Raw genomic sequence first — 115,343 nt, 5'->3', positions numbered from 1 at the left:
GTTTAACTGCTCTTCCAGTTCGTAATAGAGGCCGGTAGAGAGGTGTTCATTGCCGTGCCCCATATAAACAAGAGCCGCGCCATCTTTTTCTGCCTGCATAACGTCAGATTTAAGTGCCTGACTGAGCTTTTCTATATCCTGACCATACTCGTAGGCATGCCCCCAGGTTCCCATCAGCGGCCGGCCAATGGCTACCTTGTTAAACGGTTTATATTTCTGCTTAATGGTTTCAATGGAGGCTAATGCATCTACATAGGCTTTCAGATCGATAAATTCTTCGCCATGGGTTAACAGAGTGGTCTGAACCACAATATCTCTGTAGCCTTCATTTTGGAAATCAGCCATGGTACCGAGAACATTTTTTACCTGATAAAAAGAGTCCGGTACTTCAGGGTGCTCTTTTTTATATTGTTCATCGTTCTGACGCTTGTGCCATTTCTTTCTGATAATGTTTGAAGTAAAAGCAAAGCGAACCGGAGTGTCCGGATAAGCTTTCTGAATTTCCTGCTGAATGCCGATTAGTGAATCTACAGCGGTATTGTAAGTGGTTCCGAATGCAGCCAGTACAATGGCCGACTTCTCTTGTTTTTTCTGTTTCATAGAATTATCTGCATAGACTGGGGCGGATAGAAAGCAGGCTGCTGATATAGACACAAGAGCCTTGGTAACTATTTTTTTAAGCTTCATGGAAAGTCTCCGAAATAACATTTAATTATTAACCTTTCTTTGCTGAGAAAGGTTATTTAGTTTTGCTAATTCAAAAACAGGCAGATGGGAAGTTACGCTCTATTTATTACAAAGAGTTGTATTGTTAATAATTAGAAATCGTCGAGTAACCCGCTCGCTTGTTTTACGGAGAAATTAATCTCCCGTCAAAAGGCAGGTCTCCTGGCTTATGGGTCTTCACTCTTTTGCTATCCTTCCCGAAAATTTCAGTGGATATTGTCGCAAACAGCTCGCCATTTACAGTTGCGGGTACAGCCCGGGAATTACACCCGGTTCCCTTTTCAAAACGTCAATTTCAGTTTCACCTTTAGACTGACCTAGTGTGCCCAGCAAATGGTCTGCTAAACCTGAGATAGGTCAATTTTAAGTTAATTGTCTGAAATACAATTTAAAATTCTTGAGAATGACTGTGATTTTTAACAGTTATTTGAGGGGGCTTACTCAACAGCAACGGATTCCTGTTGGCGGGAAGCCGGTGTGCCGATGCGGCTTTTAATAATGCCTGCCAGTGCCACCACAAGCCAGATAGAGTTAGAGGTAAAGTTTGGCCAGTTCTGATCCATGTAAAGAATCGGGAGAATGGCTATTGGCGCCAGAACATTGACGTAGCGATAATAGTCAAGAGACATACGCTGATTGAGTAGCAGCCAGTAGGCTGCCAGATAAAGCCAGACGGATAACCAGCCAAGTATATCTATAGCTAACTGGTGGGCATTACTGTAATAGGCGATTACGTCTCCCAGCAATAAACCGATAACAACGCCGGCAAACACCCGGCCGTCAAACAGACGCAGATCGGGTACGCGGTTGTAACAAGCGAGAACGCTGACGACTATCCAGACCAGGTTAATAACCGCTATCTGATAGGAGTTGATGCTAACAGAATAGATCACCAAAAACAGACAGCCTGATGCATTAAGAAGATAGTAGAGGCGGTTCTTTTCAATGATATTCAGGCTAAGTAATACAAAGGCGACAAGGTACTGAGCCATTCCGATCCAGCCAATAACGGTCATCAACATCTATTTTTCACTCTCTCATCGACGTCTATTTAGCGCAGCGAAATATACCTTAATGCATGCCTGATATATCAGTTGTGTATCAAAAAAATAATCAAAAATCCCTCCTAAAGGTTATTTTTGATTATCAATAGCTGTTGTTTGTAAATAGTTGAAGATGAGTTAGCGCCATTGAGTATTGGCAGATTTGATAGACCACTCACTATTACCCTTTAACAGCCGGACAGTGCGGTGTTTAACATCTAAAGGTATATAATTAACCTTAGTCTGATTAGTGTTAATTATAGATTGAACTATCTTAACTGCTGAAACATGGAGTGTGCTGTTAGTGGAACTACTACCGGGTTATAAAAACGCAAATGAAAATGATTATAAAGAACGATTTTTACTGTTAAAGCGGGATGAACATCAGTGGCTGCGTGGCTGGTCAAATCAGACAGAAAGCTTTCAGGTTCAGGCGGCTAAAAAAAACGAACAACAGTGCCTCAATGAACTCAAGGGGCAGGGAGCTCCTGAAGTTTTATCTGAAGAGGATAATCATTTAAGGCTGACGTCCCGTTGCCATTACTGGCTTCCTGAGCTTGATATAAACAGACTTAGTTTTGAACAAAAGCTGGCGATTGCCAGCTCAGTGACCTCCGCTTTAGCTCAGGTTCATGGGCGCAATATTTTTCATTTTTCTGTCAGGCCTTCCAGTTTTATTGTTAGTCAGGATCTTAAGCAGGCTCAAGTAATAGATTTTAGTGTCGCGCGTACTTGTCCTAAAGGATCATCTGGTATCAGCGCCTTTTATCCATACAATGCCGATGCTCATTTTCTCGCCCCTGAGCAAACCTACCTTCTGGAACAGACAATTGATAACCGCACCGATTTATACTCACTGGGCTGTGTATTGATTTGGTTGTTTACCGGTAACCTGCCTTTTGCCGGAATTCAGGATCCTGAAGAGATTGGCTACGCTCATATCTCGCGCAGCATGGAGTACCAGAATCAACTGCGCATAGATGATTTTGGTGAGTATAAATTCAACGTATCTGAGTTGATACGTGCTCTTGTTGAGAAGGAAGCGGCTCATAGATACCAAAGTGCGGAAGGCGTACTTAAAGATATCAGCTTTATTTCAGCCAATTCTTCATCCAGACTAATGGCTGACAGGGACTCTCTGCGGCTTTCGGACCGTTTAGTTATTCCGCAGAAACTTTACGGTCGTGAGCAGGAAAGCAAACTGCTTACCGATGCATTTGTGCGGGTAACTAACGGGCCTTCTGAAGCGGTTCTGGTCGCGGGCTATTCAGGAATCGGTAAGTCGTCGCTGGTGCATGGTATCCGTAAATCTGTAATCAGTTCCGATGGCCTGTATCTGTCCGGGAAGTTTGATCAGTTTCAGAGAGATGTTCCTTACCGGGCGATTGAGCAGGCGTTGAGCCAGTTGGTGAAGCATATTCATTCCCTGCCGGATGACGAAGTGGACAGCTGGAAAGAGCGAATAAATAAAGCGCTTTTCCCTAATGCTCAGGTGTTGGTGGAAATACTTCCTGATCTTGGTCGTTTGCTTGGCCCTCAGCCTGTACTGCCCTTGTTAGGTGCAGAAGAGCAGCAGAACCGCTTTAACCGGGTATTCCTCGACTTTATTCATACTATTTGCACCTCATACCGACCATTGGTGTTTTTTATCGACGACATTCAATGGGCAGATATGGCGAGTATAAACCTGATTCGCCTGTTAATTGCCGACAACAGAAGCAAGAACTGCCTGATTGTAGGTGCATACAGGGACAATGAAGTCGATGAAAAACATTCATTTAGTAAAATGTTACAAGAGGTGGAGCAGCTGTCCATACGGTTAAAACGTATCTCTCTCGCACCATTGTCACAGCAGACTTTGCAGCAGATATGCTCGGATACCCTTCAGCAACCCGTCGAAAAAGTGGCCGCCCTTGCAAAACTGATATACGAAAAGACAGGTGGTAATCCGTTTTTCTTCCGTCAATTTATTCAGGAGCTGTATCAGAGAGAGCTACTCGGTTTTGATCGTGTAAAGAAAAAATGGAGCTGGTCTACGGAGCAGATCCGCCAGCAAAATATTACCGATAATGTCGTCAGCCTGATGACTAAAAAACTAAGCCGCCTGCCAGAGGGCACAAAGCTGCTGTTGCAGCAGGCTGCCTGTATAGGGGCTTCCGTTAAAATGGAAGTGTTGCAGCATCTTTCCGGTCAGGCTAATTACCAGCAGACATTGCGTTTGCTTCAACCGGCGCTTAATGCAGGCTTGTTAATTGTTATAAGCCGCGGGAAGGGCAGAGAGAAAAAGCTAATTGCCGGGATCCGCTTTCTTCATGACAGGGTTCAGCAAGCAGCCTATTCTGACGCAACAGATAAACTGAAAGGGAGCACTCATTATCAGGTCGGTAAGCTATTGCTGGACAAAATCGATTCGCAGCCCGAAGCAAAAGAAGAGTACTGTTTCAGTATTGTCTCCCATCTTAACCGGGTGCACGATAAGTTATCGCCGGAACAGATAAGCGAACTGATTCAGCTTAACCTGCTGGCAGCAAGAAAGTCGAAGGCATCCAGCGCATACAGTACGGCGGTGAGTCACCTTAACCAGCTGTTCAGGCTTATTGAGCGGGACGTTAACCTTGATATAGCTCATCAGGCATCTATTGAGAAGCTGGAGTGCCTCTATCTGGCCGGACGTTATGAGGAGGCCGAAGAGTACCAAAGTCACCTTGAACATAAGCAGTTAAGTGTTCAGCAACAGACCATGCTTCAGGTGATTTTGATCACTCAGTATACCCGTTATGGTGAGCTTAACAGGGCTATAGAGCAGGGGCAGAAAGCGCTTGCTCAGCTTGATTGTAAGCTTGAAGGCAATATGGAAGCCTTGCAGGCGGCCATAGCGGATGCTCAGAGGCAACTTCGGAAGATTCCGTTTAGTAAGCTGGTGGATAAGCCGGACGCGGAAAACGAAAAGGTTATCCGTACCCTTGATATCCTTATGGCGATGCAACCTTGCTGCTATAACTCAGGTTCACTGCTGTTTCCAATGACCATTCTTAAACTTCTTGAGTTGACTCATTTGCACGGTAACTCTGCGTATTCAAGCTATGTATATACAATGTATGGCTTGTTGTGTACTAAGGTTTTAAAAGATTACCCTACGGCGTTCGAAGCCAGTCACTACTCTCAGATAATCAGTCGTAACTACGAGCGTAACCCTCTGTTGCAAGGCCGTTTATCTATGATGCAAAGTAACTTTATTTTGCCGTGGCAACTGCCACTGAGAAAAAGCGCGGAACTGAGAGATGTGGCATTTCAGCAATGTTTTGAGCAGGGGGATTACTATTGGGGCGTACACGCTTATATCTTCGGCTTTTATGCTGAGTTGCTTATCGCGCCGTCTATAGACTCAATGTTGAGCCGGGTTGAAAGGGTTATAGAGATCTGTCGTGAAATAAAGCAGCCGGCTCAGGTGTATCTTAGCCAGCTACAGAAGAACCTGTTGCATATTTTAGACGGCAGACTGGACAATCTGGTGGATCTGGATCATACACAGGGATATGAAGGTGAGGCCTGTGAATTTTACCAACAGACCAATTACATGTGTGGCAAGTATGACCGTTTAATCGGCCGGCTGTTGCAGGGCTATCTGTTTGGCAATTATGAAAAAACCTTAAATGTTACCTTGTCTGAATCTCTGGGGCAGGATGAACTGGATGAAGGGATTTTCCATGAGGCGGTTTATACTCAGCTTTCAATTCTTTCCATACTTGCCCTGAAGCAACAGCATGCTGAAAAAATAACCCCTTACCAGCAAAACTGGTTTGAGCAGGCCTGGATTAAATATCAGGGCTGGTATGAGCTGAATCCGGACAACTTTACATCGGGATATTGTCTGATAAAAGCCGAGCTTGCCGCCATTGAACAGGATGAAATTAATGCCTACTGCTTTTATGAACAAGCCATACAAGCAGCAGCAAAACAGGGTTTTGCCCTTTATCAGGCAATCGCTAATGAGAGAGCCGGACTCTATCGTCAGAAACTAAATCAAAACGCCATGGCAACGGCCTACTTTGAGCAAGCCAGAAGTATATATAGTAAGTGGGGTGCTTTTGCTAAAAGTAATGAGCTGGATATTCAGTTAAGAGAAACCAGCTATCTTCCGGACCGGGCATCAATGCAACATTTTGACTGGCGTTCGGTGATCTCAGCCTCTCAGGATATTTCACAGCCTCTGGTTTTAACAGAGCTGATTCACCGTATGTTGCAAAAGACAGCGACTTTGTCCGGGGCGCAGAACGTGACTCTGTTTCAGTTTACTGACCGGAGCTGGAAAGGGGTAGCAGGGTGGCGAAAAGGTCGTTTAGCTGAGGAATGTGATGAACCGCTACAAGGTCCTGAATCCATGCTGTTTTACAGCCTGAATACCAGAAAAATGTTGGTGGTTAAGGATGCCACTCATGATCAGGAGTATATGCAGGACAGTTATGTTCAGCAGCACAATGTCTGTTCTGCTCTCTGTTTGCCTCTGTTTGTCCATGACAAAATGATTGGTACTCTTTATCTGGAACACACTGAAACGACAAATCTGTTTACCGCACAAAGAGTACAAGTGTTGGAACTGCTGGCAGGCCAATTTGCTATCAGCTATCAGAATGCCAGTTATTATCAGCAGATGGAAAAGCAAAACGAACTGCTGGAAAAGGCGGTTGATCAACGAACCGTCGAGCTGAATCGTAAGAACAAGCATTTGGAAGTGATTATGCAGGCAATGCCTGTCCCTTACGGAATTACGACCGTCGAAGGGAGTTTGATTCAGGCCAATGAGCTATTTTTTGAGTGTTTAGAGTTAAGTAAAGATCAGTTCTATAGCGTTAATGCCAGCCAGTTTTATGCAGACGAAAACGACAGAAAGCGTATGTTTGCCAAGCTGGAACAAGATGGCGGAATCACAGATTTTGAGTGTGAAATGCGCACCTATTGCGGCAAGTTGTTCTGGGCAGTATTGACCGTAACTGAGATAGCACTGGACTTTGGTACAGGGTTGTTTGTCACTATTACTGATATTTCAGACCGTAAAGAGCGTGAGAGGAGGTTAAAACATCAGGCCTTTACCGATCCTCTTACCGGAGCTCAGAACCGAAGGGCATTCAAGCGCAACGCAGAAGAGTTAAGAGTCAGTGAACCGCTTCTGCCGGTATCCGTGGCCATGCTGGATATCGATCATTTTAAACGTCTTAATGATACCTATGGTCATACCGCTGGTGATATTGTTCTGAGACAGTTCACTGAGTATATCCAGTCGCATTTGCGCGAGAAGGACATCTTCGGCCGTTTAGGCGGAGAAGAGTTTGGTTTGATTATCAGCCATATCACCGCCAAAGAGGCCAATAAGGTAGTAAACCGGATTGCCTGCCTGGTGGAGCAGATGGTTGTAACTTACGAGAAGCAACAGATACAGTTTACCGTTAGTATCGGCCTTACTTGCTGGGACTATAAAGAGAACTTCCCACAGGCATTGAGCAGGGCAGATGATCTGCTTTATCAGGCAAAGCAGGAGGGACGAAACCGGGTTTGCGACGATATTGACAAATAGTTTTCGCTTATCAGCCGTTCTTATACAAAATAGCCAAACGATCTGCCGGCAGACAATTGTCGGTAGATTGTTTATGCAGACACTTCTTAGCCGTTTATAATCCCCGGTGTTAATACACTGTTAATATTTTACCCGCCGGATATCAATATAACTCTGACATATTCATAGATTATAGCTATTAAAAAAGAGACATTAAATGGCGCTGCATTGTGAATCATATAATCCTAAAGGATTATTCTCTGCTAAAAGTGACCAAAACCAAATCATGCAACCGATTGATCTTAAAGTGGAAAAATCACCTCTTTGATATTCATCAAATTGCCCACCAAAAAACCTTAAAAAAATTGTGTGATCATTGTTGAAGGATTCAATGTTTCTGCCTAAATCCATAAGTAAGTTATGGACATCTTTATTATATTAGTATTATGTTTATAAGCAAATAGTGAATTAGTGAAGGCTAAACACGTAACTTTATGTTTTGTATTAGCAACCAGATTCAATTAATAACATTAGTGTTACATGATGTACTTAATTAAAAGGCTGGTTCTTTATACCTTGTAATTTTACGTGATTGGAACACTTGCCGGGAAGTGAGACGTAAAATGAATAGAATCGTATCATTTAGTTTAGTTTTGATGGCTTTGCACAGTGGTGCACTGCTTGCTTCGGGTGCTGCTGAAGTTGATAGCAGTAAAAAGGAAGTGACCTCTGTCGCCAGTACGGCTGACCACTCCACCTTTGAGGTTCTGGATCAGGAGTTTGACTACGCCCCTGACGTGACAGAAGCTTGTTTAGAGTGCCATACAGAAGCATCGAAACAGATGCATAAGACCTTCCACTGGAACTGGGCCAAAGAAGTTGACGGCGTGATGGTGGGTAAAGCCAAGAACGCGTTTAACAACTACTGTGTATCAGCCAAAGGCAATGAAAGTTGTACCCAGTGTCATACCGGATACGGCTGGCGCAATGAAGATTTCGATCTGGAAGCGGAAGAGAACGTGGACTGCCTGGTCTGCCATGACACTACGGGCACTTATAAGAAATCGGCTGCGTCATCGGGTCACCCTTATTACGAAGACACAATGGTAGGCGGTAAGCTGAAAAAGGCGGTTGACTTAGCTTATGTAGCCCAGCATGTGGGACGCCCTGATCGTGATAACTGTCTTGCCTGTCATGCTCTGGGTGGTGGTGGTAACGGGGTTAAACACGGCGATACCGACCTCTCTTTAATCGATCCTCATTTTGAACTCGATGTTCATATGAGCCCCGAAAAGCTTAACTTTGCTTGTCAGGATTGCCATACCACCAGTGATCATAAAATCTCAGGTCGTTATAACGACAGAAGCGCCTTTGTTGATCATGAACTGAATATGGGGCAGCCGGAGAGAGAAGGTAATAATGTCTCTTGTGAATCTTGCCATAGTGCTACGCCGCATCAGGACCGTGAGATAGATAACCATACTGCCAAAGTTGCTTGTGCTTCCTGTCATATCCCCGAAATGGCGAGGGGGCCTTATCTGACCAAACTTTCATGGGACTGGTCTACGGCCGGTGATCTGAAAGACGGCAAGCCTTACAGCATTGATAAAGAGTTCGATGGAGTGGTGAATCACGCTTACATGAGTAAGAAGGGAACCTTTGAGTGGGGCAGAAATGTGGTTCCGGAATACCGTTGGTATAAGGGCGAGCTCAAGCAGATGACCTTCCTTGATGAAATCGACCCTTCACAGGCACCAATCGATGTTAATCCTCCGACAGGTGACTATAACGACCCTGATGCGCGCATCTGGCCATTTAAGATTCATAAAGGCAAACAGCCTTATGATTCAGAACGCAATCATATGCTGCCTATTAAGCTCTATGGCCGTAAAGGAACCGGTGCATTCTGGACAGAGTTTGACTGGGGTAAGGCGCTGGCAGCCGGTGCAAAACTGAACAACCTAGAGTTTAGCGGCAATTACGATTTTATCGAAACAAACGGATACTGGCCTATCAAACATATGGTTGCGCCGGCAGATCAGTCCGTTGCCTGTGTTGAGTGTCACAGCCGTGACGGTCGCTTAGAAGGGCTGAACGACTTCTATCTGGTCGGGCGTGACAGCAGTTCTCTGGTTGAGATATTCGGCGCTCTGGCCATCTGGGGAGGACTGGCAGCAGTAGCACTACATGCAATCACCCGTCTGATTTCTATCCGCCGAAGAAAGAGCCTTCAGCGAGACGATAAAAGCCTTCAGCAGAAGTAGTTTAAGGAGCAGCAAATGAGTAACACAATGATCATTTTCAAACGATTTGAACGCTTCTGGCACTGGGCTCAGGCAGTTTTAGTGCTGGCTCTGATTGTGACAGGGCTGGAGCTACACGGACTGATTAGCCTGTTTGGCTTTGGAGAGAGTTCCAATATTCACCATTGGGCCGGATTTATCTGGGGGGCATTGGTGGTTCTTATCTTTACCTGGATCTTTACCACCGGCGAATGGAAGCAGTTTGTTCCCGAAACTAAAGGCATTGACGGGGTAATCCGCTATTACCTGCATGGGGTATTTACCGGTGCCAAGCACCCTCATCATATGTCTGCAGAGCAGAAGTTTAATCCATTACAGAGGCTGGCTTACCTGGGTTTGTTGTTCGGACTGGTTCCGTTGCAAATCATTACCGGCCTGTTGTTCTTCTTTTTCCCTGAATTACGTGCAGCAGGAATTATTGAAGACATTAGTGTGGTGGCCATTCTGCACACCTTATGTGCATACAGCATTATTGCCTTCCTGATTATCCATCTCTATCTAATCACGCTGGGAGAAAAGCTGACCAGCCACCTGAGAGCCATGGTTACCGGGAAAGAAGCAACAGAAGAATAATTTGATTTAAGAGTAAACGAGGATAACAAGATGAAAAGAGTATTAATCGGCTTGATATCGGCATTGATTTCGTTCGGCACACTGGCTGATCCCGCTAAAGGTCAGGAGGCTTACTTAGAGTATCTGAGACCTGTATTCGGCTATAACGGACAGGACTTTGCCCAACAACATCTTAAAGTTGAGTGGAAACGCTACTTCAAAAAAGATGCCAAGAAGTTCATTAAAACCTATAGCAAAAAGCATCCTGATGCGACTGAGTTTTTAAACAGCGATAAGTTTCAGGAGATTGCACCTGATATCAAAGACTTCGCGATGAAATACGCAGCAGACAGCGGTGAGCTGGCGGCTTGTGACTAAGCCGTGTCGTCATCTACACAAGCAGATGGCGGGTTAACGATTATTAATCGTCTCTGTTTCAGGGCGAAACAGAGACTCTGGAGGATACTATGTTCAGGAAATCTGCGGTACTGGCTTCTTTACTGGTAGTGATGCCTTTCTCTCTGGCAGCCGAAGAAGTAACGGGAAAAATACAATCAATTATTCATTCATCTAAGGTTATTCAGTATCTGAACCCTAAAACAAAAGCGGTTCAGGTGATTAAATATACTGACGAAACGAAACTGGAAGCGGCTGATTCATTTAAAGACCTGACGGTTAACACCAAGTTTAAGGCGACGCTGAACGAAGATAAAATCGCTACAAAAATCAAACGAGTATTGGTGAAGCTTCCTGATGATCATGTAATAGATACAGACACACTGTCTGAAATGCTTGACGAGGGTAAAACCGTCTTTATCGGTGACGCCAGACCTAAGGGTAAATATGACATCGGCCATATTCCGACTTCAAAGGCGACCCCTTCAGACAAGCTGGAGAAGAACCTTAACTGGCTGCCGAAAGATAAAGATACCTTGTTGGTGTTTTACTGTGGTGGTGTCACCTGTCCGTTAAGCCCTAACGCACTGAAAATCGCAATGGCTAACGGCTATACCAATGTTAAGGCGTATGTTGAAGGTTTCCCTGCATGGAAAGCAGAAGTGTATCCTTCCCATGTTAATAAAGAGTGGCTGAAAGAAAACCTGGACGTGAATCATGTGATTCTGGATGTCAGGGAAAACCCGGTTGCCCATATCAAGGGCGCGGTTCATATGCCTGTGGAAAAACTGGTTCAGCTTCATGAAAAATGGAACAAAGAGAAACTGGCTACCGGTAAACGGACTATTTTCGGCCTGAGAGATAAAAAAGCACCGATCGCCATTATTGCTGACAGCGCTGATGCAGATGAAGCGATTGAAGCTTATGAAATCCTGAGTTTCTGGAAATTTGCTAACGTAGCTATTCTGGACGGTGGCATGGACGAGTGGATCGCAGCTAAACTACCAGTGGGTAAAGGCGATATTTCCACTCAGCTCACTTATGTTAAAAAGCCTGTGAAGGGAGCTGTTGAGATAGAAGAGTTTGTTAAGATTGCCCTCAACGGTGGTGGTACCATTATTGATGTAAGAAATCCGGACGAAGTTGCACAGGGTAAACTGAAAAACTCTGTCAATATTCCATTGAATCAATTAGATAAGCATCTTGCAGAAATCCCTAAAGATCAGCCTGTTGTTCTACACTGTGCAGCCGGAGCGAGAGCATCACTGGGTTACACTCTGCTGACTAAGAAAGGCTTTACCAATGTGAAATTCCTGAATGACACCTTTAATGCGGTCGCTAAGGAGAATAACCTTAAATTACTCTAATTACAGTTACTAAGTATGAGTCACCTTGACAAATACTGAACACTATCACACATAAACCCCTCCACGTCATCCTTGGTGCGGAGGGGTTATTTATCTCTATAGCCATCTTGATAAGGCTGGCTGAGGATAAGAACTGAAGCACAATTACCAACAGCAATTTAGAGTTACGCTACTGATGATCACCAAGGCCGGCATTTTTGTGTCGGCCTTTATCCTATAAAAGACACTGCTTTCATATTCTGTTGTTGATTAGTTAAATGTTTACCAATAATGAAATTAGCCAGAAGGGAATAAAAACGGCTCAGGTCTGTTAAAACCTGAGCCGTATAAGAAGAGCAGTTTATATTTAGATCTAAGGACTAATCCTCCAGAACTACCCGGGTATCTTCACTTAAAGATTCCAGCTCTTTAGTCACGTCTTTAATATCAACGGCGACGGGAAGGCGGATAGCCATATCAGCAGTAAATATACTTGAGCTTACCCCTCCGCCGTCAGCAATAAAGACCCGCTGACAGTCCATATCCAGAATATTAATACCCTGATCATCCAGAACATGGGTAATATCATTGACTATGCCGGCACGGTCATTGGCGTCAAGGCGGATTTGAAATATCTGCTCTTTATCGTGTAGCTGATTATCGCTGTCTACAAACTGCACCAGCAAATCGGGTGTTTCAGATATAACCTGCTTGACGATATCAATGTTCTTTTCAGGAAGGTCTATTTTAATGACTGCTGCAACCTGATCATCTATAAAATTAACTTTGCTGATCAACCATTTTCCACCATTTTCATGGGTAACAGCCGCGAAATTCTTAATTGTGGCAGGCGTAGCCTTACCGACAAAATTAGCGATAAAGGTCCTGTTCATATAACCACCCTCCTGGTTTTAGGCAAAACGTACAACGAAAAGCTAAGTCCATGAAATAGAGACTATTTAATATCAGTGTAGGCGGATATCAGCGGGAATGTTTGATTGCCGTCAATTTTTGCGAGTGAAAATCGGGCATAGGTCAAAGATTACCTATCTTGTCTGCAAATAATGACAGCTTTATAAATAGTAACCATTGATTTGAAGGATTTAGGTTTCCCAGAACAGAGACTAGCTGAATAAGTTTGCTATTAAAGCTCGACAAAATTGCTGTTTTTAAAGTAGTTTTAAACCACTGCCAAAAATATAAAGAGGCTTAAATGTTAAAAATTGCAATGCTAAGTACCGGCGAAGAGGTGCTGCATGGTGATATTCTGGATACTAATGCGGCATGGTTATCCCGCCAGTTTTATCAACAGGGTTTTTCACTCACTAAACGCTCTACAGTGGGAGACGAGAAGCGTAGTTTAGTCAATGAACTGGTAGGCCTAAGCCTCAATTATCAGGTAGTTATTGTAAACGGTGGCTTAGGCCCGACCTCTGATGATATTACCGCCGAAGCTGCCGCTGAGGCAGCAGAGCAGGAGTTGCAGCTTTCCGAGCAATGGGTTGAGGTGATGCAGCAAATGTTCAGCCGTTCAGGCAGAAGCATGCCTGCCAGCAATATAAAGCAGGCAATGTTGCCGGAAGGTTCAGTTATACTTGATAACCCTATCGGAACCGCCTGTGGTTTTTCAATGCAGATTAATAATGCGGTTTTCTATTTTACTCCCGGCGTGCCGTCAGAATTTAAACAGATGGTGGAAGCTCAGATACTGCCTGATTTAAACAAGCGCTATCCTCAACCTATCCGTTCCGCGGTAAGTCGTATGTATACTTTTGGTCTGACGGAATCGGGTCTATCTGATGTGCTGGACAACATTCAGTTACCAGACGGCTTTGAACTCGGTTACCGCTCTTATCTGCCTTTTATTGAGGTTAAATTGTTTGGACCGGAAGCGGAATCAGATGTTCGTCTGAAATTGATGCAGATTATTTATAGCCACCTCGGAGACAATATTGTTGGTGTCGACGAAGAGCTAATAGACAATCTGGCCGGCCTGCTGAGTGAGTCCGGCAACTCGGTATCCGTTTCCGAAGTTGCCACAGGCGGTGTATTGAGTAGCGAGTTTCATAGCAATGAAGGGTGCGCGGCATCATTGGTTCAGGGGTGGATTTTAAACAACGCACAAAATATCGATATGGCGGATCAAGACCCGTTAGCTGCGTCATTAGCACTGGCGGCGGCAATAAGGGAAAAAACCGCCAGCCGGATAGGTTTATCCGTAGGTAAACTGGAAGAAGACAGGGTTGCAATCGCCCTTTCTACTGCAAGTGGCGAGTGGGGGCAGTTGATCCGTTTACGCAGAAAATATCAGCATAAAGATCGTCGAAATCTGATGGCGACAGTGGCGCTGGATATGCTTCGCAGGCATCTGGAAAACAAACCTGTGTTTGGAGAATACAGTTCAGTTGAACGAATTAAAGAGCTTTTCGTACCAGTTACGCTGCTTTGACAGGCAGTCTGCGTTTAAGCTATTAAAATCTCTATATATTACGATCGTCCAGAGATCAAATGATTAGCTTATAACGTATTAATCTAAGCTTTATGTTTTTGAAAAATATGTAAATTGTTTGACAGGTTTATGAAATTTGATCTTTGATCTGGCTATTCATATAAAAGCTTTTAAACTGAATATTGTTCGTTGCAAAAAACGCGAATAAGTCCAGGGAAGGTAGGAGGTTTGAAAATGCTTTGTCAGTCTAAGATAGAAGTATGGTACAAGGTTTCAGGAGAACGGATTCTGCTTGGTGAGACCTGTAGCTCAAGAACAATGGATGTTATTTCTTTATGGGTTGATCTTCCTTTTGATATAGGATCACCGAATAATCAGGGCTACCGTTTATCACTTTTTGATGATGATGGCCGCCATATCGGAGACAAATCTGTTTCTCAAATTAATGCCGAAAAGGTGTTGGAAAATCCCCTGACGACGGATACCTGTCAGGTGGTCAATCAGCTAACATTAACGGATAATTCAGATTTAGTCATGGTTCAGTAAAATTAATAATTAATCACTCCGGCCCTGCAGCATAAGCAGGGCTTTTTTGTTTCTGTTTTTGGGCTGTAAATAGAAATTAGCCGGTAAATCTGCTAGTTTCGCCGGCTATGCGAATGGGGATTATGACTAATGTGGATTAAGGTGATGCTATGAAGGTTCTTATCACAGGTACAGCAGGCAGGGTCGGGCGGCACATCTATGTGCATCTGATGCGCGACCATTCGGTGACAGGTATCGATGTAACCCCTTGTTCAACGGCAGACTTTATCGGTGATATAAGGGATAAGAATTTTATCGCTAACCTGCCGGGAAATTACGATGTGATTATTCATACCGCAGCCTTGCATGCTCCTCATATCGGTATCAGAAGTGATAAAGAGTTTCAGCAGATAAACGTGGATGCGACAGAGATGCTGGCGCAGTACGCTGTTGAAACTGGCGTTAAACAGTTTATTTTTACTAGTACTACCGCCCTTTACGGCAGAGCCTCGACACCAGAAGGAATAACCGGCTGGGTGACTGAAGAGACAGTTCCGGCGCCTAAGACCATTTATCACACCAGCAAAATCGAAGCAGAAAAACGATTAGAACAGATCTCCGGGCAATATAACTTGCCTGTTACTGTGCTGCAGATGTCGCGTTGTTTTCCTGAGCCCGCCGATATGATGGCTATTTACAGGCTCAACCGCGGTATAGATGCAAGAGATGTCGCGTCTGCCCACGCTTGTGCCCTGAATAAACGACCTGGCGGTTTTAATCGTTATATTATCTCTGCCGATTCACCTTTCTTGCCTGAGGATTGTGAGCAGCTTTATCTTAATGCAGCCGATGTGATCACAAAGCGAGCCCCTGAGTTAGCCGAAGCGTTTACCCACAGAAGCTGGGATTTGCCGGAGAAACTGGATCGTGTCTATGTCTCTTCAATGGCGCAGCAAGCGCTTAGCTGGCAGCCACAATATGGCTTTCAACAGGTAATGGATTTTCTGGATATGGGGATAGCAGAAGTGCTTGCGCCAGAGAGCAATAAAACCTAACGCACACCCATAAACTCTTTCATTACCATATTGTCGAAGGTTCTGTCTGACAGTAGCCAGCGGGCAAACAAGAAGGTGCCGGCGCGATGGCCGATGGCGTAGCGGGTTTTGGGTTTATCTGCTTGTATAGCCTTTGCTATTCCCGTTGCTATTTCTTCCGGCTGGCTGGCGGTTTTATAGCTGTTTTCCATCGCTTTAATGGCATATGGAACATACTCCTTATAGGGACCGGAACCGGAAAGGTCAGATAGGGCATTGCTGGCGATATCCTGCCACTCTGTCAGTATTGCTCCCGGCTCAACCACGATCACATCGATACCAAAAGGCTTAAGCTCCATACGCAGTACATCACTCATTCCTTCAACAGCAAATTTTGTCGACTGATACCACCCACCGAAAGGAGAGGTAATCTTTCCGCCAATAGACGAGATATTGATGATCTTTCCGTGGCCTTTGTCTCTCATTGAAGGTATTACGGCTTTGGTTACGCGCATCAGGCCGAATACATTCACCTCATACTGAGCGATGCCAGTTTCAATAGGAGTATCCTCTACTGCTCCAAAATGACCGTAACCTGCAGCATTTATCAATATATCAACTCCTTTGTACTGATCCTCTATCCAATCAATACAACTGCTGACAGATTGCTCATCCGTGACATCAAGAGGATGAACAGCAATGCCCAATTGTTTAAGCTCTTCTATCCGGTCAACTCGTCTGGCTGCGGCTATAACCTGATAACCCTGTTGGTGTAGTGTTTTGGCTGTGGCTTTACCTATTCCCGATGATGCTCCGGTGATTAAGACAGTTTTTTTCATCTGTTACCTCTGATAGTGATATTGAAGCGGACTCAGGACTATCCTAAACTGTAGCCTTAACCCTACAGTCAAGAGGTTTCTATGTTGATTGGCGAAATTTGTAAAAAGACAGGTCTGGGAAAAGACGCAGTAAGGCATTATGAAGAGCTGGGGCTGATATATTCTACAGACAGACCAGCCGGCAGCAGAACCTATAGTGATTATGGCAAGGATACTCTTTACCGGATCGAGCTGATACAGCAAGGCAAGGCACAGGGTTTTAAGCTTTCGGAAATGCAGCCATGGCTGGACCTGTTTGTTTCAGATGATATGGATGAGAAACAGCATCGCCAATTGGTCGAGCAAAAAATTGAAGAGATAGACTTGAAAATAGAATCTCTGCAAAAAATGCGTTCTGCGCTAAAAGCTAAACTGAAGTGAAAGCTAAATAGCGATATCTGAAGGAGTCTTTCTAAGTCGTTGATTCAGTGAGTCACACCTAAGCTCGGAAGGCGCTGAGATCTTGTCTATATGCTGTTGAATTAGCTGTTTTACTTCTTCCGCCTGACGGATAACTCTCTCCATCTCAATAAGCTGTTGGTGTAGCACTTGTTGTGCATCGTCTTCGGACATCTGATGATTTAAAAAAGCGTCCAGCAGAGGCTTAATCTGCTTCAGAGATAATCCTATCGACTTGCCTTTCTGAATCAGAGATAAACGAAATAGCACATCCTGATCAAAATGACGGTAGCTGCGGCTGCCGGCCTGTAGCGGATTTGAACTGATTAATCCTAGCTGCTCATAGTGGCGTATGAGCTCTCTGGTTACGCCTGCTTTATTGCAGACCTCGCCGATAAGCATAAAATCTTCTTCTTGACTGTGTGGTATACCACACAGTTTACACTCCTGCTGACAATTGATCATCTGCAGGAGAAATAAAATGAGCAGAATTTGGACCACAGGTAACTTGCCTGAAATGAAAAACAGAGCCGCTATCGTTACCGGAGGAAACAGAGGCCTTGGTTACGAGAGCGCACTGGCACTGGCTAAAGCAGGTTGTAGTGTCGTTATTGCGTGCAGGGATGAGCAGAAAGGGAATCATTCGGTTGAGAGAATTAAGGCGCAGGTGGAAGGGGCAGATGTCCGTTGTCTTCCGTTAGATCTGACTTGTCAGAAATCCATTGCCATATTTGCTGATCAGTATCGCAAACTATTCAGCCGTCTGGATATATTGCTTAACAACGCTGGTGTGGTCAATCTGAGTGAACTCCGCCATACGGATACTGGTGATGAGATGCACTTAGCTACCAACCATCTGGGCCATTTTTCGTTAACAGGGCAGCTAGTTGACCTTATCGCCAATACGCCTTTAGCACGTGTTGTGACGGTAACTAGTGGTGGTTATAAGTTTGGTGAAATACGTTTTGATGATATCGACTGGACGAAAAGGCCTTACCACAGGGTGAAATCCTATGGTGACAGCAAACTGGCTAACCTTTTATTCAGTAGATCGTTAAACAAACTATTTTTGCATCATAAAATCGACGCAATCGCCCTGAGTGCCCATCCCGGACTCACGGCCAGTGAACGTCAGCAGAGTGAAGGTATTGGTGGACCTTTGTCTAAATTACTTGCCTCACCACTATCTTGTGGTGTTCAGCCACTGCTTCGGTCATGTTGCGATCCTGTCCTGACAGGTGGTGAACTGATAGGGCCAAAGTTTGGTATTCGCGGTAAGCCAGTTTGTCAGAAAATAACCAGTGCTTCATACAATGATGAAATGGCCGATGCACTATGGGCATATTCGGTTAAGAAAACAGGCGTTCGTTACCTAATTTAAGCCCTTGTCCGGGGCTTCTATGGCATAACCCGATATTGAATCTATTTGCGTTCCCGCGAAGCATAAGTAAAAACTTGGTGGTATTTTAACCAGCAACTATCCTTATTATTCATGGTTAACATATTGTTAACCATGAATAAATTAAGGCTAAATGCAATATAGATAGAATTATAAATATAACAGTCTGTATATGTTGCATATATTGTTTACAAGACAAGCATATCAATATATGTGGGGTACAAAATGGTTGGCAAAGGGATTTCACTAAAGGCAAAACTGATTGCAGGCTTCTCTATACCTGTAATAACCATACTTTCTCTGACGTTAGTGATAGATAACAGTATTAACTCGCTGTTAAAGGCAAACGGCTGGGTAGATCATACCCATAAGGTGATGGCTGAGGGTAATAAAGTACTTTTTAATATGGTCAATATGGAGACGGGGATGAGGGGCTACCTTGTAACCGGCGAAGATGAGTTTCTGCAGCCATACAGTCAGGGCAAAGAGACCTTTATGGGCACTATTCAGGATCTAAAGCAAACCGTCAGCGATAACCCGAAACAAGTAGAAAGGCTGAATTTTATTGAGCAGAAAAAAAACAGCTGGCTTAAGGTGGCTGCAGAGCCCCAGATAGATATCCGCAGAGAAGTGCTAAAAGGCGAGCAGGCTGCGCGACACTTCGAAGAAATTTCTGCAAGAATTGTAGGCAAAGAGAAGTTTGACGCTTTCAGAAAAGAAGTGGCCATTATTGAGCAAGAACTTATCAGCAACAGTGATCTTCAGGGACGCTATCTTCTGAAATCTATCTTGCTGGATATGATTAATCAGGAAACCGGGCAAAGAGGCTTTTTGTTAAGCGGAGTAGAAGCATCGCTGGAGCCTTTTATTCAGGGACAAAAGGATTTGGTTGAGCATGTAGATGGCCTGAGGCAGCATCTTATTTTCAATTATGGACAGTCCAGCGAGATGATTAGCCATCTGCAACAAGCTCTGGCATTAGCTGATGACTGGAGGACGCAGGCCGCTCTGCCTGAAATTGAAGCGAGGCGGGCAATGAATCAGGTCTCTGCAACCATGCATGATGTTATTGCCGTGATGGATTCAGGTGTCGGTAAGAGCAATATGGATGAGCTCAGGGCAGTCATTGGTGATTTTATTGCTGAAGAACAGATATTAATCGCTGAGAGAAGTAATGAGGCTAATAGTGTTGCAGCCCTGACGAAAACTATTACCTATAGCGGAGCGGCTTTCTGTACGCTTCTGGTGGTTATTGTCAGCTTCTACATAGTCAGAGGGGTCAGCTCTCAGGTAGGGGGAGAGCCGGCTAAATTGGCAGAAATTTCCCGCAAGGTGGCTGATGGCGATCTCTCCCTTCACCTTGATAACACAGGCAAAGAAACGGGTATCTACCTTGCCATGCGGGATATGACCGACAGATTGAGGCAATTGCTGGAAAATATCACAGATACCGCAAGTGCCCAGAATGGGGCTGCGCAGGAGTTGGCGGCAGTAGCGGTGCAGACCAACCGCAATGTTCAGGTTCAGCAGGAATCTACAGAGCAGGTAGCTGTGGCTATTAACCAGATGCAGGCAACCGCCGTTGAGATAGCAACCAATACTACCGGCGCTGCTGAATCAGCTAATCAGGCAAGAAATCTGGTGGATCAAGGTAACCGTAAGGTTGAACAGGCGACTAATGAGATGAATCAACTACTGGATAATCTGGATAATACCGCCAATGTTATCGAAACCATGGCTGCCAGTGCAGACAATATCTCCAATATACTGGATGTAATAAAAGGGGTGGCGGATCAAACCAATCTGCTGGCACTGAATGCAGCAATTGAAGCCGCCAGAGCAGGGGAACAGGGACGGGGTTTCGCTGTTGTGGCAGATGAAGTGCGAAACCTCGCCCAGAACACTCAGGAATCAACGCTGGAAATTGAAGAGATGATTAGTAAAGTGCAAGAGGGGGCTAAAGCTTCAGTGGAAAGCATGCAGAGTGGTCAGAGTCAGGCTCAGAGTATCGTTCATCAGACCAATGAAATGAAACAGGCGCTGAATGACATTATGTTATCGGTGAACAATGTAACCGATATGACCACTCAGATTGCCACGGCAACAGAAGAGCAGAGTGCCACCGCCGGAGAGATAAGTCGCAGAGCCGAAGATATTAAATTGCAATCGGCTGAAACAGGTATCGGAGCGGAGAAAATTGCCGACTCAACGGATGATCTGGCCAAACTTGCAGACAGATTAAATGTAGAGATTATGAAGTTTAAAATTGCCTGATGTGAACATTGTTTGCTGTCAGGGAAGAGTTTAAGTTAAACCCCAAGTTCCGTTAACCCGGACTTGGGGCTTATTTCTGGCGTGAGAACATCAAACAATCAGGCCGTTTTTGCTTTTAACTGATAGCGCACTTTTTCCAGTACTAAACTCGTTTTGGCCTTGCTGATACAGGGCAGTATTTCCCCCGGTTCGGTATAGGCCATTTTAAAACCTGTTTCCTCAACGTCACCGGACACCAGTTTGCAGCGACAGGCACCACAATGTCCGTCACGGCAGTGATACTCTGGCTGGATACCTGCCAGTTCCATTGCCTCTAGTACCGTTTGTCCTGGAATAGCAAGGATAGGGGATAAGCCGTTTATTTTAATTTTATGCATGTTAGAACCTAGCAAGCAGCTTTCTTTTCTGAAAGCTGCTTTTAATGATGTACTAATTAAAGTTCGAAATCCTCAAAATCGTCTGCGGTTACTTCGTTATCGATCTGTCCGACCAGATAAGAACTGATTTCCGCTTCTTGTGGTGCAACCTGTACGTTATCCGATGACAACCATGCGTTAATCCATGGGATCGGGTTTGAAGTCGCCTCAGGGTAGGCAATATCAAGACCAACGGCCTGCATGCGAATATTAGTAATATATTCAACGTACTGAGAGAGGATATCTTTGTTCAGGCCTATCATAGAGCCATCTTTAAACAGATACTCTGCCCACTCTTTTTCCTGTTCGGCGGCATCTTTGAACAGGTCAAAACACTCCTGCTTGCACTCTTCGGCAATTTGCAGGAAGCTAAAGTCGTCCTGCCCGTTACGTAACAGGTTAAGCATATACTGGGTGCCTGTCAGGTGAAGTGCTTCATCGCGGGCAATCAGTTTAATGATTTTTGCGTTACCTTCCATTAGCTCCCGTTCTGCAAAGGCAAATGAACAGGCAAAGCTGACGTAAAAACGGATCGCTTCCAGCGCGTTAACAGACATCAGGCAGAGGTAAAGCTTCTTCTTTAACACGTTTAGATCGACAGTAACGGTTTCGCCGTTTACCTCGTGTTTGCCTTCACCGTATCTGTGATAATCAGCAGTTAGTGCGATAAGCTCATCGTAGTAGTGGGCGATATCTTTGGCGCGCTTAAGAATATGTTCGTTCTCTACGATGTCGTCAAACACCACTGCCGGATCATTAACAATATTGCGAATGATATGAGTATAAGAGCGAGAGTGAATGGTCTCAGAGAATGACCATGTTTCAATCCAGGTCTCAACTTCCGGTAGAGAAACCAGCGGCAACAAAGCAACGTTCGGGCTTCTGCCCTGAATAGAATCAAGCAGCGTTTGATACTTCAGGTTACTGATAAAGATATGCTTTTCATGCTCCGGCAGATTGTTGTAATCGATACGGTCACTTGATACGTCCACTTCTTCAGGACGCCAGAAGAAAGAGAGCTGCTTCTCAATCAGTTTTTCGAAGATCTCGAATTTCTGTTGGTCATAGCGTGCAACGTTTACCGGCTGGCCGAAAAACATCGGCTCTTTAAGCTGGTCGTTTTTGTTTTGGGTAAATGTACTGTAAGCCATAGGATGCTGTTTCCTTGCATTTCCCCCGCCTCAGCAGGGGAGATTAAACTGTTATCTTTGCCGGTTATTTCCGGCTGTCGGGTTGTTAGGTTATAAGCGTTAAATCTTACAACCGCCACCGGCACAATCGTCTTCCTGTACCTGTGCTGCGCCATTGCTTTGTTCGTCACTGGCACCATCGCGGGTGTTGTGATAGTAAAGGGTTTTCACGCCGAACTTATATGCAGTAAGAAGATCTTTCAGCAACTGTTTCATTGGTACCTTGCCGCTTTCGTATACGGCCGGGTCATAGTTAGTATTCGATGAAATCGCCTGATCAACAAACTTCTGCATAATACCGACCAGATGCAGATAACCGTCGTTTGAAGGGATTTCCCACAACAGTTCATATTGATCTTTCAGAGCCAGATAATCAGGAACAACCTGCTTCAGAATGCCGTCTTTTGACGCTTTAACTGAAACGAATCCACGTGGAGGCTCAATACCGTTAGTTGCATTAGAGATCTGAGATGAAGTCTCAGAAGGCATTAGTGCAGTCAGGGTAGAGTTTCTCAATCCGTGAGTTTTAATCTCTTCTCTTAACGCTTCCCAGTCATAATGCAGAGGCTCGTCGCAAATCAAATCTACATCTTTTTTATAAGTGTCGATTGGCAGAATGCCCTGAGCGTAACGGGTCTCATTGAAAGAAGGGCATGCGCCTTGCTCTTTAGCCAGATCCACCGAGGCTTTCAGCAGGTAATACTGAATGGCTTCAAAAGTTTTATGAGTCAGGCCGTTGGCACTGCCGTCAGAGTACTTAACACCATTCTTTGCCAGATAGTAAGCGTAGTTGATAACACCAACACCCAGAGTACGGCGGTTCATTGTTGACTTATAGGCTGCCGGTAACGGATAGTCCTGATAATCAAGCAGGGCATCCAGTGCACGGACAACCAGCTCAGACAGCTCTTCAAAGTCGTCTAGTGAGTCAATAGCGCCAAGGTTAAATGCAGACAGAGTACATAGGGCAATTTCACCTTGATCGTCTTCCACATTTTCAAGTGGTTTAGTCGGCAGTGCAATTTCAAGACAAAGGTTGGACTGACGAATAGGGGCAACACTTGGGTCAAACGGGCTGTGAGTATTACAGTGATCGACATTCTGAATATAGATACGGCCTGTGGATGCGCGTTCCTGCATTAACAGCGAGAATAACTCCACTGCTTTAACAGTTTCGCGTTTAATAGAGCTGTCAGCTTCGTACTTAGTATATAGCCTTTCGAATTCGTCCTGATCCTGGAAGAAAGCGTCGTAAAGACCCGGGACATCAGAAGGAGAGAACAGGCTGATATCACCACCCTTGATCAGGCGGGAGTACATGGTCTTGTTGATCTGTACACCGTAGTCCATATGACGGACACGGTTCTCTTCAACACCACGGTTGTTTTTCAGTACCATCAAAGATTGTACTTCACCGTGCCACATTGGGTAGAACACCGTTGCCGCACCGCCGCGCACGCCGCCCTGAGAACAGCATTTAACGGCTGTCTGGAAGTACTTATAAAACGGAATACAACCGGTATGGAAGGCTTCACCACCGCGGATTTCAGAACCAAGGGCACGAATACGGCCAGCGTTGATACCAATACCGGCACGTTGAGAAACGTAACGGACAATTGAACTTGCCGTTGCGTTAATCGAGTTAAGGCTGTCATCGCACTCGATCAGTACACACGAACTGAACTGACGGGTTGGCGTGCGGACACCTGACATAATCGGGGTCGGCAGTGAAATCTTAAAGGTAGATACTGCATCGTAAAAGCGCTTGATATAGTCAAGTCGTGTCTCTTTCGGATAGCGGGCAAACAGACAGGCAGCAACCAGAATATAAAGGAACTGAGCGCTCTCATAGATCTCTTTAGTTACCCTGTTTTGCACAAAGTACTTACCTTCCAGCTGTTTAACAGCAGCGTAAGAGAAATCAAGATCACGCTTATGGTCAATAAAGCTGTCCAGTTGAACAAACTCATCATAGCTGTAATCTTCCAGCAGGTGTTTGTCGTACTTTCCGGATTCAACGAGCTTAGAAACGTGGTCATAAAGTGTAGGTGGCTCGTATTGACCGTAGGCTTTCTTCCTTAAATGAAAGACTGCTAGTCGGGCAGCCAGATATTGGTAGTCCGGAGTCTCTTCAGAGATAAGGTCGGCAGCCGACTTGATGATGGTTTCGTGAATATCTGACGTTGTGATGCCATCATAAAACTGAATGTGAGATTTGATTTCAACCTGAGAAACAGACACATTTTCCAGACCTTCGGCGGCCCATGTAATCACCCTGTGGATCTTGTCAAGGTCGATATTTTCTTTGCGCCCGTTGCGCTTAGAAACAGTAAGTTGTTGGTTCATTATTGTAAATATCCCTAATAAGACTGACTAAAGCCCGGTTTTTTGTAATCTTTGTTAAAACATAACCTGACTTTTGTGATCTTTACCTACTGAGTGAAAATGAAATAAACACTACATATAGGGGTTTCGATCTGAGCGACTTACAAGATAGACGGATCTTTACGGTTTTTCAATATTTGCCTTGTGTGAAGATCTGTGGATAAGTTGTATAAATTGTAACAATGGTTAGTAGCTGCTTACTGAGGAAAATAGGCGGCAATTAGAGGGGGTAAACTAGCGATTTCGTTCCTTATTCCAGAAACAGAAAATAAAAAATATTTTTCTTGATTTTAGCCGAAAAGTCACTGTGAAGATCCATAAGATTCGTAAGTGAATTTCCGGCTATTTATTGAGCTGAAATCTTAAGCGGTTTTCTGGGTGTGGATGATGTAGTTTACATCTACGTTGCTGCCCAGTTTGTAGTTGTCTGTAACCGGGTTGTAGTGCAAACCTGTGATACCAAGTTCTGTCAGGCTGGTTTGGTCAATCATCTTCAAAAGCTCAGAAGGCTTAATAAACTTTTCGTGGTGATGGGTGCCTTTAGGAACAATTTTTAGTAACTGCTCTGCACCAACAATAGCAAACAGATAGGACTTAATATTGCGGTTAAGGGTAGAGAAGAACACCTTACCACCCGGTTTTACTAACTGTTCACAGGAACGGACAACAGATAGTGGGTCCGGTACATGCTCAAGCATCTCCATACACGTTACAACGTCGTACTCACCGGCATGTTCCTGAGCGTGTTGCTCGATAGTGCTTTGAATATACTCAAGCTTTGTGCCTGTCTCTAATGCATGCAGGCGGGCAACTTCGAGGGGCTCTTTGCCCATATCCAGTCCGGTCACTTTCGCGCCTTCCTTTGCCATGCTTTCGGCCAGAATTCCGCCGCCGCAGCCAACATCTAATACGCGTTTGCCGAATAGGCCATCGCAAGCGTCTAAAACGTAATTAAGCCTGAGTGGGTTTATCTGATGAAGGGGCTTAAACTCACCTTCCAGATCCCACCAGCGAGAGGCCATATCTTCAAACTTTTTAATTTCATCTAAATCGACATTCATAACTAACTGCCTGTAATTGTAATTTGTGGCAAACAGAGGTAACAGTCCGGGCTATCAACGCCGGATAAACCTCAACTTTTTAATAAAGAGCGGTTTGCGGCAGGCCGGGTGAACTCTGAAAAGCATATTTGCAGTTAAAATAGTGCTATTTTGTCGCGAATAAAACTAATTTATTTAATTTCTTAACGGGAAGGCGATAATTTATTGTCAACAACTGATGAAAAACCAACCACTATTCAAACGCATAGATCCAGATAGTCGTTTTTTTGTACGTTAGAATCTAAACCAATGTCACAACATTATAAAAGGTGAGTGAAAGGGATGCAGAATCCGTTAATTATGTGATATATTTTCTCTCCTTGTACGTATCGAATATACGATCAAACTATAGAGGGATAATGGCTCTATGAGCGATCTAGCTAAAGAGATCACGCCCGTAAACATAGAAGATGAGCTTAGAGGTTCATACCTCGACTACGCGATGTCTGTAATCGTGGGTCGTGCTCTTCCTGATGTGCGTGATGGCCTAAAACCAGTACACCGCCGCGTTTTGTTCGCGATGAATGTATTAGGCAATGATTGGAACAAAGCATATAAAAAATCCGCCCGTGTAGTAGGCGATGTAATCGGTAAATATCACCCTCACGGTGATAGCGCGGTATACGACACGATTGTTCGTATGGCGCAGCCATTCTCACTGCGTTACATGTTAGTTGATGGTCAGGGTAACTTCGGCTCAATTGACGGTGACTCCGCGGCGGCAATGCGTTATACCGAAGTTCGTATGGCGAAAATTGCCCACGAACTGTTGGCAGATCTTGATAAAGAGACTGTAGATTACGTACCAAACTATGATGGTACAGAACAGATTCCTGCTGTATTACCAACTAAGATTCCTAATCTATTGGTAAACGGTTCTTCAGGTATTGCGGTTGGTATGGCAACCAATATACCTCCGCACAACCTGACGGAAGTTATCGAAGGTTGTCTTGCTTATATTGACAATGAATCCATCACTATCGATGAATTGATGGATTACATTCCGGGTCCTGACTTCCCGACAGCGGCACTGATTAGTGGCCGTAAGGGCATTGTCGACGCTTATAAGACAGGTCGCGGTAAAGTTTACATGCGTTCTAAGGCTGATATTGAAGCTGATAAGAACGGTAAAGAGACCATTGTTGTTACTGAGATCCCTTATCAGGTTAACAAAGCCCGTCTAATTGAGAAGATTGCTGAGCTGGTTAAAGATAAGAAGGTTGAGGGCATCAGCGCACTGCGTGACGAGTCTGACAAAGACGGTATGCGCATCGTAATCGAATGTAAGCGTGATGCGGTAGGTGAAGTGGTTCTGAATAACCTTTATTCACTGACTCAGCTTCAGACTACTTTTGGTATCAACATGGTTGCCCTTGATAACGGCCAGCCTAAGCTATTCAACCTGAAAGAGATGTTGAAGTGCTTTGTTGATCACCGTCGTGAAGTGGTTACCCGCCGTACCATTTACGAACTGCGTAAAGCACGAGACAGAGCTCATATCCTTGAAGGTCTGGCGCTGGCACTAGCCAATATCGATGAAATCATTGAACTGATTCGTAGTGCTCCGACTCCGGCTCAGGCTAAAGAAGGTCTGGTTTCACGTGGTTGGGATCTGGGTAATGTAGCCGGCATGCTTGAGAGAGCAGGTACCGATGCAGCACGCCCTGACTGGCTTGAAGTACAGTTTGGTATCCGTGACGGACAGTATTATCTGACTGAGCAACAAGCACAGGCTATTCTTGATCTTCGTCTGCAGAAACTGACTGGTCTGGAACACGAGAAGATTCTGGACGAGTATAAAGAGCTGTTAGACGAAATTGCAGAACTGATGCATATCCTTGCCAGCACTGAGCGTCTGATGGAAGTTATCCGTGAAGAGCTGGTTGCAGTAAGAGATGGTTTTGGCGATGAGCGTCGTACAGAAATCACGGCTGCTGTCCATGATATCGATATGGAAGAGCTGATTGCTAAGGAAGACGTAGTTGTTACCTTGTCACATGAAGGCTATGTTAAGTACCAGTTACTAAGCGAATACGAAGCACAACGCCGTGGTGGTAAAGGTAAGAGTGCGACTAAGATGAAGGACGAGGATTATATCGAGCGTCTGTTAGTTGCTAATACTCACGACAATATCCTCTGCTTCTCTACTCGTGGTAAGACTTATCGTCTGAAAGTGTTCCAGCTTCCTCAGGCAACAAGAACGGCTCGTGGTAAACCAATCGTCAATATTCTTCCGCTGGAAGAGGGCGAGAGAATTACAGCGATTCTGCCTGTTTCCGAGTATTCGAATGATAAGTACATCTTTATGGCAACGGGTGACGGTACGGTTAAGAAGACCTCTCTGGATCAGTTTGCTAATGTACGTTCAAACGGTCTGATTGCGGTTAACCTGCGTGATGATGACTCTCTGATTGGCGTTGATATTACCGACGGTGACAGCGATATCATGCTGTTCTCGAAGACAGGTAAAGTTGTACGCTTTAAAGAAGATCACGTTCGTGCAATGGGTCGTACAGCCGCTGGTGTCCGTGGTATGAAACTGGCAGACGGCGATCAGGTGGTTTCACTTATCGTTCCTGCTAACCAGGGTGACGTACTGACAGTAACTCAGAACGGTTACGGTAAACGTACTATTCTTGATGAGTATCCGACCAAGGGTCGTGCCACTCAGGGTGTTGTATCTATCAAGGTTTCTGAACGAAACGGCGAAGTTGTCGGTGCGGTTCAGGTTGAAGATGGCGACGAATTTATGATGATCACCGATGCCGGTACGCTTGTTCGTACAAGGGTTGCAGAAGTGAGTCAGGTCGGTCGTAATACACAGGGTGTTACTCTGATCCGAACGGCTGAAGATGAAAACGTTGTTGGCCTTCAGAGAATCGACGAAGTTGAAGAAGTTGAACTGGAAGAGGGCTCTGAAACTGAGTCAGCAGAAGCAGCAACTGAAGCTCCTGAGCAGGATGCACCTTCTGAAACTGAAGAGTAAATTCAGTTAAATAAGCATAGTAAACCGGGCGAAAAGCCCGGTTTTTTTATGCCTGTAATGTTAAAATATCTGTCTGTTTTAACGATAGATTCTACTTATGCATATAACTCTGCTTTCCCTGCTGGCGATAGCCGCTGCTACGTTACTTTTTATAAAAATATCCGGTAAAAAACAACTTAAACTGCCAATAGTTATCAGCGGTTCTCTGGTTCTCTGCGCATTAGCGATTTGGTTCACAGTACCTTTCTGGGCAGTGGATCCTCAAAATCCGGATAGGGTTGCGACTAAAGCTGATAAATCTGAAGGCAAGACCATAGATGCGATAATTGAAGAGATTCAGGATCAGCTGCGCGAAGACAGAAATAATGAAGACTTGTGGTTCCAGCTTGGTCAGGGCTATTTTGCTAACGGTGAATTTGAATCGGCTTCTACCTGCTTTAGCTATGTTCTTCGCTTGACCGATGAGCCGTCTTCTACGGTTTTTGCGGCCAAAGCCACAGCGGATTATTACATTAGCTCTCAACGGATTACCGATCAGATACAGCAGTTACTTGATATCGCACTGGAGAAAGATCCACTAAACGATACCGCATTGATGTTGATTGCTAATGACCACTTCTTAAGTTTCCGTTATAAAGAGGCTATCGCCGTTTGGCAGTCGATTTTAGACTCAGACCGGCCAAATATAGACCGGGTGACCATTATTAATTCTATAAATAAGACAAAAGAGATGATGAACTAACAGTTCGAAACTATTAAATACATCGTACACACAAGATACCGGCTTTTATTGCCGGTATTTTTGCATCTAAGCAATAGCAAAACAGCGTTGTGAGTGTCTAGTCCGGGCTCTGAACATCGCTCAACTAACGGAAAATTAGAGCTAGCAGAGCGAGATTTTAAGAGTCTGTTTGGATGATTAGACTTGCCGGCAGGTAAAGTTACAAACGAGATGCAAGGGAAGGGGAGGAGTGTCACCCTGAAAGAGCTTCACCATTCGTAGATGTTGCTACCGGACATAGAGGTATATGGATAGTGCTTTACCTGAAGGACGCAAGAAGTTAACTGAACGGGGACGATGCATTAGGTATTCGTTGCTATGGAGTTTTTTCTATAAAAAATGCCGGCAATTGCCGGCATTTTATCAGTAAGATTAACTAGCGATTAGTAGCTGTACTTAGCTTCGCGAGCTTCTGCTTTCTTGTCCCACTCAGGAGCAAGAGTTTTCAGGAACTCTTGTTTTTCAGCGTTCATCTTATCCATGTCCATACCAAGAGCTTTCTGTGCAGCTTCTTTAGTAGAGATATCAGGGATTTGAACTGGCTCTGTGATGCCTTTCTTCGCTAGAAGACGTACAAGTTTAGTACGAGCGTCTGCAGCTTTATCTACCGCAGTACCAAGAATTTCAAGAGCAACTTCAGGAGCGTGCATATGTACACCGTGAGATGCAATTGCATAGTCCCAACGCCACTGAGCATGACGGATATCCATCAGGATAGGCTTCATTTCAGCTTCAGTTGCACCAGCTTTCCAAGCTGCACCAGCTTCGAAGTGAGCAGCAACGATTTGCTTCTCTGCAGTCAGTTTCATGTTAAGAACCTGAGCTTTGCGAGTTGAAACTACTTCTTCCAGGAACTCTTTCTCTTGGTCGTGACACTGAGCACATGTGTCATCAAAGCGATCTAGAGGGTTACCCACTTTGTGGTCTGTGTAAACATTACCGTCAGCGTCTTCAACTTTAGGCATGTGACAGTCAGCACAAGTCACACCGTTCTTACCGTGCATACCCATCTTCCAGGTTTCAAAACCTGGGTGCTGAGCTTTAAGCATAGGTGCTTTAGATACTTTGTGAGTCCAGTCTTTGAAGTTCAGAGCATCGTAGTAAGCTTCCATGTCACCAACAGTCGTGCCTTGATCCCAAGGGAACTTAACAGACTTGTTAGGGCCAGTGAAGTAGTACTCTACGTGACACTGAGCACAAACAGTTGCTTGCTTCTCGGAGTCATCTTGCTCATCGAAAGGCATACCGATTGTAGCGAATGCACGCTCAACGTATGGGCGAGTAACCATTAGCTCTGGTTCACCGTTTTTGAATGCTTCGCTCTTCGTGTTGTGACAGTCTGAACAACCGATTGGGTTCACGACTTCGTGACCAAGACGAGCCCACTTACCAGTGAAGTAGCCATCTTCGCCTTTCTCATCGATTACGCGAGCAACGTCAGGGCCCTTACAGCTCCAACATGCCGCCGGCATAGGACCAGTTTTCTCATCTTTTGGCGCACCAGTACGTAATGTGTTACGTAGGTCGTCAATAGCATAGAAGTGGCCACGTGCCTTGTTATAGTCTTTTGCAAAGCCATAACCAGCCCACAGAATAACCATGTTAGGATCATGTGCTAATGCATCTTCGATTTCACTGCTTTCAGAAGTTTGTTTCCAAGTTTTGTATTGATCAGCGTGTGAAGCCTCGAAACTATCGTTGCGTGGGTCACCGATCTTACCTTCAGCGGCACCAACACTAGCTGCACTAAAAATTAAGCTAGCAGCGATGGCTGTTATGGAACTTGATATCCAGTGCTTATTCATGGTGTTGCCTCCATGTTTGTTGTTTTTTCATTATTTACTCCGTTTACTTTTTTATACCTAGCGTTGTGGACTGGTATCCAAAATAAGATCTTGGAGTTACTGGTTTATTCTAGCTAAAAATTATGAAATGTTATTAAACAAATTAAATAAATTGTTTCAGATCAATTTAAGCAGGTGATCCAAACCACACTTCATATTTTATACCCCTTAAGGGTTAGTTTGGGTTATATATATAGTTAATATATTAACATTGTTTTTCTACCCCTAAAGGAGTAGGTTTAACATAAAATTAACGCTATATATTCAACGGCTTAGAGTATCTCCTCAGTAAAAATAAGGTGAATTAGGTCACTTTTTTAGAGACTGAATAGAGTATTGAGCAAATAAATATTTATACTATATTCCAACTAGCGTTGTGGCTGTTTCAAAATAAGACTTATTCTCATTTGGAGTTATTTTAAACTTCATAAACTTTTATATTTGTTCAAAAGTTAAATGATATTTTTAGTTATTAATACTTTTGAAATGTAGGATAGGTAAACATGAGCAATCGTAGGTTGACCATAGCCATAATGATGAAGTCTCTTCTTATATTATGTCTTTATGGTTTTTCATTTAATAACGCAATAGCTGCGGATGGGGCATCAGCCTCGCAAGCTGAAACGGCAACCGCAACTAAAGCCGTTAAAAAGGTTAAGAAAACAACACGTAAGAAAAAAGACAAAGACGCTAAATGTCTTAAGTGTCATAACTCTGCACGCGTTACCCAACATGAAACTCATGGACAAGCCGCTACAGACATACTGGGTAAGCCGGTAACTTGTGAGAGCTGCCATAACAAAGTCGGTACCAAACATCGTAACGGTGCCAAGAAAGTGACCAAATACTCATCTGCGCAATCTCAGCCGGGAACGAAGAAGAAACTGTTAACTCAGGACGAAGTGTTTAAGGCCAATAAAGAGTGCGTTGAATGCCACGACGGCAAATCCCTGCAAAAAGCAAGCTGGACTCATGATGTACACGCTCTAAATCTAACCTGTTCGAACTGTCATGATATTCATGTTGCAACACCAGAAAGTAAGAAGATCAAGAACAAAGCAAGACTGAAGAAAAAGAACGACACAGGTGTGGACATTCTTCAGTTTGATAATCACAAAGAGATTGTAGGTATGTGTGTCGACTGTCACTCCGATTTCAACGCAATCAATGCGAAAAAGGAGGATAAGTAATGAGTTGTTCAAGACGTAATTTCTTAACCGGAGCGGGAGCCGTTATTGTCACAACGGGCGTTGCCGGTACCTCTGTGATTAGCAGCAAGTCATTGGCAGAATCAAACGACAAGCCTGAAAACAAGCGTTACGGAATGGTGTATGACGAAACCTTATGTATCGGTTGTACTGCTTGTGAAGAAGCGTGTCGCGAAGTAAACAGTGTTCCTGAAGGTGTTTCAAGACTGAAAATTGAACGTAGCGAGCCAATTGGCGAGTACCCGAATGTGGATTACAGCTTTAACCGGGTTTCCTGTCAGCACTGTGAAAATGCACCATGTGTCATGGTTTGTCCGACTGGCGCTGCTTATAAAGATGAAGAGACAGGTATTGTTGATGTTCACAATGATAAGTGTGTAGGTTGTGGCTACTGTCTGGCTGCTTGTCCTTATCAGGTTCGTTTCTTTAACCCGGTAACAAAATCTGCCGACAAGTGTAACTTCTGTCGCGATACTAATCTTGCGCAAGGTAAACTGCCTGCTTGTGTTGAATCTTGTCCTACCAAAGCACTGACTTTTGGTGACTTAAACGATCCTCAGTCTAAGATTAACGCGGTTCTGCGCGATAAGATTGTTTATCGAGATAAGGTTCAATTAGGAACCAAACCTAAGCTATACAAAGTTCCACACGAGAAAGGGGAGATTTAAAATGGAAGCTGCGTTTAATTTCGATTCCCTTGTATGGGACTGGATTATTGCTATTTACCTGTTCTTAGCAGGTATGTCTGCCGGTTCAGTAATGATATCTATCTATCTGAAGCGTAAAGTTATTGAAGGTGATCCTGCTAACAACGGTATTCTTCAGGCCACAGCATGGCTTGCTCCGTTTGGTATTATCTCAGGTCTGACGATTCTGATTTTCCACCTGACTAAGCCGCTAATGTTCTGGAAGATCATGCTTTATTACAACACCTCTTCGGTGATGTCTATGGGTGTGATGCTGTTTAACATTTATATGGCTGTTCTGTTTGCCTGGATTGCAATCATCTTTAAGAACACCATCTTAAGCTATACGCCTAAGCCTTTTAAGTTTATCGGTGATTTGATTGATAAGATCGCTAAGTTTGAAAATGCTCTTGAGCTGTTCCTTGGCTTCCTGGCAATCATTCTTGCCGCTTATACCGGCTTCCTGTTGTCAGCACTTAAAACTTATCCGATGCTGAACAACCCGGTACTGCCGATTCTGTTCCTGTTCTCAAGTCTCTCTTCAGGTGCCGCGGCGGTTATGCTGTTTGGTATTCTGGGCTTTAAAGAACCAGTGAATAGTGCAAGTGTTAAGTGGGTTCACAGCTTTGAACGTCCAGTAGTGATGTTTGAACTATTTGTTATGGTTACTTTCTTTACTGGCCTTATCTTCGCTGGTGGTCGTGCTGAAGCTGCTGCATGGAACGCCATTGGTGGCGGATTCTGGGCTAACTGGTTCTGGTGGGGGGTAATCCTGTTTGGTATGTTGTTACCACTGGCACTGAATGCATTTTGTTCTAAAGAGGTTCGTCACAAATCTGCATTTATCCTTCTGGTAACCACATTAAGTCTGGTTGGAGTATTGATGCTACGCACCTTTATTCTATATGCTGGACAGATGACAGTCGTATAGGAAAAAGAAGGCTTTATCCTGCGGGATAAAGCCTTCAGTTTTAATTTATGTATTCAGAAATCGGTCAATTTTCCCTTCTCTTCGTCGCCATTGCTTCTATCGCTTCCATTGTTATCGCTATTTTAGGTTTACTGCGTAACAAAACTGATTTTACGGTAATGCAGGATGTACTGGCTCACATTAGCTTGTTGTTTTCCGTTATTTCAATTTCCGTACTGGCTGTAGCCTTTGTTAATGATGACTTTTCAATAAATTATATCTCCACCCACTCTAATAGCGCTCTGCCGGTTTTCTTTAAAGTGGCGGCGGTATGGGGGGGTCATGAAGGGTCGTTACTTTTCTGGGTGATTACCCTTGCGGTATGGAATTCGGCAATAACTCTGATGAGGGGGCGCTTACCAAGCGACTATCTGAGCAAAGTAATCATTATCTCATCAAGCCTTGTGGCTGTATTTGCACTGTTTACCCTGATCGCTTCAAATCCGTTTGAGCTAAATAGCGTAATCCCTGAGCAGGGCAGGGATCTTAACCCTATGCTGCAGGATATCGCCCTGATATTTCATCCGCCGCTCTTATATGTTGGTTATATCGGTTTCTCTTCTAGTTTTGCTTTTGCCCTTGCAGCACTGTGGCAAAAAGAAGTTCCTACTTACTGGCTTAAGGTCAGCAGACAGTTCTCCCTGTTTGCATGGGTGTTTCTTAGTGCCGGCATCCTGCTTGGTGCATGGTGGGCTTATTATGAGCTTGGCTGGGGTGGCTGGTGGTTCTGGGATCCGGTAGAGAACGCCTCTTTATTACCCTGGCTGACCGCGACTGCGCTTATTCATAGCCTGATAGTCAGTGGCCGCAGCAGAAGATTGCTGGGGTGGACCCTGTCTCTTTCATTTATTACTTTCTCCCTGAGTCTGCTGGGTACCTTTGTGGTTCGCTCGGGGATTTTGACCTCAGTACACGCTTTTGCCGTTGATCCAACACGTGGCGTAGTATTGATACTGATACTGCTCGCCTTAGTTTTACTTGGATTTGGTAGCCAGATTTTCCGTTCTGAAGATATCCGTTCAGAAAGAATTACCAGTTTTACGGGGCAGGGATTTATGTTCCTGTTGGTTAACGGCTTGTTCACCATAGCAATGCTGACGGTATTGCTGGGAACCTTCTACCCTATGATTTTCCAGATTTTCTCTCTGGGGAAAATATCCGTAGGGGCACCTTACTTTAATACACTGTTTGCACCGCTTACTTTTATGGCCTTGTTACTGATGAGTATTGCGCCAATACTGTTTTCTAACCGTAGTGGCAAAATGAAATCATTTGTATTGCAGCTCGGTGCGGCTGTCGTTATTGGCGCTCTTCTTTACCGGTTACAGTATGCAGAGATGGAGTGGATGGTACTGATTACCTGGATACTGGCCAGTAAAGTCACTATTGCAACTCTGATTCAGGGCCTTAAAGCGCCTAACGCTAAAGCGCGCTTTAAAATGTTACCTATGTGGATTGCTCATATTGGCGTAGTGCTTATCTCTACCGGTGCGGCAATGAACGCTTATCACTCTCTTGAAACCAGCAATAAATTACAGGTGAACAGTGAACTGACTTTTGGCCGCTTCAATCTGAAGTTTGAACGTCATGAGCTGTTTGTCGGGCCTAACTATACTGCTGAAAAAGTGATTCTTAGTGCCAACAATAAAGATAAAATTATACCGGAGCGAAGACATTATCAGGTCAGGGTAATGAATATGACTGAGCCGGGTGTGCGCAGCTACTGGGATGGTGATCTTTATATTACTCTTGGTGAAAAGCTTCATGACGGTTCATTTGCCGTAAGAATCCAGTACAAAGCCTATGTACAGTGGATTTGGTGGGGCGGGGTGATTATTATTCTTGGCGGAGTTATGGCCTTTATCTCCCGTATTATTAACCGTATTCCAAAGGACGACATTCAATGCGCGTAGTTAAAATATCGCTGTTTCTGACTGTATTGATCATTGTGTTTGGTGCACTTACTTACGCTCTTAATGACGATTCCGCGGAACAGAATACCGCCATGCTAGATAAGCCAGTACCTGCTTTTAGCCTTGCCAGTCTCTCAGACAACAGCAAGATTATTGATCAGCAGTCGTTGGCCGGAAATGGTTATAAGCTTTTAAACGTTTGGGCATCATGGTGTGGTGTTTGTAAATTAGAGCATGATTATCTGTTGCAACTTGCCGGTAATGGCGTGGATATTGTCGGTCTCAACTACAGGGATAATCGAAAAGATGCCCTTAACGTTTTGAATAAAGATGGCAACCCATACAGTGAAGTACTGTTTGATCCCGACGGTAATCTGGCACTTGATCTGGGTGTAATAGGCACTCCGGAAACCTTTTTAATTGATAACAACGGAGTGATAGTTAAAAGGATTAGTGGTGTACTTGACCAACAGGTATGGGACTCAACTTTTGCCGGTTTCTTTGGAAAGTAAAACATGAAAAACCAGACTGCTACATTCAGCGCTTTTATTCTGCTCTTGATTAGCGTTAGCAGCTTTGCTGCACAAAACAGTAACCAGACTATCTTTTACGATGACAATAAAGATGTAGCCATTAAGGTAGATCTGTTCGAGTTTGACTCGGAAGAGCAGAGACAAAACGCTGTGCATCTGGCTAAAACCCTGAGATGTCCCCAATGTCAGAACCAAAATTTGGTTGAGTCTAACTCGCCTGTCGCCAAGGACTTGCGCCTTAAAGTTTATCAGATGATTAAGCAGGGCCATTCAGATGAAGAAGTGGTCGCGTATATGACAGAGCGATTTGGCGACTTCGTTTTGTATGATCCGGCATTAAACAGCAAAACTTATCTGCTCTGGTTTATCCCGGTACTACTGCTTCTTACCGGAGTAGGGCTGGCCATAAGAAGCGTTAAACGTAAGTAGTCAGAACAGCATTGTTGATATCTTATAATTCCGGTTGATGAATTTTATAAATGTTATAATATAACATTCGTAGCTTCTCAATTGAGATGTTTTAAGTTTTGGCCAATGTTTCACTGTTGAATTCTTCAAATCAGCCCCAATATTGCCAATATCAGAATGAAAAAGAGAACTTACCCCTTGATGAGGTAGGTAAAGTTAAGTGAGTAAAGTTATGGCGGAAGTCCGTGCCAGAGTAGCGTTAAAAGTCGGTTTAAAAAGCAATATTGATGCTGAAATCCTATCTTTCCGTGGTTTAAAAAGTGATAAAGAGCATGTTGCTCTTGTATTTAAGTCCGCTGATTCTCATAAGCAAACCCCTCTGGTGAGAATGCACTCTGAGTGTCTGACCGGTGATGTGTTTCACTCATCACGCTGTGATTGCGGTGAGCAGCTAGAAGAAACGATCACCAAAATGGGCAGTGAAGGTGGCATTATCCTTTATCTGCGTCAGGAAGGACGTGGCATTGGTCTGTACAACAAAATTGATGCCTATCGGCTACAGAGTCAGGGTATGAACACCTATGAAGCTAACAATCACCTTGGCTTCGGTGATGATTTACGTGACTTTGAAGAAGCGGCGCAGATGCTGTCAGCCCTTGGCATTAACAAAATAAATCTGATTACTAATAATCCTAAGAAGATCAACGAGATTCAGGAGTATGGCATTGAAATTGAGCAGGTGGTTCATACTGCAGCCCATGTAAAAAGCGGTAATGAAAACTACCTGAAGGCGAAAGTTTCCCACGGTAAACACCAGCTTGATATCTAACTGATCTAGTTTTTATATACCCTCCTATATAAACGGTGCTCATTTTCAGTGAGTGCCGTTTTTGGTATCCGATATTAAATTTTACATATCCTGCTTTTTTTGACCTCAGTTCCAAAAACTTTGCCATACTTAAAGGGTACAAGGAGTTGGGAGGCTGGAATATGTACCGTTTTCTGCTTACAGTCTTATTGATTTGTGCCTCATCAGCAGGCATGGCAACGGAAAAGTTTGTTCAGCTAGGATGGCTAAAGCCCAACGCCTCCCTGATAGACGAATTTATCTATCCTGAACAATTGCAGACCCTCTATGCCAATAACCATTATCAAATGATCTGGTATCAGGATGGTGCGGGAGAGTTGTTAGAAGCTCATATTTCCTTACTACACTACTCAGAGTTGAGTGACTTTTTCTCAAGGCGATATTTTGTACTTCAGCAGTTGCGGAATAAGCAGAGGTTGTTTGAGTATGACTTACTGGCCACGGACACATTGATTGCTTATCAGCAATATGTAGCAGAAACGAAAAATCACGGCGAGCAGTGGTTTTACGGTAACTACATCCCAGATAATGAACTGTTTCAGGGAAGAGCAGATCTTTCTTTGTTGGAACAGCATATATACTTTGACTCCATTAAAACGTATATAACAGCGCTTTCACCTTTACAGGAGAGCGTTCAAAACGTAATGCCGGCAATAGCTAAACTAAAACTGGCTGTAGAGCAGGGGTTTCCGCTATACAAACAGCGTGGGTTGAAAAGAGAAGGAGATAAACTGCCACAAATACCTGATTTACTACGCCGTCTAGAGGTAATAAATATTGAGGTCAGCCATATCGATCCTAATGAACCTTACTTCGATAAAAGCTTAACAAAGGCAGTGAAAATGTTTCAGGCACGACACGGAATTAAGGCCGACGGAATTATAGGCCCGGAAACACTTTTCTGGATTAACTACCCACTAAGGGACAGGATCAGAACCATTGCCCTTAACACTGAACGGGCGAGATTGTACCCGAGTAACAAAGAGAACATCATTCTGGTTAACCTGCCAGAGTTTGAGTTGAGCTACTGGCATAAGGGCGAGGAGACTTTTAGTTCTAAAGTCATTGTGGGAAGAGTTGAGCGAAAAACACCCATGCTGAAAGTAAAACTGGATACTCTTATTTATAACCCGACATGGCGTGTGCCGGGCAAAATATTGAGGGAAGATATTATTCCCGCCATTAAACGGGATCAGACTTATCTGGAAAAAAACAATTTTCGCATTGTAGAAAGCTGGAGTGCAGAAGAAGAAGTGATGCCAGATTCAATAAACTGGGACGAAGTTACGCCGGATAACTTTAAGTATAAGCTTATTCAGGAGCCGGGCCAGCGTAATGCTCTGGGGCAGTATAAATTCAATACACCTAACCCAAGGGCGATTTTTTTGCATGACACCCCTTCAAAACACCTATTCGGGCAAAGTATTCGTGCATACAGTTCGGGCTGTGTCAGGGTTCAGTATGCCGATAAGCTAGCCATGGCTTTACTTAACAATCAGCAAATTATACCGCCACAAGATCAAGAGCTTGCCGGAGAAATGAACTACAGAGTACCTCTTAAACAGCGAGTGCCGGTTTATATTATTTATCAGACAAGCTGGTTGGATGATGGCCAGATACAGTACAGAAAAGACGTTTATGATTATGATAGACGGAAGCAAGATCTCATTCTGACCATAAATTAAATATTAGTTATATCAATAAAAATGCTTTTGTAATCAGCTCATAATGATGTTTTAGCGATGGGCTCTCTTCATCTGGCACGTTATTCATGTTTGACTGGTTAAATTATATACGATAACTTTGAGGCTCCTGTTAGCCAGTTGTTGTTGTATATATGTCGTTAGAGTTATTAAATCGCCGTCAGTTTCTTAAAGCCACAACAGGAGGTGTCGCTTTAGCAACTATGTTCCCTACCCAAGCATTCGCTGCATTCGCAGACAATCGCAGAGTGATTTCACTCAACAATCTCCATACCGGGGAAACACTTAAAACATGCTATTTTGACGGAACTAATTATCTTGATTCTGAGCTGGAGAAGATAAACCATCTTTGCCGTGACTTCCGCCGCAATGAGGTTTTTCCGCTGGATAAAAACCTGCTTAGCCAACTAGATGCCATCCAGACTCTGCTAAAGAGCGATGCGGAAATCCAGATTATTTCCGGCTATCGTTCGCCGGCCACCAATGAAGCGCTACGCTCAAAATCAAACGGTGGTGTAGCAAAGAAGAGCTTGCATATGCAGGGGCGGGCGCTTGATTTCAGAATTCCCGGTGTTGATCTGAAAGATGTGCGCAAAGCTGCCTTGCAAATTAAAGCTGGTGGTGTAGGTTTCTATCCTAACAGTAATTTTGTTCATATCGATACAGGCCGTGTGCGCTCCTGGTAGAGCTTGTAAAATATATTCTCTGGTGTCATAGTTTTGCCCAATGTTATTAACTGAGTAAAACTATGAGCCTTCAATATCAAATTGTTCCTGTCACCTCCTTTTCGCAAAACTGCTCCATTGTCTGGTGCGATGAAACCATGAAGGGTGTTGTGATCGATCCCGGTGGTGATGTTAAACAACTTGCTGTTTTGATTGAAGAGTTAGGGGTTGATGTTGTAAGTCTGGCGCTAACTCACGGTCACCTTGACCATGTTGGCGGTACCACACCTCTTGCAAATATGCTCAATACCAAAGTGGTTGGCCCTCATAAAGCGGATAACTTCTGGCTACAAGGCTTGGAAGGTCAGAGCCAGATGTTTGGTTTTCCTCTTACCGAAGCTTTCGAACCGGATCAGTGGCTGGACGAAGGGGATGAGATCCGTTTTGGCAATCAGGTACTAAAGGTCTATCACACTCCCGGCCATACTCCGGGCCATGTTGTCTTTTTCAGTGAACAAGCGAAACTCTCTTTTGTTGGTGATGTGCTGTTTGCCGGTGGTATCGGCAGAACTGATTTTCCTCAGGGCAGCTATGAAACACTGATTGATTCAATCAAGAACAAACTTTGGCCTTTAGGTGACGACGTCACGTTTGTGCCCGGCCATGGTCCGACGTCAACCTTTAAAAAAGAGCGTGCCACTAACCCGTTTGTTGCTGATGAAATGCCTCTTTACTAAAGGCTTTTGCTGGTTATGACCGTTAGATAATCTGACCGTCTTAACTATTCTGCGGCAAAAAAAGAGTCAAAAACTGTCAATTTGCTTAGAAATTTGCTATAAAACGCGCTTTGATTTTTGCCAATTAGGCAGTGATTTTAGGAAATTAACTTAATGAGACTTGCGCATAAACGTAAAGTGCAGATGAAACTGCAAAAGCGTATTAAAGCTACAGTAGGAAATCAGCTTGCTACTCCGGTTGCAGCTAAAGAAGTTAAAAAAGCTGCGGTTGTTGAAGCACAACCTACTGCTAAAGCGACCAGCGTTAACCTGACACCAAAACAGCAACAAGTACTGGATATCGTGGCTGCTAAGCCAGAGGGTATTAACCCTAAAGGTATCGGCCTTGAAGCAGGTCAGGAAGAAGCAAAAGCCGCTTCTTGGGCAACAGGTGCCCTGAAGAAACTGGTTGAAGAAAACCTAGTGGCAAAAGAGCAACTTGCCGGTAACAAGGTTATCTATAAGTTAGTTTAAATCTGTAAGAATTCTTCTTCAGATTAGAAAAGCCCCGAATGGGGCTTTTCTCGTTTATGCAGCACTATCATACGTCTGCTAAATCATTCCCCATTTAAGTATTTCCCTGTTCTTTACTTAGTTCTTGCTGCTTTATTAGTGTATTTACTCAATCGCTTTTTATGCATATTTCTGAATAACTTCTATGTCGCACTTATACAGTGCTTTGAATACGAAGGTCACTGATAACATTAGACTTATTTAAATTAGATTGCTCACTTTTTGTCTGGCTGAGAAGCTGCTTCCGTCCCGGTGAATTGGTTAAAAAATCACCTTTTTCCTCTTTTCACTATGGTATATGTTGCCCGAAATTGCTGTAACGAAAATACCGAATAGGTTGAATTATGTGGTGGCTGGGAATAATAGCAGGCGTTGCAAATGCACTCTCATATCGGCTTGAGTCGATAGGGTTGCTAGTTGTATTAGCAAGCTTCTTCCTTATCTTTCTGGCTCATTTGCGCTTTGTTTCTCTGACTGGTCAATGTACCTTGTGGTTTCTTTTTGGTCTAGGCTATTACCTTACCTCGCTGTTTTGGGTAAATGGCTATCTTGCTTATGAGTATGGTGATGCCAGTTGGATACGTTGGGGTCTCTGGCCACTGATTATTCTGATCCTTTCAATAAGCTTTGTTATTGTTCCTCTTGCTTCATTCAAACTCAGTTCAAATCGGACACTTATTGCTGTTCCGTTTATTTTGGTATCCATCGATATTCTGAGAGAACAGAGTGCTTTTTCCTTTTCCTGGCTTCACCCCGGCTTTCTTGCTCTGGACTTTGGTCTATCTGGCTGGCTAAGCGTTGTGGGCGCTTTTGGCGTCAGTTTCATCGTATATGTTTTTGCTGGTTTGCTTGTGTGGTTCTGTGTCAACCATCGCTGTTTAGTTCGCTCTGCAACTACTCTGCTCATTGCTGTTTTTGCGGTATTCGTTCTGGATAAAGTGGCTCAGTTAGCGGGTATATCTGAACAAGCTCCTGATCAGGTAAAGGTACGAATAATACATGGCAACTTTGCCGGTACTCATAAGCTGTCGCAAAACGACGTTATTGAGCGGGTACAGCGCTATATCTCCCTTTCATTGCAGGCTCCCCGGGTAGACATTGCTATCTGGCCGGAATCTTCTATGTCAATGCCGTATGAAGAAATTGCACCATTTGTACAGCAAGGGCTGCAAAAGCTTGATGATAAAAACGTAACGGCAATATGGGGCGGTCAGGCCAGAAACGGTCAGCATCTGCAAAACGTCATTTATCAAAGTGGCCACTCAAAACCTATTTACTACAAACAGCGCCTGGTTCCGTTTGGCGAGTACCGGCCTGCTTGGTTTGTTGACTGGATAGAAAGGGTAACTCTGTCGAGAGGCGGAGATATACAAGTTATTGCAAACACCAGAAACGAACATGTTATAGGCGACCTTAACGCGGTGTTGGCCGTTTGCTACGAAGCCCTCTACTCAGATGCCTTTACCTCAAAACTAGATTCCGGAAATGTTGCCTTGTTACTAAGTGATGTTGAGTGGACTCATACCCCGTGGGTTAAGAGGTTTTTGCTTCGTTTGGCCCGTGTAAGGGCAGCGGAAGTGGGTAAGGCTATTGTGAACTCAACAAATCAAGGCTTCACCGCTCTTATCGGGCCAGACGGAGAAGTTGTTTCTCAGGTTACGACAGCAAAAACACAGGTATTAGATGTCGTGGTGCCTCTGGTGCAGAAACAAACCTTTTACACACGCTATGGACATCAGTGGTTGTTGTGGCTTTCGGCAGTCGTGTTACTGCTGCTCTACACACTGAACAGGTACGAACTTATTAATTTATTTATCGCAAAGAGTAAGCGGTCATTAAAGGCTTACTGAACAGAAAGGGGGATACATCATGACGAAATCCTGGTTAACGGTTATTGCTGGCTTTTTCTTTGTAGTGGCGATTGGGTTCGTTGCGCTTAATTATGACCAGCCCTCTGCTACAAATCCAATGTCCGGGTATGAATCACCTTCTTCAGAGGATCAAACCCCACCGAAATACACATCGGAAATCAGCCCTGTTTCTGGACAGAAGTTTGAGACTCAAAGTGAGCGTATTGAAGCGCAGATGCTGGCAGATTTGCAGCTACTCAATCAGGAGATTGAACAGGCAAAACGCAAACTGGACAAAGAAACTTCGATAGCACTGTCCCGTCATAAATCGCCGGAACTGGTTCTTGCTGAAGCCAGCATGATTTTATCTGAGCTTGAAGAGCAAGGCATTGAGGTGAGTTACTCTCCGGTTTTGCTTGCGCCAGATAATCCTTCCCCTCAAGTCGAAGCGATAGAAGAGCAGATCGTTGAAGTAGAAAAACAACTTATTGATATTGAACGCAGATTTAACAATCTGGGCAGCAATAAGGAGTCATTGTGATGAAAGTAAAGCGTATTTTAGTATCAGGAGTATCTTTATTGATGCTGTCTAACGTTTCGTTTTCCGCCATGTCTGAATCTGTCGGGGAGCTAACCGGCAACGCATTTGTGTCTCAGGGAAAATCAGGCTACCGGATTGACCTGCAACTTCCTGCCGGAGTTAATGATTTGACTCCTGCTCTATCGATCCGTTATCAGCAAGGTTCCCAAAATGGCCCTTTGGGGCTAGGTGTGTAGCTAGGTGGCTTATCCGGAATTGCACGTTGTAGCAGGAATAAGCAAGATGACGGCGTTAGCAGTGGCTTAAGATTTGATGATAGTGATGTTTACTGTTTAGACGGTCAAAGACTGTTTTTAATTTCAGGCAAGTTGGGTCAGAGTGGTAGCGAGTATCGCACCAAAGGAAACTGGCAAAGCAAAATCGTAGCCAACGGTCATTTATCCTCAGGACCGCAAAGCTGGACAATATATTCGTCTGACGGTTATATCACCCGCTATGGCTCCGCAGATAATGCACTATTCTCTGTGGATGGTCATGGACTTGAGTGGTTTATCTCTGAACAGTCTGACAGGTTCAATAACCGTATTATTTATAGTTATCGCATTAATCAGGGGCAACATTATCTGGATAATATTAAATACGCTGATGTAAAGGTGGGTTTTAACTATTCCGGCCGCACTGACAAACTTACCGCCTACCGGTATGGCCATAAACAAGTACTGGCTCAAAAGCTGGATACTATTCAAATCCAAAGAAATAACACTACCCTGCGCAAGCTGGAGATCAAATACGGACAGGCAAAACTTAAGGGCATGCCGCTGACTCGGCTGGATAGCGTGCGTGTTTGTGGCTCAAAAGGCGAGTGTATGCCGCCCCATACCTTTGAGTGGCTGACTAATCCTTATGCCAACAGCGAAATAGAACAGAAAACCTTATTTAAGCTGGATGACTTTAAAGGTTTTATTGCCGGAGACATTAATCGCGATGGTTTGAGTGACATTTGTTACCTGAAAGACGGGCTCTATTGCGGGCTAAATCAGGGCGGCAACCGCTATGGCAGAGTAACAAAGTGGAGCGATGATTTTCAGGGTAATGCCTGGAAAGAGACTGAAGATTATGCGTCGATGAACTTACTCGATATAAACGATGACAGCTATCAGGATGTTTGCGCTTTTAACCAGTTAGGCTTTTTCTGCGCGTTAAACAATAATGGACAAACCTTTGAAGCTGGCCGTTACTGGAGTCGCAACTACACCATTGAGCAGGCGGTACGCTTGCTGGATAGTAATAATGATGGGTTAGTGGATGTCTGTCGTGTGGAACCCGAGCGTGTTGTCTGTGCAAACAACAACGGCAGTGGCTTTTCCAATGATTATCAACTGATTAATCATGGTTACCCGTTGGAGAAATCCTATAAGCCTAATTCACAGGGCTATAATCAAGCTAAACTATCTTCTGCAAAAATGCCGGAAAGCCGTTTTGTTGACATCAATAACGATGGCTTTGTTGACTTGTGTGGCGCAAAACTCGACGGCAATTTTTACTGTTCGCTAGGGAGAGCATCAGACGGTCAGCTTTCTTTCCGACGTTCTCAACGTTGGGCAGACAACCTTCCCATAGGTCTGAAAAACAGTAATTCAAACTCGCCGGGTAAAGACGCTCATCAACGAGACATTAAAACGGTCGAACAACTACAAAGAACCTTTAATCTTGTCGATATTACGGGAGATGACTTACCAGAGCTTTGTTATCGAAACAGCAATAGTTACCTGTGTCATCAAAATACCGGCAATACATTCTTGCCGGCAAAAGTGTGGCTGGCTTTAGGCAAGGATCATTTTGAAATTACCAATGATAAGGAAAACAATGTTGCTCAGGTAGAAGCTTCTATTATGCTTTCTGATCGGAACAGAGACGGCCTTGCGGACTTTTGTTATATCGCCGGTGAACGTATTTATTGTGCATATGGTACCGGTAGCCACTTTAATAAGGTGGAAATTCTGACTGATATTAATGCCGACCTTGAGATGGTGAGAGACAAAATGAGTTTCTCAGGAAACCGGATTAAAAAGATTTTTGGCATTAAAACCACCGTTTATTCTCTTGCCGTCAACAGTGTTTACGGACCGTATAAAAAAGGTGCTGATATAAACGGAGACGGCTTGCTTGATGACTGCTACCGTTCGCTGGAGGGGTTAACTTGTCTGGCAAATGAAGTGGAACCGATAGCTCTGCTCAAGTCGGTGACATCAGGATTGGGAGTAAAGAGCGAGTATGAGTATGGCATGACAGGGGATAGAAACATATTCCGAGGTGCAACTGCACCATCAGGTCTGATAAACCTAACCCCTAACTTTAAAGTGGTTCAAGCCCTAAGCCAGAGCAATGGTATCGGCGGAGTTAATCGTACAGAGTACTTCTATAAAGGATATTACGCTCATAAAAAGAGAGGTTTACTCGGCTTCGGTGAAATTCAGACCACAGATATTGCCAGTCATAGAGTGACAACGTCTGTAACTGCCTATCATAGTGACTGGACGCCTTATATAGCCAAAACAGTGACAAAGATAAAAGATAAAACTGTGTCACAAAGTGAGTTTGATTATCAGCAAGTAAATGCGCCTGTGTCGGGTAAAAAATGGCCACGCCTTACAGAACAGAGGGAAACTAACTGGGATTTATCAGCCAAGCTGTTAACCAGTACTACCACACAATACAGTCGTTATGATCTACTTAACTACCCGGGAACAGTAACTAAAACGATTCAGGACGGCAATGGTGACAAATTTACAGAAGTAACCAATACACGTTTCCAACATAACTCTCAGCAGTGGCTGATTGGCAAACCTATTGAAATCTCGGTAACCAAATCGAATGGTCACGATAGTCAGACAAGGCGTACTACATTTACTTACAACCTGAATAACGGTGCCTTACTGGAACAGGTGCTGGAACCGGGTCATGAACTGTCTCTCAGCACCCGGTTTGGATACAACTCAAATGGGTTCAGAATTTCGGAACAGACCTCGGGCAGTGGTGAAACCAGACAATCAGCCACCACTTATGATGCCTATGGCAAGGTGATAAAACACACTAATGCTCTCGGTCATTCGGTTCAGACTAGTTACGATTCACGTTGTGGTCTGCCAGAAACAGTAACGGATGCTAACAGCTTGGTGACCCGTTTTAAGTATGATGATTACTGCCGGGAAGTTAAAAAAATACGGCCCGACGGTAACTGGATCGCACAGGTATATGAGTGGAGTGACGGAGCAGATGCCGGTTTAGATCAATATGGATTGACTTTGGGTGACCGGAGTGTGTTTATGGTAACCACGCAAAGCTCTCAGGGAGCAGTGTCAGTAACCTATTTCGATCAACTGGGTCGTGAGGTGCGCAACACGCAACTTGATGGCTTTGGCAAAACAGTTGTTGTCGATAAAGCCTATGATGCAAACGGCCGGCTTGCAGGTGAAACCATTCCTTTCTTTGAAAATGACGCTGTAGCAAACCTTACCTACTGGATACAAACCTCTTTTGATGATCTGGGGCGCCCTGTTACACAAACCCAGCCTACACAGGACTCGGGAAATCTGGTTTCGCGGATGAGTTATCAAGGGCTGACAGCCACCATTACCGGCCCGGGTAACTTTAAGAAGTTTGAACAGAAAAACGGATTGGGACAAACCATTAAGAACACTGAAAATGATCAGTCTACGGTGCGTTTTTACTATGATGCAGTAGGTAACCTGACTAAAACCGATACTAACGGACTGATAACTGAGCTTAGCTATAACAAGCTAGGCTATAAAACCTCAATGAACGACCCTGCCATGGGTAAGTGGATATATGGCTATAACGCGTGGGGAGAGTTAGTCTGGCAACAGGATGCTAAAGGTCAGCGCACCACGTTTAGCTATGACGCGCTAGGTCGTAAAACGGCTGAAGTGCGGCCTGACGGCAGTAATAAATGGCAATACGATCAGACGTTAAAAGGCGGACTGGACAGTGCCGCCACTAGCAATGCTAAACGCAGTTATACCTACGATAAGCTGGGCAGAACCATGTCTATGACCCTGAAAATAGATGGTAACGCCTATACCACCCATTATCAGTATAACGAGCAGGGGCGTCTTAGCCGGGTGACTTTTCCTTCAGGATTAAATCTGGATAAGGACTACGATATTAACGGTCTTTTGCAACGTACCAGCATCCCATACTCTGATATCTGGGATAGTCAGTATCTGCAAATTGAAAAAGCGTTAAAGGAAACTTCTGAACGTATTACCGAACTGGAAGCAAAAGCTTACGAGCTGGAGAAAAGTGCCCAGTTTTACCTTGAAGAGTCTGAACGTCTTCGTCAGGCAGCGGAACAGTTATTTACTCAAAGCAACAACTATCAAACACAGGCAAATCAATTAAGTGCTGGCGCTCAATCACTATTTAGAAGTGCCGGTATCAATAGCGCACAGGCAGAGGAGTATAAAAACAAAGCAAAAATTTACCTGAAACAACTCGGTAATCGGGTGCTTAAGCACTATAAGACACAAAATGGTGTAGCGTATTACAAGTATGACCGTTGTGTAAAAAAAAGCTGGAAAGGCAACTGCAAAAAGAGAGAATATCTTACCGCTAAAGTACCACTGTGGATGGTGAAGACCCATCGCTGTACTAACTGGAAAGGAATTACATCTTGTTCTTACGGGCCGAAAGCGAGTGTTAATGTGTCACAGGTATATAAGCAGTGGGCTAATCATTATCAGGCAATTTCGGATAAGCAAAGAACCGAGGCAGAACAGAAACAGAAGCAGTCAAACCACTATCAGCAGTTATCCGGTGAGGCAAAACAAAAAGCTGAAGCGATGATCGCTCAGGCACAGAAAAATGCTGATCTGGCAAGGCTGCAAACGGAGATGTTATCCAAATTTACTGATGAACTTGATGATTTGGTGACCGCGGAAGCTGAACTTACGGAAATTATGGATCAGCGCCTAAAGGATGAAAAGGCAGAAATTATTTGGCTTGCAACCAGCCGGGATAATTTTGGCCGTATCGGTGGCGAGTTATTTGGCAATGGCTTACTGACAAGGCGCGATATTGATCGTTCCCGTGGAACCATACGTCGTATTACTACCGGATTAGGCGACAAGTACCTTCGTGATATTAACTATACCTATGATGCACGCAGTAACGTTTTAAGTAAGGTTAGTGTTATTCGTGATCAGCAAGAGTATTACCGTTATGACGATTTTGATCGTCTGATCCAATGGAACTTTAGTGATACTAAAAAGCTAATCTCTGCTCAGCGGGACTATCGTTACGATATTTATGGCAACCTTACTTATAAGACCGGTCAGGGCAGTTTTGATGTCAGTCCTAATGGCCGCTTATCCAGAGGCTATAGCTATGATGCCAATGGCAATATGCTAACAGGGCGTGGACGCACCCTTACATGGAACTCCTTTAATAAAGTCGCGCACCTCAAAGATAACGGCACTGCAGTGCGATATCAGTATGGCAGTGAGAGAGAGCGCGTTAAGCAAATCGCTGACGGCATCACCACTTACTACATTAGCCCTGAATATCAACTGGAGATTTTCACTGATAAGAAAGGCAAAAAGATCACCAAGATGCGTCACCGTATCATTGCAGATAAAAATGCAGTGGCTGAGCATGTTAAGACCCTGATAGAAGAAGAGAAGCAGATCGACCGTACCGCTTATTTCCACCGGGATGCGTTGGAAACCACTGATCTTGTCACGGATCCTAACGGACAGGTTCAGATAGAACGGGGCTACACGCCATTTGGTGAGTTACTGGCCTCTGTTGAACTGCAATCGCCGCCAATGTTTATTAATAAAGAATTACGTGGTTTTACCGGCCATGAAAATGTCGGTTACAGCAGTAATCTGATTAATATGAATGCGCGACTGTATGATCCGGTTATCGGCCGGTTCTTAACTGCCGACAGTTATATACCGGAACCTGGCTATAGCCAGAGCTATAACCGTTACGCCTATGTACTGAATAATCCGGTGAAGTTTAATGACCCTACAGGGCATGTATGGGGATGGTTTATTGCCGGGTTAACAATATTTGTCGTCTCCCAGACATTTGATGACCCGGCAATTCAGAAGGTTGGTGCTATCGTTGGTTCGGTGATGATGGCCTATGGTGCTGGCGGATTTTATACAGGTTTAAGTGAACATGCACAAATAGCCGCTGCTGGTGCTACTACTTCGTTTACCACCAATTATGTGATGACCGGAGATTTCGCTTGCGCAGCAGAAGCAGGGGCAATGGGTGGAATGTCAGCGTTAGTAACCTACGGTGTGGCTCACGGTGCGACCGGTGGCACCAGCCCGTTTGGTGATGCTCTGCCATTAGCGCACGGTGTAGTGCAGGGCGGTTTCCATGAAATGCGTGGCGGCAGCTTTAAACAAGGCTTTATCGCCGGAGTTATTGGCAAGATGGGTGGAAGCCTTGTTCATAATGGCGATAACACCCTTACTCTGATGGAAGGTGGCGGTCTGGTGATCGTCTCTGCCGTTGCAGCCGCCGCAAGCGGTGCTAATAGTCAGGATGCAGTACTGCGCACCGCGGTGAGTGTGGTTATGATTTATCTATATAATGACAACCAATCTGATACTCATTCATCTAGGTCTGAAATGGCGAAGCGTAGCGATGGAGTTTGGCAGCATAGAGATAACGTAGCTCTTACTGCTGCAGGGCTAAATCCTGATACATCTTATGGTTGCTCCGTGTATGAGACAGTCACGTGTTCGATAGCTGGTACAATATTTGGTAAAGGAGGTAATGAAGTAACAGAAGCCCTTAATAATGTGTATAGCAATGGTAAAACGCTTATGGATCTTAAAGACTTACCAGTCCCTAAACAATATGACGCGGGAATTTATATATATACTTTTTTTGAGAGGTATCAAAATAATAAGGAGTACTGTATTGTTATGTGTGAACAACAATCATTTCAAAGGAATATGAATGAATGACTTTATTTCGTAGAATTTATATATTATCAATAGTTTTGTTTGTGGTTTTTAATTTATTAGTATTATTATTGGAATGGAACGTTAGTGGGATTAGTAATGAGTTTATAGAGATTGCTGCTTATGTTCTTATGATGGTTGTTGGTCTGTATTGTTCATTCAATAGCTTTCGGCTCTATAGGTTTTTCATGTTAACTTTATTAGTTTTCTATGTTGCTATCTATATCAACTTTCTACCATTTCATGCATTTGGTTTTTCGATAGGAATGTTTGCTTTTTGGATGGTTGTTTTTCTTCCTATTCCAATATGTATTGCCATATTAATTAAAAAAAATGGATTTGGACAATAATAGAAAGACTACACATCGTAGGGGTATAGGAACAAGATATATACTCAGGACACTCGTTGCCATGCTCTGCGTGGCAATGCATAGCGTAGGTAGAAATAAAGGCTAAATATGTAGGTGTTAGCAAATCTGGTATGTATTCCCACGGAGACCGTGGGAACAAGGTATTTGATTATAACTGCCAAAGTATTACGTGTGAAGTAGTGGGGTATGAATGATGAAGTTATTACTGACTATTATAATTACGTTTACTTCTCTTGCAATTAGCTTCTCTTCTATGTCACGTAGTCAAAGTACATTTATGGGATGTTACTGGGATATTCCTTATGATTTTGAGAGGTTGAATGATGATACATATTTTTCACTTTCTAAGCATAGCAAAATTTACTTTGATAGAGGTTCTGACTTAACTCAATTAAAGTCTATATATAGTGATGCAAAGGTTTTGGAAGATTACACAGAACAAGGGTTTCGTTTTCAACGTCTATCCGGGAAAGGAGAACTTTCCTATATTAAATTTCTTTATTTGGTTAGGGATAATTTTGATAAAGAAATTTTGACGATATCTATTCGCGATGGTGATATTTTAGTGAGTGAGTTAAGTGAAAGTAGCATTGAATTAGTAGCTGAGAACAAAGACTATAAGATTACGGCAAGTTGTGATCTTGAGTGATGACTGGTATAGATAATGAGTAAGTTTGTACTAATAATGCAGATGACTACTTATTTAATGCTTGATTCGGTCTTGGTGTATGCAGAAAGCTATAACTTTATGGGATGTCGCTGGAGCATCCCCTTGGACATGGAGAGACTAAGCAGTAAGGTTTATTCATCACTTACAAAGAATGTGATAATTGATTTTGAGGAAATGTATGAGCCTACGCTGAATGATAGTCATGAAAACGCTGAAATTTTGGAAGAGTATAAAGGAACATCATTTCATTATCAAAGAATAAAGGGTATTAATAGGTTTTCAGATATTAATTTACTTTATTTAATGAGGCGTGACTATATGGAAGAAATATTAATGATTTCGTCCCGGGGTAGCAGTATTGAGGTGAAAGAAATTAACGAACAACGTGTAATTATAAAGCTGGCCGGTGATGGGACATTCTTTCAAGCTGATTGTAATTAATGATTAGTAATGTGTTGCATAGCGTAGACTGAAGTAAAGGTATACGCTATGTAGGTTCTAATATGCTAAGTATGTATAACTCAAAAGAACTATTTTCTATTGGGGAACATGTAGCAACTTCCGCAGCGCCTTATTGGATTCTGCATGAGTTTGACCATAACACTTACTGGAAGTTAGATGGAATAAGCATATGCGTAATAACCTGCTCTCCGCGGTAAAAATGGTATCAATCGGATTGGTAATAGTGCTTCTGTATTTTGCTCAGAGCACTATAGCTAAGTATGAGATTAATAATATGCCTGTTGATAATTCTGGTTTTAGCGATTTTTATAACTATGCTAAGGATAAAGTAATATCTAAACAAGAAGGTGTAATTCTTAGAAAAAAAAGTGAAGAAGCAGTTAGGTATAGACTAAATAAAGATCTTTTTGAAAAGAAAATAACATTCTTTCATTATTTTCTTCTGCTTCCTATTGGATGTATTAGTATGTTCATATTAGGACGAAGGTATAAGCTAGATCGAAACTCATATATATCAAGTGGGATTATCTATGCATCACTTGTCATTGGTTTTGGTTATATACAACCGTTATTTATTTCCGCTAGTTTTTTGTTAGGTGCGTATTATAGCCAAAGAAAGAGAATAAAGGAGAAAGATTTATCAGCTTAGTTTTTATTATGGTGTTTATAAGCAACACACTCGTTGCCATGCATAGCGTGGCAACGCATAGCGAAGTTTGAAATATGGGTAAATTATGCAGGTATTAGTAAATCTGGTATGTATTCCCACGGAGACCGTGGGAACAAGGTAGTTCAGATTACTTAGATGTTAATAACTAGTAAATTCTCGAATTAAGGATGTTTCATGAGCAGAGCCTTCGAAATAAAGGGTATATATCCAAAATTAATGATAATGATGTTATCTGGAGCAGCTATACCTCTGACATCTATTTATATTAAAACTGGTCGATATGAAGCATTGGTAATTGCGATGATGTGTTACATTGGATTTATACAGAAGTACCCTAGATTAATGTTTAAAACTGATCGAAAATACAGAATTAGCGTGTTGTTGATCTCCGTTTTATCTGCGATAAGTTGCGTTCTAATCCCTGATTATATTGTTGTCTTATTAGTCTTGCCGATAATGTTCTATGTATCATTGGTTGGTTTGGAAAACCATGTTAAAGCTTACGGTAGCAGTTAAGATAGTAGCGTAAAATTGAATTTTTAATTGGACATTAAAGCAACATCGCTATGAGAAAATACTTGTTCTCCGCGGTAAAAATGCTATCAATCGGATTGGTAATAGTGCTTCTGTATTATGCTCAGAGCACTATAGCTAAGTATGAAATTAAAAATACACCGATTGATACTTCAGGTTACTCCAAAATGTACGGTGAACTGAAGAACAGAGTCATTACTAAACAAGAATCGAAAATTCTGTCTCAGAAAGAGAAAGTTCGTATCAGATATATTCTTAACTTGGACTTGTTCAATAAAAGGATAATGTTTTTTCGTTACTTTCTTCTTCTTCCGATAGGATGTCTTAGTTTGTTTTTATTAGGGAGAAAGTATAAGCTAGAACGAAAATTGCATATATTGAACGGTTTGATTTACGTATCACTTGTCATTGGTTTTGGTTATATACAGCCGTTATTTATTTCCGCTAGTTTTTTGTTAGGTGCGTATTGTAGCCAAAGAAAAAGAATAAAAGAAAAAGATTTATCGGCTTAGTTTCAAATTATGGTATTTATAAGCACCACTCTCGTTGCCATGCTTTGCGTGGCAATGCATAGCGTAGGTAGAAATAAAGCTAGTTACGTGGGTATTAGTAAATCCGGTATGTATTCCCACGGAGACCGTGGGAACAAGGTATAAATATATTATATAGATTCTGATAATAACGAAATTTGCTACTTTTTATTTGTTTTATTTCAATGAAACGCTTTTATTATTGGTTGGTGATTATTAAATCTTGAACTGTTAGAGTTTTTTCTGAATAGAATTTTTGGATTTCTGTGAAATAATGAATCTACAAGTAATTAAACGTTCCAGTTTAAAATACTTATAGATTCTTATCCTAACATTCAAAAGATCGCATTATTTTAAATATCAGTTAGAAAGGGTGGTTCTATGAAAGCATATTATATATTAGCTTTAGTTTTTCTTGTCGGTTGTGGTGGTGGGGGAGGTGGTTCCAGTTCAAACAAAGTTAATTTGAGCAGTGACTTTGCAACTTCTGATGTACGTGTGGATTTTATATTGTCGGGAGAAACTTCATCTGAAGCTAAGTTTACCGCATATGTTAAAGACCCTTTACAGCAATATATAGAATTAGGTGGTAACGACAAACTTGTCGCCGAGGTCGATGGCGTAAATTTTATTCTGACTGAGACGCAGGAAACTGGCGGGGTCTATTATACTAGTCCTGTTGTGTCAGCAAATGCTTCAGAATATACGGTTAAATTTATAAGAGATAATGTGGTTATCAGTTCACTGACAGCAACCGAGTTACCTTTACCTTTTACATTAACCTCAAGTTTAGCAGGTGAAGTGATCGATGTGTCATGGGCTCCGGAAGCAGATCATAAATATGTTTATCTGGGAGAATGGTTGACCTGTAAAAACAATGTAAAAACAATGTAAAAACATACATCTCTGGCGTATCACCGGATATAAGGGCGGGTGAGCATATACTTAATTCGGGATCTTATAATAAGAGCCTGAGTGATATATTCGAAAAAACTCAAGCACAACTAAAGCAAGGTTATGACAAATGCGTGTTTGAGATGGATATTGTTGCTACCAAAAATTCAATACAATCCTCGTCTAATGGGCAGTTGATTCTAGGTGTAGATCAGAGAAGAAAAGTAAAACTCACACTTTAGATAATAGCCACTCACAATGGTTAATCTGGCGATAAAATTGTTGTAAATCTCACTTTATAGGCATAGTTATCATCTCAATTTTTCTGAGGGTAACTATGCCAGTCAACCTGATATAAAGTTAGTTTACAGATTAGTAATACACTTCAGGCTAAGCACTTTAACCACTAAAACGTGCAAAAACTCTAATTTATGTTAATTCTGGTAACTTTCTTATTAGGTTGTAATACCTAAGTGTTTATCCGTGTAAGTGAACATCGTGTTTTCTATTAAACTATATAAAACAGAAGGATAAAAAATAACAGGCGATTAGGCTACGTATAACTACTTAATACCAAGGTCTAATGCGTAGTGGTGTTGCAAAAGGCGCTCAGTGTTCCTGCCAATATTAATTCTGTAACAAAATGGTCATGGTAGCTCATGTATTAATCTTCCGGGGTTAATTGTTATCACTTGTATAAAGGATTATAGGGTATGAGCCTACTTAAAAAACCGATAAAGAATCTTGTGGCGGGCGTTATGCTGGCTGCAACTGCTTGCTCCGCAATGATCTCCACCTCTGCTTCTGCAGCCGATAAAGTGTACCGTCTTAAACTGGCAGAAACATGGGGACCAAATTTCCCTGTATTTGGTGATGCCACTAAGAATATGGCAGCAATGGCTGAAAAGATGTCAAACGGTCGTCTGCAGATCCGTATCGACTCTGCGAACAAACATAAAGCACCGCTGGGTGTGTTTGATATGGTTAAATCCGGCCAGTACGATATGGGCCACTCAGGTTCGTACTACTGGAAAGGCAAAGTGCCAAACACCCTTTACTTTACCTCTATGCCTTTTGGTATGACGCCTGCTGAGCAGTATGCATGGTTCTACCATGGCGGTGGTATGGAGCTGATGGAAAAAGTTTACTCTCCGCACAACCTTCTTTCCTTCCCGGGTGGTAACACCGATGTGCAGATGGGTGGCTGGTTCCAGAAAGAGATCAACTCTGTTGATGATCTGAAAGGTCTGAAAATGCGCATTCCGGGTTTTGCCGGCGAAGTACTGGCAGAGCTGGGTGCGAAACCAACTAACATTGCACCGGGTGAGCTGTACACTTCACTAGAGCGCAGAACAATCGATGCGCTGGAGTGGGTAGGTCCTTCTCTTGACCTGCGTATGGGCTTCCACAAAATCGCCCCTTACTACTACACTGGCTGGCATGAGCCGGGTTCAGAGCTTCAGTTCCTTGTGAACAAGAGAACATGGAACCGTCTGCCGGAAGATCTGCGTGAAATTCTGCGTATAGCGATGCGTACTGCTGCTTACGACATGTACACACAAGCAACTCATGAGAGTGGTAAGAACTGGTCATCAATCAAAACTGAATACCCTAATGTTCAGGTTAAAGATTTCCCACCGGCTGTAATGAAAGCAATGCGCGCAGCTAACGATAAGCTGCTGAAAGAGCATGCTGCTAAAGATCCGCTGACTAAAGAGATTCAGAAATCTCAGGCGGACTACCTGAAGCAGGTTCGTTCATGGACGGATATCTCGCACCGCGCTTACCTGAATAGTCAGGCACAAGCTCAATAAGAAGACAAGCCGGCTTATCTGATGTAAGCCGGCTTTACTGACTAACTTTACTTACCCGATAAACCGTTTTCCATGGAGTCTGAAATGAGAACCCTCATTAAGATGGAACAGTTAATTAACCGCATCGGTGATTTTCTCGGCTGGCTATCCAGTATCTTATTCATTTTGCTGCTGGCAAATGTTGTCTACGACGTTGTTATGAGATACGTATTTAATGACGTATCTATCGCTTTTCAGGAGATGGAGTGGCATCTGTTTTCTGCTGTATTTTTGCTGGGCGTTCCTTTTGCGATACGCAGTTCAGGCCATGTGCGTGTGGACATATTCTACGAGCGACTCTCCCTGAGAGCTAAATCCATTATTGATCTGCTGGGCACATTGATTTTCCTGCTGCCGTTTTGCCTGTTGGTGGCATGGTTCGGTATTGATTTTGCCAAAGAGAGTTATCAGTTGGGTGAGACTTCCGGAGATCCGGGTGGTCTGCCTTATCGCTGGATCATCAAAGCCATGATTCCTACCTCCTTTATCTTTATGGCAATTAGCGGAATGGGACTTCTTCTGCACTCAGTAAACTCTATTCTCTATCCGCAGATAGTTCATGGCAGTAACAACGCACACGGAGGTGAACTATGATCGGCATAGTGATGTTTTTTGTCGCACTGTTAGCCCTGCTGCTTGGCTTCCCAGTGGCGTTCACCTTCGGCGGTATCGCGTTGATATTCGGAGTCTGGGCAGAAGGGATAGAGATGTTCGCCTTTATGCCATACAGGATACAGTCCATTATGGAAAACACGGTACTGATGGCGGTACCTCTGTTTGTGTTTATGGGGCTGGTATTACAGAAAACCAAACTGGCAGAACAGCTGCTGGAATCCATGGGGCGCCTGTTTGGCGGAGTTCGCGGTGGTATCGCTATTTCCACCGTTCTGGTTGGTGCGCTACTGGCGGCTTCCACCGGTGTTGTCGGTGCTTCTGTTGTTGCAATGGGTCTGATATCCCTGCCGGTAATGCTTAAGTACAATTACAACAAGGGGCTGGCCTGCGGAACCATCTGTGCTTCCGGTACTTTGGGGCAGATTATTCCGCCATCTATTGTTCTGATACTGCTGGGTGATGTGTTGGGGGTTCCGGTTGGTGACCTGTTTCAGGCGGCACTTTGGCCCGGTTTTGTACTGGTCGGCGCGTATATTCTCTACATTCTTATCTATGCAAAACTTAACCCTGAAGCGGCACAACCAATTGAGCGTGATGAATCTGTTTCCCGCAGAGATGAAGTTATCAGCGCATTAAAAGCGGTTATTCCGCCTCTGGCATTGATTATTGTTGTACTGGGTTCCATTTTTGCCGGTGTGGCTACACCGACTGAATCAGCAGCCCTTGGCGGCGCGGGTGCTATCGTGCTGTCACTGCTTTATCGTCAGTTTAGCTGGCGTATGGTGTATGAGGCGGCAAAAGAGACAGTCAAAGTTACCGCTATGGTATTTGCTATTCTGCTTGGTGCTACGGCGTTCTCGATGGCGTTTACCTATACCGGCGGCGATCTTCTGGTAGAAGAGTGGATGCTTGAGCTACCGGGTGAGAAGTGGGGCTTCCTGATCATCGTTATGTTGGTGATTCTGCTGCTGGGCTTCTTTATCGACTTTGTTGAGATCTGTTTTATCATCGTGCCGATTATTGCACCGGTAGCTGAGCTGATGGGGATCGATATGGTCTGGTTTGCCATTCTGATTGCCATGAACCTGCAAACCTCATTCCTGACACCACCATTTGGCTTCAGTTTGTTCTACCTGAAAGGTGTAGCGCCTAAGGGGGTTACTACCATGGATATTTACCGCGGTGTGATCCCGTTTATCGTCATTCAGGTGATGGTACTGGCATCACTGCTGGTTTTCCCCGGCTTCTATGGAATGTGATCAACAACGGGTAATGATAAGTAAAGTTTTTTCTTGGTTAATTAGCTTGCTATGATAGAAAAATGCTCCTGAACAGGAGCGTTTTTTTATGAGGGAATGGAATGCCTCTGAAAGCAAAGCTTATTTTACTTACCTTGATCCCGCTGATTATGGTCACTGCCAGTATCAGCTGGATAGCTATTTATCAGGCGAAATCACTGGGTGATAAGGAAGTGGAGATCTTCCGTCAGAATCTGATCAAATCACGCGAGTCTGCCCTGAAAGACAGTGTTGATTTAGCTATCAGCGCCATACGTCCTATCTACGACAATCCCTCTCTGGACAAAGAACAGGCCAAGCAAGCGGTTAAACAGGTGATTAATGAGCTGAGGTTCGGCTCAGATGGTTACTTCTTTGTTTATGATAAATCCGGAACCAATGTGGTTCACCCCATACTGACGAATCTGGTGGGAAAAAACCTGATCGATCTGCAGGATGAAAATGGCAACTATCTGATTGAAGCGCTGCTCAATAAGGCGCAATCGGGCGGTGGTTATCACTCATATATGTGGCAGAAACCATCCACTAATGAGACAGTGCAGAAGCTGGGCTATGTGGAGTGGCTGGATAAATGGCAATGGATGATAGGTACCGGCCTCTATATCGAGGATGTTCATCAGGAAGTCGCCTTTATGCAGGCTTCCGTTAATAAGAATATTGAAACCACCTTTTTTTCTGTGATTGTGATTCTGGCTTTTACCGTGGCGGTCATTATTGTGCTGACTCTGGCCATCAACCTTCACGAACACAGGCTGGCAGACAGAAACCTGAAAGAGCTGGCCCATAAAACCGTGATGTTTCAGGAGGATGAAAAGAAACATCTGGCCCGGGAGTTACATGACGGAATTAATCAGTTGCTGGTATCCAGTAAATGTCACCTAGAACTCTCATCACGTAAGTTAGATCGCCTGTCGGGGGGAGAAGAGTTAATCCCTTATATGGAGAAGTCACAAAACTCCCTGATAACGGCCATTAATGAAGTCCGGCGTATATCCCATAGCCTGCGTCCCAGTGCACTGGATGATATAGGGCTGGAAGCCGCCTTAAATACCTTACTTAAAGATTTTCAGTCTCACTCCGAACAGGTAGATGTTGAGATTATGTTTGATACTCAGGATGGCCAGTTACAGTCCGAGGTCGCCACGACACTTTACCGGGTTACTCAGGAGTCACTGACCAATATTGAAAAACATGCCCGGGCGACTCAGGTGAGCGTGATCCTCCGCCAGATGGGCTATATGTTGCAGCTTATTATCCGTGATAACGGTGTCGGGTTTGATGACGGTGATCTCTCCCGCAATAAGGGAATCGGGCTACGTAATATGAGAGAAAGAGTTGAATTTATCGGCGGCGACTTTGAGCTGGTCAGCGAGCAGGGCGTCGGAACCGAAATTACAGTGCTATTAAATATTGATGGATTGATGGTATGGAAAAAACGATAAAAGTCGTCATTGTGGATGATCATCAGGTTGTGCTGGATGGTTTTATGGCGAGGCTAGAGTCTGAAGCAGAGATTGAAGTGGTTGCCACCGCCTGTAACGGCCTTGCAGCTATAGATGTAGTAAGGAATTATCAGCCTGATGTGGTGCTGATGGATATCAGTATGCCGATCCTTAATGGCATAGAGGCAACCAAGTTGATAAGGGAAGAATTCCCATCAGTTAAGGTGCTTATGCTCACTATGCACGACAACCGCGAGTACATTATGAATGTAATGCAGGCGGGGGCTGTGGGCTATATGCTGAAAGAGATTTCCGCTGAGAAAATGGTACAGGCGATTAAGACCGTCAACCTCGGCTCCACCTACTTCTGTGAAAGCACTACTCAGACACTGTTTACCGAACAAATTGTTCCTGCGGCTAAGAAACTTAACCCCCTTAGCCGCCGTGAAGAGGCGGTACTGAAGTTAGTCGCTCAGGGCAGTAGTAGTAAGAAAATAGCCAGTTTACTCAGTATTAGTTACAGAACCGTAGAAACCCACCGTCAGAATATAAAACATAAGCTGGATATACACTCTACGGCTGAGTTAGCAAAATATGCCATGGAGAAGGGGATCATAGACTAGTCTTATAAGGTAACCTCATGGTATTGCAACAATTAAGCTCTGAAATAAAATTTCAGAAATGTTAATGTAGTGCCCTTCATCGGGAAAAGTAGTGCTTCATTTTGCGTTTACCGTTGCTTAAATTGAAACTAAGTTACTTTTTTCATTGTTCATAAAACGGAATTTCCAAGGTGAAATTTTGACTAAAGGAATCGATAAATACAGTATCGACAGTACTGACTATACAATTGGTCAGGATAACGTCCAGAAATGGGGGTTTGATGTACATAATCCGGTGTTTGGTATCAGTGCCGGTCTGATAGTTCTCTTTATAGTTGCTTCTCTTGTCAGTGATGCTGAAAGTACAAAGTCTGTGCTTGACGGCGTGAAATGGCAAATCATCGGGGCTTTTGACAGTCTGTTTATCTGGTCAGCAAACATTTTCGTTATCTTCTGCCTGGCTTTGATTGTCTCTCCATATGGAAAGATCAGGCTTGGTGGTGAAGATGCTGAAGCGGAATACTCGTTTAAGTCATGGATAGCCATGCTATTTGCTGCCGGTATGGGTATCGGCCTGATGTTCTGGAGTGTGGCAGAGCCAATCGCTTACTTTACCGGTTGGTATGAAACACCGCTGAATGTGGAAGCAAACTCCCCTGAAGCGGCTAAACTGGCGCTCGGCGCAACCATGTTCCACTGGGGACTGCACCCATGGGCTATCTATGGTGTTGTGGCTCTTTCACTGGCTTTCTTTACCTATAACAAAGGTTTGCCTCTCTCTATGCGCTCTATTTTCTACCCGCTTCTGGGAGACAGAGCATGGGGCTGGGCAGGGCACATTGTTGATATTCTGGCTGTGCTGGCGACTCTGTTTGGTCTGGCAACCTCGCTGGGCTTAGGTGCGCAGCAGGCAGCAAGTGGTATTAACCATGTGTTTGGTATTGACGGCGGGCTTGGCCTGCAAATCGTTGTTATTACCGTAGTTACATTACTGGCGGTTGTTTCGGTGCTGCGTGGCATTGATGGCGGCGTCAAGGTGATCAGTAATATCAATATGGTTGTCGCCTTCCTGCTATTGCTTCTGGTTGCACTGATTGGTTACGCCATTACTCTCGGCTCAATTCCGACTACCTTAATGGCTTATGTAGAAAACATTATTCCGCTCAGTAATCCGGTTGGTCGTGAAGATACGGCATGGTTCCAGGGCTGGACTGTATTCTACTGGGCATGGTGGATTTCATGGTCGCCATTCGTAGGTATGTTTATTGCCCGCGTATCGCGTGGACGTACTATCAGAGAGTTTATTACCGCGGTACTGATTGTACCGACACTGGTGACTCTGATCTGGATGTCTGTATTTGGCGGCATGGCGATTGATCAGGTAATTAATGGCATCGGCGCACTGGGCCAGAACGGCCTGACTGAAGTTCCGTTGGCCATGTTTGAAATGTTTGAAGCGATTCCGTTCGGAACGGTTCTTTCTGTGATTGCCATTATTCTGGTGCTGGTGTTCTTTATTACCTCATCAGATTCCGGTTCGCTGGTTATCGACAGCATTACCGCTGGTGGTAAAGTGGATGCACCTGTTCTGCAACGCGTATTCTGGGCATTTCTCGAAGGTGCGGTTGCTGCGGTTCTGCTCTGGATAGGTGGAACTGAAGCGATACAGGCACTACAGGCGGGCGCAATATCAACCGCCTTACCATTCACTTTTGTCCTGCTGGCAATGTGTCTGAGCCTGCTGCTTGGCCTCAGAACCGAGAAATAGTGCCAAACATTACTGCAAGATGATTGTGATAAGGGCTTCCGTAAGGAAGCCCTTTTTAGTATCACGGAATCTGTTTCAGAGAACGACTCGCTAAGTATTACTTCCAGAGCTGCTTAATCGGCGTATCAGGCGAGAAGTGATGGGCTATCTGAGCTTGTAATAACTCAGCAGTGGCAATGGAATCCGTTAACGCATGATGAGGAGAGTAGTTCGGCAGCCCGTAGCGTTTTCTGCTGGAGCCAAGTCTTACCGAGCCGGGCTTAGCACCTTTTAAGCGGTTAATAATGCCGCTGGTTTTCTTTGCCTGAATAGTACTTTCCAGATCCAGGGTATCAATAACCGGAAACAGAATACCTTCACCAATACGTTCATCCAGCGCAATATCAAAAAACTCGCGTTCAATTCTGCGGTAATGAACCACCACAATATTACCCGCCAGCGCATCCAGCACCTGTTGCAGAATACGTTTAAGATCCGGAGCGTCAACAATATCACTATGGGTGATGCCGTGGATAACGACAGAATCTTCGCTTAGTGAGGTGTTCGGGTTAACGTACCAGTGTTTTGCTTCGTTTAGGAACACTCTGTTAAGGGTAAAAGGGACAAGGCCTATACTGATAATATCGTCCCGTACCGGGTCTAAGCCTGTGGTTTCAAAGTCCAGCGCGACAAACCTCACTTCAGACAAAGGCGTCTCTTCTGTTACTACTCCTTGCTGATAAAAGTGCTTAAGGCGCTCATCCTCTGCGACTTCCGCCATTTTCCGGTAGTGCTCAGGCCAGTCTATCTGCTGTGGTTTCTTGACTAAGTTCAGTAGTTTCATCTGGATACCTTAATTGAACTTATTACTTGCCTGGTAACGGAACTTAAGGAAGTTTTGCGCATTACTCAGAATCTGGAAAGCGTCCTTCAGGTTGCGTCTGTCGAAGTCAGAAATATTGTCCGGCTCGATATTGTTATCGGGCTCTATTTCGCTCTCTATATCGATCGCCTGATGGCGTATACGCACCATGGAGATAAACTCCATAGCGTCACGTAAGTCCTGAGCCCGTCCTTTCGGTAAAATGCCGGCGTCGGCAATGTCATCCAGCCGTTCAAAAGAGTTTTGCGAGCGGGAGCCAACAGCCAGTGCGTGTACACGAATCAAGTCAGCAAGTGGTGCAGTACCACGTCTTTTAAGGTTAATGGAGTTTTTGTGCTGGCCGTCTTTCTCCATTACAAAGCTCTGGAAAAAACCTAACGGCGGTGTTCTGTTGAGGGCATTACGCGCCAGACAGGCAAGGAAGCGATTGTTTTTACGCGCCCTGCGCAGAATAAAACTGTTTAACTGCTCAGCCCATTTAAGCTTGCCGTAAATACCGTCCAGATCGAAGAAAATTGAGCTGTTAAGCAGGGCTTTAGGGTTTGGATTATCTATCCAGTCGGCAAAGCACTGTTCCCATTCTGAACGGGTCATACGCCATTCCGGATTGGTTGCCATAATATCGCCGGTGCAGTAGTTGTAACCGCACTGGTCGAGAGCATCACAGACAAACTTAGCCAGCTTTTCAAAGTAGTCGCCGTGTATCCTTTCGATATAGTTGTCATCGAGGATAATGGCGTTGTCCTGATCGGTTACAATAAGCTGTTCATCTCTCGCCATGGAGCCCAGCGCAAGAAAACAGTAAGGGACAGGCGGTTTACCCAGCTCCTGTTCAGCCAGCTCAATAATCCGCTGTTTAAAGCTGCGGCCTATTACTGACATTGCGGTACCTACCATATGGGCATTCGCGTCTTCATTAACCAGCCGGACAAAACTGTCTTTAACCTGCTCGGAAAGGGCTGCCAGTTCTTCAATGGTAGACTGCAAAAAGATACTGCTCACCAGCAACAGCGAGTTTTGCGATTCGTAGCGGACAATATCAGTAGACTCAACAATGCCGACGGGTTTTCGGTTCTTTAAAACCGGAAGATGGTGCACGTTATAACGAAGCATGGTCAACATTGCCTCATAAACGTAAGCGTTGTGATCAAGGATAATCACTTCGTGGGTCATTACCTCAGATATATCTCCGGCAGGGTCGAGCCCTTCAGCAATAACGCGGGTACATAAATCCCGGTCAGTGATAATGCCGATTATTGATGAAGTGTCTTCTTCCTCTTCATCGATATCGGGATCGTAAACCAACAGAGAGGAGACGGCTTCATCAGCCATCTTTTTAGCCGCGTCCTGAATAGAGAGATTTTTGGCCACAATAACAGGATCACGGGTTATCAGGGTAGTGAGCTTTGAGGTTGTCAGATCGTTAGCGTCGTTATTGCTGGATACGGTTTGTCTGAGGCGGACAGTATCTTCAACCTCAACAAAATCGGCGAAGGTTTCGTGACTATCGTAAAGTTCCTGAAATACTTTTTCGGGGATACAGTAGAGCAGGGTGTCTTCAATGGCTTTTGCCGGAAAACGTACTTTATTATTGGTCAGTAAACCCATCTGACCAAACAGTGCACCTTCACCTATGCGGTTATAGAGCTCACCTTTACGGCGGTAAACTTCAACCACTCCGGTTCGTATCATATAGAGATCGTGGATATGGTCACCAAGATGAACGATAGGCGTATCTTCACGAAAATAGGAGATCTCAATATTTCTGGCGATTAACGAGATAGCATCCTCAGGAAGTTCGTTAAAGGGAGGGTGCTGGATTAAAAAACTCTGGATCTCTAGTAACTCTGCGTCCATGAATGCCTCGTAAGAAAAAGGGCCAGTCTCCGGAAGGAGGAGACTGGCCCCATTAGTCAGGATATCTATTATAGTACTGCGGCAATGCCTTTACATAAAGGTTCCATATTCGCTTTTGTCATTCCGGCTACGCTGATACGACCGGAACCAACGATATAGATGCCGAACTCCTGCTTCAGACGCTCCACCTGCTCTTTCGTCAGGCCGGAGAATGAGAACATGCCATTTTGACGCTCAATAAAGCTGAAATCTTCTGTTACACCATTAGCTTTCAGTGTTTCAACAAAAAGTGAACGCATCTCCTGAATACGATCGCGCATCTCTGCTACTTCCTGTTCCCATTCTGCTCTTAGTTCAGCATTGTTGAGAATATAAGTAACAACCGCTGCACCGTGTGCCGGCGGGTTTGAGTAGATTGAACGGATAATGGCTTTAACCTGAGAAAATGCCGTCGCTGCCACTTCTTCTGATTCAGCAACCAGAGTGAAAGCGCCAACACGCTCATTGTACAAACCGAAGTTTTTAGAGAATGAGCTGGCTACCAGAATCTCTTTGTTGTACTTAGCAAAAGTACGCAGGCCAGCCGCATCTTCTTCAACGCCTTTCGCAAAACCCTGATAGGCAAAGTCAAACAGCGGCAGTAGTTTTTTCTCTGCACACAGTTTGGCCAGCTCAAGCCACTCATCTTGTGTCGGGTCGATACCAGTCGGGTTATGGCAGCAGCCGTGTAGCAGAACAATGTCACCTTCAGAGGCTTTTTTCAGATCTGCCACCATTGCAGCAAAATCTTTCTCTTTGGTGTCGGCGTTGTAGTAACCGTATTGCACCGTTTCTAATCCGGCAGCAGTAAATACACCATTATGGTTCGCCCATGTCGGGTTACTGATCCAGATTTTAGGCGCGCCTAACTGGCGTTTGATAAATTCGCCTGCTACGCGAAGAGCGCCTGTTCCGCCGGGAGCTTGCGCGGTTTTGGCTTTTTTGCTGACAACGATATCGGATTGTTCACCAAACAAAAGTTTTTGTACCGCTAAACCATATTCTGCAGTACCTTCAATAGTGAGGTAAGATTTGGTTTTTTCCGATTCAAGCAGTGCTGCTTCCGCCTTCTTTACGGTAGCCAGTACCGGGGTAGTTCCCTGCTCATCTTTATAAATACCAACACCAAGGTTGATTTTTTCTGCGCGGGTATCTTTTTTAAATAGCTCTGTAAGGCCAAGAATAGGGTCTGCCGGGGCAGCAACAACTTTATCAAACATAATCGTCATCCATGTTAACTGTGATAGGTACGGTTTATTTATACCTGTAAGGATCGGCAGAAACAACAGCTAAAAAACAGAAAAGTTGAATTTTTTCCAATTTGAAGGACATAAATGATTTAAGTCATTTATTTTGCCAGTTAGCAGAGGGAAAAAAGAGCAATTTGATGAGGAAAAGTGCCGAAAAGAAGAAGGCGGGACTAGTAAGTCCCGCCTGCAGATTATTCGTTGTCTTTAAAGGTAGCAGCGATGCGGACAAACTCATCTTCGATAGCGACAAAGGCTTCTACCACTTCAGGGTCAAAATGACTTCCAGAGCCTTCAAGGATGATTGCCTTGGCCTTTTCGTGGCTAAATGCCGGTTTATAGACGCGTTTGGAGATAAGTGCATCATAAACATCTGCCAGTGCCATTAACCTGCCGGAAAGAGGGATATCGGTACCGGAAAGCTTATTAGGGTAACCGGAACCATCCCACTTTTCATGGTGAGTGAGGGAGATCTCTTTTGCCACATTAAGAAAAGAAGAGGAGCCCAACTGCTGTTCCGCCGTGGCCAGAGCATCAGCACCTATCTGCGGATGTCCCTTCATGGTTTCAAACTCTTCGTCTGTTAGCTTGCCCGGTTTCAGTAACACGCTATCCGGGATACCAACCTTGCCAACATCGTGCAGCGGAGCAGACTTATACAGCAAGTCGATATAGGCAGGGGTAAGTAACTCTGTGTGCTGGGGCTTTTGCGACATAAATTCAGCCAGCGACTTAACATACTGCTGGGTTCTTAGGATATGAGCACCGGTTTCATTGTCTCTTGACTCCGCCAGTGCTGCCAGACTGACAATTGCTACGTCCCGCGTTGTCTGCACTTCCTGATGAGAAACTTCCAGTGAGTCAAGCATACTGTTGGTCAGTGAGGCAACGGAACCCAGTTCATCATGATCAAACACCGGAACTCTTGTCTGAGCATCTCCTGCGCTAACTGCCGCTAAAGCTGACTCTTGTGAATTTAATACCGCTTTAAGTAAGCGGGTCCAGAGACGGATGATATAAAACGCATAAGCGAACAAAACCGCTGACACATAGATAAACTCTTTAATGACACTCAGTTTACCGCTGCCGTCTGCCAGTTTATCGATATTATGCTCAAGCCAGTAGATATCTTTAATTTCAATCATCACCATAGAGACAGTCAGGGCGACAATCAGGGTGGTGAACAGGCCAATCATCTGCTTAATAATAGAGCGGCGTTCACCAGACAGGCTAACCGGAAGCTTATCGCTTTGCAGATATCGCTCTTTATCCAGCAACTCCAGAATGGTTCCGGTCAGGAAGCCAAATAGCGTCATGCCGAATACGACTTTAAAATGACTGTCGACACCGAAATCATAAACAAGGTTATAAAACAGAGAGAAAGGCAGAGAAAAACTGAAAAACAGCAGGGTATCTAATTTAGCAATGCTGCCTTTGTAATCCGGAATGCCTCTCTTTGCTAAAGTAAGACGGGTAATAAACAGCAATGCAAATACAAAGGAGACTTGCAGGAAAATCTCTTTAGTAGTTAATGTGTCGAGAAAAGGGCACACGCGGCTCCCGTATGTCCCGTAAACAATTGCGGCCACTACATAACTCAGGAAAGTGTTTTTTTCCTGATATTTCGCTTTATACATTAAATTCTATCCTGCACTTATATGTGTAGTTCATAACACCAGACCATATGATTGAGTAAATTATTTCAATGGTCAATAAATTGAAACAGAAAAGTGGTAAATGCGAGGGCTAGCAAAGGAAACCAACAGGATCTAAAAAAGCCGCCTTGATGGCGGCTTTCAAATTAAGCTCTAAACTTTCATTTTAAGCTCTTAGCTTAGAAGTTTGCGCTACGTGGTGTACGTGGGAACGGGATAACGTCACGAACGTTAGCCATACCTGTCACGTAAGAAACCAGACGCTCAAAGCCCAGACCGAAACCTGAGTGAGGAACAGTACCATAACGACGTAGATCGCGGAACCAGTTCATATGTTCAGGATCGATGTTCATCTCACGCATACGGCTGTCCAGCATATCCAGACGCTCTTCACGCTGAGAACCACCGATGATTTCACCAATGCCCGGTGCCAGAACGTCCATAGCCGCAACTGTCTTACCGTCGTCGTTCATACGCATATAGAATGCTTTGATATCTTTTGGATAGTTCTTAACGATAACCGGCGCTTTAAAGTGCTCTTCAGCAAGATAGCGCTCATGCTCAGAAGACATATCGATACCCCATTCAACAGGGAACTCAAACTCACGGCCAGAATCCAGCAGGATCTGGATTGCGTCAGTGTAGTCTACCTGAGCAAAGTCGGAATCTACGAAGCTCTCAAGACGGCTGATAGCGTCTTTATTAATACGCTGAGCAAAGAACTCAAGATCGTCGCGACGCTCTTCCAGAACCGCTTTAAATACATACTTAAGCATATCTTCAGCCAGTTTTGCCACATCATCCAGATCAGCAAAGGCGACTTCAGGCTCAACCATCCAGAACTCGGCAAGATGGCGGCTGGTGTTTGAGTTTTCTGCACGGAATGTAGGACCGAAGGTATAAACCTTACTTAGTGCACAAGCATACGCTTCAGCGTTAAGCTGGCCGGATACTGTCAGGAATGTCTCTTTACCGAAGAAATCTTCGTTAAAGTCAACATCGCCTTGTTCAGTGCGTGGCAGGTTAGCCAGATCCAGCGTTGAAACGCGGAACATTTCACCGGCACCTTCTGCATCAGACGCAGTGATTAGCGGAGCAGACATCCAGAAATATCCTTGCTCGTGATAGAAGCGGTGGATTGCCTGAGACAGACAGTTACGTACACGGGCCACGGCACCGATTACATTGGTACGCGGACGCAGGTGAGCAACTTCACGAAGGTACTCAATTGAGTGACGGGTTTTCGCCATCGGGTAAGTATCAGCATCTTCAACCCAGCCGACAACTTTAACGTCAGTGGCCGCCAGTTCAAAATCCTGACCTTTTGCAGGCGATTCAACAATCTTACCTGTTACTTCAACGGAACAACCAGTGGTGAGCTTTAGTACTTCATTCTGGTAATTATTAAGTTCATTAGGGACCACGGCCTGAATCGGGTCGAAACAAGAGCCGTCGTATATGGCAAGGAAAGAGATTCCGGCTTTGGAATCACGACGTGAGCGAATCCAGCCGCGGACAGTTACTTCACTGTCTACCGCCAGCTTACCGCTAAGTACGTCTGTTACAGGCGCGTAAGTCATTTTATTAATATTCTCCGTTGAATTAAACGTTAAGCCAATGGCACTCATCCGGAAAACCGGCAGAAATACCATTGGATTACTGGAAATTTCTATTTCAGCAGCACATATTACCTGTGATTTCTTTAGCTTCAAGGATTATTCACGTTTAATTAGATAAAATTGATAAGTTTTTTGATTTAATCTAACTAAAAACCCATAACACTAAAAAATATTTAATTAAATGCGGCTTTATGTAGAAAGCATCTAAGGGATGGGTTTTCGCAATACATGTTGTGGACCGGCATCACCGCCATGATAGATGGTGTCGGTGTCACTGAAGCCAGCCTTAAGATATAAATCGTGAGCAGCTTGGTTTTTTTTGTTTACCGTCAGCCCCAGAGTATCAAAGTCGGGATAGGCTCCGTATAGGTATGGAAATAACCGGTTTAACGCCTGCTTGGCGTAACCTTTACGTTGATGTTGCTGATCTACAACCAAGTTGCGCAGGCCAAGCTCTTTGGCGCGGGCAAATGTGTATTGACGGGCATAGGATTTATCCAGCATAAAGAAGCCGAAAATCTCTTTTCCGTCATTAATCACATAAAACTCATGATCGGGTGTTCTGTGTTCAAACAGGGTATTAAAGTCAGAAACGAAATCCCGTTGCTCATTAGCTACACGGATTTCCATCAATCTTGCATAGTCTTTAAATTTCGCTTTTCGAATTGTAATCATCTAGTATGCCCAGCCTCTGAATAAACCCAAAGATAACCAGAAACTTTGATTATATAGAAGAAATGTTATTTATCCACGAAAGTTGTCGTTGAAGTGCCTGAACAATTTGTGCAGTAACTCCCCAGATAAGGTGGTGTTCATAGGGGATAGCAAAAACACGATGAGAGGCATTTTTTAACTGAAAGTCCTGACTATAGAGTTGCCGGGTATCCAGTAAATGGCTTGCAGGAACCTCGAAAACTTCATCGACCTCATTGCTGTCTATACTGAGCTGATAGTCCGGATTTATCATCGCCACTACTGGCGTCACCATAAAATGACTGACGGTCATAAGTTCAGGTAACTGACCGATAACGGAGATCTGCTGCTGATAGATGCCTATCTCTTCTTCTGTTTCCCTGATTGCGGTATGAACAAGGGATAAATCACTCTGTTCAAGTTTGCCTCCGGGAAAGCTGACTTGCCCCGGATGATGGCGTAAGTGTTTTGCTCTCCGGGTCAGTACAACCATTAGTTGATCGTTACGCTCAACAAAACCTATTAGTACCGCTGCTTTTCTGGCTGTTTTAGGATCTAACCCCGCGATACGTTTTAACGCCTTCCTGTGATACTGGGCAGGAAGGGAGAGATTAAAACGGGTAAGCAGGGCAGTTTTATTCATAATTTTTCGTTCTCTAATACCGGAAGTATCTTACTCAGCTTATCCAGCGTCTCCTGATACTCTGCATCGCACTGACTGTCAGCGACAATCCCGCCACCAGCCCATGCATAGATGCGGTTCTTACGTGTGATCAGGGTGCGGATGGTAATACTGGTGTCCATGCGGCCACTGCTACTCAGGTATCCGATACTGCCGCAATAGACGTTTCTGCGGTGAGGTTCCAGCTCTTCAATTATTTCCATTGCCCTTATTTTGGGGGCTCCGGTAATGGAACCTCCCGGGAAGCAAGCTCTAAGTAGTTGCGTTGCACTGTAACCTTTATCCAGCTCGGCAGTCACCGTACTGACAAGGTGGTGTACTGCGGGAAAGCTCTCTACATCAAACAGTTTTGGCACCTGAACCGTCCCCGGTTTTGCCACTCTGCCGATGTCATTACGTAGCAGGTCGACAATCATCAGGTTTTCCGCCTGATCTTTTTCAGTATTAGTCAGTTCAACGGCATTTGCTAAATCTTGCTCAGGATTATCACTTCTCGGTCTGGTGCCTTTAATGGGTTTTGTCTCAATTTCGCCCTGTTTAAGCTGGATAAACCGCTCAGGAGAGACACTCAGTATGGCGCAATCGTCAAGACGGGTAAAGGCGGAAAAAGGCGCTTTATTGTGCGATTGAAGTCGCATAAATGCATCCCACTCAGAGCCGCTATACTCTGCGGAAAAACGTTGCGCCAGATTGATTTGGTAACAGTCACCTGATAACAGGTAGTCCTGAATCTTATCAAACTTAGCCTTGTAGCTCTGTTTTGACATATTAGAGCAAAACTCAGAGACAAGAGTGAAGGGAGCAGAGGCATTTTGTTTCTGTGCCTGCAGCCAGAGGTGGTGTTTCTTAACTTGCTCTCCCACGACTGTTGCGCTTTTCTCTTTGTGATCAATGATAACGGCCCATTGATAGATCCCCACAGCCATCTGGGCGGTATCAATATCGTTTTCAGCAATTTCTGGTATCTGTTCTACTCGTCGCCCTAAATCATAGCTGAAGTAGCCAAGGGCGCCGCCGGTAAATGGATAGCGTTCGTCAGACTCATATTTTGTCACCAGCTTGTCTAAGTGTTGTTGCAGTAATTGAAAAGGACATTCGTCACTGGTTGTCGTAACATTGCCATCACTATATGCAGTTTGTTGATCTTTAGTCAGCAAAGTTGCAACTGGATTGGCGACAATAATATCGAATCTGCTGTCCGGATGATCTGCAGACGCAGAGCTAAGCAGCATTGACCAGGGCATAGCGGATATTGGCGCGAACAGAGTTGTTGCTAATTCAGGGTGATACTCAAGTTGCAGAGTCTCTGGCTTATTCGTGTTAATCATTTGCGTAATTTGTGACAAAGAATGTAAAGGTGACATAGCGTGACATTGGAAGCGAGAGTATCATAATTTCACTTTAATAAAATTCTAAATATTTCAGTTGAGAATGTAGAGGGAAAATAAATTACATCTCATTGAATCCATAACAAATAAAGAGGCAAGCAATGACCGTCATCCGAAAACAGGATCTCATCAGCAGTGTTGCTGATGCACTTCAGTACATTTCCTACTACCACCCGTTAGATTTTGTTCAGGCGCTTGAAAAGGCGTATGAAAAGGAACAGAGCCAGGCAGCAAAGGACGCTATCGCTCAGATCTTGATTAACTCCCGTATGTCCGCTGAAGGGCATCGTCCTATTTGCCAGGATACGGGGATTGTGACCTGTTTTGTTAATATTGGTATGAATGTTCAGTGGGAGAGTGACCTTACTGTTCAGCAGATGGTGGACGAAGGTGTCCGTCAGGCTTATACCAATCCGGATAACCCGCTGCGTGCTTCTGTTCTAAGCGACCCCGCTGGGAAACGTGCTAACACCAAAGATAATACTCCGGCGGTTGTTCATATTAATATGGTTCCGGGCGACAAGGTTGAAGTTCAGATCGCGGCCAAGGGCGGCGGTTCAGAGAACAAAACTAAGATGGTTATGTTAAATCCGTCTGATGATATCGCTGAATGGGTAGAGAAGACGGTTCCTCTGATGGGAGCGGGCTGGTGTCCGCCGGGAATGCTGGGTATAGGTATTGGTGGTACGGCTGAAAAAGCAGCGGTACTGGCGAAAGAGTCTCTGATGGAGCATATCGATATTCAGGAGCTTATCGAGCGCGGCCCCGAAAATGCAGAAGAAGAGCTGCGCCTTGATATCTTTAACAGAGTAAACAAGCTGGGTATTGGTGCTCAGGGCCTTGGCGGGTTAACTACCGTTGTGGATGTGAAAATCAAAACAGCGCCAACACACGCGGCATCAAAACCTGTTTGTATGATCCCTAACTGTGCAGCAACCAGACACGTTCACTTTACACTGGATGGCAGCGGCCCTGCTGAGCTGACACCACCTAAGCTGGAAGACTGGCCTGAAATCACCTGGGAAGCGGACGAAAATACCCGTCGTGTAAACCTTGATGAAGTGACCAAGGAAGATGTACAGAGCTGGAAAACCGGTGAAACTGTACTGCTCTCCGGTAAGATTCTGACCGGTCGTGATGCTGCCCATAAAAAAATTCAGGGGCTGCTGGAAAGCGGCGAAGGCTTGCCTGAAGGTGTCGATTTCAACGGTAAGTTTATCTACTATGTCGGCCCTGTTGACGCAGTAGGTGATGAAGTGGTTGGTCCTGCCGGCCCGACTACCTCAACCCGTATGGACAAGTTCACCGACATGATGCTGTCGCAAACCGGTCTGACAGGTATGATTGGTAAGGCTGAGCGTGGCCCTGCTGCCATTGAGTCCATCAAGAAACATAAAGCGGTTTATCTGATGGCCGTAGGTGGCGCGGCGTATCTGGTAGCTAAGGCGATTAAGAAAGCGCGTGTGGTTGCTTTTGAAGAGCTTGGTATGGAAGCTATTTATGAGTTTGAAGTGGAAGATATGCCGGTAACAGTAGCGGTTGACTCTACCGGTTCGAACGCCCACCAGATTGGCCCTGACACGTGGAAAGTTAAAATCGCTGAAGCGGAATAATTTTATTAACATTGGCGCGTTAAATGGTTTAGTGCGCTAATAACCTAAGTACTAATGGCTCTTTGAGAGCTGAAAGCAGGAGAGAGTATGCCCCGTTTTGTTCAGTTTCTTCAACTGGTTATCGCCGTTGTCGTTGGCTTTTTTGTTGCCCGGGACATTGTACTAAACGGTATTGCCATTTTTAATCAGCACTGGGTAGTGATAGCTGTTGCGACCACACTTCTGCTTGAGCTGGCATTACTGGTTATTTATAAGCTAATTGAAGATGATTAACCAGATACTGGTTATAAAATAACTGTGTTCGCGGCTGGTTATTGGACCAGCCGTTTTTGTTTGTAAAGTAAGTTAAATTTCCTACTATTTCATAGTAATGAACCTGTATTTACCTTACTCTGGAGCGGTTCAGAGGAAAATAGATAATGAAAAAAATTCGTCAGGAAATTAATGACTTTATTAACCGCGGCATGGACAGTCATCTTAAACTTGCCGTAACCGGACTGTCCCGGGCAGGGAAAACCGCCTTTATTACTTCACTGGTAAACCAGATGCTGCACTCTTCTACTGCAGATAACCTGCCTTTGTTCCATGTATCCAGAGACAGACGGCTTATTGGTGCTAAGCGTGTTCCTCAGCAAAACTTAATGGTGCCCCGATTTGGCTACGATGAGTCAATGGAAGCCTTGTTTAGTCAGCCTCCGTGCTGGCCTGTCCCTACAAGGGATGTGAGCGAAATTCGTTTGGCGATTAAGTTCAGGCCTGAAAAGGGCGCTAAAAAACTGATTTCTGACAGTAGTACTCTGTATCTGGATATTATTGACTATCCCGGCGAGTGGTTACTGGACCTCCCTCTGCTGGACCTTACTTTCGAACAGTGGTGTGAGACACAGTTTGAGAGTATGAAAGGTAAAAGAAAGCAGCTTGCTGAGCAGTGGATGCAACTTGAACAACAACAAGATCTCATGGCAACCGCTGACGAAAAACAGATTGAGCAGGTTTCGCAGGCCTATACTCAGTACCTGCATAGCTGCAAAGATGCCGGACTACACTGGGTACAACCCGGGCGCTTTGTATTGCCGGGTGATCTCGATGGCGCACCCGTATTACAGTTTTATCCGGTACAGCTGAAAGGCAAGGAAAAGCAGCTGCAAAAAGCGGCTAAAGATTCTAATTTCCAGATGCTGAAATCCCGCTATCGTGAGTATCAGAACAGTGTTGTTAAGCGTTTTTATAAAGAGCACTTTTCTACTTTTGACCGGCAAATTGTTTTGGTGGACTGCTTGCAGCCACTGAATGCCGGACAGGAGCCTTTTTATGATATGAGGGATGCATTAGAGCAGATACTAAAAAGCTTTAAGTATGGCCGCTCATCGATGCTGAAACGACTGTTTGCCCCAAGAATCGATAAAATACTATTTGCTGCAACCAAAGCGGATCATATTACCCCGGATCAACACAGCCACCAGGTGTCGCTGCTTCAGCAACTGATTCATCCGTCATGGCAGCACGCCGCCTATGAGAACATCGATATGGAGTGTATTAGTATCGCTTCCATTAAAGCTACCTCGAACGGTTTTGTTTCCGACGGTGAACAGAATATACCCGCTATTCAGGGAGTTACCCTTAGCGGTGAACCTATGACACTATTTCCGGGCGAGGTACCTAAGAAATTACCCAAAGCGGATTTTTGGCAAAATAACCGGTTTGACTTTAATAGTTTTCTTCCACTGGAGAGCGAAGCGGATGCTCCTCTGGCACATATACGTCTGGATAAAGCGATTCAGTATCTGATTGGAGACAAATTAAAATGACAGAAATAAAAACCAAGCAGATTTTTGAACAGCCTCTTCAGAAAGAGCGTTCTGATGAGGAGCTGACTCTGCAGCAGCAGTTTGAGCCGAAACAGAAGTTCGTTCCCAGTGAAATTGACGAAACTGAGTCTGAGCAGAGTGAACAGCAACTTGAGTCAGTTATCCGGCCAAAGAAAAGCAGGGGAGTTATGGTGTCAGCCTTGCTTGCATCATTTACCGGCTTAGTCGGCTGGCAGACGGTGGATAGCGTCATTACGGCGTGGCAAAGCTCAGACTGGCTGACTATAGGCTGGTCAGCATTTATTGCTGCTGTTGCAGGCCTTGGTATTAGTGCGTTAACACGGGAATTATGGAAGATACGCAAGCTGCGCAACCACTTTTCTGTTCAGGAACAGAGTGAGTCAATAATAAACAGTGACAGTATCGGTAAAGGCAAAGCATTTTGTGAAGATCTGGCCGCACAGTCACGAATTATTGCCGAAAATCCTTATCTGGATCGCTGGAGCAATGCTATCGACCCTTCTCATAGTGATGCTGAAATTATTGAAATGTATGACGGTATGGTAGTTAGCCAACAAGATAAACAGGCAAAAGCCATTGTAGCTAAACTCTCTACCGAATCTGCTGCACTGGTGGCCATCAGCCCTTTGGCAGTGGCCGATATCCTGCTGGTGGCGTGGCGCAACCTGAAAATGATCGACAAACTGGCTGAAATATATGGTGTTGAACTGGGGTACTGGTCGCGAATTCAGCTGTTTAAATTAGTATTGATCAACATGGCCGCTGCCGGAGCAACGGAACTGGCAACTGATGCCGGTGCGGATCTGCTTTCAATGGATCTGGCAGGAAAACTGTCAGCACGAGTGGCACAAGGCTTTGGTGTTGGGATCCTGACTGCAAGGCTGGGGCTTAAAGCTATGTCTCTGCTACGCCCTGTGCCTTGGAACGAGCAAAGCAGGGTTAAACTTGGCGAGATTCGTAAGGCGCTGTTGTTAGAGCTGAAAAATAAGTTGTAAAACTTATGTTACCTGATTGCATATTTGCTGAACAAGTGAACAAAATCAGTCGTTAAACGAGCAATTAGCAGCGCTTTTTTAAAGGCGACTTGACGAGGCAGGGCGGTTAATTCAAACTGGTGTCAACTTTTCCTGACACCCTTGAGGATATTGTCTTGCGTCTAGAAGTTTTATGTGAAGATCGGCTTGGGTTAACCCGTGAGCTGTTGGATATACTCGCTTCAAAAAATATTGACCTCAGAGGCATTGAGATAGATGTCAGCGGTATTATCTATCTGAACTGCCCTGAAATCGACTTCGAAGTGTTTAGTGAACTGATGGCTCAGATCCGGCGCATATCCGGTGTGATGGATGTGCGGAAAATCCAGTTTATGCCCAGTGAGCGCCACAATACCGAACTGGTTTCCCTGCTGGCTAACCTTCCTGATCCTGTCTTGTCTGTCAGCCTGAAAGGCTCCATTGATATGGCAAACCATGCCGCCAGCGCGCTTCTGGAAACAGAGCAGGATGAACTGGTCGGCAGCCAATTAAACAACTATATCTCTGGCTTTAGCTTTTCTAATTGGGCAGAAGGTGAAATCAGCCGCAAAAGAGAAAATGTTGTCGTCAATGGTCTCGACTATACCTTAGAAATTGTTCCTGTTTATATCAGGGGGGAGAACAGTGATGAATCAGTACTGGCTAGTGCCGTAGTGACTCTAAAATCTGATAATGCAGGCAAATCCCGTGTGATGTTCCTTCCTGAGTCAAATACCATAGGTTTTGAACATTTTGTCGGTATCTCTAACCGTCATAAAGCATTGATGAGTCAGGCTAAGAAGCTGGCAATGCTTGACCAACCCTTGTTGATTGAAGGCGAAACCGGAACCGGTAAAGAGATGCTTGCCAGAGCGTGTCATAACCGTTCTGACCGGGCATCTAAACCGTTTCTGGTGTTGAGTTGTGCTTCTATGCCTGACGATGTGGCAGAAACAGAACTGTTTGGTCATGCGCCCGGAGCATTTAATCAGGGCGCAGGACACAAAGGCATTTTTGAACAGGCTGACGGCGGAACGGTATTTCTTGACGAGATAGGTGAGATGAGTTCCCACCTGCAAATCAAGTTACTACGATTTTTGCAGGATGGTACTTTCCGCAGGGTGGGTGAAGAGCATGAAGTGCATGTCGATGTGCGGGTTATCGCCGCGACTAAGCAAAATCTGGCTGAGCTGACGGAAAAAGGTGAGTTCAGGGAAGATCTGTACTACAGATTAAATGTATTAACCCTGTCTATACCTTCGCTGAGAGAGCGTTCTAATGACGTAAGTTTCCTGATTGACCTGTTCCTTAAACGTTATTGTCAGGAGCTTGGTATAGAGAAACCTCTGCTGACGGAAGAGACAATGGACGAACTGGCCGCCTATCAGTGGCCGGGTAATATTCGTGAGTTGGACAATACTGTCCTTCGTGCTTTAACCAGAATAAGCGATAACCTTCTGACTATCGACGAGTTCCAGTTGCCGAAAGTTGACTCTGCTGTTGTAAATCAGGTAGGCGTTAACCTTGATGGTTCGCTGGATGAAATCATGAAAGATTATGAGACTAAGGTACTGGATCGTCTTTATCAGTCATTCCCTTCCAGCCGTAAACTGGCAAAGCGTCTTGGCGTATCGCATACCTCCATTGCCAATAAACTACGTGACTATGGCATCAGGAAAAAATAACCATGTGGCGTGATTACAAAATCCATCAGATGGATTTGCGAAACGGTGATATTCAGCTACGGCTGGCCAGAAAAGATGACGCTGCATTGATCAGTGGTTACTTTTTAAAAAATCGTCAGTTTCTTAAGCCGTGGGAGCCGAAAAGGGAAGAGGCGTTCTTTACGGAACAGGGCTGGAAGAAAAAACTGATTAAGTTATGTGAACTTCATGCCCTTAACCTTGGGTTTTACTGCCTGATTATCGATCTTAAAAGCGGCGAAATGCTGGGAACGGTCTCCTTTAGCAATTTAGTCCGCTTCCCGTTGCACTCGTGTAATGTAGGCTACTCACTTGATGAGGATGCCCAAGGCAGGGGAGTCATGCGTCAGGCTGTTAAAATGGCTTGTGACTGGATGTTCAGGGTGCAAAATTTACACCGCATATCCGCCAGCTATATGCCCCATAACCTGAAAAGTGAAGCGGTTCTGTTAGCTAATGGCTTCGAACCCGTCGGTTATGCCAAAGATTACCTATTGATTGATGGCCGCTGGCAGGATCATAAACTCACTTCCCTTATAAATACCGAATGGCAGGATAATAATGAATAACGAAAGATTAGCCCGTCAGCTATCACTGATTATGGAGCTGGACCGGCTCAAGTCAGTATTAAGAAGAACAAGGGTAAAATGCGCAGATAAACGGCTGGAGAACAGTGCTGAACACAGCTGGCATGTAGCCCTGATGGCAGTTCTTCTTGAGGAACACGCTAATGAGCCCGTTCAGATAGAACGCGTTGTGAAAATGCTGCTGCTGCACGATATTGTTGAGATCGATGCAGGCGATACCTTTGTTTATGATGTGCAGGCTTCTGAGCAGCAGGAACAGAAGGAACTTGAAGCGGCAGAAAGGCTTTTCTCTATGCTTCCTGACGATCAGGCTGAGCAGCTTAAAACTTTATGGCTGGAGTTTGAACAGGCTGAATCTGCTGATGCAAAGTTTGCCAAGGCCATCGACCGTATCATTCCCATTCTTATGAATCACAATAACCACGGCCAGAGCTGGATTGAACACGGTATTGCCAGACATCAGGTGGTTGAAATAAATCAGAGAATCGAAAAGGGCTCAGAGCGCCTGTGGCAGAAAGCCTTGCAGATCATAGACGAGTCTGTAAATAACGGCTGGTTGAAACCTTAATATAGCGGAGTATAAATGTCCTATATCAACATCAATGACTATAACCGAAAGTGGATTTTTACTCATCAGTCTATGCCAGTAGATGAAAGTGAGCTTGAGCAGATTAAACCAATGACACAAGCTCGTTCCAGCCAGTTATGGATCGACAATATCAGCAGTCAGAGCCCTGACGCTGAAAGGCTGAGTAATCAGGACTGGCCAAGCAAAAAAGCAAACTGGCACAGTGAAGTTTCATGGATGGGGGCTTGGGAAGACGATGATCCTGCTATGCCGGAAGAGATCCTGCAGGCGATTGACTGGCAGGATGATGTAACTGTGTACTTCTGTTATGAAAAGTACAACGTCATTGAAACTAAATGGTCAGTATTTAAAAATAACTGGAAGAACTTCCTGTTTTTTGACGACGGACCTATCTTAATAGGCCGTCGCCGCTCTGAAGCTTTATGGTTTTCAGATAATGGCAAGGTGAAAATCGGCGTCAGAAAATAACCGGATACAAACGACTCTTCGAGCGACTTTTCAAGCGACTCTTTAGGGAGTCGTTTTTTTATGTAGGAAAAACACCTTTAACTTAGATAAATAGGCCATTTTCTTTAAAGATTCATACAATAAAGCTATTGTTTAGTTTGAGGCCGGCTGAAAAGGACTAGAGAGAACTGTATATGGGGATAAGGGTGTTTGTGGTTTTTTCGTTCTCACTGTTGATTACCCTCATCGGTTTGGTGAACATTTGGAATATACAGCGCGATAACTCAATAGAGATGAACAGAATTGCTGTTGAGCGCTGGACCCGCCTGCTTGAGAGTACCGTATACAGTGACATCGGTTCTATTGGGGCTGTAGCCAATTTTTTTCAGGCCACTGAGCCTCAGGACTGGCGTCATTTCAGTGATTTTGTTCAGGGTATGTCTGATCAGTCGCAAAGTCTGGTGGCTGTGCAGTGGATGGAGAAGATAGACTCAACCAACCTTCAGGAACATCTCCGCCGTATTAACCGCCAGTTTCCTCAGGCCAACCTGTTTACCACCACAGAAGACGATGAAGTCATCGTTTCTCCCTCAGACCTGAAGGGTAGCGAAATTTATGTTGCTACCGATGTTTATCCCCGCACGGAAGCAAACCTTAAAGTTCTGGGCTTTTTCTCAGAAAAAGAGCGTTTTACTCGAGTCGTTAAGTCTATTTCCGTTAGCCGTGAGGCGAGCATTTCGGATATGGTTACGCTGCTACAGGATGATATTCATAATAAAGAGGCCGCAGACGGTTTTCTTGTCTACTCTCCGGTATTTAATTACCCGGATTCAAGTCTGCTAAAAGGGATAGTGATAGGCGTTGTGCGCGCCAGTGTCTATTTCGATTTTCTGATAGCGCAAACCATGCGTAACGATAATATTCAGGTACAAATTCGGGACAAAGGTTTTAATGCAGAGGAAGACCCTATTCTGTATCAGAGTGACGGCTGGGATTTATCATACTCTTATCAGTTATCGCAGAAAGTGCAGTTTCCTAACCGTCACTGGCAACTTGAGTTCAGATTTAGTGATGTGGTGACTGAAAGTGACAAAATATCTCTGATTTTTATCGGAATGTCGGGTTTTGTTATCTCATTTTTAATTGCCAGTATTGTAAACAAGAGTATTAACCAGAGGGAAGTTCTGCGTCACGAGCTAAAGAAGCGAACCAGAGAACTAAACTATCTTGTTAATCATGACCCCAGCACAGATACACTCAACAGGCGGGCATTTAACCGCGATTTTGAACGTTTTGTTTCAGAAGAAAGCGGCTTTTCACTGGTCACCTTTGATATCGATAATTTTAAAGTCATTAATGATATATATGGTCATCCCGTTGGTGACGCTGCGTTATCTCATATTGCACTGAAGGTAGCTGAGGAACTGGGGAGTCAGGGGAATTTATACCGGGTTGGTGGTGACGAGTTTTACATCATATGCCAGCTAACGGATATCAAGCACCTGGCTGAGTATGCGGAGAAGGTTCGTCTGGCAGTCGCTGAGAATCCGTTAACGACAGATATAGAAATTCCCCTTACTGTCAGTATAGGTGCTGCGGTATGGACGGGGCAGGATAGTGAACAGTTTATTCAGCAAGTGGATCTTCAGCTATATAAAAGTAAAGAATTTGGCCGCAATCGGGTCTCAGTACTGGGCGACAGTGAGGATATAAGCTAGAATCGCGCCTTTGAAAAAACAGCAAGTGTAAAGGGAAATAATGAATTACAACCGAGTAGTCTGTTTCGATTTGGAAATGTGCTGCTGGAATGTCGACGGCGTCGGCACAACAGGTGAAATTATTGAAATTGGTTTAGCTGAGATTGATCTTGCTAAGCAAGAGATCGTTAAACGTGCTCAGTATTATGTAAAACCTGAAACAGATAAGGTTTCGCAGTTTTGCACCGAGCTGACCGGCATTACGCCGAAAGTAGTGCAAAAACAGGGCAGAGAACTTGGCTCTGTCGTTCAATCTATGCTGAAAAATTTTGGCGGCCCTAATAAGATCTACGCTGCGTGGGGAAGAGATGATCTGATCCTGAAGAATGAGTGTCTGCAGAAAGAGGTTGAGATGCCTTTTAGCGAGTTTATTAACCTTGCTACCCTTTACCGAATCCAGAACCGTCTGAAAGATAAGCGTATTGGTCACAGTGCCGCACAGGAGCAGAAGAATATTCCATGGGAAGGCCGCCAGCACTCTGGTTACGTGGATGCTTATAATCTCGCTAAGCTTGCACTGACCATGCTCTGATAGCTGTTGAAGTGGGATGGTCGACGGCAGGTTACTCTGTTAACCTTTGTTCCATATCCGTAATAAAACCGGTATATCGATTTGAAATTTAGCCAGAAATATTATTAATATATTAATTTTGTTGTTAATAATAAGGTTTGATATGAAAAACTGGCTGAAACTATCCCTGCTACCTCTCTCTATTTTGGCTGCAAATGCATTTGCCGAGCCGGTAGAGTTCCAGAAAATTCCTCAGATTATGGCGAAGTTTGAAAACCCTCAGCTTTTTGTTAAGAAAGCAAGAACGCTTGGGCGTCTGGCTGAAGCTAACGAGATAGGCAAACCATTTGATACTTATGTCTCTGACGGAAAGGGCGGCTATACGCTGGAAACCAGCAATACAATGAGTGACGATGTGGTTGTCGCCAGCATGCCTGAGCCAATCGCCGGAGAGGTGTATAATCAGTGGTTAGTGCCTAAATCTAAGTGGGTTGAGAACTATGGCAAGCTTCCTGAGTCGACAAAGTTTGAATCTTTCCGCCGGGTGAAAACCATCAAAGCGATTAAAATTGATGACGAGATGCTGAAGCTGCTGGAAAGTACCGATGGCAAAACGGCAATAATCAAAGTGAGCTGGGATAAAAATGGTATGACAGTCTATAAAGACGGCTATCTTGCTAACTATGAATACGGTATTGCACCTGAAGAGATGAAGGCCAACTACGAGTTAGTCAAGTAGCAAAAAGCCCGTCAGCTTTATCGGCTGGCGGGCTTTATAGAAAAGGGCAGATAATTAACCATCGATAACGCTAAGCTTTGCCCTGATAAATTCACTATGATCAACATAAAGCAATTCAGCGACCTGTCTAATCACCGCATCTTCCAGCGGGTCTATCACACCATCAGCATTGGCCACCTGCCACATCGCCTGAACCAACTCGTAACGTTTTTCGTGGTCAAGTTCGCGTAACTGAGTAGTAAACTCGTAAAGTGAAATCGCTTGTTCGGCTGTTTGCTCAGCCTTATCAAGTAAAGACTTTGCTTTATCTGTATCGATATCCAGCAGGTGAGTCAGTAACTGTACTTTGGCTTTTTTCTCGTCTTCATCGACTTGTTGATCGGCCAGAGCCACCTGACATAACAGTGCAGCAATAGCCAAATCCACTGATACTTCAGAAGACTTGGCTAAGTCTTCACCTTCAAGTAACTGTTTAAATATTGAAGTAATTGAGGAGAACATAATATAACTCTTGAATTTATAACTTGTATTATTACATTGTAGCTGCGAAAGCTTATTACAAGTTGGTCATTACATTAATTTACTTTAATAAACAGAAACTAGGTTAGAATAGCGTTTTCTATCATGGAGTTAACCATTGCCTGAACTCAATATCACCATCTTCTACGCCATGACTTTTATCTTTCTCGGCGCTTTTGTTCAATCGACCATAGGTTTCGGACTCGCTATTGTTGCCGCGCCGTTGCTTATCCTCTTGTCGCCGGATTATGTGCCGGCACCAATAGTGATAGTGGCTCTGTTTATTTCTCTGTTTAATACTTTAAAAAACCGGGAAAACATACAGCTTGGCCGGCTGAAAAGTGCGTTAATAGCCAGGGTTCCCGGCTCTGTAATAGGTGGTGTGATATTAATGAACATCTCAGCCAGTCTGTTATCCCTATGGCTTGGTATCGCTGTGTTGCTATCCCTTGTGGTCAGTCTGCTCCCTTACAAACTGGAACCTACCCCGAACAGAATGGCAGTTGCAGGGTTTTTATCCGGTTTTATGGGCACAACATCCAGTATAGGTGGCCCTCCTATGGCCATACTGCTCCAGCATCAAGAGGCTGCCGCATTCAGAGGAAATCTTTCTGCATTCTTTCTGTTTAGTTCAGCAATTTCGTTAATTGTGCAGCTTTTTGCTGGTTATCTGACGGTAAAACATGTTCTGATTAGCCTGCCATTGCTACCGGCTGCATGGCTGGGATATCGTGCCGCTTTACTCTGTATTCCTTATGTATCAAAGGAAAAAATTCGCATAGCGGCATTGATTTTATGTTTAGTCAGCGGGACTAGTGCTATCTGGCAAAGTGGTTATTTCACTTCGCTCTGAAGAGGAATCTCTCTGGAGTGGAGTGGTGAACTCTCTTCAAGGATTTCCACCACTTCTGAACTGCTCTTTTCATGAATCATCAGGAACAACTTAAGAAATACGTCAGTTTTAACTTTCGCCGGCATAGTGTCATCGAACAGTAGCTGTACAATCTTGTCTCTAAGCATATTCACTTCATGCTCAACAAAACCACGCCCTTCGGTATCACCGGCATCGTCCTCAGGAGCATTATCAAACTCAAGGTTGATAAGTTCGCCGTCAAACTCAGCATTTATTAACTGCTCAGGCAGCCAGCTTTCACCGGTAACAATCTCTTTGTCGCCGTCAATGTCTGACAAAAATGCCATCAGTTCTGATGCTTTCATAGGTATTCTACTTCTTATTAATTTATTGGTATTTTAACGGCTAAACAGAGGAAAACCTTATAAGTAATCTCTGTTTTTCCGTAATAGTCTCTGAACAGATTGCTGTGGTACAATCGGCGCAATTTCAAGAACATTTCAAGAACTACGTAGGTATAGCTTTGACATCGTCACAGGCTGGCACACAAAATCAAAGTGCCGAAAATAATCATTCAGAAAAAAACAGTGCAAAACAGCTAACAGCAGCGTTAAAAGATTGTCTGATTAAAGACAGATTCAGGCTGCAAAAAAGAATCTCAGGTGCGAGTAAAATTAAAAAAGACGCATCGAGAAACGCCGTGTTTGATGAAATTGCGTTAGATATTGCAAAATCAATGATGGCAGTTCAAGAGAAATCGCAAAACAGAGTCAAAATAGAGTATCCCGATCAACTTCCTGTTAGTCAGAAACGTGACGACATAGCAAAAGCTATTGAAGAAAATCAGGTAGTTATCGTTGCCGGTGAAACAGGCTCGGGTAAAACCACTCAGTTACCGAAAATCTGTGCCGAACTTGGCCGCGGTAAGTTTGGTTTAATCGGTCATACTCAGCCAAGAAGGTTAGCAGCCCGTTCCGTTGCCAGCCGCATTGCCGAAGAGATGGAGACTAAACTTGGCGAGTTTGTCGGTTATAAAGTCCGTTTTAACGACCAGATATCTGATAATACCCAGATTAAGCTGATGACTGACGGTATTTTGCTGGCTGAGATTCAGCATGACCGTTTTCTTAACCAGTATGACACCATTATTATCGATGAGGCTCATGAACGAAGCCTGAATATTGATTTTATCCTTGGCTATCTGAAAGAGCTGTTACCTAAACGTCCTGACCTGAAGGTGATTATCACCTCGGCAACCATTGATCCGGAGCGTTTTTCTAAACACTTTTTTAATGCTCCTATTATCGAAGTGTCAGGCCGCACCTATCCGGTAGAAACCCGTTACCGTCCGTTAAGCTCAGACAACGCGGATGACAGAGATCAGCTTGAAGGCATTTTTGATGCGGTTGATGAGCTGTGCGATGAAGGTCTGGGTGATATTCTGATCTTTATGAATGGCGAACGGGAAATCCGCGATACCGCAGATGCATTAAACAAGCGTAACCTGAGAGGTACCGAGATTGTTCCTCTTTATGCCCGTTTGTCTGCCGGGGAACAAAATAAGATTTTCCAGCCGCACAGCGGCAGAAGGATAGTACTGGCAACAAACGTGGCGGAAACCTCGCTGACGGTACCGGGCATACGCTACGTTATTGACCCGGGTACCGCACGTATCAGCCGTTATAGCTACAGGACCAAGGTACAGCGACTACCAATTGAACCAGTTTCTCAGGCTAGTGCTAATCAGAGGAAAGGGCGTTGTGGCCGTGTTGCCGAGGGTATCTGTATACGTCTTTATTCGGAAGAAGATTTTCTCTCCAGAGCAGAATTTACCGATCCGGAGATTCTGCGTACTAACCTTGCTTCGGTAATTTTGCAGATGACGGCCATTGGTCTTGGTGACATACAGGCATTTCCTTTTGTAGAAGCGCCGGATAAACGTAACATTCAGGATGGTGTACGTCTGCTTGAAGAGCTGGGGGCATTTAACTCAGGTGCTAAAGACAGTAAGAAAAAGCTAACAACTATTGGGCGGAAACTTTCCCGTTTGCCAATTGACCCGCGTCTTGCCCGTATGGTAATTGAAGCGCCAAGATTTGGCTGTCTGAAAGAGATTATGGTGATTGCATCGGCGTTATCGATACAGGATCCAAGGGAAAGACCATCAGACAAGCAGCAATCGTCCGATGATAAACACAAACGTTTCTTCGATAAAGAGTCCGACTTTATTACTTTTGTAAACCTGTGGGACTACATCCAGAAGCAACAAAAAGCCTTATCTGGTAATCAGTTCCGTAAGCAGTGTAAACAGGACTACCTGAACTACCTGAGAGTGCGCGAGTGGCAGGATGTCTATTTCCAGATTCATCAGGCGATGAGAGAGATGGATACCAAGGTGAATGACGAGCCTGCAGGCTATCAGGGCATTCATAGTGCGCTGTTGGTGGGGCTTCTTTCTCATATCGGTGTTAAGGATCAGGAGAAGAACGAGTATCAGGGGGCGCGGAATGCACGGTTCCATATTTTTCCGGCATCTGGCCTATTTAAAAAGCAGCCTAAATGGATTATCTCCGCTGAGCTGGTAGAAACTTCCAGGCTATGGGGGCGCATTGTCGCTAAAATTCAGCCGGAATGGATTGAACCACTGGCAAAACACCTGATCAAGCGCAGTTACAGTGAGCCCCACTGGTCGAAGAAACAAGCCGCAGTTATGGCTTACGAAAAGGTGATGCTGTACGGCATTCCTGTGGTACCTAAGCGTCAGGTTAATTACGGTAGTATTGATCCTGTGGTGAGCAGAGAGATCTTTATCCGCTCAGCTCTGGTTGAAGGCGACTGGGAGACCCGCCATCAGTTCTTTAAGAAAAACCGTAAACTGCTGCGGGAAGTGGAAGAGCTGGAACATAAGTCACGACGTCGCGATATTCTGGTAGACGACGATGATCTGTTTGATTTTTACGACCAGCGGGTAGGGACGGAAGTTGTTTCCGGTCGTCATTTTGATAGCTGGTGGAAGAAGCAGAGTCAGTCTCAGCCTGATATGCTTAACTTTGATAAAGATATGCTGTTCCGCGGTGATGCCAGCCATGTAACGGATCTCGATTATCCTAATTTCTGGCATCAGGCTAACCTGAAGCTGAAACTCAGCTATCAGTTTGAACCGGGCGATGATAACGACGGGGTTACAGTTCATATTCCGCTGCCGATACTAAACCAGATCGATATGAGCGGCTTTGATTGGCAGATCCCGGGCCTGCGTCATGAACTGGTGGTCTGTCTGATTAAATCGTTGCCAAAAACGCTACGCCGTAACTTTGTACCTGCACCTAATTACGCTGATGCCTTTCTTGCCCGTGTTAATGCTATGGAAGCCCCGCTTCTCGACTCTCTTGAGAAAGAACTAAAGCGCATGACCGGTGTTGAGATCTACCGGGAGGACTGGAACCTTGAGCAAGTACCCGAGCACCTGAAAGTGACTTTCCGGGCAGTAGACCAGCATCGTCGTAAACTAAAAGAGCATAAAGATCTGCACGAGTTAAAAGAGAGCCTGAAAGAGAAGGTGCAGGAAACTCTTTCGCAAGTTGCCGATGATGATATCGAGCAGCAGGGGATACATACCTGGAGCTTTGGTGAACTGCCTAAGGTTTATCAGCAAAAGCGCGGTGGGTTTGATGTTAAAGCCTATCCGGCGCTGGTAGATAACCGTGACAGTGTTGAAGTGAAGCTGTTTGAAACCGAGCAAGAACAGATAAGTGCAATGGCAGCAGGTCAGAGAAGGCTTGTACTGCTTAATGTTCCTTCGCCAATTAAGTATCTGCACGCTAATTTGCCTAATAAGTCGAAGCTTGGCCTCTATTTCAACCCCTATGGCAAGGTAATGGATCTTATCGACGACTGTATTGCCTGTGGGGTAGATAAGCTGATAGAAGAGAAAGGTGGTCTGGTGTGGCAACCGGAACAGTTTGAGCAGGTGAAAGAGTATGTGAGGGCTGAGCTTGGCGATACTGTGGTTGATATTGCCAAACAGGTGGAAACCATTCTGACGACGGCATTCAATATCAATAAAAAGCTTAAAGGTAAAATCGATTTTACTATGGCGTTTGCCTTGTCAGATATTAAATCTCAGGTAGAAAACCTGATATTCAGAGGTTTTGCTACCGAATGTGGATGGCGCAAGCTACCTGATATTCTTCGCTATCTGAAAGCGATTGAGCGCAGAATGGAGAAGCTACCTATTGACCCGAACCGCGACCGCTTACATATGCTTAAAATCGAAGCTGTTTACCATGATTACAAGGAACTGTTAAATAAGATACCTAAAGGGATGCATATTCCTCTGGAGGTCAAAGAGATACGCTGGATGATTGAAGAACTAAGGGTAAGTTACTTTGCCCAGCAACTTGGTACTCCATATCCGGTATCAGATAAAAGGATTAAAAACGCAATTGACGCTATCTAGCAGAAAATTTGCATTCTCTACTAAACTTCTATTTGTGGGGCAGGAAATACCTGTAACAACATCTTATTAGGGAAGGTAGAGTATGAAAAAAACGTTAATTGCGCTAGTGTTAACCGGCTTTGCGAGCTCTGTATCCGCTGACGCTTTATTGTATGGCGGTGCCATGGTCGGGCAGTCTGAGTATGATGGTGATAATTCAACGGCTGCCAGTGCCTATATTGGTACAGGGATCTTACCTATTCTCGGAGTAGAAGGTGGCTATGCCGACCATGGCGAGTTTGAGTTTAAAGGCATAGCCGATGTTAAAGCCAACTCAGTTTTTATTGCACTGCGTCCCAGTCTCGATCTTGGCCCGCTGCACATATACGGCCGGGCCGGTGTTCACCGGTGGGATATCAGTGGCGGAAGGGATGACGACGGCGTTGATATGATGTTTGGCTTTGGTGTCGAGTATTTTACCATGGGGCCTATGGCTCTGGGGGCGGGATATCATGTCTACTCAACCGACGATGAAAACATTTCTAACCTGAACTTAAGTGCAACCATACATTTCTTTTGATTTACTTTTCTAATCCTGAAGCCGCCGTAATGGCGGCTTTTTGCTTGTTTTCATTGATGAAATCTAATTCTTTACTCTTGTAGTATTATGGAGTTTAATGTTACCTTGTAAAAAGGAGTGCATAAATACGCAGGAGGCGTTATGAAGGCAGAATACGATTTAATTGCTGAGCAGTGGCGTCAGATAAGGGTTAAGTTGCCGGAAAAAGATTTTTCTATGTTTAAACTTTTTTTATCTTATCTGAATAACGATGCAAAAGTGTTGGATCTTGGTTGTGGTCACGGAGTGCCTGTTGCCAGCCTGATCTCCTCATACGGTCATCAGATAGTTGGGGTGGATCGCTCAGAAAAATTACTCTCTCACGCTAAGAGCCTGATGCCCGAACACCAATGGGTGCTGAGTGATTTGGAGAGCTACCAGCCTGCAGAGCAGTTTGACGGTATTGTAATTTGGGACTCTATGTTTCACCTGCCAAGAACAGAGCATGTAAAGCTGATTGAGAAAGCTTACAAAGCATTGCGCTATGGAGGGGCAGTGATACTCTCCAGCGGAGGCTCAAATCACAATATCAGCCCCTTTACCGGTTCCATGTTTGATAAGGAGTTTTATTATGACTCTTTCACCATTTGCGACTTACTGGATCACTGCGAAGCGATAGGCTTCAGGGTTATTCAGAGTGAACTGGTTAATGAGCCAGATGGTGGCCGGGATAAAGGCCGCCTTGGTGTTATTCTGAAAAAGATCTGACATTACTCTGGGTTTACATATTGTATAGGTTATAAATGTTAACTATTGCAGCTTATTTTATTGATATTTGCTGGAATAGTTAACCATTGGTAACTATAATGGCTTATCTCAGATATCTCTCCGGTATCTTTTTTTAACTCACTTTTAGCCAGAAAACCTATGTCAGGAAACCTTCTTTCAGTCTCTGCATTTTTTCTATGGGGATTAATCCCTCTCTATTTTCAGTTTCTTCCTGATGCTAACGTCCTTGAGTTACTTTCCATAAGAATATTAGTTTCGATTCCTATCATGCTGCTGCTGATAAAATTATTGTCCGGCTCTGTGCGTACAATTTATCAGGCGTTAGAAAATAAAAGAGTGCTTCTCCTTTGCATGTTAGCAGGTGTCGTTAATACGGTTTCTCTTTACAGTATGACCTGGGCACTGACCAATAATGAAGTGCTGGCAGTGAGTATGGGCTACTTTATTAACCCAATCATATCCATCGTACTTGGGGTGATGTTTTTTAAAGATAACCTGACGCCGGCACAAAAGGCCGCGGTAGTATTTTCCTGTTGTGGTATTGCTTATCAGGTATTTTACTATGGTGAACTACCCTGGTTGTCACTCGTTATGGGTGGTGCTTTCGCTCTGTATGGCCTGATAAAAAAATACATTCCCCTAGACCCAATGACAACGACCTTATTCGAACTCATCAGCCTTATGCCTGCTGCTATGATGGTTATTTTGTGGGGAGTAAATCACTCTGACTCTATTCTGCTCTCTCCCGAAACCTCAGAAATATTGCTTTATCTCGGTGCTGCGCCCGTTACCTTGATTCCTCTGGTGCTGTTTGCTATGGCCGTTGAACGCACAACCCTGACGATGATTGGATTGATTCAGTATATCGAACCGAGTCTGCAGTTTATTCTTGCTGTACTTGTATTCGGTGAGTTGTTTGATATGGCAAAATTTATTAGTTTCAGCTGTATCTGGCTCGGCCTGTTTTTAGTCAGTGTAGAAGCACTGTCCCGAAAAAGAGCAAAGAAATTTAGCAGAGCAACTGAGTAGCTATTACTGTAAATTTTAATAATCTGACTCAATATGTTCATTCGCCGATTCGTGTATGCTGGCTTATTAATTACCTAATGCAGATAACAGACTCAGAGCGTTAATTTGTAAACAGGCCACTGAAAAGATAGGCTTTTATAACAAAAGAATCGCGTTAGTCTTTAGTGAAAGTAACAGCGAGTATCAGGAGCAGTAAGTTATGCAATATTATTGGAGAGAGCTTCGCAGTCGTATGATCGTTTGTCTGCTCACTTCTGCAATTGCTTTTTCTGGTCTCGCCGATGCTGAGCCATTGAAACTGGAGCTATACACAGAAGAGTTTCCGCCACTTCAGGTTCAGGTCGAGGGAAAACCCGCCGGCTATGTTGTTGATTTCGTCAAAGCCATCGTTGAAGATGCTGCAGCATCTGTACCGGTTCAGATTAATAAAACCCATTTTGTACCTTGGAAAAGAGCCATCAGAGCGACACAAATGGCTGATAATGTGCTCTATTTCTCCATTCTGCGTACCCCGTCAAGAGAAGATAAGTATCACTGGATAGGTGAGATCTCGCCTTACAGCATGGCTCTTTACCGGCACACAAACGGGCCGGACGTTGCCCCTTCGAACCTGGAAGATATAAAACAATATCGTTTTGGTGCCCAGTCAGGGAGTGCCTTTGAAGAGCTTCTGATTAAGAAAGGGATCAGCAATATAATGTCTGTTACTTATGGCCGTCGCTCAATCCTTCTGCTGGAGGGGAAACGGATAGACTTTGCACCATTAGTTTCTTCCAGTTATTTCTACCGGATGGAGCAGTATGGGTTTGATCCGGCTCGGTTTAAACCCGTACTTGAAATCGAAGAGCTATCTCACTCGCTTTGGCTGGTAGCCAGTAAGAGAATGCCTGAGCCGGTCGTAGAGCAGCTTAAACTCAGCTACAGAAAACTTTATGACCAAGGGCTTTTATCCCGTTTAATCGAAAGCTATCAGCCTCATAGTGAGTTAATGTTGAAATACCGCAAACAGAAAACGGCTTCACGTTAACTTAGTCCACCAGAGAGCTTCTGTTTTTGATGTATTTTGGTAGCGTTACCTGCCAACGTTTAAGCTCACTACGGCTAAACATAATATTTCCCTTATCCGGTACGGTAAATAATGGGATGTTGCCACTTTCAAGCATATCATTGGCTGCAATAGCCGCATTGGCGCCTTGTTCATAACCACTAATAACCATACCCCCTAACGCTTTTCCTTTTCCTACCCGGTTACTCCAGAAAGTGAAGATGGGCACAATACTGTTCAGACTGGTCCAGCGGTAAATTTCCTTATCGGAAATTTGTGTTTGCCCCGGATTTTTAAGGGTAGAAAAGCTACCGATTAACACTGCATCATAGTGTTGCGGAGACAACTTACTAAACTTCTCTTTCCAAGATTCCAGAGTTTCGGCCATATAGACATCGAGCTTTATACCATTGATAGTATGAGAGGTTTTTTCATTTAGTGTCTGTTGATAGAAGTTACTTGATGTGGTTCCGTTATCCATCACAAGAAGTACCCTACGGTTTTTCATTGTAAGCACTTTAGAAATCAGTGCGACGTTTTGCTTCAGAAGGGGACGCTCAAAAATTCCGGCTACTTTAGCCGGAATAATCTTATTGCGAAAATAGATGGCCGGATCATTGTTAATGCCCATAAACAGCAGTGGATAACCGGCATCGGTTATACGCTGACCAAGATACTTAAGGGCATTGTCATCCATAGTAATGATAAGATCAGGATTACCGACAATGAGTTTAGACCAGATTTTATCTGCCCGCGTTGCAAATTGTGAAGGCGGGATTCGCTTGGTATCCATTTCAAAGTAATGAACTTGATATCCGTCAGCAAGGTTTTCCTCAAAGCCTAAGCGGTTGGCTGCTGTCCAGGCAAAACTACCATGGTAACTATCTACAACATAGATAGTTTTTGCATAAAGACCAGATGCTGAAAATAGCAGAAGAGCTGTATAAATGCCGTACCGGAAAAGTATTTTATGCATTGCGCCCGACTCACTTTTGTTATTAATAAGGTTAAAATGCAATTCGTAGCAGTACTTCTAATAAAAAGTATAGCAAACTACAGGAGAACCATGAGCCGGGGCTATTATAGGTAAATCAGACCTTAAAGTATGAAAGCTCAGATTTCTGAGTATCTGACATACGCGACAATTCTGTTGAAGCCTGAAGTATCTGATGTACCGCTTCTACATTCTCTTGCACTAAATCATAAGTACGATTAACATTGCGTGAAATCTCCTCAGTAACGCTATGTTGTTGCTGAGAAGCCGTCGCGACAAGGGTATTCATCTGTGAAATAGATTCAACAGAGTCTGAGATATTGCCGAAGGCAAGCTGAATGGTATCTGCAAGGACGACAGAGTCAGCTATCAAGGCCAGGTTATCTGCCATATTATGGTTCGCTTTGTCAGAGTGCTGCTGCAGTTTCTCAATGATCGACTGAATGTTGGCGGTAGATTGCTGAGTCTTAGACGCCAAAGCTCTTACTTCATCGGCCACTACCGCAAAACCCCGTCCATGTTCTCCTGCACGTGCTGCTTCAATAGCCGCATTTAAAGCCAGTAAGTTAGTTTGTTCAGAGATGGAGTCGACAACTTCGGTAACGGAACCTATTTCGATAGCGAAGTCTCTAAGCTGCGTTATCAGTTCAGCCGTTTCATTAACTGATGCGTTAATCTTATTAGATAGCTTAATGTTCCGTTGCAGGGTGGTGATACCTTCCTGTACTTCTTGTTGTGCTTTACGGTTTTTCTCCTCTGCTATTGCTGCGTTATCGCTTACCTCAAGAGAAGTTGACGACAGCTCTGTAATCGCTGTAGATATCTGCTCGACCTGATTCAGCTCTTGTTTGGCATTGTCCAGTGAGCTTTGCATCGTGGTACATAACTGGTGAGAGGAGGCGGCAATATTCTCGGAGATCTTATGGGAGTTGTTGATCAAGGAGGAAAGCTTACCGGAAAGATTGATAACAGAGGCATAAATACCGCTGCGATGGCCGCTATTGTGACTTTGAAATGAAAGCTGTCCGTCTGCCATATTCTCCATCAAAGCTTCAATTTCCCTGGGCGCTCCACCGACAGGCTGCAGTACCAGACGGTTAATCACATACATTGCTACGATTCCCGTTAGCCCGAGGCATATAAGAGTAATCAAAACTGAATGAATAAGCTGTTCTGATGCGGCACTCTCTATAACTTGATCTTTTTCAAAGGTCCCTATACTCCAGCCGTTAATATCAAAACTGTCCCAGAAGGCAGTAAAGTCTATACTGTCTCCTTTATGATTAACGGTATAGTTTAGCTCTGGCATGCTTTTGCTGAAGTTTGCGTACTGGTTACGCACATCGCTAATCTTCTTTCCTTTAAGCTCAGGGTAGGGGGAGATTAAAATAGTGCCGTTTTTGCTATACAGGAACAGGTTCTCAGGTTGATTATCCTGTGCAATAACCGAGTTCAGAAATGCTGAAGTTCCTACAGCTACTGAGTCAGTCAGCTTCTGAACAATAATGATGATCTCTTTACCTGTAAGGGCTGATGTTATCGGTTCTGAAACAAAGAAATCCTCCCCCTGCTGAAATATCGCCCTGTAATAGGATCGGTTCAGTTTTTTTACGTTATAACCGAGTAGCTTGCCGTTTTCATTAAAAACATCTCCGTCCTTGTTAAACACACGGATCCCCTGACTAATCTCTTTATAAGCACGGCTAAGGGGCTGAAGTTGTTTTATTAGTTGTTCAGACAGTCGGTTATCTTCAATGTCTGAACTTGAGGCAGATATAGCGGAAAGGGCCTGTTTGTAGCCACTAAAGCGCTCTTCGAGAACGGATTTAAAGGAGTGACTTTGCTGTCTGAGAAGCTCTTTGCTCAACTGTATGCTTTCAGCACTAAAGGATTGATGATTAAGGAATATAATGGTTGAAACAACCGAAATAAGAATGATACTTAATGAACTTAAAATTTGAAATTTAAACTTCTTCATTTGCGAGTACCGGACAGGTTATCGTTATTATTACGCTGAAGCTAATTCAGCGCCCATCGGTATCATGAAGCAGGTTAATAATAAAAAAAATGCTATTAATGCAAGTTCTGTTGAGAAAAGTGCATCACAGAAAAAGGCCTGACAATGTCAGGCCTTTTGAATGTTGTTTTTGCTGTTTATCGTTACTCAGTCATTGCGCGGGCTACCGCTTCAGCAACACGGATACCATCGATCCCTGCCGACAGGATTCCGCCAGCATAACCTGCGCCTTCACCGGCAGGATAAAGACCCGGGGTACTGATGCTCTGAAAATCTTTACCACGCTTGATACAGATAGGAGAAGATGTACGGGTTTCAACGCCTGTCAGCATGCCGTCCGGTTTTGAGAATCCTTTGATTTTCTTTTCAAACGCTGGAATCGCTTCACGGATGGCTTCAGTAACATAGTCCGGTACTACTTTACTAAGATCAGCAAGGGTTATACCCGGTGTATAAGACGGCTGAACCTCCCCAAGCTCTTTACTTGATTTCCCTGCCAGGAAGTCACCAATTAACTGGGCTGGCGCATGGTAGTTTTCGCCACCTTCTTTAAAGGCTAAGGCTTCCAGTTTACGCTGGAACTCAATCCCGGCTAACGGGTGGCCCGGGTAATCCTCTTCAGGGGAGATACCGACCACAATGGCACTGTTAGCATTTCGTTCATGTCGCGAGTACTGGCTCATACCGTTTGTTACTACGCGCCCCTCTTCAGACGTGGCTGCAACCACAGTTCCTCCCGGGCACATACAGAAACTATAAACACTACGCCCGTTCTTACAGTGATGCACCAGTTTATAGTCAGCGGCACCCAGCAAAGGGTGACCCGCATTGTCACCAAAACGGCAACGGTCAATAGCACTCTGTTCATGCTCTATACGGAAGCCCACTGAAAATGGTTTTGCTTCCATATAGATACCTTGCTCATACAGTGAGCTAAACGTATCACGGGCACTATGACCAACAGCAAGGATAACGTGGCGGCTTTTCAGGTACTCACCATTTGATAGATGCAGGCCCTGAACCCGATTATCGACAAGATCGAGTTTATCGACACGGGTACTAAAGTGGATTTCACCACCCAGTTCGATGATTTTTGCCCGCATTTTCTCAATCATGCCGACCAGCTTAAACGTACCAATATGTGGCTTGCTCACATATTGAATCTCTTCCGGTGCACCGGCTTCAACAAACTCATTAATGACTTTGCGGCCATAGTGATTTGGATCTTTGATTTGGGTATAAAGCTTGCCGTCTGAGAAGGTACCAGCGCCGCCTTCACCAAATTGCACATTTGACTCAGGATTCAGTGGCTGTTTGCGCCAGAAACCGAAGGTATCTTTTGTACGCTCACGCACAGCCTTACCACGTTCAAGAACAATTGGTTTAAAGCCCATCTGCGCCAAAATAAGGGCAGAGAATAGTCCGCAAGGACCAAAACCGATAACTACCGGTCGCTCCTCTAATTGCTCAGGTGCCTGCGCAACAAACTTATAGCTCATATCCGGCGTCTCTTTAACGCGGTGATCATCAGCAAACTTTTCAAGAAGCTCTGACGGCTTGTCTACCTCAACATCAAGGGTGTAGATAAGCTGAATGTTTTTGTTATTACGGGCATCGTAACCACGTCTGAACATAGTAAAGGACAACAGTCGCTCTTTTTTAATTTTTAGTTTTTTCAGAATGGCTTGTTCGAGTGCAAGCTCATCGTGATCGAGGGGCAGTTTGATGTCTGTTAAACGTAGCATAGATAAATGTCTCTTTTATATGCCGGACGGCCTTTCCGTCAGGGCAGGATAAGATCGAAGTACGAAATTAAGGGTTGGATTTTACACGATATCACTAACAAAGAAACTTGTGTTTTGAGGGGTATTCTTTAAAATCACGCCACACTCGATAAATGAAGAAATAGCGTTTAAATGACTTTTGTAGTGACAGAGAACTGCATCAAATGTAAGTACTCCGACTGTGTAGCAGTTTGCCCGGTCGATGCCTTTTTTGAAGGTCCCAATTTTTTAGCGATCGATCCGGATATCTGCATCGATTGCTCCCTGTGCGCACCTGAATGTGCGGCTGATGCCATTTATCAGGATACGGAAGTGCCTTCCGATCAGATTGAGTTTATTGAGCTTAATGCAGAACTTTGTAAGATTTGGCCTAATATTACCGAGGTAATACCAGCACCCGAAGATGCAGATGAGTGGAATGGCGTAGAGAACAAACGTCCATTACTTGAAAAATAAAGGCTTGAAAAATAAAGGCTGGAAAAGTAAGCCGGAAAAATAAATCAAAAACGTCAGGTAAAATTTCTCCCCTCAGCACATCTATTAAAGGAAATAAATTTAACGAAATAGATGCAAAAGGGGAGTTAATTGACCCGAGTTAGCCTTTAAATCCTTTGCCGACCACATATACCTCACGGGAACGTGGGCGTGAAGCCGCAGGCTTACGGATAATTACCTTGTTAAATGAAGTGCGGACATCTTTTACATACTCTTCGTAACCAACGCCCTGAAAAACCTTAGCGCAAAAGTTGCCACCCGGCTTAAGCACATTACGCGCCATATCCAGAGCAAGCTCAACCAGATACATTGAGCTGTACTGGTCGGTGGTTTTTACGCCGCTCATGTTGGGAGCCATATCAGAGATAACGACATCAACCCCTTTGCCGTCGATGGTTTGCAAAATACGCTCGTAAACCGCTTCATCGGTAAAGTCGCCTTGAATAAAGGTGACACCCATCAGGCCATCCATAGGCAAAATATCTGAGGCGATAACCTTACCGTTATCTCCGACAAGAGGAGCAACAATCTGCGACCAGCCACCCGGTGCTGAACCAAGATCCATAGCGATATCGCCCGGTTTTATAAGCTGATCTTTTTCGTTAATTTCGATTAGCTTATAACTTGCCCGCGAGCGATAACCGTCGGCTTGAGCTTTTTTTACATAAGGATCGTTTACGTGTTCATCGAGCCATTTTTTGCTGGTTTTTGAACGTGCCATAGGTTATTCGCCATATTGGTAAAATTTAAGGAGCGCTATTGTAATCGTGTCCTGTTGATTTGCCAATATCTGCAGAGTTGGGGTGGTGACATTTTACCGGACAAAAGAGTACAATCGCCGGCGAAGAAATAGCAAGCCACATAAAACCGGACAATATATGAAACTGGATAATGCAAAGAAGCTGCATCAAAAAAAATATCGTGAACAATTTGGTCACTATTTAGTTGAAGGGGAACACCTGATCCTCGAGCTGGATAAAGCAGCGCAGACGCAGCCCTATCTTAAAGAGACCATTTTATATGTAACTGAAGAGTATCAGGCGTGGGCAGAGCAGCTTACTCATTCGTACTCGATTACTGTTATTAATAAGAAACAGATGGCCGGACTAAGTGATACTAAAACGCCACAAGGCATTATCGCCTGCGTTCCTTTACCCGCTAAAACAGAGAGCGCGCCTCTGCAAGAAGGTGAGCGCTGCATCTACTTACATGAGGTACAGGACCCAGGAAATCTGGGGACCATTTTACGTAGCCTTGCCTGGTTTGGTCACTTTCGCTTGCTATTAAGTAACAACAGCGTTGATCCCTATAACCCTAAAGTGGTTCGTTCTAGCATGGGTGCCATTTTTCATCTGCCTGTAGAGCAAGGGATTGAGCTTACTGAACTTAATCAACGCTTTGATCGTTTTGCCTATCTGGATATGCAAGGGGATAAAGTCAACTCTTGCCAGTTTTCTGATTATGAATGCTATCTGTTTGGTAATGAAGCCCGTGGCGTACCTAAGCAAGCATTAGCCGACTGTAATGCTCAGCCTTTTACTATCGCAGGTAGCGGTAAGATAGACTCACTAAACCTTGCCAGCGCAGTGAATATCTGTGCTTATCAGTTGTCCATATAAACTGGTCATCACGCCAGATCGTAATTTGATTACGTTATATAAAGGCTGAACCAGAAACTAGGCCAGCCTTTGTTACCAATAATCTTGTGAACCATATATTTAACCTGATAGGGATAAATTGAGGCTATATTTGATCTCTAAACAGTGTTGGCATAAAATTTTTGTGTAACTTTTAGCGAGGTCACTATGAATAAGACTCATACCATGTCACAACGTGCAGCAAAAGATAGCCTTGGTAATCCTGATGCCTTTAAAGGTGGCTGCGTTATAACAAAAAATGGCAGTGCTGAACTGTATATCCAAACGGCGGAAGAAAGAGAACAGGAAGAGCGGGTTATTCATGCTGAGCGACAAGCAAATGCGCTATTGAAGTTAGCTATGATGGCCAAAGAAGACGTTTCTGCTGGTAGGGTTCATTCAAAAAAAGAAGTATTAGAACGCCTTCGCGAAGCAAGGAGCTAACACTTGGAAGTCATCTTCACTGAAATGGCGGTTAACTGTTTGTTGGAAATAGAATCCCTTGCAGTTGAGAACCATTCCTAACAGCAAGTCGCAGCGTTTACTGACGGTTTAGTAAATCGGAATTATGATGCTATCTCAGAAAACCCGGAACGGTACAGATATAACGCTACGTTGCTAGATTTCGGAATCAAGTTTCAGGAAAGGTTAGAGAGTTCGTATCGATGTCTCTATGAAGTAATCGATGACAAAGCCTATGTGATGCTAATTTTGCATACGAAACAAGATTTAATTAGTGCTCTATATCGGCACCAAATCATCAAAGACTTAAATTAATTAGATATGGAATTATAGCGGGAACAGTCAGGCTGTTCCCGCACTAGGTTATAGATAACGACTTGTTAAATGTTTCTGGAAGTAATCGGCATTCAGAGTTTCACCTGTCGCCGCTTTTACTAAATCATCTGTTTGCAGCAGGCTTGCTTTACTCCAGATATTTTCAGACAACCAGTTAAAGATCGGAGAAAGATCTTTCGAGGCGATCGCTGATTCTACATCAACAGTTTTGCGCATGGCCGCCATAAACTGAGCTGCATACATAGCACCAAGTGTGTAGCTAGGGAAATAGCCGAAAGCGCCGTCTGTCCAGTGGATATCCTGCATACAGCCATTCTTATAGTTATCTTTGGTGGTTAAGCCAAGATAAGATTGCATTTTCTGATCCCACAACTCAGGAACGTCTTTGTAGTCAATCACACCGTTGATCAGGTCGCGTTCAATCTCATAGCGCAGAATGACGTGAGCAGGGTAGGTGAGCTCGTCAGCATCAACGCGGATAAATCCTTTTTCTACCCGGGTGTATAGCTTTTTAAAGTTGTCCGCGGAGAAAACAGCGTCACTCTCAGTACCGAACGCATTAGCCGCCATATGAGCCAGATGGTTGATAAAGGTGTCGTTTCTGCCTACCTGCATCTCGAAAAACAGTGACTGTGATTCGTGAATACCCATTGAGCGCGCTTCACCAACAGGTAGACCAGCCAGAGACTTAGGCAAACCTTGTTCATAACGGGCATGGCCGGTTTCATGTACGGTTCCCATCAGTGACTGGATAAAGTCCTTTTCATCGTAACGGGTAGTAATACGGACATCCTGAGGCACACCACCACAGAAAGGGTGAACACTTTCGTCCAGTCTGCCGTGGGTGAAGTCAAACTTAAGAAGCTTCATGACTTCTAAGCCTAACTCCTTCTGTTTTGCCGCCGGGTAGTGGCCTTGCGGCAGAAGAATCTGTTGCTGATTCTGCTTGTCGATCACTTGATCGATTAATCCCGGTAACCACTGTTTTACATCAGCAAACAGGGTATTCAGTGAAGCACTGCTGGTGCCGGCTTCGTATAGATCAAGCATTGCGTCATAGGCAGAAAGGCCTGATGCTTCAGCGCGAATCGTTGCTTCTTCCTTGGATAAAGCAACCACTTCTTTCCAGTTTTCAGCAAAACCCTGCCAGTTATTTTCGCCACGTTGGCTACGCCATGCGTGCTCGCATTTTGAACCTGCCAGAGATTTCTTCTGTACCAGTTCTTCTGGTAATACGTTGGCTTGTTGCCAGCCGCGTTTTAATTCGCGCAGGCTTGCCTGCTGTTCAGAGTTAAGCTCTTCTTGTTCTGCTTTATCGAACCACTCAGCCAATTGAGGTTCTGTCATTAACTTATGGATATGAACCGAAAGCTCGGCCATCGCTTCAGAGCGCGCCTGATTACCGCCTGAAGGCATAACCGCGGCCTGATCCCAGCCGCAGATGGCAGCCAGATGATTAAAGTGTGAGATTTTTTTTGAATGCTCAGTTAGCTTTTGATAAGCCTGCATAACTTATTATTCCATTTGCAAAAAAAGCTATTTTAGCACTGAAATCAGTAAAGTCTCAGATTATCGGCATGTAAATAGGCTGCCGGAACTATTGGTTTATCAAAGGAATGTTGATATAAGGAGAATAAAGGGAAAGCATTACAGAGGATCTATTTTTGCACATTGTTAATTTTGAGGCGTTCTTAATCGCCATAACTATTCTTACTGTCACTCCCGGTCTGGACACCGCCGTTATCATCAGAAATTCCAGCCGTTCCGGGGCGAAGGACGGCTATATTACCAGTCTGGGTATCTGTTCAGGTCTTTTTGTTCATGCAACATTTTCGGCAATTGGGGTTTCCGCTATTTTGCTGCAATCGGCTGAAGCTTTTCAGGTGATGAAGTGGATAGGGGCGGCTTATCTGATCTGGCTTGGCATTTCAGGATTAAAATCGACATTCCGCGGTAACAATAAACTTAACGTTGAAGTGACTCAGCAGAGACAGTTTGATGCTAAACGATCTCTGCGTGAAGGTTTTCTGTCTAATGTGTTAAACCCGAAAACGGCGGTTTTTTATCTGGCCTTTCTTCCTCAGTTTATTGACCCTAATTACTCGCCGTTTATTCAGTCTCTGACCATGGCGGGTATTCACTTTGTTATTTCCATGGCGTGGCAGTGTGCTCTGGCCGGTACTGTAGGCTCTGCCACTAAACTGATTAAGAACAGCGCTTTTCTTAACTGGATGGAAGGAATCACAGGTACTGTTCTGATTGCATTGGGCGTTAAGTTGATTTTGGAAGAACCGCCGACAACCTGATTCTTATCACCAATAAAAAAGGCCCGTTACTGACAAAATGACGGGCCTTTTTGCTTGCTTATTCAACCTTAACTGTGCTGGAAGGAAAGCTCTTCTTCACTTTCTGTATCGATATCGAAGAATCGTTTTGTCTCTTCGATGACTACATGACGAAGGGCAATCAGACCAATCAGGTTTGGTACCGCCATCAGCCCGTTTACGATATCAGCAATCAGCCAAATCATATCTAAGTGAAGGAATGCGCCGGATGCCACCAAAGCAAGGAAAATAATCTTGTACGGCAGCACCGCTTTGGTTCCCAGCAAGAATACCACACAACGTTCACCGTAGTAGTTCCAGCCAAGAATGGTAGTAAAGGCGAAGAACATAAGACCGATAGAAACCAGCATAGGGCCGAAAGTATCGGAGTTCAGGCCAAGTTCAAAAGCGTAGGTGGTCATTTCTGCGCCGGCGTAATTACTCTGCCATGCACCTGTCATAATTAGCGCAAGGCCGGTCATGGTACAGATGATAATGGTATCAAAGAAGGTCCCTGTCATTGAGATTAGACCCTGACGGACACAAGAGTCGGTCTTCGCTGCCGCTGCGGCCATTGGCGCACTACCCAGACCGGATTCGTTAGAGAATACACCGCGGGCGATACCAGACTGAATTGCCAGCATTATCGACGCACCTAAAAATCCACCCGTTGCTGCGGTAGAAGTAAAGGCAGATACCACAACCAGCTCAATGGCTGCCAGCAGTTGATCTGCATTGCTTACCAGAACCATCAGGCAGGCGATAACGTAGAACACCGCCATGGCAGGAACCACTTTGCCGGCAACTTTTGCGATAGATTTAATACCGCCAATGGTGACAAATGCGACCAGCAGAGTCAGTACAACAGCAGAAACATCACGCGATACACCAAATGAAAGTTGAGAGGCGTCCAGAATGGCGTTTACCTGTGGGAAGGTACCGATACCAAAACAGGCAACACCAAGGGCAAAAATCGCAAACATGGTTGCCAGAACTTTAGAACCGACACCGTACTGCAGGTAGTACATAGGACCGCCGACCATCTGACCTTTGTCATCAGTTTTACGGTATTTTACCGCCAGCAGACATTCGGCGTACTTAGTTGCCATTCCAAACAGGGCAGCAAGCCACATCCAGAACAGTGCTCCCGGACCTCCAAGTTTAATTGCGGTTGCAACACCAACAATATTACCTGTACCAATGGTGGCAGAAAGTGCTGTACAAAGAGCGGCAAAGCTGGATACGTCACCCTGACCTTTGTTTTTATCCGAGCGGGAAAAAACCAGAGCTAACGCTGTTGGCAGGTGCCTGAACTGAAGTAAGCCCAGACGAAAAGTAAAGTAAACACCGGTTCCGACCAGCAGAATCAGTAGTGGTGGTCCCCAGACAAAACTGTCTATGGTTTGAAGTAGAGATTGAAAATTATTCATTGCTTTCCCCTTAATAAAACAAAAATTTAAGGAGAAGAGGGAAAGACCGGTGATAGATCACCAGATATAACTAAATTGGGCAAAAATAGGTTGTAACTTTCCACTCCTCTGTCCTTTTGCCTGAGAGTTTGACCTGTATAAACAAGCTTGCTCCTTCGGCGACCGATTAAACGGTTCTCTCCAGAGGTTCCTCCAACTACAGTCCTCACCGCGCGTGCGGCACCTGAAAGATTAAACGAATTAAGTTACTTCGCTGTGCTTCTTCGGCAGACAAAACACTCAAATAGGGTGCGTTGTCTTTCTCCTATAGTCTTCATCGGAACTGATTAACTTTACAAAATTAATCAAGGCAGCATATGTTACATAAAAAGTTAGCTATGACAAGATTAAATACTAATATTAATTAAAGGGTTAGCTGATGTGCGGCGTTAATAATATGTAAACTGCAATAATTGTTTACAGGAAATGGAGCAGCGCGGGGATTTTTTTTGCTGCATTGTTGTGTGCTTGTTTGCTGCATATGCCTTCGTATTCGACGGGAGTGCAAGGTTTTAGCCTGTTTATTATGCACTGTAGAATTGAAATGTAGTCAGGGTTGCAAAGTAACAGATGATTTACATCTGATGAATATCTCATCAGAAAGAAATAGATAATTTTTTACAATGGGTTGATATTGCCGGTTAGATTTAAACATTACTTAAGACAAACTTAGCAATCCTTTGATATTTAATGCTATAAATACAAAGTGCCATTTCAGAATATGGTCTGAATGTTGCTAGACGTTATGTACGGAGGTTATATGACCAGACTTGTTGCAATCGCAGCCTTTATTGCGTTGTCGGTATTTTTGTTTCGTTACCGTACCAATAAAAATGTCCAGCAAGGCGTCACCATAGCATTTTTGTGCGGCCTCGCTATATATACCATTTTAATCGTAATTAGTGAGCTATCCCGTTAAGTTAGGAGTAGGTAAGTAGTGAATAATGAAGACCAGCCTTTGGATCAAGACGAAAACGTTGTTGTTATTGAGGAGCGGGATAGTAAAAATATCCTTTATATCGCAACGGCGGCTGTGTTGGGTCTGGCAATGGGTGGATTGATTGGTTCGTATGCAACCAATAGCAAATGGCAGTCTGCCTATATTTCACTTGAGGCAAAAATCGAGTCTATTAAGAGTGAAAAAGAGCAAATCGTCACTGAAAAAGTGATTCAGATAGAGCAAAAACAAGAGAATATCGATCAGCTAATCGAACAGAGAGTATCTGAACAAATTGATGTAATGACTGAAGATTTTCAGCAGAAACTCGCTCAGTCAGGCGCTATGGTCACTGAACTGGAAAAACTTAATATAGAGCTGGAAGAGCGGGTTCAGGCTCAGCAGAAACAGATAGATGAGCAAATTGGTCAGCTAAGCTCACTTAATCGTCAGAGCGACCTACAAACTGCCGTACTTGAGCGTTCGCGTGAGCTCTTCCAGCGGGAGTTTAGTATAAAGCAGCAACTCGCCAAGCTTCAGGAAGAGCGTGAAGCCTTAGCCCCTAAACTGGAAACCTATAAGAAGCAGTGTGATATCTATCTTGAAGGAAAGTCCTGGGACGCATCGTCTAAGTCCTGTGACCAGCAGGATGCAGTAAACTCTGAACTAAGTCAGATAGATCAAATGATTGAAGTTCATAAGCTGGATTTAAGAGAAATCAAACAAATTTCTGAACAGATGGGTTTGTAAAAACTCCTCAACAAAATACAAAACAATAAAGGGGCATGATGCCCCTTTATTGATCTGCTAGCTCTGTACTTGTCTAAATTTTCTGTCAGCAAAATAAGCCAAAACTCCCCAGCTTAAGCACTGTATCCACATCAGGCCATATTGCTTAATGACTTGCGATAAATCTGCACCCATCTGATTTATCTTGACGAAGCTCTGTATCGCAGGAGTAGAAGGGAACAGGTTGGATAATGCAATCAAAGGGGTTGGGACACTTTCAAGCGGCCATATAAACCCTGCGATGAATATTAGTGGCATTGAACTTATTAACACCACAAAGGTTACCAGTTCTCTTCTTGGTAATAGTGTTCCAAGTAACGAACCGATAAAACTGCTGGTCAGCAAAAAGGGCAGAAGCAGCATTAATAAGGTTTCAGGCTCTGCCAGGCGGCTTATATGGTAGTAATCAAAACTAAAGCCAAAGTAATACATGGAGAGGAAGTAGTAGATAAAAACAAAGATCAGGCTTCTTACCAACAACAGCTTTAAGTGAGGTACTTTACTCCAGTATCCAAGACCATATTTCTGAGTTCCTCCCATAAGGCCGACGCCCATAATCAGGGTTTGCTGGAGAATTAGTACAAATACCGCCGGAACAACATAATCTACATAACCAATAGTTGGGTTAAAGGTCGGTTTTAAATTTACCGAGCTTGCTGAGAACTGCTGCTGGGCAGCAGAGAGGGGGCTGCCTTCCATTAAAAGCTTGGTGACTTTTGCCTTGGCAGCAAGAGTTCCGCTCGCTTTCGCCAGTCCTTCGACTACTGTTCCGTAAACAAGGAAATAAGCGGAATCTCCGGCAAAGGCCAGTGTCGGGCTTTTGCCAAGTAGCAGGTCACGGTAAAAGTGTTTAGGTATAAACAGTATTCCTTTGGCCTCTCCTTTTAGAAACAGTTGCTTCGCCTCTTCAAGTGTATGACGTCTGTGAGTGATTTTAACCTGAGGAGTGGCATCAACCATCCTTTCCAGCTGCAAACTGGTCAGGCTTTTATCCTGATTAACCACCACAATTTCCTGTTCTCGCGGAGTCTGATGAGAGTAGGGCAAAGGATACAAAAATGAGTAGAACACGACACCGGCAAACAGAGTCAGGACAATCACCGGATTAGTGAAAATCCCTTTGAACTCATTTTTAATCAGTTCAACACTGTTCATTCTGAGCCCCCCGATTTTGCTAAGTGTCTGCTAATGAGAGGGACGCACAGTAGCAGGGGAATAAGATAGCCGGCCATTGACGGAGTAAGGTCACTAATGGTTTGCCATGGTGTGACATTGTAACTAACCTGACTTATCTGAGCTTCGATATAGTGACTGGCCGGAAGAAGGCTTCGCCACCATTGTGCCAGTGAGCCCATATCGCTGACAGGGAATGTCACCCCGAGAAAGGCGAAGCTGGGAGCGGTAAATGCACCGGCGAAACTCATCGCTCTTGCGGGGTCAAGGGTAAGAAAAAAGAAGAACGCCCCCATAGCCATACTAGCCAGTATGGTAAGAAACTGGGCGTAAATCAGCGGAGCCAGTGTCCCCTCAAATGGAAAATCGAGACCGATATAAAACCACAGCAAAAAACCAATTCCCATCAGCATATAAAATGGCAGGTAGAACAGAATAAAACAGAAACAAGACTTTGCCTTTGAGCCCCCCAGCATTCCTTCTAAACCGTAGATTCTGTGATTGGCTGTCAGAGCCAGTATGGTTCCGGTAACAATAAAAATCTGCCACAAAGCCGGAACTATTGCCGTTACCAAAAACTGAGCGTAGTTGCCGTTTCGGTTAAACAGGGGAGTTATCTGGTTGCGTACTGCAACGGTTTTGGCAACAGCAGAGCTTGATGTGGTGTTACCTTTGGCCAACTGTTTTAAAGCTCCGACTTTTGCATTAAAGGTTCCGTGAGCCTGCAAAACAGCAGAATTAATCAGCTTGCCAACCAGAATATACTGGCTGTTATAGAAGACAGATACCTGCGGGTCCAGCCCGAGACGGATATCGCGGTCAAAGTTTCGCGGGATAACCATATAGGCATACACTTTATCGGTAATTAGCTGATTTTTTGCCTGAGCGACGTCAGTAAAGGATTCCTCTACCTTGAGGGACGCAGTGGCGTCTATTTCCCTGACAAGGGTTCTAGACAAACTACTTTTCTGCAGGTCAACAATGCCAACGGGAAGATCCCGGGCGATCCCCTGCGAAAAAATCCACCACATAGTGAGGGCGAGGATAAGAGGAATCCAAGTCAGGCAGGAGAGCAGCCATTTATCGCTGCTGATCACATGCCACTGGGATGGTTTTTGATTAAGCTGCATAGTTAAAGCTCGACAGAAACGCTCATGCCAACCCTAAGGTCAGTCAACTGCTCGTTCACAGGCTTAGCTTCAACTTCAAATGTGCGCAAATCAAAACCCTGAGAGGCATCGGTTGAGCGCCAGGTCGCAAAGTCTCCCATCACTGAAATATGAGTCACTTTAAACTCAACGTTTTTCTGCAGGGCAGGAAGGTAACCGGTAAAGGTTTTACCTTTCTGAAAATCTTTAAGTAAGTCTTCCCGCACATTAAATACAGCCCACGCGTCTTGCATATCAACGACGGTAACCACGGGGAAGCCCTGAGGCGCAAGCTCGCCGCTGTTGAGCAGTACCTGTGAGACTTCGCCGTTAAACCAGCTTTTTATCCGGGTGTCAGCAGCATAAGCTTCAACTTCCGCAACGGCTCCCGCCGCCATACGGGCTTTCTCTTCTGCAGCGCGTTTGGTCTCTGCACGGGCGCCTTCTCTGGCCATCTGATACATCTGATAGGCCGCACTCTGTGTATATTCGGCCGCTTTCCATTGTGTCAGCGCTTCATCTCTTTTCTGTTCGGCAACAACGCCATCTTTATACAGATTATCTACCCGGTTAAAGGTCTTTTCTGCAAGCTGTGCCGCTGCTTTGGCTTTCTGCCACTGGTCTTTGGCAGCAGAGATTTGCTGGCTTCTTGCCCCGTTCTGAGCTTCCTGAGCCAATGCACCGGCCGCTTCCTGACCGGCTTTGGCCTGTTCAAGCTTGGCATCAATTTCAGGGCTATACAGAGTAAAGATAGGATCTCCCTCTCTGACCATATCGCCTTTTTTTACCATCACTTGATCGATACGGCCGGCGACTTTAGATGAAATGCTGTATTGCTGAGCTTCAATCTGACCTTGCAGTCTTACCGGCTCAGGCTGGTAGGCCTGATAAAAACTATATCCGACCCAAGCCGCAATACCGACAGCAACAGAGGTGACTAAAATTGGTTTTACTTTGTTCATTGAGTTGCCTCGTCGTTAACTGGTTGGTACGCCGTTCGTTCGTACTGATTATATGTATTGATTTCGTTACTCAGGGCCAGCAGCTTGTTCAGTGCAATTAGGTAGTTAAAACGGGCAAGTTCCTGCTGGGTTTTTACTCCGGCCAGATACAGTTCTGCGTCAACCACTTCCAGTGAGGTAGAAAGCCCTTGTGAAAATGCTCTGTTTCTTAACTTAAGGTTCTCATCGGCGAGGGTAATGCTTACCTGTAAGCCTTCTGCCTCTTCGACGGCCTGTTGCGCTTCGAAATAGGTTTTCTCCACCAGCAGAGTAAGATCTTTTACCGCCTGCTGATTAAGATGGTTGATCTGTAATACGGCGCTTTGTGCTGCCTGCATGTTTTCCGATCGGCCACTGGAGTCAACAAGGGGCAGGCTGACACCTATGCCGACCATCCAGTCGGGCGCCATTTCACTCGCCAATGTGTCATCTTCATGCAGGGTGTAGTTGCCATAAGCCATTACCTGAGGGAAGTAGCGGCCTTTCTCTGCTTTGATTAAGTTGGTTGCTTGCTTCTTTTTCGCTGCCAGTAGATCCAACCCCGGATAGGTGTTCAGGGTCTGCTCTGTAAAAGCGGATTTCGGGGGCAGTGACTGGTTAATAAATAACTCAGTGTTCGGCAGTACTTTTTCGTTTTGGTTAAGTATCTGACTAAGGGCAGAAACCGCTATCTCAACATCTTTTTCCGCTTTCTTTCTGTCTACAACCGCCTTTGCCAGTGATGCTTCTGCCTGAAGTCGTTCAACCTTAGCAATCTGACCCTGTTTTTCCATCTTCAGGGCAAAGTTGCGGTGTTTTGTCAGCCCCGCTTCCACAGATTGACGGGTCTGAAGAACCTGACGGGCAAGAACCACACTAAAATAGTACTTGGCCAAATCTTCATACTGAGCCAGAACTTCTATCTTTAACTGAGCAACAGCTTCGTCTGTCTGGCCGGCAGCAATATTTTGCGCTGCGGTAATTCTGCCACCGGTAAACAGCGGCCATGTCGCGCGTATAGAAGAGGTAAACAGATCTTTTTCGGCTATGGTAGAGACGGGATTTAATCCGCTTAGTGCACCGGCTAGTGCCGGGTTTCCAGCGGCTAAGCCTGCCAGAATCTGGCCGAGAGAGGCTCTACTGGCGGAATCAAGGCTATCCAGTAGCTGTTCGCCGTTGACGGTTACATCACTATCCAGACGGGTATAGTTAGCACCTACGGAGATAGTGGGGTAGTTAAGAGCCTGTTTAGACTGTTGCAAATGTTTATATCTGTCGACATTTGCTTTACTTGCCGCTATCGGATTGTTCTTGTCCTGCAAAAGCTGCCACGCCTGCTCAAAACTGATTTCAGCAGAATGACTGAAAGGTGAAACAGCAAACGCCACAAGTAATGTGGTAAATCGGATCTTATGGGTGATCATTCAATTGACACCGGAGATAAATAAAAAATAGAGTATATACTCTAATAATTTCACTCTCAATGGTTAGACCACTCTAACTATGCAAACTGTCGCTCTTTCTTTAACAGCTTCTACCGATTGTCGACAATCCCTTACTTAACCGGTTGGTAATTCGCCCTTTTATGTACAGAAAGCCCCTCAATACGCCTTTCTACTGATAATTTTCTTTACACTTGGCTTTAGACATTAGTCTAGTTTGTCGACAATCTTCTTGTGTAGATGCCGCCTGATGGTCTATTTTTATACTGTTTCTTACATATTGTTAACATTCTGGAATTTATAAATGGGTTTAGTTGCAGATAAAAACAGGCGCACCGCAGAGAAAGAAGGGACTAAGTCAGAAAACCTGACTGAGTACCTGATTGAAGCCATTGTCAGTGGTGAATTAGCCTCCGGGCAGAAAATTTCTGAGCCGGAATTATCTAAGCAGTTCGGCGTTAGCCGCGGGCCGTTGCGGGAAGCGATTATGCGACTGGAAGGTCTGGGTCTGATTGAGAGAATTCCCCATGTTGGTGCCAGAGTCGTTACCTTTTCCTCAGAGAATTTGTCCGAACTGTATGCAGTAAGGGAGTCTCTTGAGGGGATGGCGGCACGCCTTGCTGCGAGAAATATCAGCGAGGAAGAGCTCGACGCCTTAAAACAGTTATTGTCGACACATTCAAAGCATATCGATCAGGTAGAGGGTAAATCTTATTTTCAGCAACAAGGAGACTTCGATTTTCACTACCGAATCATCAAAGCAAGCAGAAATAAAAAGCTGATAGCCCTTTTATGCGACGAGTTATATCACTTGCTACGTATGTATCGCTATCAGTCACCACGGTCTCACTCAAGACCAGAAAAAGCCCTTGAAGAACATAAGTTTATTTTAAAAGCGATAGCTAACCGCGATGAAGAGCTGGCCGAACTTTTAATGCGCAGGCATATATCCGGTAGCAGAATTCTTATCGAGCAACAGATGGAGTCAGGAAAGGAGAACCACTCATGAGTTTAAGTCAGGGCGCTAAGTTTCGCCTCGCTGTTAAAGAAAACAATCCGTTACAGATTGTCGGTACGGTTAACCCATACTGCGCCATGATGGCCAAGAACGTCGGTCATCAGGCCATTTATCTTTCCGGTGGTGGTATCGCCAACGCATCCTATGGTTTGCCGGATCTAGGTATTACCACACTGAACGATGTTTTGGTGGATGTAGACAGAATCACTAACGCCTGCGATCTGCCTCTGATGGTGGATATCGATACTGGTTTTGGTGGTGCTTTTAACATTGCCCGTACTATTAAGGCGATGGAGAAAGCAGGCGCCGCTGCCGTTCATATGGAAGATCAGGTGGCTCAGAAGCGATGTGGACACAGGCCTAACAAAGCCATCGTCAGTAAGCAGGAGATGGTTGACCGTATTAAAGCGGCGGTAGATGCCAGAAATAACGACGACTTCGTCATTATGGCAAGAACTGATGCACTGGCCGTTGAAGGGATTGATTCCGCCATTGAACGCGCCATTGCCTGTGTTGAGGCCGGTGCCGATATGATCTTTCCGGAAGCAATGACAGAACTAAGCCAGTACCAGACATTCTCAAGCGCACTATCCTCAGCCACTGGTGAGCATGTGCCAATTCTGGCAAACATCACCGAGTTTGGTCAGACACCTCTTTATGGCGGGGAAGAGCTGGCCAATCACGGTGTTGATATGGTGCTTTATCCGCTCAGTGCATTCCGGGCAATGAACAAAGCGGCTGAGATGGTTTATCAGCATCTGTTAAATGAGGGTAATCAGGAAGCGGTTGTTGAACAGATGCAGACCAGAAAAGAGCTTTACGCTCATCTGAATTATCACGATTACGAAGACAAGCTGGATCAGCTGTTTTCTGAAAAATAATGACTAATTAATTGTGCTGAAATGTGTAGCGGCTTCTTTACAAGGAAAACAGCGATAAACAAACCCTCCGCGTCATGGATGGCGCAGCGGAGCACCAAGGAAGGGTTTATGCGTGATTGTGTTCGGTGTTTTCTGGCAGCAAAGCATATTTAGCAACAGATATTTAATCCAATAACGTTAATTAAGTGAAGCAAAAGCAGTAGGGAAGCTTCAGAAATAAAGGGAAGGAGTTCGTCATGTCGGACAAGAAACTTGGTGGTGCAGGTCTTCGCGGACAAAGTGCAGGTACAACATCTCTCTGTACCGTAGGAAAGTCAGGAACAGGCTTAACCTATCGCGGCTACGATATTACCGATTTGGCAAATAATGCCGAATTTGAAGAAGTCGCCCACCTTTTGTTACAAGGTCACCTGCCTAATCAGAAAGAACTGGACGATTATAAGACTCGTCTAGTCGGCCTTCGGGGGTTGCCTCAGGAGCTGAAAAATGCCCTTGAGTTAATCCCGAAAGATGCCCATCCAATGGATGTTATGCGTACCGGTTGTTCAGTATTGGGTAACCTTGAGCAGGAGATGGATTTTTCACAACAACAGCACGCAACAGAACGTATGCTGGCCACGTTCCCGGCCATCATTTGTTACTGGTATCGTTATAGCCATGACGGTGTTCGTATCGATACTGAAGATAACAGTGAGAACTGTATCGGCGGCTACTTCCTTAAGATGCTGACCGACAATAAACCAAGTGAACTGCACAAAAAAGTGATGCACTGTTCTCTTATTCTTTACGCTGAACATGAATTTAACGCATCGACATTTTCTGCCCGTGTCTGTGCTTCTACACTTTCGGATATTCACTCTTGTATCACAGGTGCAATCGGAACACTTCGTGGTCCTCTTCACGGCGGCGCTAATGAAGCCGCAATGGAAATGATCGAAAATTGGCAGACTCCGGAAGAAGCAGAAAAAGAGATTCTGCGTATGCTGGATGCAAAAGAGAAAATCATGGGCTTTGGTCACGCTATCTATCGTGAATCAGACCCACGTAATGCACTGATTAAGAAATGGTCAAAAGATCTCTCTGAGGCAGTGGGAGATACCCACCTGTATGCCGTATCAGAAAGAGTAGAAGCGGTAATGAAACGTGAGAAAGGCCTGTTCTGTAACGCAGACTTCTTCCACGCATCGGCCTATCACTTCCTTGATATTCCGACCAAATTATTCACCCCGATATTTGTTATGAGCCGTCTGACTGGCTGGGCTGCCCATGTTTATGAGCAACGTGCCAATAACCGCATAATCCGCCCAAGCGCAGATTATGAAGGACCGGAAGCACAAGAGTGGCTGCCGATCGAACAGAGAGATTAGCAGCAAAAACAGAAGCGGGATGCCCAGATGTGTCCCGCTGGTGAGCAAATGACGGAACTAACTATGAACAGCCAATATCGTAAAAAACTTCCCGGAACAGAGGCAGACTATTTCGATACCCGTGAAGCGGTGAATCAGATAAAGCCGGGCTCGTATGAAACCCTGCCTTATACCTCTAGAGTACTGGCAGAAAATCTGGTACGACGTTGTGCACCGGAGTCGCTGACAGACTCACTGAAGCAAATTATCGAACGTAAAAGTGAACTGGACTTCCCCTGGTATCCGGCGCGGGTAGTGTGTCATGACATTCTAGGTCAGACTGCACTTGTGGATCTGGCCGGCCTGAGAGACGCTATCGCCCAGCAGGGCGGAGACCCGGCAAAAGTAAATCCGGTAGTTGAAACTCAGCTTATTGTTGACCACTCACTTGCGGTAGAACACCCGGGTTCTGACCCCGAAGCTTTTGATAAAAACAGGGCCATTGAAGACCGCCGTAATGAAGACAGATTCCACTTTATTGAGTGGTGTAAAACCGCCTTTGAAAATGTCAGTGTAATACCGGCCGGTAATGGCATTATGCACCAGATTAATCTGGAAAAAATGTCCCCTGTGGTTCAGCTGAAGCAGGGTGTTGCTTTTCCTGATACTTGCGTAGGAACAGACAGCCATACTCCCCATGTCGATGCCCTTGGTGTTATTGCAATTGGCGTCGGCGGACTGGAAGCGGAAACCGTTATGCTTGGCCGCCCGTCAATGATGCGCCTGCCTGATATTGTCGGTGTAAAACTGACAGGAAAGAGGCAACCGGGCATTACTGCAACTGATATTGTTCTGGCCATTACTGAATTTCTGCGTGAGAAAAAAGTGGTCTCTTCCTATCTTGAGTTTTTCGGTGAAGGTGCAAGAGAGCTCACCATAGGTGACCGTGCCACTATCTCGAATATGACTCCGGAATACGGCGCAACAGCTGCCATGTTTTATATCGATGAGCAGACCATTAATTATCTGAAACTAACGGGCAGGGACGATAAGCAAGTTGAACTGGTTGAAACTTACGCTAAGCAGACCGGCCTTTGGGCGGATGATTTAGAAACTGCTGAG

General features: G+C 44.4%; 95 protein-coding genes, 1 pseudogene and 2 riboswitches (2 of these 98 only partly in view). Of the genes and pseudogenes, 66 read left to right on the top strand and 30 right to left on the bottom strand.

The annotated features are described in order from the left end of the window. A protein-coding gene (locus PK654_RS08315) for a sirohydrochlorin cobaltochelatase (protein WP_271695067.1) crosses the window boundary here: on the bottom strand, positions 1-600 show its 5' portion. Its footprint begins 312 nt before the window's first position; only the first 600 of its 912 coding nucleotides appear in the window; the start codon lies at positions 598-600; its stop codon lies beyond the left edge, outside the window. Positions 601-861: 261 nt separating this feature from the next. Next, positions 862-1,050: riboswitch (cobalamin riboswitch) on the bottom strand. A 113-nt stretch (positions 1,051-1,163) separates the two neighbouring features. Then, positions 1,164-1,748 carry a CBU_0592 family membrane protein gene (locus tag PK654_RS08310; protein WP_271695066.1) on the bottom strand — a complete coding sequence of 195 codons (585 nt, stop codon included), beginning with the start codon at positions 1,746-1,748 and terminating at the stop codon, positions 1,164-1,166. 325 nt (positions 1,749-2,073) lie between these two features. Between PK654_RS08310 and PK654_RS08305 the strand changes: the two genes are divergently transcribed. The 5 genes from PK654_RS08305 (at position 2,074) to PK654_RS08285 (ending at position 11,938) form a co-directional block, all read left to right on the top strand. Continuing rightward, positions 2,074-7,341 carry a diguanylate cyclase gene (locus tag PK654_RS08305; protein ID WP_271695065.1) on the top strand — a complete coding sequence of 1,756 codons (5,268 nt, stop codon included), beginning with the start codon at positions 2,074-2,076 and terminating at the stop codon, positions 7,339-7,341. Between the two features lie 602 nt (positions 7,342-7,943). After that, a complete protein-coding gene (locus PK654_RS08300; protein ID WP_271695063.1) occupies positions 7,944-9,584 on the top strand; it encodes a tetrathionate reductase family octaheme c-type cytochrome in 1,641 nt (546 codons plus the stop codon). A gap of 15 nt (positions 9,585-9,599) precedes the next feature. Beyond that, complete coding sequence (locus tag PK654_RS08295) at positions 9,600-10,196, top strand: cytochrome b/b6 domain-containing protein (protein ID WP_271695062.1); 597 nt, start codon at positions 9,600-9,602, stop codon at positions 10,194-10,196. A 30-nt stretch (positions 10,197-10,226) separates the two neighbouring features. Then, positions 10,227-10,553, top strand: a complete 327-nt coding sequence (locus PK654_RS08290; RefSeq protein WP_271695061.1) for a hypothetical protein — start codon at positions 10,227-10,229, stop codon at positions 10,551-10,553. A gap of 89 nt (positions 10,554-10,642) precedes the next feature. Next, positions 10,643-11,938: a rhodanese-like domain-containing protein gene (locus PK654_RS08285; protein ID WP_271695059.1), complete on the top strand. Its 1,296-nt coding sequence runs from the start codon at positions 10,643-10,645 to the stop codon at positions 11,936-11,938. Between the two features lie 359 nt (positions 11,939-12,297). Here the strand turns inward: PK654_RS08285 and PK654_RS08280 are convergent, their stop codons facing one another. Beyond that, on the bottom strand, positions 12,298-12,810 hold the full coding sequence (locus PK654_RS08280) for a glycine cleavage system protein R (RefSeq protein WP_271695058.1): 513 nt from the start codon (positions 12,808-12,810) through the stop codon (positions 12,298-12,300). A gap of 320 nt (positions 12,811-13,130) precedes the next feature. Here PK654_RS08280 and PK654_RS08275 point away from each other — a divergent pair, with 320 nt between their 5' ends. The 3 genes and pseudogenes from PK654_RS08275 to PK654_RS08265 all read left to right on the top strand — a co-directional run bounded on the left by PK654_RS08275 (position 13,131) and on the right by PK654_RS08265 (position 15,946). Beyond that, the gene (locus PK654_RS08275) at positions 13,131-14,366 is read left to right on the top strand and encodes a CinA family nicotinamide mononucleotide deamidase-related protein (protein ID WP_271695057.1); all 1,236 of its coding nucleotides are present in this window, start codon (positions 13,131-13,133) and stop codon (positions 14,364-14,366) included. 234 nt (positions 14,367-14,600) lie between these two features. Then, positions 14,601-14,828: pseudogene (locus tag PK654_RS08270) on the top strand (hypothetical protein); the annotation flags it as partial. Between the two features lie 233 nt (positions 14,829-15,061). Next, entirely contained in the window at positions 15,062-15,946 is an 885-nt protein-coding gene (locus PK654_RS08265) for an NAD-dependent epimerase/dehydratase family protein (protein WP_271695056.1), read from the top strand. Here the strand turns inward: PK654_RS08265 and PK654_RS08260 are convergent. Continuing rightward, complete coding sequence (locus tag PK654_RS08260; protein WP_271695055.1) at positions 15,943-16,764, bottom strand: oxidoreductase; 822 nt, start codon at positions 16,762-16,764, stop codon at positions 15,943-15,945. The genes PK654_RS08265 and PK654_RS08260 overlap by 4 nt on opposite strands. Positions 16,765-16,845: 81 nt before the next feature. Between PK654_RS08260 and PK654_RS08255 the strand changes: the two genes are divergently transcribed. Continuing rightward, positions 16,846-17,184: a MerR family DNA-binding protein gene (locus PK654_RS08255; protein ID WP_271695054.1), complete on the top strand. Its 339-nt coding sequence runs from the start codon at positions 16,846-16,848 to the stop codon at positions 17,182-17,184. Positions 17,185-17,187: 3 nt separating this feature from the next. Here the strand turns inward: PK654_RS08255 and PK654_RS08250 are convergent, their stop codons facing one another. Further along, the gene (locus PK654_RS08250) at positions 17,188-17,604 is read right to left on the bottom strand and encodes a MerR family transcriptional regulator (protein WP_271695053.1); all 417 of its coding nucleotides are present in this window, start codon (positions 17,602-17,604) and stop codon (positions 17,188-17,190) included. Positions 17,605-17,683: 79 nt separating this feature from the next. Here PK654_RS08250 and PK654_RS08245 point away from each other — a divergent pair, with 79 nt between their 5' ends. Both PK654_RS08245 and PK654_RS08240 read left to right on the top strand, forming a co-directional pair. After that, positions 17,684-18,583 carry an SDR family NAD(P)-dependent oxidoreductase gene (locus PK654_RS08245; RefSeq protein WP_271695051.1) on the top strand — a complete coding sequence of 300 codons (900 nt, stop codon included), beginning with the start codon at positions 17,684-17,686 and terminating at the stop codon, positions 18,581-18,583. 243 nt (positions 18,584-18,826) lie between these two features. Next, complete coding sequence (locus tag PK654_RS08240; RefSeq protein ID WP_271695050.1) at positions 18,827-20,875, top strand: CHASE3 domain-containing protein; 2,049 nt, start codon at positions 18,827-18,829, stop codon at positions 20,873-20,875. 98 nt (positions 20,876-20,973) lie between these two features. On the opposite strand, the gene PK654_RS08235 is transcribed toward PK654_RS08240, so the two are convergent. The 4 genes from PK654_RS08235 to ubiG form a co-directional block, all read right to left on the bottom strand. Continuing rightward, positions 20,974-21,252 carry a 2Fe-2S iron-sulfur cluster-binding protein gene (locus tag PK654_RS08235; RefSeq protein ID WP_271695049.1) on the bottom strand — a complete coding sequence of 93 codons (279 nt, stop codon included), beginning with the start codon at positions 21,250-21,252 and terminating at the stop codon, positions 20,974-20,976. A gap of 56 nt (positions 21,253-21,308) precedes the next feature. Continuing rightward, a complete protein-coding gene (gene nrdB / locus PK654_RS08230; RefSeq protein WP_271695048.1) occupies positions 21,309-22,442 on the bottom strand; it encodes a class Ia ribonucleoside-diphosphate reductase subunit beta in 1,134 nt (377 codons plus the stop codon). Between the two features lie 99 nt (positions 22,443-22,541). Next, the gene (gene nrdA, locus PK654_RS08225) at positions 22,542-24,827 is read right to left on the bottom strand and encodes a class 1a ribonucleoside-diphosphate reductase subunit alpha (protein ID WP_271695047.1); all 2,286 of its coding nucleotides are present in this window, start codon (positions 24,825-24,827) and stop codon (positions 22,542-22,544) included. A gap of 401 nt (positions 24,828-25,228) precedes the next feature. Continuing rightward, positions 25,229-25,927 (bottom strand): bifunctional 2-polyprenyl-6-hydroxyphenol methylase/3-demethylubiquinol 3-O-methyltransferase UbiG, encoded by a 699-nt coding sequence (gene ubiG / locus PK654_RS08220; RefSeq protein WP_271695045.1) that lies wholly within the window; start codon positions 25,925-25,927, stop codon positions 25,229-25,231. A 406-nt stretch (positions 25,928-26,333) separates the two neighbouring features. Here ubiG and gyrA point away from each other — a divergent pair, with 406 nt between their 5' ends. Next, positions 26,334-28,952 carry a DNA topoisomerase (ATP-hydrolyzing) subunit A gene (gyrA, locus tag PK654_RS08215; RefSeq protein WP_271695044.1) on the top strand — a complete coding sequence of 873 codons (2,619 nt, stop codon included), beginning with the start codon at positions 26,334-26,336 and terminating at the stop codon, positions 28,950-28,952. Between the two features lie 97 nt (positions 28,953-29,049). After that, positions 29,050-29,694 carry a hypothetical protein gene (locus tag PK654_RS08210; RefSeq protein ID WP_271695043.1) on the top strand — a complete coding sequence of 215 codons (645 nt, stop codon included), beginning with the start codon at positions 29,050-29,052 and terminating at the stop codon, positions 29,692-29,694. Between the two features lie 422 nt (positions 29,695-30,116). Here PK654_RS08210 and nrfA read toward each other — a convergent pair whose 3' ends face one another. Continuing rightward, positions 30,117-31,538 carry an ammonia-forming nitrite reductase cytochrome c552 subunit gene (gene nrfA / locus PK654_RS08205; RefSeq protein WP_271695042.1) on the bottom strand — a complete coding sequence of 474 codons (1,422 nt, stop codon included), beginning with the start codon at positions 31,536-31,538 and terminating at the stop codon, positions 30,117-30,119. Positions 31,539-32,080: 542 nt separating this feature from the next. On the opposite strand from nrfA, the gene PK654_RS08200 reads away from it, so the two are divergent. The 26 genes from PK654_RS08200 (at position 32,081) to PK654_RS08075 (ending at position 62,927) form a co-directional block, all read left to right on the top strand. Then, positions 32,081-32,767: a multiheme c-type cytochrome gene (locus PK654_RS08200; protein ID WP_271695041.1), complete on the top strand. Its 687-nt coding sequence runs from the start codon at positions 32,081-32,083 to the stop codon at positions 32,765-32,767. Continuing rightward, the gene (gene nrfC / locus PK654_RS08195) at positions 32,767-33,453 is read left to right on the top strand and encodes a cytochrome c nitrite reductase Fe-S protein (RefSeq protein WP_271695039.1); all 687 of its coding nucleotides are present in this window, start codon (positions 32,767-32,769) and stop codon (positions 33,451-33,453) included. Before PK654_RS08200 ends, nrfC begins: the two co-directional genes overlap by 1 nt. A gap of 1 nt (position 33,454) precedes the next feature. After that, on the top strand, positions 33,455-34,402 hold the full coding sequence (gene nrfD / locus PK654_RS08190; RefSeq protein ID WP_271695038.1) for a cytochrome c nitrite reductase subunit NrfD: 948 nt from the start codon (positions 33,455-33,457) through the stop codon (positions 34,400-34,402). 47 nt (positions 34,403-34,449) lie between these two features. Further along, entirely contained in the window at positions 34,450-36,354 is a 1,905-nt protein-coding gene (locus tag PK654_RS08185) for a heme lyase CcmF/NrfE family subunit (RefSeq protein WP_271695036.1), read from the top strand. Then, entirely contained in the window at positions 36,345-36,866 is a 522-nt protein-coding gene (locus PK654_RS08180; protein WP_271695035.1) for a DsbE family thiol:disulfide interchange protein, read from the top strand. Before PK654_RS08185 ends, PK654_RS08180 begins: the two co-directional genes overlap by 10 nt. Positions 36,867-36,869: 3 nt before the next feature. Beyond that, positions 36,870-37,316, top strand: a complete 447-nt coding sequence (nrfF, locus tag PK654_RS08175) for a heme lyase NrfEFG subunit NrfF (RefSeq protein WP_271695034.1) — start codon at positions 36,870-36,872, stop codon at positions 37,314-37,316. Positions 37,317-37,527: 211 nt separating this feature from the next. Next, positions 37,528-38,124: a GTP cyclohydrolase II gene (locus PK654_RS08170; RefSeq protein WP_271698836.1), complete on the top strand. Its 597-nt coding sequence runs from the start codon at positions 37,528-37,530 to the stop codon at positions 38,122-38,124. 161 nt (positions 38,125-38,285) lie between these two features. Beyond that, complete coding sequence (locus PK654_RS08165; protein ID WP_271695033.1) at positions 38,286-39,848, top strand: L,D-transpeptidase family protein; 1,563 nt, start codon at positions 38,286-38,288, stop codon at positions 39,846-39,848. A 152-nt stretch (positions 39,849-40,000) separates the two neighbouring features. Further along, positions 40,001-40,552 (top strand): YcbK family protein, encoded by a 552-nt coding sequence (locus PK654_RS08160; protein ID WP_271695031.1) that lies wholly within the window; start codon positions 40,001-40,003, stop codon positions 40,550-40,552. A gap of 62 nt (positions 40,553-40,614) precedes the next feature. Then, positions 40,615-41,268: an MBL fold metallo-hydrolase gene (locus tag PK654_RS08155; RefSeq protein ID WP_271695029.1), complete on the top strand. Its 654-nt coding sequence runs from the start codon at positions 40,615-40,617 to the stop codon at positions 41,266-41,268. Between the two features lie 153 nt (positions 41,269-41,421). Further along, complete coding sequence (locus tag PK654_RS08150; RefSeq protein ID WP_271695028.1) at positions 41,422-41,781, top strand: MarR family transcriptional regulator; 360 nt, start codon at positions 41,422-41,424, stop codon at positions 41,779-41,781. 383 nt (positions 41,782-42,164) lie between these two features. Further along, positions 42,165-43,670, top strand: coding sequence for an apolipoprotein N-acyltransferase (gene lnt / locus PK654_RS08145; RefSeq protein WP_271695027.1), 1,506 nt, complete (start codon positions 42,165-42,167; stop codon positions 43,668-43,670). 19 nt (positions 43,671-43,689) lie between these two features. Next, complete coding sequence (locus tag PK654_RS08140) at positions 43,690-44,211, top strand: hypothetical protein (protein ID WP_271695025.1); 522 nt, start codon at positions 43,690-43,692, stop codon at positions 44,209-44,211. Next, positions 44,208-44,447, top strand: coding sequence for a hypothetical protein (locus tag PK654_RS08135; protein ID WP_271695024.1), 240 nt, complete (start codon positions 44,208-44,210; stop codon positions 44,445-44,447). The genes PK654_RS08140 and PK654_RS08135 overlap by 4 nt, the downstream gene beginning before the upstream one ends. 132 nt (positions 44,448-44,579) lie before the next feature. Next, entirely contained in the window at positions 44,580-51,221 is a 6,642-nt protein-coding gene (locus PK654_RS08130) for an RHS repeat-associated core domain-containing protein (protein WP_271695022.1), read from the top strand. After that, on the top strand, positions 51,218-51,568 hold the full coding sequence (locus PK654_RS08125; protein ID WP_271695020.1) for a hypothetical protein: 351 nt from the start codon (positions 51,218-51,220) through the stop codon (positions 51,566-51,568). The genes PK654_RS08130 and PK654_RS08125 overlap by 4 nt, the downstream gene beginning before the upstream one ends. Before the next feature lie 211 nt (positions 51,569-51,779). Continuing rightward, entirely contained in the window at positions 51,780-52,238 is a 459-nt protein-coding gene (locus PK654_RS08120; protein WP_271695019.1) for a hypothetical protein, read from the top strand. Positions 52,239-52,253: 15 nt separating this feature from the next. Continuing rightward, positions 52,254-52,700 carry a hypothetical protein gene (locus PK654_RS08115; RefSeq protein WP_271695018.1) on the top strand — a complete coding sequence of 149 codons (447 nt, stop codon included), beginning with the start codon at positions 52,254-52,256 and terminating at the stop codon, positions 52,698-52,700. A 190-nt stretch (positions 52,701-52,890) separates the two neighbouring features. After that, positions 52,891-53,370 carry a hypothetical protein gene (locus PK654_RS08110; RefSeq protein ID WP_271695017.1) on the top strand — a complete coding sequence of 160 codons (480 nt, stop codon included), beginning with the start codon at positions 52,891-52,893 and terminating at the stop codon, positions 53,368-53,370. Between the two features lie 1,466 nt (positions 53,371-54,836). Then, entirely contained in the window at positions 54,837-55,349 is a 513-nt protein-coding gene (locus PK654_RS08105) for a hypothetical protein (RefSeq protein ID WP_271695016.1), read from the top strand. 713 nt (positions 55,350-56,062) lie between these two features. Further along, entirely contained in the window at positions 56,063-57,163 is a 1,101-nt protein-coding gene (locus PK654_RS08100) for a TRAP transporter substrate-binding protein (protein ID WP_271695015.1), read from the top strand. Positions 57,164-57,247: 84 nt separating this feature from the next. Next, the gene (locus PK654_RS08095; protein ID WP_271695013.1) at positions 57,248-57,796 is read left to right on the top strand and encodes a TRAP transporter small permease subunit; all 549 of its coding nucleotides are present in this window, start codon (positions 57,248-57,250) and stop codon (positions 57,794-57,796) included. Then, positions 57,793-59,076: a TRAP transporter large permease gene (locus tag PK654_RS08090; RefSeq protein WP_271695012.1), complete on the top strand. Its 1,284-nt coding sequence runs from the start codon at positions 57,793-57,795 to the stop codon at positions 59,074-59,076. Before PK654_RS08095 ends, PK654_RS08090 begins: the two co-directional genes overlap by 4 nt. Before the next feature lie 101 nt (positions 59,077-59,177). Next, the gene (locus tag PK654_RS08085; protein WP_271695010.1) at positions 59,178-60,557 is read left to right on the top strand and encodes a cache domain-containing protein; all 1,380 of its coding nucleotides are present in this window, start codon (positions 59,178-59,180) and stop codon (positions 60,555-60,557) included. Beyond that, on the top strand, positions 60,542-61,180 hold the full coding sequence (locus tag PK654_RS08080) for a response regulator (protein WP_271695009.1): 639 nt from the start codon (positions 60,542-60,544) through the stop codon (positions 61,178-61,180). The genes PK654_RS08085 and PK654_RS08080 overlap by 16 nt, the downstream gene beginning before the upstream one ends. 178 nt (positions 61,181-61,358) lie before the next feature. Then, positions 61,359-62,927, top strand: coding sequence for a BCCT family transporter (locus tag PK654_RS08075; protein ID WP_271695008.1), 1,569 nt, complete (start codon positions 61,359-61,361; stop codon positions 62,925-62,927). A gap of 97 nt (positions 62,928-63,024) precedes the next feature. Here the strand turns inward: PK654_RS08075 and PK654_RS08070 are convergent, their stop codons facing one another. The 8 genes from PK654_RS08070 to pabB form a co-directional block, all read right to left on the bottom strand. Beyond that, positions 63,025-63,741, bottom strand: coding sequence for a 3'-5' exonuclease (locus PK654_RS08070; RefSeq protein WP_443088742.1), 717 nt, complete (start codon positions 63,739-63,741; stop codon positions 63,025-63,027). A gap of 18 nt (positions 63,742-63,759) precedes the next feature. Continuing rightward, positions 63,760-65,646, bottom strand: a complete 1,887-nt coding sequence (locus PK654_RS08065; RefSeq protein WP_271695006.1) for a DUF294 nucleotidyltransferase-like domain-containing protein — start codon at positions 65,644-65,646, stop codon at positions 63,760-63,762. Between the two features lie 68 nt (positions 65,647-65,714). Continuing rightward, positions 65,715-66,905 carry an amino acid aminotransferase gene (locus PK654_RS08060; RefSeq protein ID WP_271695004.1) on the bottom strand — a complete coding sequence of 397 codons (1,191 nt, stop codon included), beginning with the start codon at positions 66,903-66,905 and terminating at the stop codon, positions 65,715-65,717. Between the two features lie 221 nt (positions 66,906-67,126). Then, positions 67,127-68,569, bottom strand: coding sequence for an HD-GYP domain-containing protein (locus PK654_RS08055; RefSeq protein WP_271695002.1), 1,443 nt, complete (start codon positions 68,567-68,569; stop codon positions 67,127-67,129). A 197-nt stretch (positions 68,570-68,766) separates the two neighbouring features. Further along, entirely contained in the window at positions 68,767-70,167 is a 1,401-nt protein-coding gene (gene asnS / locus PK654_RS08050; RefSeq protein WP_271695001.1) for an asparagine--tRNA ligase, read from the bottom strand. A gap of 243 nt (positions 70,168-70,410) precedes the next feature. Then, positions 70,411-70,881 carry a GNAT family N-acetyltransferase gene (locus PK654_RS08045; RefSeq protein ID WP_271694999.1) on the bottom strand — a complete coding sequence of 157 codons (471 nt, stop codon included), beginning with the start codon at positions 70,879-70,881 and terminating at the stop codon, positions 70,411-70,413. A 49-nt stretch (positions 70,882-70,930) separates the two neighbouring features. Then, positions 70,931-71,542, bottom strand: coding sequence for a CoA pyrophosphatase (locus PK654_RS08040; protein WP_271694997.1), 612 nt, complete (start codon positions 71,540-71,542; stop codon positions 70,931-70,933). Then, on the bottom strand, positions 71,539-72,906 hold the full coding sequence (pabB, locus tag PK654_RS08035; protein ID WP_271698834.1) for an aminodeoxychorismate synthase component 1: 1,368 nt from the start codon (positions 72,904-72,906) through the stop codon (positions 71,539-71,541). The genes PK654_RS08040 and pabB overlap by 4 nt, the downstream gene beginning before the upstream one ends. Positions 72,907-73,070: 164 nt before the next feature. Here pabB and PK654_RS08030 point away from each other — a divergent pair, with 164 nt between their 5' ends. The 11 genes from PK654_RS08030 to PK654_RS07980 all read left to right on the top strand — a co-directional run bounded on the left by PK654_RS08030 (position 73,071) and on the right by PK654_RS07980 (position 83,757). Next, positions 73,071-74,582: a fumarate hydratase gene (locus PK654_RS08030; protein WP_271694996.1), complete on the top strand. Its 1,512-nt coding sequence runs from the start codon at positions 73,071-73,073 to the stop codon at positions 74,580-74,582. 87 nt (positions 74,583-74,669) lie between these two features. Further along, positions 74,670-74,855 (top strand): hypothetical protein, encoded by a 186-nt coding sequence (locus tag PK654_RS08025; protein ID WP_271694994.1) that lies wholly within the window; start codon positions 74,670-74,672, stop codon positions 74,853-74,855. A gap of 146 nt (positions 74,856-75,001) precedes the next feature. Continuing rightward, on the top strand, positions 75,002-76,390 hold the full coding sequence (locus tag PK654_RS08020) for a YcjX family protein (RefSeq protein ID WP_271694993.1): 1,389 nt from the start codon (positions 75,002-75,004) through the stop codon (positions 76,388-76,390). Continuing rightward, complete coding sequence (locus tag PK654_RS08015) at positions 76,387-77,406, top strand: YcjF family protein (protein ID WP_271694992.1); 1,020 nt, start codon at positions 76,387-76,389, stop codon at positions 77,404-77,406. Before PK654_RS08020 ends, PK654_RS08015 begins: the two co-directional genes overlap by 4 nt. Positions 77,407-77,561: 155 nt before the next feature. After that, positions 77,562-79,109, top strand: a complete 1,548-nt coding sequence (tyrR, locus tag PK654_RS08010) for a transcriptional regulator TyrR (protein WP_271694991.1) — start codon at positions 77,562-77,564, stop codon at positions 79,107-79,109. A gap of 2 nt (positions 79,110-79,111) precedes the next feature. Then, on the top strand, positions 79,112-79,696 hold the full coding sequence (locus tag PK654_RS08005; RefSeq protein WP_271694990.1) for a GNAT family N-acetyltransferase: 585 nt from the start codon (positions 79,112-79,114) through the stop codon (positions 79,694-79,696). Continuing rightward, entirely contained in the window at positions 79,689-80,282 is a 594-nt protein-coding gene (locus tag PK654_RS08000; protein ID WP_271694989.1) for an HD domain-containing protein, read from the top strand. The genes PK654_RS08005 and PK654_RS08000 overlap by 8 nt, the downstream gene beginning before the upstream one ends. A gap of 15 nt (positions 80,283-80,297) precedes the next feature. Continuing rightward, complete coding sequence (locus tag PK654_RS07995; protein WP_271694988.1) at positions 80,298-80,771, top strand: DUF2947 domain-containing protein; 474 nt, start codon at positions 80,298-80,300, stop codon at positions 80,769-80,771. A gap of 272 nt (positions 80,772-81,043) precedes the next feature. After that, positions 81,044-82,468 (top strand): sensor domain-containing diguanylate cyclase, encoded by a 1,425-nt coding sequence (locus PK654_RS07990; RefSeq protein WP_271694987.1) that lies wholly within the window; start codon positions 81,044-81,046, stop codon positions 82,466-82,468. Between the two features lie 40 nt (positions 82,469-82,508). Further along, entirely contained in the window at positions 82,509-83,039 is a 531-nt protein-coding gene (locus tag PK654_RS07985) for a 3'-5' exonuclease (RefSeq protein WP_271694986.1), read from the top strand. 142 nt (positions 83,040-83,181) lie between these two features. Continuing rightward, a complete protein-coding gene (locus PK654_RS07980) occupies positions 83,182-83,757 on the top strand; it encodes a hypothetical protein (RefSeq protein ID WP_271694985.1) in 576 nt (191 codons plus the stop codon). Positions 83,758-83,811: 54 nt separating this feature from the next. Here the strand turns inward: PK654_RS07980 and PK654_RS07975 are convergent, their stop codons facing one another. Beyond that, positions 83,812-84,258, bottom strand: a complete 447-nt coding sequence (locus tag PK654_RS07975; RefSeq protein WP_271694984.1) for a tellurite resistance TerB family protein — start codon at positions 84,256-84,258, stop codon at positions 83,812-83,814. A 136-nt stretch (positions 84,259-84,394) separates the two neighbouring features. Here PK654_RS07975 and PK654_RS07970 point away from each other — a divergent pair, with 136 nt between their 5' ends. Next, on the top strand, positions 84,395-85,129 hold the full coding sequence (locus PK654_RS07970) for a sulfite exporter TauE/SafE family protein (RefSeq protein ID WP_443088702.1): 735 nt from the start codon (positions 84,395-84,397) through the stop codon (positions 85,127-85,129). On the opposite strand, the gene PK654_RS07965 is transcribed toward PK654_RS07970, so the two are convergent. Next, positions 85,111-85,494 (bottom strand): hypothetical protein, encoded by a 384-nt coding sequence (locus PK654_RS07965; protein ID WP_271694983.1) that lies wholly within the window; start codon positions 85,492-85,494, stop codon positions 85,111-85,113. The two genes, PK654_RS07970 and PK654_RS07965, sit on opposite strands and share 19 nt — an antisense overlap. Positions 85,495-85,652: 158 nt before the next feature. On the opposite strand from PK654_RS07965, the gene hrpA reads away from it, so the two are divergent. From hrpA to PK654_RS07940, 5 genes are all read left to right on the top strand, one after another. Then, a complete protein-coding gene (hrpA, locus tag PK654_RS07960) occupies positions 85,653-89,588 on the top strand; it encodes an ATP-dependent RNA helicase HrpA (protein WP_271694982.1) in 3,936 nt (1,311 codons plus the stop codon). 82 nt (positions 89,589-89,670) lie between these two features. Then, positions 89,671-90,147: an outer membrane beta-barrel protein gene (locus PK654_RS07955; protein WP_271694980.1), complete on the top strand. Its 477-nt coding sequence runs from the start codon at positions 89,671-89,673 to the stop codon at positions 90,145-90,147. A 141-nt stretch (positions 90,148-90,288) separates the two neighbouring features. Then, positions 90,289-90,894, top strand: coding sequence for a class I SAM-dependent methyltransferase (locus PK654_RS07950; RefSeq protein WP_271694979.1), 606 nt, complete (start codon positions 90,289-90,291; stop codon positions 90,892-90,894). Between the two features lie 159 nt (positions 90,895-91,053). Beyond that, the gene (gene rarD / locus PK654_RS07945) at positions 91,054-91,944 is read left to right on the top strand and encodes an EamA family transporter RarD (protein ID WP_271694978.1); all 891 of its coding nucleotides are present in this window, start codon (positions 91,054-91,056) and stop codon (positions 91,942-91,944) included. Between the two features lie 199 nt (positions 91,945-92,143). Beyond that, positions 92,144-92,971 carry a substrate-binding periplasmic protein gene (locus tag PK654_RS07940; protein ID WP_271694977.1) on the top strand — a complete coding sequence of 276 codons (828 nt, stop codon included), beginning with the start codon at positions 92,144-92,146 and terminating at the stop codon, positions 92,969-92,971. 1 nt (position 92,972) lies between these two features. On the opposite strand, the gene PK654_RS07935 is transcribed toward PK654_RS07940, so the two are convergent. The 3 genes from PK654_RS07935 to PK654_RS07925 all read right to left on the bottom strand — a co-directional run bounded on the left by PK654_RS07935 (position 92,973) and on the right by PK654_RS07925 (position 97,745). Further along, positions 92,973-93,965, bottom strand: a complete 993-nt coding sequence (locus PK654_RS07935; protein ID WP_271694975.1) for an ABC transporter substrate-binding protein — start codon at positions 93,963-93,965, stop codon at positions 92,973-92,975. A 115-nt stretch (positions 93,966-94,080) separates the two neighbouring features. Continuing rightward, positions 94,081-95,961, bottom strand: a complete 1,881-nt coding sequence (locus PK654_RS07930; protein ID WP_271694974.1) for a methyl-accepting chemotaxis protein — start codon at positions 95,959-95,961, stop codon at positions 94,081-94,083. Positions 95,962-96,143: 182 nt separating this feature from the next. Next, positions 96,144-97,745, bottom strand: coding sequence for an NAD(P)/FAD-dependent oxidoreductase (locus PK654_RS07925; protein WP_271694972.1), 1,602 nt, complete (start codon positions 97,743-97,745; stop codon positions 96,144-96,146). 171 nt (positions 97,746-97,916) lie between these two features. Here PK654_RS07925 and fdxA point away from each other — a divergent pair, with 171 nt between their 5' ends. Then, positions 97,917-98,240 (top strand): ferredoxin FdxA, encoded by a 324-nt coding sequence (fdxA, locus tag PK654_RS07920; protein ID WP_271694971.1) that lies wholly within the window; start codon positions 97,917-97,919, stop codon positions 98,238-98,240. Between the two features lie 139 nt (positions 98,241-98,379). Here fdxA and rlmE read toward each other — a convergent pair whose 3' ends face one another. Beyond that, positions 98,380-99,000, bottom strand: a complete 621-nt coding sequence (gene rlmE, locus PK654_RS07915; RefSeq protein ID WP_271694970.1) for a 23S rRNA (uridine(2552)-2'-O)-methyltransferase RlmE — start codon at positions 98,998-99,000, stop codon at positions 98,380-98,382. A 157-nt stretch (positions 99,001-99,157) separates the two neighbouring features. Here rlmE and PK654_RS07910 point away from each other — a divergent pair, with 157 nt between their 5' ends. Next, positions 99,158-99,898 (top strand): TrmH family RNA methyltransferase, encoded by a 741-nt coding sequence (locus tag PK654_RS07910; protein WP_271694968.1) that lies wholly within the window; start codon positions 99,158-99,160, stop codon positions 99,896-99,898. Positions 99,899-100,084: 186 nt separating this feature from the next. Then, entirely contained in the window at positions 100,085-100,360 is a 276-nt protein-coding gene (locus PK654_RS07905; RefSeq protein WP_271694967.1) for a hypothetical protein, read from the top strand. A 381-nt stretch (positions 100,361-100,741) separates the two neighbouring features. Here PK654_RS07905 and PK654_RS07900 read toward each other — a convergent pair whose 3' ends face one another. Further along, a complete protein-coding gene (locus PK654_RS07900; RefSeq protein WP_271698735.1) occupies positions 100,742-102,223 on the bottom strand; it encodes a carboxypeptidase M32 in 1,482 nt (493 codons plus the stop codon). A 155-nt stretch (positions 102,224-102,378) separates the two neighbouring features. On the opposite strand from PK654_RS07900, the gene PK654_RS07895 reads away from it, so the two are divergent. Then, positions 102,379-103,020 carry a LysE family translocator gene (locus PK654_RS07895; protein WP_271698734.1) on the top strand — a complete coding sequence of 214 codons (642 nt, stop codon included), beginning with the start codon at positions 102,379-102,381 and terminating at the stop codon, positions 103,018-103,020. A 68-nt stretch (positions 103,021-103,088) separates the two neighbouring features. Here PK654_RS07895 and PK654_RS07890 read toward each other — a convergent pair whose 3' ends face one another. Then, on the bottom strand, positions 103,089-104,468 hold the full coding sequence (locus PK654_RS07890) for an alanine/glycine:cation symporter family protein (protein ID WP_271698732.1): 1,380 nt from the start codon (positions 104,466-104,468) through the stop codon (positions 103,089-103,091). A gap of 98 nt (positions 104,469-104,566) precedes the next feature. Beyond that, positions 104,567-104,662: riboswitch (glycine riboswitch) on the bottom strand. Between the two features lie 605 nt (positions 104,663-105,267). Here PK654_RS07890 and PK654_RS07885 point away from each other — a divergent pair. Together PK654_RS07885 and PK654_RS07880 are read left to right on the top strand one after the other, a co-directional pair. Beyond that, the gene (locus PK654_RS07885) at positions 105,268-105,426 is read left to right on the top strand and encodes a hypothetical protein (RefSeq protein WP_271698730.1); all 159 of its coding nucleotides are present in this window, start codon (positions 105,268-105,270) and stop codon (positions 105,424-105,426) included. Positions 105,427-105,444: 18 nt separating this feature from the next. Then, a complete protein-coding gene (locus PK654_RS07880) occupies positions 105,445-106,194 on the top strand; it encodes a chromosome partitioning protein ParA (RefSeq protein ID WP_271698729.1) in 750 nt (249 codons plus the stop codon). A gap of 57 nt (positions 106,195-106,251) precedes the next feature. Here the strand turns inward: PK654_RS07880 and PK654_RS07875 are convergent, their stop codons facing one another. From PK654_RS07875 to PK654_RS07860, 4 genes are read right to left on the bottom strand one after another with little or no spacing between them, the layout of a single operon-like run. Further along, the gene (locus tag PK654_RS07875) at positions 106,252-107,388 is read right to left on the bottom strand and encodes an ABC transporter permease (protein ID WP_271698728.1); all 1,137 of its coding nucleotides are present in this window, start codon (positions 107,386-107,388) and stop codon (positions 106,252-106,254) included. Next, complete coding sequence (locus tag PK654_RS07870; RefSeq protein WP_271698726.1) at positions 107,385-108,536, bottom strand: ABC transporter permease; 1,152 nt, start codon at positions 108,534-108,536, stop codon at positions 107,385-107,387. The genes PK654_RS07875 and PK654_RS07870 overlap by 4 nt, the downstream gene beginning before the upstream one ends. Positions 108,537-108,538: 2 nt before the next feature. After that, positions 108,539-109,516, bottom strand: a complete 978-nt coding sequence (locus PK654_RS07865) for an HlyD family secretion protein (protein WP_271698725.1) — start codon at positions 109,514-109,516, stop codon at positions 108,539-108,541. After that, on the bottom strand, positions 109,513-110,958 hold the full coding sequence (locus PK654_RS07860) for a TolC family protein (protein WP_271698723.1): 1,446 nt from the start codon (positions 110,956-110,958) through the stop codon (positions 109,513-109,515). The genes PK654_RS07865 and PK654_RS07860 overlap by 4 nt, the downstream gene beginning before the upstream one ends. A gap of 322 nt (positions 110,959-111,280) precedes the next feature. On the opposite strand from PK654_RS07860, the gene PK654_RS07855 reads away from it, so the two are divergent. The 4 genes from PK654_RS07855 to acnD all read left to right on the top strand — a co-directional run. Continuing rightward, a complete protein-coding gene (locus PK654_RS07855) occupies positions 111,281-111,985 on the top strand; it encodes a GntR family transcriptional regulator (RefSeq protein ID WP_271698722.1) in 705 nt (234 codons plus the stop codon). Further along, positions 111,982-112,875: a methylisocitrate lyase gene (gene prpB / locus PK654_RS07850; RefSeq protein ID WP_271698721.1), complete on the top strand. Its 894-nt coding sequence runs from the start codon at positions 111,982-111,984 to the stop codon at positions 112,873-112,875. The genes PK654_RS07855 and prpB overlap by 4 nt, the downstream gene beginning before the upstream one ends. A gap of 236 nt (positions 112,876-113,111) precedes the next feature. Then, entirely contained in the window at positions 113,112-114,242 is a 1,131-nt protein-coding gene (gene prpC, locus PK654_RS07845; protein WP_271698719.1) for a bifunctional 2-methylcitrate synthase/citrate synthase, read from the top strand. Between the two features lie 48 nt (positions 114,243-114,290). Next, positions 114,291-115,343 carry the 5' end (the start) of a Fe/S-dependent 2-methylisocitrate dehydratase AcnD gene (gene acnD / locus PK654_RS07840; protein ID WP_271698718.1) on the top strand. The gene runs 1,539 nt beyond the window's last position, so only the first 1,053 of its 2,592 coding nucleotides appear in the window; the start codon lies at positions 114,291-114,293; its stop codon lies off the right edge, out of view.

The sequence above is a fragment of the Vibrio sp. SCSIO 43137 genome (genome assembly GCF_028201475.1).
Lineage (GTDB): Bacteria > Pseudomonadota > Gammaproteobacteria > Enterobacterales > Vibrionaceae > Vibrio.
This window is presented reverse-complemented; position numbering and strand designations above follow the sequence as displayed.

What these genes read in the sequence shown, in the direction of transcription:
- PK654_RS08310 (WP_271695066.1), bottom strand. Translation starts at nt 1,748, where the DNA reads ATGTTGATGACCGTTATTGGCTGGATCGGAATGGCTCAGTACCTTGTC.
- PK654_RS08300 (WP_271695063.1), top strand. Translation starts at nt 7,944, where the DNA reads ATGAATAGAATCGTATCATTTAGTTTAGTTTTGATGGCTTTGCACAGT.
- PK654_RS08295 (WP_271695062.1), top strand. Translation starts at nt 9,600, where the DNA reads ATGAGTAACACAATGATCATTTTCAAACGATTTGAACGCTTCTGGCAC.
- PK654_RS08290 (WP_271695061.1), top strand. Translation starts at nt 10,227, where the DNA reads ATGAAAAGAGTATTAATCGGCTTGATATCGGCATTGATTTCGTTCGGC.
- PK654_RS08285 (WP_271695059.1), top strand. Translation starts at nt 10,643, where the DNA reads ATGTTCAGGAAATCTGCGGTACTGGCTTCTTTACTGGTAGTGATGCCT.
- PK654_RS08280 (WP_271695058.1), bottom strand. Translation starts at nt 12,810, where the DNA reads ATGAACAGGACCTTTATCGCTAATTTTGTCGGTAAGGCTACGCCTGCC.
- PK654_RS08275 (WP_271695057.1), top strand. Translation starts at nt 13,131, where the DNA reads ATGTTAAAAATTGCAATGCTAAGTACCGGCGAAGAGGTGCTGCATGGT.
- PK654_RS08265 (WP_271695056.1), top strand. Translation starts at nt 15,062, where the DNA reads ATGAAGGTTCTTATCACAGGTACAGCAGGCAGGGTCGGGCGGCACATC.
- PK654_RS08260 (WP_271695055.1), bottom strand. Translation starts at nt 16,764, where the DNA reads ATGAAAAAAACTGTCTTAATCACCGGAGCATCATCGGGAATAGGTAAA.
- PK654_RS08255 (WP_271695054.1), top strand. Translation starts at nt 16,846, where the DNA reads ATGTTGATTGGCGAAATTTGTAAAAAGACAGGTCTGGGAAAAGACGCA.
- PK654_RS08250 (WP_271695053.1), bottom strand. Translation starts at nt 17,604, where the DNA reads ATGCTTATCGGCGAGGTCTGCAATAAAGCAGGCGTAACCAGAGAGCTC.
- PK654_RS08245 (WP_271695051.1), top strand. Translation starts at nt 17,684, where the DNA reads ATGAGCAGAATTTGGACCACAGGTAACTTGCCTGAAATGAAAAACAGA.
- PK654_RS08240 (WP_271695050.1), top strand. Translation starts at nt 18,827, where the DNA reads ATGGTTGGCAAAGGGATTTCACTAAAGGCAAAACTGATTGCAGGCTTC.
- PK654_RS08235 (WP_271695049.1), bottom strand. Translation starts at nt 21,252, where the DNA reads ATGCATAAAATTAAAATAAACGGCTTATCCCCTATCCTTGCTATTCCA.
- nrdB (WP_271695048.1), bottom strand. Translation starts at nt 22,442, where the DNA reads ATGGCTTACAGTACATTTACCCAAAACAAAAACGACCAGCTTAAAGAG.
- nrdA (WP_271695047.1), bottom strand. Translation starts at nt 24,827, where the DNA reads ATGAACCAACAACTTACTGTTTCTAAGCGCAACGGGCGCAAAGAAAAT.
- ubiG (WP_271695045.1), bottom strand. Translation starts at nt 25,927, where the DNA reads ATGAATGTCGATTTAGATGAAATTAAAAAGTTTGAAGATATGGCCTCT.
- gyrA (WP_271695044.1), top strand. Translation starts at nt 26,334, where the DNA reads ATGAGCGATCTAGCTAAAGAGATCACGCCCGTAAACATAGAAGATGAG.
- PK654_RS08210 (WP_271695043.1), top strand. Translation starts at nt 29,050, where the DNA reads ATGCATATAACTCTGCTTTCCCTGCTGGCGATAGCCGCTGCTACGTTA.
- nrfA (WP_271695042.1), bottom strand. Translation starts at nt 31,538, where the DNA reads ATGAATAAGCACTGGATATCAAGTTCCATAACAGCCATCGCTGCTAGC.
- PK654_RS08200 (WP_271695041.1), top strand. Translation starts at nt 32,081, where the DNA reads ATGAGCAATCGTAGGTTGACCATAGCCATAATGATGAAGTCTCTTCTT.
- nrfC (WP_271695039.1), top strand. Translation starts at nt 32,767, where the DNA reads ATGAGTTGTTCAAGACGTAATTTCTTAACCGGAGCGGGAGCCGTTATT.
- nrfD (WP_271695038.1), top strand. Translation starts at nt 33,455, where the DNA reads ATGGAAGCTGCGTTTAATTTCGATTCCCTTGTATGGGACTGGATTATT.
- PK654_RS08185 (WP_271695036.1), top strand. Translation starts at nt 34,450, where the DNA reads ATGTATTCAGAAATCGGTCAATTTTCCCTTCTCTTCGTCGCCATTGCT.
- PK654_RS08180 (WP_271695035.1), top strand. Translation starts at nt 36,345, where the DNA reads ATGCGCGTAGTTAAAATATCGCTGTTTCTGACTGTATTGATCATTGTG.
- nrfF (WP_271695034.1), top strand. Translation starts at nt 36,870, where the DNA reads ATGAAAAACCAGACTGCTACATTCAGCGCTTTTATTCTGCTCTTGATT.
- PK654_RS08170 (WP_271698836.1), top strand. Translation starts at nt 37,528, where the DNA reads ATGGCGGAAGTCCGTGCCAGAGTAGCGTTAAAAGTCGGTTTAAAAAGC.
- PK654_RS08165 (WP_271695033.1), top strand. Translation starts at nt 38,286, where the DNA reads ATGTACCGTTTTCTGCTTACAGTCTTATTGATTTGTGCCTCATCAGCA.
- PK654_RS08160 (WP_271695031.1), top strand. Translation starts at nt 40,001, where the DNA reads ATGTCGTTAGAGTTATTAAATCGCCGTCAGTTTCTTAAAGCCACAACA.
- PK654_RS08155 (WP_271695029.1), top strand. Translation starts at nt 40,615, where the DNA reads ATGAGCCTTCAATATCAAATTGTTCCTGTCACCTCCTTTTCGCAAAAC.
- PK654_RS08150 (WP_271695028.1), top strand. Translation starts at nt 41,422, where the DNA reads ATGAGACTTGCGCATAAACGTAAAGTGCAGATGAAACTGCAAAAGCGT.
- lnt (WP_271695027.1), top strand. Translation starts at nt 42,165, where the DNA reads ATGTGGTGGCTGGGAATAATAGCAGGCGTTGCAAATGCACTCTCATAT.
- PK654_RS08140 (WP_271695025.1), top strand. Translation starts at nt 43,690, where the DNA reads ATGACGAAATCCTGGTTAACGGTTATTGCTGGCTTTTTCTTTGTAGTG.
- PK654_RS08125 (WP_271695020.1), top strand. Translation starts at nt 51,218, where the DNA reads ATGACTTTATTTCGTAGAATTTATATATTATCAATAGTTTTGTTTGTG.
- PK654_RS08120 (WP_271695019.1), top strand. Translation starts at nt 51,780, where the DNA reads ATGATGAAGTTATTACTGACTATTATAATTACGTTTACTTCTCTTGCA.
- PK654_RS08115 (WP_271695018.1), top strand. Translation starts at nt 52,254, where the DNA reads ATGAGTAAGTTTGTACTAATAATGCAGATGACTACTTATTTAATGCTT.
- PK654_RS08110 (WP_271695017.1), top strand. Translation starts at nt 52,891, where the DNA reads ATGCGTAATAACCTGCTCTCCGCGGTAAAAATGGTATCAATCGGATTG.
- PK654_RS08105 (WP_271695016.1), top strand. Translation starts at nt 54,837, where the DNA reads ATGAAAGCATATTATATATTAGCTTTAGTTTTTCTTGTCGGTTGTGGT.
- PK654_RS08100 (WP_271695015.1), top strand. Translation starts at nt 56,063, where the DNA reads ATGAGCCTACTTAAAAAACCGATAAAGAATCTTGTGGCGGGCGTTATG.
- PK654_RS08095 (WP_271695013.1), top strand. Translation starts at nt 57,248, where the DNA reads ATGAGAACCCTCATTAAGATGGAACAGTTAATTAACCGCATCGGTGAT.
- PK654_RS08090 (WP_271695012.1), top strand. Translation starts at nt 57,793, where the DNA reads ATGATCGGCATAGTGATGTTTTTTGTCGCACTGTTAGCCCTGCTGCTT.
- PK654_RS08085 (WP_271695010.1), top strand. Translation starts at nt 59,178, where the DNA reads ATGCCTCTGAAAGCAAAGCTTATTTTACTTACCTTGATCCCGCTGATT.
- PK654_RS08080 (WP_271695009.1), top strand. Translation starts at nt 60,542, where the DNA reads ATGGAAAAAACGATAAAAGTCGTCATTGTGGATGATCATCAGGTTGTG.
- PK654_RS08065 (WP_271695006.1), bottom strand. Translation starts at nt 65,646, where the DNA reads ATGGACGCAGAGTTACTAGAGATCCAGAGTTTTTTAATCCAGCACCCT.
- PK654_RS08060 (WP_271695004.1), bottom strand. Translation starts at nt 66,905, where the DNA reads ATGTTTGATAAAGTTGTTGCTGCCCCGGCAGACCCTATTCTTGGCCTT.
- PK654_RS08055 (WP_271695002.1), bottom strand. Translation starts at nt 68,569, where the DNA reads ATGTATAAAGCGAAATATCAGGAAAAAAACACTTTCCTGAGTTATGTA.
- asnS (WP_271695001.1), bottom strand. Translation starts at nt 70,167, where the DNA reads ATGACTTACGCGCCTGTAACAGACGTACTTAGCGGTAAGCTGGCGGTA.
- PK654_RS08045 (WP_271694999.1), bottom strand. Translation starts at nt 70,881, where the DNA reads ATGATTACAATTCGAAAAGCGAAATTTAAAGACTATGCAAGATTGATG.
- PK654_RS08040 (WP_271694997.1), bottom strand. Translation starts at nt 71,542, where the DNA reads ATGAATAAAACTGCCCTGCTTACCCGTTTTAATCTCTCCCTTCCTGCC.
- PK654_RS08030 (WP_271694996.1), top strand. Translation starts at nt 73,071, where the DNA reads ATGACCGTCATCCGAAAACAGGATCTCATCAGCAGTGTTGCTGATGCA.
- PK654_RS08025 (WP_271694994.1), top strand. Translation starts at nt 74,670, where the DNA reads ATGCCCCGTTTTGTTCAGTTTCTTCAACTGGTTATCGCCGTTGTCGTT.
- PK654_RS08020 (WP_271694993.1), top strand. Translation starts at nt 75,002, where the DNA reads ATGAAAAAAATTCGTCAGGAAATTAATGACTTTATTAACCGCGGCATG.
- PK654_RS08015 (WP_271694992.1), top strand. Translation starts at nt 76,387, where the DNA reads ATGACAGAAATAAAAACCAAGCAGATTTTTGAACAGCCTCTTCAGAAA.
- PK654_RS08005 (WP_271694990.1), top strand. Translation starts at nt 79,112, where the DNA reads ATGTGGCGTGATTACAAAATCCATCAGATGGATTTGCGAAACGGTGAT.
- PK654_RS08000 (WP_271694989.1), top strand. Translation starts at nt 79,689, where the DNA reads ATGAATAACGAAAGATTAGCCCGTCAGCTATCACTGATTATGGAGCTG.
- PK654_RS07995 (WP_271694988.1), top strand. Translation starts at nt 80,298, where the DNA reads ATGTCCTATATCAACATCAATGACTATAACCGAAAGTGGATTTTTACT.
- PK654_RS07990 (WP_271694987.1), top strand. Translation starts at nt 81,044, where the DNA reads ATGAACAGAATTGCTGTTGAGCGCTGGACCCGCCTGCTTGAGAGTACC.
- PK654_RS07985 (WP_271694986.1), top strand. Translation starts at nt 82,509, where the DNA reads ATGAATTACAACCGAGTAGTCTGTTTCGATTTGGAAATGTGCTGCTGG.
- PK654_RS07980 (WP_271694985.1), top strand. Translation starts at nt 83,182, where the DNA reads ATGAAAAACTGGCTGAAACTATCCCTGCTACCTCTCTCTATTTTGGCT.
- PK654_RS07975 (WP_271694984.1), bottom strand. Translation starts at nt 84,258, where the DNA reads ATGTTCTCCTCAATTACTTCAATATTTAAACAGTTACTTGAAGGTGAA.
- PK654_RS07965 (WP_271694983.1), bottom strand. Translation starts at nt 85,494, where the DNA reads ATGAAAGCATCAGAACTGATGGCATTTTTGTCAGACATTGACGGCGAC.
- PK654_RS07955 (WP_271694980.1), top strand. Translation starts at nt 89,671, where the DNA reads ATGAAAAAAACGTTAATTGCGCTAGTGTTAACCGGCTTTGCGAGCTCT.
- PK654_RS07950 (WP_271694979.1), top strand. Translation starts at nt 90,289, where the DNA reads ATGAAGGCAGAATACGATTTAATTGCTGAGCAGTGGCGTCAGATAAGG.
- rarD (WP_271694978.1), top strand. Translation starts at nt 91,054, where the DNA reads ATGTCAGGAAACCTTCTTTCAGTCTCTGCATTTTTTCTATGGGGATTA.
- PK654_RS07940 (WP_271694977.1), top strand. Translation starts at nt 92,144, where the DNA reads ATGCAATATTATTGGAGAGAGCTTCGCAGTCGTATGATCGTTTGTCTG.
- PK654_RS07935 (WP_271694975.1), bottom strand. Translation starts at nt 93,965, where the DNA reads ATGCATAAAATACTTTTCCGGTACGGCATTTATACAGCTCTTCTGCTA.
- PK654_RS07930 (WP_271694974.1), bottom strand. Translation starts at nt 95,961, where the DNA reads ATGAAGAAGTTTAAATTTCAAATTTTAAGTTCATTAAGTATCATTCTT.
- PK654_RS07925 (WP_271694972.1), bottom strand. Translation starts at nt 97,745, where the DNA reads ATGCTACGTTTAACAGACATCAAACTGCCCCTCGATCACGATGAGCTT.
- fdxA (WP_271694971.1), top strand. Translation starts at nt 97,917, where the DNA reads ATGACTTTTGTAGTGACAGAGAACTGCATCAAATGTAAGTACTCCGAC.
- rlmE (WP_271694970.1), bottom strand. Translation starts at nt 99,000, where the DNA reads ATGGCACGTTCAAAAACCAGCAAAAAATGGCTCGATGAACACGTAAAC.
- PK654_RS07910 (WP_271694968.1), top strand. Translation starts at nt 99,158, where the DNA reads ATGAAACTGGATAATGCAAAGAAGCTGCATCAAAAAAAATATCGTGAA.
- PK654_RS07905 (WP_271694967.1), top strand. Translation starts at nt 100,085, where the DNA reads ATGAATAAGACTCATACCATGTCACAACGTGCAGCAAAAGATAGCCTT.
- PK654_RS07900 (WP_271698735.1), bottom strand. Translation starts at nt 102,223, where the DNA reads ATGCAGGCTTATCAAAAGCTAACTGAGCATTCAAAAAAAATCTCACAC.
- PK654_RS07890 (WP_271698732.1), bottom strand. Translation starts at nt 104,468, where the DNA reads ATGAATAATTTTCAATCTCTACTTCAAACCATAGACAGTTTTGTCTGG.
- PK654_RS07885 (WP_271698730.1), top strand. Translation starts at nt 105,268, where the DNA reads ATGACCAGACTTGTTGCAATCGCAGCCTTTATTGCGTTGTCGGTATTT.
- PK654_RS07875 (WP_271698728.1), bottom strand. Translation starts at nt 107,388, where the DNA reads ATGAACAGTGTTGAACTGATTAAAAATGAGTTCAAAGGGATTTTCACT.
- PK654_RS07870 (WP_271698726.1), bottom strand. Translation starts at nt 108,536, where the DNA reads ATGCAGCTTAATCAAAAACCATCCCAGTGGCATGTGATCAGCAGCGAT.
- PK654_RS07865 (WP_271698725.1), bottom strand. Translation starts at nt 109,516, where the DNA reads ATGAACAAAGTAAAACCAATTTTAGTCACCTCTGTTGCTGTCGGTATT.
- PK654_RS07860 (WP_271698723.1), bottom strand. Translation starts at nt 110,958, where the DNA reads ATGATCACCCATAAGATCCGATTTACCACATTACTTGTGGCGTTTGCT.
- PK654_RS07855 (WP_271698722.1), top strand. Translation starts at nt 111,281, where the DNA reads ATGGGTTTAGTTGCAGATAAAAACAGGCGCACCGCAGAGAAAGAAGGG.
- prpB (WP_271698721.1), top strand. Translation starts at nt 111,982, where the DNA reads ATGAGTTTAAGTCAGGGCGCTAAGTTTCGCCTCGCTGTTAAAGAAAAC.
- prpC (WP_271698719.1), top strand. Translation starts at nt 113,112, where the DNA reads ATGTCGGACAAGAAACTTGGTGGTGCAGGTCTTCGCGGACAAAGTGCA.